General features: G+C 67.1%; 109 protein-coding genes (1 of these 109 only partly in view). 57 read left to right on the top strand and 52 right to left on the bottom strand.

The genetic code is table 11. The features are described from left to right. The first annotated feature begins 23 nt into the window (after positions 1-23). From E8M01_RS21280 to rpsU, 4 genes are all read left to right on the top strand, one after another. A complete protein-coding gene (locus E8M01_RS21280) occupies positions 24-329 on the top strand; it encodes a BrnA antitoxin family protein (RefSeq protein ID WP_136961981.1) in 306 nt (101 codons plus the stop codon). Between the two features lie 258 nt (positions 330-587). Further along, positions 588-800: a cold-shock protein gene (locus tag E8M01_RS21275; protein ID WP_136961980.1), complete on the top strand. Its 213-nt coding sequence runs from the start codon at positions 588-590 to the stop codon at positions 798-800. A gap of 218 nt (positions 801-1,018) precedes the next feature. Next, a complete protein-coding gene (locus E8M01_RS21270) occupies positions 1,019-1,249 on the top strand; it encodes a hypothetical protein (RefSeq protein WP_136964745.1) in 231 nt (76 codons plus the stop codon). A 35-nt stretch (positions 1,250-1,284) separates the two neighbouring features. Next, the gene (gene rpsU / locus E8M01_RS21265; protein WP_136961979.1) at positions 1,285-1,602 is read left to right on the top strand and encodes a 30S ribosomal protein S21; all 318 of its coding nucleotides are present in this window, start codon (positions 1,285-1,287) and stop codon (positions 1,600-1,602) included. A 64-nt stretch (positions 1,603-1,666) separates the two neighbouring features. Here rpsU and E8M01_RS21260 read toward each other — a convergent pair whose 3' ends face one another. Continuing rightward, positions 1,667-2,056 carry a winged helix-turn-helix transcriptional regulator gene (locus E8M01_RS21260; RefSeq protein ID WP_136961978.1) on the bottom strand — a complete coding sequence of 130 codons (390 nt, stop codon included), beginning with the start codon at positions 2,054-2,056 and terminating at the stop codon, positions 1,667-1,669. 142 nt (positions 2,057-2,198) lie between these two features. Between E8M01_RS21260 and E8M01_RS21255 the strand changes: the two genes are divergently transcribed. The 6 genes from E8M01_RS21255 to E8M01_RS21230 all read left to right on the top strand — a co-directional run bounded on the left by E8M01_RS21255 (position 2,199) and on the right by E8M01_RS21230 (position 6,852). After that, positions 2,199-2,768, top strand: a complete 570-nt coding sequence (locus E8M01_RS21255; protein ID WP_136961977.1) for a flavodoxin family protein — start codon at positions 2,199-2,201, stop codon at positions 2,766-2,768. Between the two features lie 20 nt (positions 2,769-2,788). Next, entirely contained in the window at positions 2,789-3,208 is a 420-nt protein-coding gene (locus E8M01_RS21250; RefSeq protein WP_136961976.1) for a nuclear transport factor 2 family protein, read from the top strand. Then, on the top strand, positions 3,196-3,450 hold the full coding sequence (locus tag E8M01_RS21245) for a tautomerase family protein (RefSeq protein WP_136961975.1): 255 nt from the start codon (positions 3,196-3,198) through the stop codon (positions 3,448-3,450). The genes E8M01_RS21250 and E8M01_RS21245 overlap by 13 nt, the downstream gene beginning before the upstream one ends. Then, positions 3,429-4,394: an NAD(P)H-dependent flavin oxidoreductase gene (locus E8M01_RS21240; protein WP_136961974.1), complete on the top strand. Its 966-nt coding sequence runs from the start codon at positions 3,429-3,431 to the stop codon at positions 4,392-4,394. Before E8M01_RS21245 ends, E8M01_RS21240 begins: the two co-directional genes overlap by 22 nt. 160 nt (positions 4,395-4,554) lie before the next feature. Beyond that, positions 4,555-5,244, top strand: a complete 690-nt coding sequence (locus E8M01_RS21235; protein ID WP_136961973.1) for a cysteine hydrolase family protein — start codon at positions 4,555-4,557, stop codon at positions 5,242-5,244. Positions 5,245-5,277: 33 nt separating this feature from the next. Continuing rightward, positions 5,278-6,852 carry a regulator gene (locus E8M01_RS21230; RefSeq protein WP_246088377.1) on the top strand — a complete coding sequence of 525 codons (1,575 nt, stop codon included), beginning with the start codon at positions 5,278-5,280 and terminating at the stop codon, positions 6,850-6,852. 49 nt (positions 6,853-6,901) lie between these two features. On the opposite strand, the gene E8M01_RS21225 is transcribed toward E8M01_RS21230, so the two are convergent. Continuing rightward, positions 6,902-7,831: an SDR family NAD(P)-dependent oxidoreductase gene (locus E8M01_RS21225; protein ID WP_136961971.1), complete on the bottom strand. Its 930-nt coding sequence runs from the start codon at positions 7,829-7,831 to the stop codon at positions 6,902-6,904. A gap of 114 nt (positions 7,832-7,945) precedes the next feature. Between E8M01_RS21225 and E8M01_RS21220 the strand changes: the two genes are divergently transcribed. Together E8M01_RS21220 and E8M01_RS21215 are read left to right on the top strand one after the other, a co-directional pair. Continuing rightward, positions 7,946-8,629, top strand: coding sequence for a TetR/AcrR family transcriptional regulator (locus E8M01_RS21220; protein ID WP_136961970.1), 684 nt, complete (start codon positions 7,946-7,948; stop codon positions 8,627-8,629). 219 nt (positions 8,630-8,848) lie between these two features. Beyond that, complete coding sequence (locus E8M01_RS21215; RefSeq protein WP_136961969.1) at positions 8,849-9,328, top strand: DUF992 domain-containing protein; 480 nt, start codon at positions 8,849-8,851, stop codon at positions 9,326-9,328. 34 nt (positions 9,329-9,362) lie between these two features. On the opposite strand, the gene E8M01_RS21210 is transcribed toward E8M01_RS21215, so the two are convergent. Continuing rightward, entirely contained in the window at positions 9,363-9,788 is a 426-nt protein-coding gene (locus E8M01_RS21210) for a DUF1330 domain-containing protein (RefSeq protein ID WP_136961968.1), read from the bottom strand. Between the two features lie 85 nt (positions 9,789-9,873). After that, positions 9,874-10,380 carry a YcgN family cysteine cluster protein gene (locus E8M01_RS21205; RefSeq protein ID WP_136961967.1) on the bottom strand — a complete coding sequence of 169 codons (507 nt, stop codon included), beginning with the start codon at positions 10,378-10,380 and terminating at the stop codon, positions 9,874-9,876. 158 nt (positions 10,381-10,538) lie between these two features. On the opposite strand from E8M01_RS21205, the gene E8M01_RS21200 reads away from it, so the two are divergent. Genes E8M01_RS21200 through E8M01_RS21190 form a run of 3 tightly spaced genes read left to right on the top strand, consistent with a single transcriptional unit; the run spans position 10,539 to position 13,880 of the window. Then, a complete protein-coding gene (locus E8M01_RS21200; RefSeq protein WP_246088376.1) occupies positions 10,539-12,725 on the top strand; it encodes a transglycosylase domain-containing protein in 2,187 nt (728 codons plus the stop codon). A 13-nt stretch (positions 12,726-12,738) separates the two neighbouring features. Beyond that, positions 12,739-13,311, top strand: a complete 573-nt coding sequence (locus E8M01_RS21195; protein ID WP_246088375.1) for a DUF1214 domain-containing protein — start codon at positions 12,739-12,741, stop codon at positions 13,309-13,311. Then, entirely contained in the window at positions 13,302-13,880 is a 579-nt protein-coding gene (locus E8M01_RS21190) for a DUF1254 domain-containing protein (RefSeq protein ID WP_136961965.1), read from the top strand. Before E8M01_RS21195 ends, E8M01_RS21190 begins: the two co-directional genes overlap by 10 nt. A 31-nt stretch (positions 13,881-13,911) precedes the next feature. On the opposite strand, the gene E8M01_RS21185 is transcribed toward E8M01_RS21190, so the two are convergent. The 4 genes from E8M01_RS21185 to E8M01_RS21170 all read right to left on the bottom strand — a co-directional run bounded on the left by E8M01_RS21185 (position 13,912) and on the right by E8M01_RS21170 (position 16,762). After that, complete coding sequence (locus tag E8M01_RS21185; protein WP_136961964.1) at positions 13,912-14,679, bottom strand: hypothetical protein; 768 nt, start codon at positions 14,677-14,679, stop codon at positions 13,912-13,914. A 161-nt stretch (positions 14,680-14,840) separates the two neighbouring features. Then, positions 14,841-15,056, bottom strand: coding sequence for a hypothetical protein (locus E8M01_RS21180; RefSeq protein ID WP_136961963.1), 216 nt, complete (start codon positions 15,054-15,056; stop codon positions 14,841-14,843). Between the two features lie 209 nt (positions 15,057-15,265). Continuing rightward, positions 15,266-15,802, bottom strand: a complete 537-nt coding sequence (locus E8M01_RS21175; protein WP_136961962.1) for a retropepsin-like aspartic protease family protein — start codon at positions 15,800-15,802, stop codon at positions 15,266-15,268. Between the two features lie 210 nt (positions 15,803-16,012). Beyond that, positions 16,013-16,762: a F0F1 ATP synthase subunit A gene (locus E8M01_RS21170; RefSeq protein ID WP_136961961.1), complete on the bottom strand. Its 750-nt coding sequence runs from the start codon at positions 16,760-16,762 to the stop codon at positions 16,013-16,015. A 554-nt stretch (positions 16,763-17,316) separates the two neighbouring features. Between E8M01_RS21170 and E8M01_RS21165 the strand changes: the two genes are divergently transcribed. Beyond that, entirely contained in the window at positions 17,317-18,411 is a 1,095-nt protein-coding gene (locus E8M01_RS21165) for a hypothetical protein (RefSeq protein ID WP_136961960.1), read from the top strand. A 26-nt stretch (positions 18,412-18,437) separates the two neighbouring features. On the opposite strand, the gene E8M01_RS21160 is transcribed toward E8M01_RS21165, so the two are convergent. From E8M01_RS21160 to E8M01_RS21150, 3 genes are read right to left on the bottom strand one after another with little or no spacing between them, the layout of a single operon-like run. After that, on the bottom strand, positions 18,438-18,791 hold the full coding sequence (locus E8M01_RS21160) for a DUF1491 family protein (protein WP_136961959.1): 354 nt from the start codon (positions 18,789-18,791) through the stop codon (positions 18,438-18,440). Positions 18,792-18,794: 3 nt separating this feature from the next. After that, a complete protein-coding gene (locus E8M01_RS21155; protein ID WP_246088839.1) occupies positions 18,795-19,721 on the bottom strand; it encodes a peptidoglycan-binding domain-containing protein in 927 nt (308 codons plus the stop codon). A 1-nt stretch (position 19,722) separates the two neighbouring features. Continuing rightward, positions 19,723-21,543, bottom strand: coding sequence for a sensor histidine kinase (locus E8M01_RS21150; RefSeq protein WP_136961957.1), 1,821 nt, complete (start codon positions 21,541-21,543; stop codon positions 19,723-19,725). A 413-nt stretch (positions 21,544-21,956) separates the two neighbouring features. Here E8M01_RS21150 and E8M01_RS21145 point away from each other — a divergent pair, with 413 nt between their 5' ends. Next, on the top strand, positions 21,957-22,328 hold the full coding sequence (locus tag E8M01_RS21145; protein WP_136961956.1) for a hypothetical protein: 372 nt from the start codon (positions 21,957-21,959) through the stop codon (positions 22,326-22,328). 66 nt (positions 22,329-22,394) lie between these two features. Next, entirely contained in the window at positions 22,395-22,832 is a 438-nt protein-coding gene (locus tag E8M01_RS21140) for a SufE family protein (RefSeq protein WP_136961955.1), read from the top strand. Here E8M01_RS21140 and E8M01_RS21135 read toward each other — a convergent pair. Next, positions 22,811-23,482, bottom strand: a complete 672-nt coding sequence (locus E8M01_RS21135) for a haloacid dehalogenase type II (protein WP_136961954.1) — start codon at positions 23,480-23,482, stop codon at positions 22,811-22,813. The two genes, E8M01_RS21140 and E8M01_RS21135, sit on opposite strands and share 22 nt — an antisense overlap. 190 nt (positions 23,483-23,672) lie before the next feature. Here E8M01_RS21135 and E8M01_RS21130 point away from each other — a divergent pair, with 190 nt between their 5' ends. Continuing rightward, positions 23,673-24,539 carry a branched-chain amino acid aminotransferase gene (locus E8M01_RS21130; protein ID WP_136961953.1) on the top strand — a complete coding sequence of 289 codons (867 nt, stop codon included), beginning with the start codon at positions 23,673-23,675 and terminating at the stop codon, positions 24,537-24,539. Positions 24,540-24,609: 70 nt separating this feature from the next. Here the strand turns inward: E8M01_RS21130 and E8M01_RS21125 are convergent, their stop codons facing one another. Beyond that, positions 24,610-26,265, bottom strand: a complete 1,656-nt coding sequence (locus E8M01_RS21125; RefSeq protein WP_136961952.1) for a hypothetical protein — start codon at positions 26,263-26,265, stop codon at positions 24,610-24,612. A gap of 223 nt (positions 26,266-26,488) precedes the next feature. Here E8M01_RS21125 and E8M01_RS21120 point away from each other — a divergent pair, with 223 nt between their 5' ends. Next, positions 26,489-27,088: a superoxide dismutase gene (locus tag E8M01_RS21120; protein ID WP_136961951.1), complete on the top strand. Its 600-nt coding sequence runs from the start codon at positions 26,489-26,491 to the stop codon at positions 27,086-27,088. Positions 27,089-27,168: 80 nt separating this feature from the next. Here E8M01_RS21120 and E8M01_RS21115 read toward each other — a convergent pair whose 3' ends face one another. Continuing rightward, positions 27,169-27,882, bottom strand: coding sequence for a DUF1194 domain-containing protein (locus tag E8M01_RS21115; RefSeq protein ID WP_136964743.1), 714 nt, complete (start codon positions 27,880-27,882; stop codon positions 27,169-27,171). Positions 27,883-28,105: 223 nt separating this feature from the next. Here E8M01_RS21115 and E8M01_RS21110 point away from each other — a divergent pair, with 223 nt between their 5' ends. Then, on the top strand, positions 28,106-29,263 hold the full coding sequence (locus E8M01_RS21110; protein WP_170182004.1) for an MFS transporter: 1,158 nt from the start codon (positions 28,106-28,108) through the stop codon (positions 29,261-29,263). A gap of 69 nt (positions 29,264-29,332) precedes the next feature. Here E8M01_RS21110 and E8M01_RS21105 read toward each other — a convergent pair whose 3' ends face one another. Then, the gene (locus E8M01_RS21105; RefSeq protein ID WP_136961949.1) at positions 29,333-31,462 is read right to left on the bottom strand and encodes a S9 family peptidase; all 2,130 of its coding nucleotides are present in this window, start codon (positions 31,460-31,462) and stop codon (positions 29,333-29,335) included. Between the two features lie 528 nt (positions 31,463-31,990). Between E8M01_RS21105 and E8M01_RS21100 the strand changes: the two genes are divergently transcribed. After that, entirely contained in the window at positions 31,991-32,410 is a 420-nt protein-coding gene (locus tag E8M01_RS21100; RefSeq protein ID WP_211596663.1) for a Ros/MucR family transcriptional regulator, read from the top strand. A gap of 117 nt (positions 32,411-32,527) precedes the next feature. On the opposite strand, the gene E8M01_RS21095 is transcribed toward E8M01_RS21100, so the two are convergent. The 3 genes from E8M01_RS21095 to E8M01_RS21085 form a co-directional block, all read right to left on the bottom strand. Beyond that, positions 32,528-33,919, bottom strand: a complete 1,392-nt coding sequence (locus E8M01_RS21095) for a M20/M25/M40 family metallo-hydrolase (protein WP_136961948.1) — start codon at positions 33,917-33,919, stop codon at positions 32,528-32,530. 118 nt (positions 33,920-34,037) lie between these two features. After that, positions 34,038-34,388: a hypothetical protein gene (locus tag E8M01_RS21090; RefSeq protein WP_136961947.1), complete on the bottom strand. Its 351-nt coding sequence runs from the start codon at positions 34,386-34,388 to the stop codon at positions 34,038-34,040. Between the two features lie 244 nt (positions 34,389-34,632). Next, on the bottom strand, positions 34,633-36,135 hold the full coding sequence (locus E8M01_RS21085) for a helicase HerA-like domain-containing protein (protein ID WP_136961946.1): 1,503 nt from the start codon (positions 36,133-36,135) through the stop codon (positions 34,633-34,635). A gap of 251 nt (positions 36,136-36,386) precedes the next feature. Here E8M01_RS21085 and E8M01_RS21080 point away from each other — a divergent pair, with 251 nt between their 5' ends. Continuing rightward, on the top strand, positions 36,387-36,854 hold the full coding sequence (locus E8M01_RS21080; RefSeq protein ID WP_136961945.1) for a GNAT family N-acetyltransferase: 468 nt from the start codon (positions 36,387-36,389) through the stop codon (positions 36,852-36,854). Positions 36,855-36,875: 21 nt separating this feature from the next. On the opposite strand, the gene E8M01_RS21075 is transcribed toward E8M01_RS21080, so the two are convergent. From E8M01_RS21075 to E8M01_RS21055, 5 genes are all read right to left on the bottom strand, one after another. Beyond that, a complete protein-coding gene (locus tag E8M01_RS21075) occupies positions 36,876-38,294 on the bottom strand; it encodes an amidase family protein (protein ID WP_246088374.1) in 1,419 nt (472 codons plus the stop codon). Positions 38,295-38,416: 122 nt separating this feature from the next. Then, positions 38,417-39,412 carry a Bug family tripartite tricarboxylate transporter substrate binding protein gene (locus tag E8M01_RS21070; protein WP_170182003.1) on the bottom strand — a complete coding sequence of 332 codons (996 nt, stop codon included), beginning with the start codon at positions 39,410-39,412 and terminating at the stop codon, positions 38,417-38,419. 136 nt (positions 39,413-39,548) lie between these two features. Further along, positions 39,549-40,532 (bottom strand): methylmalonyl Co-A mutase-associated GTPase MeaB, encoded by a 984-nt coding sequence (meaB, locus tag E8M01_RS21065; RefSeq protein ID WP_136961943.1) that lies wholly within the window; start codon positions 40,530-40,532, stop codon positions 39,549-39,551. Between the two features lie 68 nt (positions 40,533-40,600). Beyond that, positions 40,601-42,058 carry a methyl-accepting chemotaxis protein gene (locus tag E8M01_RS21060; RefSeq protein ID WP_136961942.1) on the bottom strand — a complete coding sequence of 486 codons (1,458 nt, stop codon included), beginning with the start codon at positions 42,056-42,058 and terminating at the stop codon, positions 40,601-40,603. Between the two features lie 5 nt (positions 42,059-42,063). After that, positions 42,064-42,345 carry a hypothetical protein gene (locus E8M01_RS21055; protein ID WP_136961941.1) on the bottom strand — a complete coding sequence of 94 codons (282 nt, stop codon included), beginning with the start codon at positions 42,343-42,345 and terminating at the stop codon, positions 42,064-42,066. A gap of 280 nt (positions 42,346-42,625) precedes the next feature. Here E8M01_RS21055 and E8M01_RS21050 point away from each other — a divergent pair, with 280 nt between their 5' ends. Then, positions 42,626-43,882 (top strand): alpha/beta hydrolase, encoded by a 1,257-nt coding sequence (locus tag E8M01_RS21050; RefSeq protein WP_170182002.1) that lies wholly within the window; start codon positions 42,626-42,628, stop codon positions 43,880-43,882. 25 nt (positions 43,883-43,907) lie between these two features. Here E8M01_RS21050 and E8M01_RS21045 read toward each other — a convergent pair whose 3' ends face one another. The 10 genes from E8M01_RS21045 to E8M01_RS21000 all read right to left on the bottom strand — a co-directional run bounded on the left by E8M01_RS21045 (position 43,908) and on the right by E8M01_RS21000 (position 54,174). After that, positions 43,908-45,380: a tripartite tricarboxylate transporter permease gene (locus E8M01_RS21045; RefSeq protein ID WP_425467747.1), complete on the bottom strand. Its 1,473-nt coding sequence runs from the start codon at positions 45,378-45,380 to the stop codon at positions 43,908-43,910. A gap of 37 nt (positions 45,381-45,417) precedes the next feature. Continuing rightward, positions 45,418-45,918 (bottom strand): tripartite tricarboxylate transporter TctB family protein, encoded by a 501-nt coding sequence (locus E8M01_RS21040; protein ID WP_136961938.1) that lies wholly within the window; start codon positions 45,916-45,918, stop codon positions 45,418-45,420. Between the two features lie 163 nt (positions 45,919-46,081). Continuing rightward, positions 46,082-47,071 (bottom strand): tripartite tricarboxylate transporter substrate binding protein, encoded by a 990-nt coding sequence (locus tag E8M01_RS21035; protein WP_136961937.1) that lies wholly within the window; start codon positions 47,069-47,071, stop codon positions 46,082-46,084. Positions 47,072-47,207: 136 nt separating this feature from the next. Further along, complete coding sequence (scpA, locus tag E8M01_RS21030) at positions 47,208-49,355, bottom strand: methylmalonyl-CoA mutase (RefSeq protein ID WP_136961936.1); 2,148 nt, start codon at positions 49,353-49,355, stop codon at positions 47,208-47,210. A gap of 10 nt (positions 49,356-49,365) precedes the next feature. Continuing rightward, positions 49,366-51,324, bottom strand: coding sequence for a methylmalonyl-CoA mutase family protein (locus E8M01_RS21025; protein WP_246088373.1), 1,959 nt, complete (start codon positions 51,322-51,324; stop codon positions 49,366-49,368). 94 nt (positions 51,325-51,418) lie between these two features. Next, positions 51,419-51,931 (bottom strand): 2-amino-4-hydroxy-6-hydroxymethyldihydropteridine diphosphokinase, encoded by a 513-nt coding sequence (gene folK, locus E8M01_RS21020; RefSeq protein ID WP_136961934.1) that lies wholly within the window; start codon positions 51,929-51,931, stop codon positions 51,419-51,421. Positions 51,932-51,953: 22 nt separating this feature from the next. Then, complete coding sequence (gene folB, locus E8M01_RS21015) at positions 51,954-52,322, bottom strand: dihydroneopterin aldolase (protein ID WP_136961933.1); 369 nt, start codon at positions 52,320-52,322, stop codon at positions 51,954-51,956. Continuing rightward, a complete protein-coding gene (gene folP / locus E8M01_RS21010) occupies positions 52,319-53,167 on the bottom strand; it encodes a dihydropteroate synthase (RefSeq protein WP_136961932.1) in 849 nt (282 codons plus the stop codon). Before folP ends, folB begins: the two co-directional genes overlap by 4 nt. 81 nt (positions 53,168-53,248) lie before the next feature. Continuing rightward, positions 53,249-53,794, bottom strand: a complete 546-nt coding sequence (locus E8M01_RS21005) for a hypothetical protein (RefSeq protein WP_136961931.1) — start codon at positions 53,792-53,794, stop codon at positions 53,249-53,251. Continuing rightward, positions 53,794-54,174, bottom strand: coding sequence for a DUF2267 domain-containing protein (locus E8M01_RS21000; RefSeq protein ID WP_136964740.1), 381 nt, complete (start codon positions 54,172-54,174; stop codon positions 53,794-53,796). The genes E8M01_RS21005 and E8M01_RS21000 overlap by 1 nt, the downstream gene beginning before the upstream one ends. Positions 54,175-54,455: 281 nt before the next feature. On the opposite strand from E8M01_RS21000, the gene E8M01_RS20995 reads away from it, so the two are divergent. Continuing rightward, a complete protein-coding gene (locus E8M01_RS20995) occupies positions 54,456-54,830 on the top strand; it encodes a nuclear transport factor 2 family protein (protein WP_136961930.1) in 375 nt (124 codons plus the stop codon). Positions 54,831-54,945: 115 nt separating this feature from the next. Here E8M01_RS20995 and E8M01_RS20990 read toward each other — a convergent pair whose 3' ends face one another. Together E8M01_RS20990 and E8M01_RS20985 are read right to left on the bottom strand one after the other, a co-directional pair. After that, positions 54,946-55,752 (bottom strand): DsbA family protein, encoded by an 807-nt coding sequence (locus E8M01_RS20990; protein ID WP_136961929.1) that lies wholly within the window; start codon positions 55,750-55,752, stop codon positions 54,946-54,948. 11 nt (positions 55,753-55,763) lie between these two features. Beyond that, positions 55,764-57,146, bottom strand: coding sequence for a M48 family metalloprotease (locus tag E8M01_RS20985; RefSeq protein ID WP_136961928.1), 1,383 nt, complete (start codon positions 57,144-57,146; stop codon positions 55,764-55,766). A 228-nt stretch (positions 57,147-57,374) separates the two neighbouring features. On the opposite strand from E8M01_RS20985, the gene E8M01_RS20980 reads away from it, so the two are divergent. Continuing rightward, complete coding sequence (locus E8M01_RS20980; protein ID WP_136961927.1) at positions 57,375-58,553, top strand: pyridoxal phosphate-dependent aminotransferase; 1,179 nt, start codon at positions 57,375-57,377, stop codon at positions 58,551-58,553. A 24-nt stretch (positions 58,554-58,577) separates the two neighbouring features. Here E8M01_RS20980 and E8M01_RS20975 read toward each other — a convergent pair whose 3' ends face one another. Both E8M01_RS20975 and E8M01_RS20970 read right to left on the bottom strand, forming a co-directional pair. After that, positions 58,578-59,336: a metallophosphoesterase family protein gene (locus E8M01_RS20975; RefSeq protein WP_136961926.1), complete on the bottom strand. Its 759-nt coding sequence runs from the start codon at positions 59,334-59,336 to the stop codon at positions 58,578-58,580. A gap of 94 nt (positions 59,337-59,430) precedes the next feature. Further along, positions 59,431-59,706, bottom strand: a complete 276-nt coding sequence (locus tag E8M01_RS20970; protein WP_211596662.1) for a GNAT family N-acetyltransferase — start codon at positions 59,704-59,706, stop codon at positions 59,431-59,433. Between the two features lie 201 nt (positions 59,707-59,907). On the opposite strand from E8M01_RS20970, the gene E8M01_RS20965 reads away from it, so the two are divergent. From E8M01_RS20965 to E8M01_RS20955, 4 genes are all read left to right on the top strand, one after another. Next, positions 59,908-61,239, top strand: a complete 1,332-nt coding sequence (locus tag E8M01_RS20965; protein WP_246088372.1) for a TIGR03808 family TAT-translocated repetitive protein — start codon at positions 59,908-59,910, stop codon at positions 61,237-61,239. A gap of 64 nt (positions 61,240-61,303) precedes the next feature. After that, positions 61,304-61,762 (top strand): hypothetical protein, encoded by a 459-nt coding sequence (locus tag E8M01_RS20960; protein WP_136961923.1) that lies wholly within the window; start codon positions 61,304-61,306, stop codon positions 61,760-61,762. After that, entirely contained in the window at positions 61,759-61,911 is a 153-nt protein-coding gene (locus E8M01_RS35120) for a hypothetical protein (RefSeq protein WP_170182001.1), read from the top strand. The genes E8M01_RS20960 and E8M01_RS35120 overlap by 4 nt, the downstream gene beginning before the upstream one ends. 143 nt (positions 61,912-62,054) lie before the next feature. Then, positions 62,055-62,636: a gamma carbonic anhydrase family protein gene (locus tag E8M01_RS20955; protein ID WP_136961922.1), complete on the top strand. Its 582-nt coding sequence runs from the start codon at positions 62,055-62,057 to the stop codon at positions 62,634-62,636. A gap of 23 nt (positions 62,637-62,659) precedes the next feature. On the opposite strand, the gene E8M01_RS20950 is transcribed toward E8M01_RS20955, so the two are convergent. Both E8M01_RS20950 and E8M01_RS20945 read right to left on the bottom strand, forming a co-directional pair. Beyond that, positions 62,660-63,418 (bottom strand): hypothetical protein, encoded by a 759-nt coding sequence (locus E8M01_RS20950; RefSeq protein WP_136961921.1) that lies wholly within the window; start codon positions 63,416-63,418, stop codon positions 62,660-62,662. Between the two features lie 267 nt (positions 63,419-63,685). Beyond that, positions 63,686-64,459, bottom strand: a complete 774-nt coding sequence (locus tag E8M01_RS20945) for a ferredoxin--NADP reductase (protein ID WP_136961920.1) — start codon at positions 64,457-64,459, stop codon at positions 63,686-63,688. Positions 64,460-64,668: 209 nt separating this feature from the next. Between E8M01_RS20945 and E8M01_RS20940 the strand changes: the two genes are divergently transcribed. Beyond that, positions 64,669-65,595 (top strand): sugar kinase, encoded by a 927-nt coding sequence (locus E8M01_RS20940; protein ID WP_136961919.1) that lies wholly within the window; start codon positions 64,669-64,671, stop codon positions 65,593-65,595. A 3-nt stretch (positions 65,596-65,598) separates the two neighbouring features. Then, entirely contained in the window at positions 65,599-67,299 is a 1,701-nt protein-coding gene (locus E8M01_RS20935; RefSeq protein ID WP_136961918.1) for a GMC family oxidoreductase, read from the top strand. A gap of 16 nt (positions 67,300-67,315) precedes the next feature. Here the strand turns inward: E8M01_RS20935 and E8M01_RS20930 are convergent, their stop codons facing one another. Next, positions 67,316-68,299, bottom strand: coding sequence for a Bug family tripartite tricarboxylate transporter substrate binding protein (locus E8M01_RS20930; protein ID WP_136961917.1), 984 nt, complete (start codon positions 68,297-68,299; stop codon positions 67,316-67,318). A 155-nt stretch (positions 68,300-68,454) separates the two neighbouring features. On the opposite strand from E8M01_RS20930, the gene E8M01_RS20925 reads away from it, so the two are divergent. Beyond that, on the top strand, positions 68,455-69,264 hold the full coding sequence (locus E8M01_RS20925; protein WP_136961916.1) for an aspartate dehydrogenase: 810 nt from the start codon (positions 68,455-68,457) through the stop codon (positions 69,262-69,264). 42 nt (positions 69,265-69,306) lie between these two features. Here the strand turns inward: E8M01_RS20925 and E8M01_RS20920 are convergent, their stop codons facing one another. The 6 genes from E8M01_RS20920 to E8M01_RS20895 form a co-directional block, all read right to left on the bottom strand. Beyond that, on the bottom strand, positions 69,307-69,870 hold the full coding sequence (locus E8M01_RS20920) for a GNAT family N-acetyltransferase (RefSeq protein WP_215908780.1): 564 nt from the start codon (positions 69,868-69,870) through the stop codon (positions 69,307-69,309). A 61-nt stretch (positions 69,871-69,931) separates the two neighbouring features. Then, positions 69,932-70,816, bottom strand: a complete 885-nt coding sequence (locus E8M01_RS20915; RefSeq protein WP_136961915.1) for an ABC transporter permease — start codon at positions 70,814-70,816, stop codon at positions 69,932-69,934. After that, positions 70,816-71,775, bottom strand: a complete 960-nt coding sequence (locus tag E8M01_RS20910; protein WP_136961914.1) for an ABC transporter permease — start codon at positions 71,773-71,775, stop codon at positions 70,816-70,818. The genes E8M01_RS20915 and E8M01_RS20910 overlap by 1 nt, the downstream gene beginning before the upstream one ends. A 123-nt stretch (positions 71,776-71,898) precedes the next feature. Then, positions 71,899-73,488, bottom strand: coding sequence for an ABC transporter substrate-binding protein (locus tag E8M01_RS20905; protein ID WP_136961913.1), 1,590 nt, complete (start codon positions 73,486-73,488; stop codon positions 71,899-71,901). A gap of 89 nt (positions 73,489-73,577) precedes the next feature. Continuing rightward, positions 73,578-75,725 (bottom strand): ABC transporter ATP-binding protein, encoded by a 2,148-nt coding sequence (locus tag E8M01_RS35765; RefSeq protein WP_281287796.1) that lies wholly within the window; start codon positions 75,723-75,725, stop codon positions 73,578-73,580. Between the two features lie 18 nt (positions 75,726-75,743). Continuing rightward, positions 75,744-78,698, bottom strand: a complete 2,955-nt coding sequence (locus tag E8M01_RS20895; protein WP_136961912.1) for an FAD-binding and (Fe-S)-binding domain-containing protein — start codon at positions 78,696-78,698, stop codon at positions 75,744-75,746. 165 nt (positions 78,699-78,863) lie between these two features. Between E8M01_RS20895 and E8M01_RS20890 the strand changes: the two genes are divergently transcribed. From E8M01_RS20890 to E8M01_RS20870, 5 genes are all read left to right on the top strand, one after another. After that, a complete protein-coding gene (locus tag E8M01_RS20890; protein ID WP_136961911.1) occupies positions 78,864-80,069 on the top strand; it encodes a pyridoxal-phosphate-dependent aminotransferase family protein in 1,206 nt (401 codons plus the stop codon). A 1-nt stretch (position 80,070) separates the two neighbouring features. Next, entirely contained in the window at positions 80,071-80,748 is a 678-nt protein-coding gene (locus E8M01_RS20885; RefSeq protein WP_136961910.1) for a GntR family transcriptional regulator, read from the top strand. A 127-nt stretch (positions 80,749-80,875) separates the two neighbouring features. Further along, positions 80,876-81,883 (top strand): LLM class flavin-dependent oxidoreductase, encoded by a 1,008-nt coding sequence (locus E8M01_RS20880; protein ID WP_136961909.1) that lies wholly within the window; start codon positions 80,876-80,878, stop codon positions 81,881-81,883. Positions 81,884-81,914: 31 nt separating this feature from the next. Further along, a complete protein-coding gene (locus E8M01_RS20875; RefSeq protein WP_136961908.1) occupies positions 81,915-83,333 on the top strand; it encodes a protein adenylyltransferase SelO family protein in 1,419 nt (472 codons plus the stop codon). Positions 83,334-83,422: 89 nt separating this feature from the next. Beyond that, positions 83,423-84,334 carry an FkbM family methyltransferase gene (locus E8M01_RS20870; RefSeq protein ID WP_170182000.1) on the top strand — a complete coding sequence of 304 codons (912 nt, stop codon included), beginning with the start codon at positions 83,423-83,425 and terminating at the stop codon, positions 84,332-84,334. Positions 84,335-84,350: 16 nt separating this feature from the next. Here the strand turns inward: E8M01_RS20870 and E8M01_RS20865 are convergent, their stop codons facing one another. Continuing rightward, a complete protein-coding gene (locus E8M01_RS20865) occupies positions 84,351-84,926 on the bottom strand; it encodes a biotin transporter BioY (RefSeq protein WP_136961906.1) in 576 nt (191 codons plus the stop codon). Between the two features lie 202 nt (positions 84,927-85,128). On the opposite strand from E8M01_RS20865, the gene E8M01_RS20860 reads away from it, so the two are divergent. Then, positions 85,129-86,040, top strand: a complete 912-nt coding sequence (locus E8M01_RS20860; RefSeq protein ID WP_136961905.1) for an MBL fold metallo-hydrolase — start codon at positions 85,129-85,131, stop codon at positions 86,038-86,040. Positions 86,041-86,042: 2 nt separating this feature from the next. On the opposite strand, the gene E8M01_RS20855 is transcribed toward E8M01_RS20860, so the two are convergent. Further along, positions 86,043-86,522 carry an Lrp/AsnC family transcriptional regulator gene (locus tag E8M01_RS20855; RefSeq protein ID WP_136961904.1) on the bottom strand — a complete coding sequence of 160 codons (480 nt, stop codon included), beginning with the start codon at positions 86,520-86,522 and terminating at the stop codon, positions 86,043-86,045. 128 nt (positions 86,523-86,650) lie between these two features. Here E8M01_RS20855 and E8M01_RS20850 point away from each other — a divergent pair, with 128 nt between their 5' ends. From E8M01_RS20850 to E8M01_RS20770, 17 genes are all read left to right on the top strand, one after another. Then, positions 86,651-86,908 (top strand): DUF6356 family protein, encoded by a 258-nt coding sequence (locus tag E8M01_RS20850; protein ID WP_170181999.1) that lies wholly within the window; start codon positions 86,651-86,653, stop codon positions 86,906-86,908. Between the two features lie 88 nt (positions 86,909-86,996). Further along, positions 86,997-88,007 (top strand): asparaginase, encoded by a 1,011-nt coding sequence (locus E8M01_RS20845; RefSeq protein ID WP_136961903.1) that lies wholly within the window; start codon positions 86,997-86,999, stop codon positions 88,005-88,007. Between the two features lie 207 nt (positions 88,008-88,214). Then, positions 88,215-89,441 (top strand): ABC transporter substrate-binding protein, encoded by a 1,227-nt coding sequence (locus tag E8M01_RS20840; protein ID WP_136961902.1) that lies wholly within the window; start codon positions 88,215-88,217, stop codon positions 89,439-89,441. Positions 89,442-89,550: 109 nt separating this feature from the next. Further along, positions 89,551-91,425, top strand: a complete 1,875-nt coding sequence (locus tag E8M01_RS20835; protein ID WP_136961901.1) for an ABC transporter permease — start codon at positions 89,551-89,553, stop codon at positions 91,423-91,425. Next, on the top strand, positions 91,422-92,240 hold the full coding sequence (locus E8M01_RS20830) for an ABC transporter ATP-binding protein (protein WP_136961900.1): 819 nt from the start codon (positions 91,422-91,424) through the stop codon (positions 92,238-92,240). Before E8M01_RS20835 ends, E8M01_RS20830 begins: the two co-directional genes overlap by 4 nt. A 20-nt stretch (positions 92,241-92,260) precedes the next feature. Further along, a complete protein-coding gene (locus E8M01_RS20825) occupies positions 92,261-92,977 on the top strand; it encodes an ABC transporter ATP-binding protein (protein ID WP_425467746.1) in 717 nt (238 codons plus the stop codon). Positions 92,978-93,024: 47 nt separating this feature from the next. Continuing rightward, the gene (locus tag E8M01_RS20820; RefSeq protein WP_136961898.1) at positions 93,025-95,115 is read left to right on the top strand and encodes a hydantoinase/oxoprolinase family protein; all 2,091 of its coding nucleotides are present in this window, start codon (positions 93,025-93,027) and stop codon (positions 95,113-95,115) included. Positions 95,116-95,167: 52 nt separating this feature from the next. Further along, positions 95,168-96,883 (top strand): hydantoinase B/oxoprolinase family protein, encoded by a 1,716-nt coding sequence (locus E8M01_RS20815; RefSeq protein ID WP_136961897.1) that lies wholly within the window; start codon positions 95,168-95,170, stop codon positions 96,881-96,883. Continuing rightward, positions 96,883-97,749, top strand: a complete 867-nt coding sequence (locus E8M01_RS20810) for an FAD binding domain-containing protein (protein ID WP_136961896.1) — start codon at positions 96,883-96,885, stop codon at positions 97,747-97,749. Before E8M01_RS20815 ends, E8M01_RS20810 begins: the two co-directional genes overlap by 1 nt. Beyond that, positions 97,749-100,502: a molybdopterin-dependent oxidoreductase gene (locus tag E8M01_RS20805; protein ID WP_211596661.1), complete on the top strand. Its 2,754-nt coding sequence runs from the start codon at positions 97,749-97,751 to the stop codon at positions 100,500-100,502. The genes E8M01_RS20810 and E8M01_RS20805 overlap by 1 nt, the downstream gene beginning before the upstream one ends. A gap of 361 nt (positions 100,503-100,863) precedes the next feature. Further along, on the top strand, positions 100,864-102,372 hold the full coding sequence (locus E8M01_RS20800; protein WP_136961895.1) for a 6-hydroxynicotinate reductase: 1,509 nt from the start codon (positions 100,864-100,866) through the stop codon (positions 102,370-102,372). After that, positions 102,369-102,836, top strand: a complete 468-nt coding sequence (locus E8M01_RS20795; protein WP_136961894.1) for a MarR family winged helix-turn-helix transcriptional regulator — start codon at positions 102,369-102,371, stop codon at positions 102,834-102,836. The genes E8M01_RS20800 and E8M01_RS20795 overlap by 4 nt, the downstream gene beginning before the upstream one ends. 22 nt (positions 102,837-102,858) lie before the next feature. Then, entirely contained in the window at positions 102,859-103,707 is an 849-nt protein-coding gene (locus E8M01_RS20790) for a UPF0280 family protein (protein ID WP_246088371.1), read from the top strand. Beyond that, a complete protein-coding gene (locus tag E8M01_RS20785) occupies positions 103,704-104,285 on the top strand; it encodes an amino acid synthesis family protein (protein WP_136961892.1) in 582 nt (193 codons plus the stop codon). Before E8M01_RS20790 ends, E8M01_RS20785 begins: the two co-directional genes overlap by 4 nt. A 65-nt stretch (positions 104,286-104,350) precedes the next feature. After that, a complete protein-coding gene (locus E8M01_RS20780) occupies positions 104,351-104,974 on the top strand; it encodes a BrnT family toxin (RefSeq protein WP_136961891.1) in 624 nt (207 codons plus the stop codon). Beyond that, complete coding sequence (locus tag E8M01_RS20775; RefSeq protein WP_136961890.1) at positions 104,971-105,432, top strand: GNAT family N-acetyltransferase; 462 nt, start codon at positions 104,971-104,973, stop codon at positions 105,430-105,432. The genes E8M01_RS20780 and E8M01_RS20775 overlap by 4 nt, the downstream gene beginning before the upstream one ends. Before the next feature lie 6 nt (positions 105,433-105,438). Continuing rightward, complete coding sequence (locus tag E8M01_RS20770) at positions 105,439-106,572, top strand: CaiB/BaiF CoA transferase family protein (RefSeq protein WP_136961889.1); 1,134 nt, start codon at positions 105,439-105,441, stop codon at positions 106,570-106,572. Between the two features lie 15 nt (positions 106,573-106,587). Here E8M01_RS20770 and E8M01_RS20765 read toward each other — a convergent pair whose 3' ends face one another. Then, complete coding sequence (locus E8M01_RS20765; RefSeq protein ID WP_170181998.1) at positions 106,588-107,214, bottom strand: histidine phosphatase family protein; 627 nt, start codon at positions 107,212-107,214, stop codon at positions 106,588-106,590. A gap of 143 nt (positions 107,215-107,357) precedes the next feature. On the opposite strand from E8M01_RS20765, the gene E8M01_RS20760 reads away from it, so the two are divergent. Next, positions 107,358-108,359, top strand: coding sequence for a WD40 repeat domain-containing protein (locus E8M01_RS20760; protein ID WP_136961887.1), 1,002 nt, complete (start codon positions 107,358-107,360; stop codon positions 108,357-108,359). A 35-nt stretch (positions 108,360-108,394) separates the two neighbouring features. Here E8M01_RS20760 and E8M01_RS20755 read toward each other — a convergent pair whose 3' ends face one another. From E8M01_RS20755 to E8M01_RS20745, 3 genes are all read right to left on the bottom strand, one after another. Next, positions 108,395-111,232 (bottom strand): DUF2339 domain-containing protein, encoded by a 2,838-nt coding sequence (locus E8M01_RS20755; protein ID WP_136961886.1) that lies wholly within the window; start codon positions 111,230-111,232, stop codon positions 108,395-108,397. 132 nt (positions 111,233-111,364) lie between these two features. After that, on the bottom strand, positions 111,365-111,889 hold the full coding sequence (locus E8M01_RS20750; protein ID WP_136961885.1) for a tyrosine phosphatase family protein: 525 nt from the start codon (positions 111,887-111,889) through the stop codon (positions 111,365-111,367). Positions 111,890-111,978: 89 nt separating this feature from the next. Further along, positions 111,979-112,520, bottom strand: the 3' portion of a protein-coding gene (locus E8M01_RS20745) for an HD domain-containing protein (RefSeq protein ID WP_136961884.1). 88 nt of this gene lie beyond the right edge of the window; 542 of the gene's 630 nt are visible here — the last part of the coding sequence; its start codon lies beyond the right edge, outside the window; its stop codon occupies positions 111,979-111,981.

Here is a 112,520-nt window from a genome sequence, read left to right as displayed (position 1 = left end):
CGCCGTGATTGAAGGAGAACATGATGGCCAATCCGCCGTTCAGGACGCGGGGTACCAACAGCACGCGCGATGCCGCCGAGGCGGCGTTCAAGTCGGCGACCACCAAGCCCGTGGCGCCGGTGGCGGCCGCACCGAAGCCAACCGCGCCGGTCATCCCCAACGCCAAGGAACTGGTCACGCTGCGTATCGACCGGGACGTCCTCGAGCACTTCCAGGCCGATGGTCCGGGCTGGCAGGACAGGATCAACGCGACGCTCAGGACAGCCGTCATGGATGGCGATGGCGCGGCGCTGGCGACCGACCAGTTGAGCGCCGAGAATGACGGCTGAACGGCTCAGTCGAACCGGCCCAAAGGCCGGAAATCCTGGCCGCTCCGGGCCCGAAAGGCCGGCCGCCATAGCCGCCTGAAAAGATTGTCCTTGAATTTCAAGCCCGCAGCCGTTACATAGGGCCATCGAGTTTCGGTTGAACGACTTCGCGCCGCGCTGCCATTTCGGCGTTTTGCTAACGATATCTCCCTCCAAAACATCGACAAAATCGCGCAGGACTATCTGCGCTCGCTAACGCCTTTGCTATGGAGACTATCGATGGCGACCGGAACGGTTAAGTGGTTCAATTCGCAAAAGGGCTTCGGTTTCATCCAGCCCGACGCCGGCGGCCCGGATGTGTTCGTTCACATCAGCGCAGTTGAGCGTGCCGGTCTTTACGGCCTCAATGAAGGTCAGAAGATCACCTATGAAGTCGTTGCGGATCGCCGCAGCGGCAAGTCCTCGGCGGACAATCTGAAGGCCGAAGGCTGATCACAGCATGCCTCGCTTGAGCCGACCGACCATGTATGTACCGGCGGTTGGCATAAGCAAGATCATGGCCTGAGTTCCTGGTCACTTCGGTGACCGGTTAGGACGCTCGGGCCGCAACAGCGGAGTCGCGCCTTCAGATTGATGGCTGTGGCTCCGCTGTTTCGCATTCGTCGAGGCCTATTGAGCCCATCGCATGCAAACTATGTGAGGTGAGCCCGATGGCACTTCGGCCCAGTCTTTTCATTTTCCAATCCGGCACGTCCGAAAAGCTCGGCGCGTTCACTCTCGACAAGACCGGCAGCCAGTTGCCGGAAAAGTTCGCGCCCTGGACACGCACCGGCGTGGTTCTGCCCGATCGAAGCCCGCCTCACGGGTTGAAGCGCGCGGCGATCGAAGCCGGTGTCGCGGAATTTGGATTTCAGCTTTGGCGCCGGAAGGCGACGACCTGATCTTTTGATCGGGGTCACAACAGGAGGAGATTTCATTGCAGGTTTTGGTCCGCGACAACAATGTCGACCAGGCTCTCAAGGTCCTCAAGAAGAAGATGCAGCGCGAAGGCATCTTCCGTGAAATGAAGCAGCGCTCGGCTTACGAGAAGCCTTCGGAGCGCAAGACGCGCGAGAAGGCCGAGGCCGTGCGCCGGGCCCGCAAGCTCGCACGCAAGCAGGCTATCCGCGAAGGTCTGATCGCCGCGCCGAAGCCGAAGCCGCGCCCGACCGGCCGCCCGCGTGCCGGCCAGCTGCCGAGCTCCAGCCCGACCGCGTCCGCTCAGGCCGCCGGTGGCGAGCCGAACAAGAGCTGAGCGCCAGCGCGCCGGACCTCAATTTCAGGACGACCAGCCAGGGTTCTCACCGAACCCTGGTTTTTTATTGCGCTGTCGCCAATGAGCCGGCGCGCTGACCGACGGTCTCCGTCGGCTCGCCCTTCAGGCGCTTGCCGATCTCGACAATGGCCTGGATCGCCGGCATCAGTTCCTCGCCGAGATCGGTCAGCGAATATTCCGCCGAGGGCGGCGAGCTTGCCACCAGCCGACGCCGCAGCACCCGCTTCTGCTCGAGGTCTTTCAGACGCGCGCTCAGCATCTTGGCGGAGATCTGCGGAATATCGACACGCAACTCGCCGAAGCGGCGCGGCCCGGCGCTCAGATGCCAGATCACGTTGGGCGTCCAGGCGCCGCCGAGCAGCGCCATGCATTCGCCCAGCGCACAGGTCGGCGGTGGCTTGGGCGCACGGTTCTTGCGCTGTTTCAGGGCCATCTGGTTCTGCTCCCAAGTTACCGCCAAGAAACCGGAAAATTCAGTAACCTAATGTTATCAGATATACAAATGTTATCGGCCCTGCTTACCTCCGCTCCATCGTGATCGAAGCCGCCTTGGCGGCTTTTCGGGAGATGGACGGATGGCAAGGGTCGCAGTCGTTTTTCACAGTGGCTATGGCCACACGAAGGTGCAGGCGGAAGCCGTCCACAGAGGTGCCGCGGCGGTCGCCGGCACCGATGCGGCGCTGATCGACGTCGTCGATTACGAGCGGAACTGGGACCTGCTGGACCGCGCCGACGCAGTGATTTTCGGAGCGCCGACCTACATGGCCGGCGCCTCGGCGCCGTTCAAGGCCTTCCTGGACGCCACCGCCTCGCGCTGGGCAGAGCAGCGCTGGAAGGACAAACTGGCGGCCGGTTTCACCAATTCGGCCGGCCATAGCGGCGACAAGCTCAGCACGCTCCAGCAGTTCAATCTGTTCGCCATGCAGCACGGCATGATCTGGGTCGGCCTCGGCCTGTTGCCCGGCCATCATACCAGCACCGGCACGGCGGAAGACCTCAACAGGCTGGCCGGCTTTCTCGGCGCCATGGCGCAGTCCAACGCCGACCAGGCCGCCGACGTGGCGCCGCCGCCAGCCGATCGCCGCACCGCCGAGCATCTCGGCCGGCGGGTCGCCGAAGCCGCCGCGCGCTGGCGGCAGGCGTGAGACCCAAGGAGACGTCCAAGATGGACCACCGCTACGATGAGATCGTCCATGCGATGCAACTCTATTTCGACGGGCTGTATCACAGCGATACGACAAGGCTCGCCAAGGTCTTTCACGACCAGGCGCGTTATGTCTGCGCGACTGGGGGAGAGTTCACCCATTTCGGCATGGCCGACTATTGGCCGATCGTCGATCGCCGCCCCTCACCGGCGAGCCGCAACGAAAGACGGTCCGACCGGATCGTCTCGATCGAATTCGCCGGACCGGTTACCGCCTTCGTGCGGGCGGAATGCGCCATCGGCCCGAAGCTCTTCACCGACCTCTTGACCTTCATCCATCGCGACGGGCGATGGCAGATCATCGCCAAGGTCTTCCACTTCGACCTGCGACCGCAGGTCGAGGCCGACGCGCCCCGGGGAGATCCACCATGCCCTATGTGAACATCAAGATCACCCGCGAGGGTGCGACGGCCGAACAGAAGGCCGCGCTCATCGCGGGCGTGACCACGCTTCTCGCCCGCGTGCTGGACAAGAGCCCCGCCACGACCTTTGTGGTCATCGACGAGGTTCTCATGGAAGATTGGGGCATCGGCGGCTTGCCGGTGGACGAATTCCGGCGCCGCAAGGCCGCCGGGCCGCCGCCGGCCGAAGAGGAGAGCCCATGGCAATCGTCACGCCTCTGACCGAAAAATTCGGTCTCGCCGTCCCCTTGCTGCTGGCGCCGATGGCCGGGGTCAGCGGCGGCGCGCTCGCCGCGGCGGTCACCAATGCCGGCGGGCTCGGCTTCATTGGCGGCGGCTATTGCGACCGGGATTGGCTCAAGCGCGAGATGGAGGCTGCCGGCAATACGCCTGTTGGTATCGGCTTCATCACCTGGGCGCTGGAGAAAGACCCGACCCTGTTGGCCGCGGTGCTGACCCGCCGCCCGCCGGCCATTTTCCTGTCCTTCGGCTCGATCGGCGGCTTCGCCGGCAGGATCAAGGCCGCCGGCATCGCGCTGGTGGTCCAGATCCAGAGCGTCGCCGAAGCCCGCCTGGCGGCCGCCGAGGGCGCCGATGTGATCGTAGCGCAGGGCACCGAGGCCGGCGGCCATGGCGGCAGCCGGGCGACCTTGCCGCTGGTGCCCGCGGTGGTCGATGCGGTCGGCGCCATTCCGGTGGTGGCGGCCGGTGGCATCGGCGACGGACGGGGGCTCGCAGCGGCGCTGATGCTCGGCGCCTCGGGCGCGCTCTGCGGCACGGCTTTTTTCGCCAGCCGCGAATCGCTTGCCCACGCCAATGCCAAGCAGGCGGCGGTGGCAGGCTCGGGCGACGAGACGATCCGTGGCTCGCTGTTCGACCTTGCGCGGGGCATCGACTGGCCCGAACCTTGGACCATGCGGACGCTCGCCAACGGCTTCAGCCGGCAATGGCAGGCCGATCTCGCCGGCCTTCGCACCAATCTCGGGCCCGAGCAGGCCCGTTACGGGCAGGCGCGCGACCAGGGCAATGTCGATGTCGCGGCCGTCATCGTCGGCGAGGGCGTCGACATGGTGCGCGCAGTCGAGCCGGCCGAGGCGATCGTCCGGCGGATAGGCGCCGATGCCGAACGCCTGCTGGACCGGGCGGCCAGCCATCTGAGTCGCTGAACCGCACCGCAGGTGCATACATCGCGCGTCCTCTGCCCAAGAGCTCGCCACGGCACCCCGCCCTTGCCCAAGAGCCGGGCATTGCGCGCGCCACAATCAAGGAAATTCCGTCGAAATCGCTGGCCCGGTCTTTGCTGCAGCGCATCCAGGAGGGGATGTCATGCGCAAGGTCGAAATCCCAGCCGATCCCGATGCGGTGACGATCGACTGGGATCGCACAGCGGTCATCGTGATCGACATGCAGCGCGACTTCCTGGAGCCGGGCGGCTTCGGCGAGGCGCTGGGCAATGACGTGTCGAAGCTTGCGCGCGCCGTCGCGCCGATTCAGCGCCTGTTGAGGATCGCGCGCGCCAATGCCATCCCGATCATCCACACCCGCGAGGGCCACCGGCCGGACCTTGCCGATGCGCCGGCCCTGAAGGTCGAGCGCGGCGATCCACGATTCCGGATCGGCGCAGCCGGGCCGATGGGACGCATTCTGGTGCGTGGCGAACCCGGCCACGACATCGTGCCGGAGCTTGCACCGGCGCGTGGCGAACCAATCATCGACAAGCCCGGCAAGGGCGCCTTCTACGAGACCGATCTCGAACTGATCCTGCGCAACCGCGCGATCGAGACCCTGGTTGTCTGCGGCGTCACCACCGAGGTCTGCGTCCACACGACAGTGCGCGAAGCCAATGACCGGGGCTTCCGCTGCCTGGTGCCGGGCGATGCCTGCGCCTCCTATTTCGACGAGTTTCACGTCGTCGGCCTCAGGATGATTGCCGCCCAGGGCGGCATTTTCGGCTTTGTCACGACGACGGCAGCCCTGGCGGCGAGCCTTGCCGCGAGCCTTGCCGACCCGGCCTGACCAAATCCCCTCCCCAGCGAACAGGAGATGCGCATGGCCATGACCGATATGACCGCCAAGCCAACCATCTGGACGCCGGGCGACTGGAACGCCTTTTTCGGCTTCGGCACCAACATCCTGGTCAATATGCTGGTGCTGACCGGGCTGCTGCGCTTCGTGTTGAAAATGCCCGACAGCCTGGTGTTCGGGCGCATTCTGCCGGCGCTCGGCCTGATGATGGCGCTGTCGACCTTCTATTACGCCTGGCTTGCCTATGAACTCGCCCGCAAAACCGGCCGGAACGATGTCTGCGCCCTGCCCTCGGGTGTCAGCGTGCCGCATATGTTCATCGTCACCTTCGTCATCATGCTGCCGATCTCGCTGACGACAGGCGATCCGGTGAAGGGCTGGGAGGCCGGCCTTGCCTGGGTGTTCATCCAGAGCATCATCCTGATGCTCGGCGGCTTCATCGCGCCCTATATCCGCGAGGTGACGCCGCGCGCGGCGCTGCTCGGCACGCTTGCCGGCGTCTCCATCGCCTTCATCGCGATGCGCCCGGCCATGGAAATGTTCATGACACCGATGATCGGGCTCACCTGTTTCGCCATCATCCTTGTGTCCTGGTTCGGCGGCTTGCGCTATCCGCGCGGCATTCCGGCCGGCCTGGTGGCGATCGCCGCCGGGACCATCATCGCCTGGGGCTCGACGCTCATCGGCCTGCCGCTCGGCGGCATGGGCCTCGACAAGCTGGCCCAGGCCTTGTCGAGCTTCGGGTTCTCGGTGCCGATCCCGGCGCTCGGCCATGTCTTCTCCGGCTTCCAGTTCCTCGGCATCATCCTGGTCACCGCCATTCCCTTCGGCATCTACGATCTCGTCGAAGCCATGGACAACGTGGAAAGCGCGGAAGCGGCGGGCGACCACTATCCGACCACCCGGGTGCTCAGCGCCGACGGCGTGGTCAGCATGATCGGCTGTCTGATGGGCAATCCTTTCATCAACGCCGTCTATATCGGCCACCCCGGCTGGAAGGCCATGGGCGGGCGCATCGGCTATTCCGCGCTGACCGGCGTGGTGGTGCTGGCGCTCGCCTGGTTCGGCGTCATCGCGCTCCTGACCGCGCTGATCCCGGTCGTCGCAATCGCCCCGATCCTGCTCTATATCGGCATGCTGATCGGCGCCCAGGCATTCCAGACGACGCCGGCAGCCCATGCTCCAGCCGTGGTGCTGGCGCTGACGCCACATCTCGCCGCCTGGGCCAAGACCTTGATCGACGGGGTGCTGGGCGCGGCCGGCACCAGCGCGGCGCAGGTCGGTCTCGACAAGCTCGCCCAGGTCGGCGTGCTCTATCACGGCCTCGAGGTCATGGCCGGTGGCGCCATCATCACCGGCCTGGTGCTGGGCGCCATCGGTGTGTTCATCGTCGACAAGAAGTTCGTCAAGGCTTCCGCCTTCGCCGGCGCCGGCGCGCTCCTGACCTTTTTCGGCTTCATGCATGGCGAGGCGGTCGGCTTCGCCAAATCGCCGTCGGTGGCGCTCGCCTATGTCATGGTCGCCGGCCTGCTCTACGCCTGTTCGCGGATGGAGGAGGCAGTGTCCGAGCCAAAGGCCCTGGCACAGCCGGCCGAGTGACCGGATGGCCCCCACGGTTTCGCCGGCATGACGGACGGGCCGCCCGCGCTCACGCGTGGGCGGTCTTGCCGCCGTCGATCACCAGGGCGGCACCGGTCATGAAGGCGTGCTCGTCGGACGCGAGCACCAGCGCGAAGGCGGCGATCTCTTCCGCCGTCGCCATCCGGCCGAGGCCCGGAACATTGCTCTTGGCCCATTGCGCGGCACCAACCCGCCAGACCGAATCGGGCACGTTCTCCATGCCGGCGGCGCGGCGCACCAGCGCCGTATCCGTGGTGCCCGGCACCAGCGCGTTGACCCTGATGCCGTGGGCCGCGTAGTCGAGCGCCGCCCTTTGCACCAGGCCGATCAGGGCCCGCTTGCTCGCCGAATAGGCCGCGCGCCGCGCCTGCGTCGCGATCGCGTTGGACGAGGCGGTGACCACGATGCTGCCGCCACCGGCGGCGATCATGTGCGGCACCTGATATTTGATCGCCAGGAAGACGCCCCTGAGATTGGTATGGGCGACGTCGTCGAACTCGGCCGCGGTCAATTCGTGCAGCGGCTTTTCCAGGGTGATGCCGGCATTGTTGAAGGCGACGTCGAGCCGGCCATATTTGGCCACCGCTCCGTCGACAAAGGCCTTCACATCGCTTTCGACGCGGACATCGGCACGGATATAGGTCGCCTCGCCGCCATTCCAGCGGATCTCGGCCTCGACGTCGCGGCCGAGCTGTTCGCGCCGGCCGCAGAACGCCACCTTCGCCCCTTCCGCGGCAAAAGCCTTGGCCGCGGCGTGGCCGATGCCGGAGGTGGCGCCGGTGATCAGCACCACCTTGCCGGCGAAGCGGCTGAGCCCGCTCGGCGACGGCCGGGCCGGCCGGGCCGCCTGTCCAAGCGACAGGCCGGCGGCCAATCCCGCAACCCCTGCCGCGGTGCCAGCGGCGGCGGAGGCCAGGATGAGCCGCCGGCTGCTGCCATCATTCGCTTTTTCGGTCATATCATGCTCCGCTGTCGGCTCGGGCGAGGCCTCGCAAGATTGCCGCCACGGGCCATCTTGACGATGTTAAGATAGACCTAGCATTCAAACTTAACAGTGTAAAGACTGCGTGACATGACCGACCGCCACCCTTCGCCCCCGACCCCGCCCGACGCCGACAAACGCGCGCCCTATCACCACGGTGCGCTGCAGACGGCATTGATCGAGGCAACCGACGCCATCCTGCTGGAGAGCGGCATCGAGGGTTTCACCCTGCGCGCGGCGGCACGCCGCGCCGGCGTATCGGCCGCGGCCCCGGCCCATCATTTCGGCAGCGCCGCCGGGCTTCTCACCGAGGTGGCGATCAGGGGCTATGACGATCTTGCCGCCGCGCTCAAGACCGTCGCCGGCGCGCATGCCGATCCGGGCGCGGCCTTGCGCGCCATGGGCGTCGCCTATGTCCGCTTCGCCATGACATATCCCGGCCGGTTCAAGCTGATGTACCGCAAGGACCTGCTGGTGAACGCCGAACCGCTGCACGAGGCCGCGCAGGCAAGCCTGCGCATGGTCAAGGATGCGGTTCAACGCTATCTCGGCCGGGCGGCGGATGCTCCAATGGACCGGCCCGCCGAGGCGTTGGTCCTCGGCTGCTGGTCCTCGGCCCACGGCTTCGCCCAGCTCGCCATCGAAGGCCGGCTCGCCAATCATGCCGGCGCCATGAGCGTCGCGGCCTATGTCGACACGATCCTGCCCGAGGTGATGGCCATGCTGCTGCCCGGGCCGGCGCGGCCCGTTCCGGCGCCCGCGGATCGTCCCTGAACCTGGGATTTCACCGAAGACCCGCTCCAGGTTTCCCCCGAGGCCGCCGGCCAAGCCGCCTGCTATGTCGGATGATGCGGCGAAAGCGACCGCGCTGGCTCCGGCGGCATGGCTCAGCCTGACATGGTTCGCTTTTGGAAAACCCACCGGCCGGTGCTCACGCAACTTATCCGCTGCTCGCGCATTGTTATTCCATCGCATGCTGATCTGGAGAGTTCCATGAAACGCCATCTCGCTAGCCTCGCCGGCGCCACTTTGCTGCTGTCCGGTCTCGCCTTGCCGGCTTCCGCCCAAGAGCGTATTCGCGTCGGCGTCCTCAGTTGCGATGTCTCGGCCGGCATTGGCCTGATCGTGACATCGCAGCGCGGCGTCGCGTGTCAGTTCCGTCCCGATCGCGGTGGCCGCCGCGAAGTCTATGTGGGCCGGATCGGCCGCTATGGCCTGGATCTCGGCGTGACCGGGCGAGGCGTGCTGGCCTGGACGGTGTTTGCGCCCACCCGTCGCCTCTCGCCCTACCAGCTCGCCGGGACCTATGCCGGCGCCGGCGCCCAGGCGACGCTCGGGGTCGGCGTCGGCGCGAATGCCCTGGTCGGCGGCTCGCGTGACACCGTCGCGCTGCAGCCGTTCTCCGTCCAGGCCCAGACCGGGCTCAATCTGGCTCTCGGCGGTGCCAGCCTGCAACTGGCCCGCGCCCGCTAAGCTCCTTGCCGGGCGGCCACCATCCGGCTGCCGCCTATTTCACTTCGCCGAACTCCTCGCCCGGCTCGCCGGGGTGCATGCGGATCAGGCGCGAATCCTCGACCGCCGCCTGGCGGTGCAGCACGGCCTGCCGGTAGACCGGGTCGCGCAGCATCTCGATGAAGGCCGCGCCGCTCGGATATTGCGCGATGAAGGCGATATCCCAACGCTCGTGGTCCGGACCGATCAAGGTCAGGTCCGGCCGGCCGATCCAGACCTGCCGGCCGCCGAGCCGGCGAAACACCGGCCCGCTGTCGCGGCCATAGGCACGATAAGCCTCGAGACCGGTCGCCCGGCGGCCGTCGGGATAGGCGGCCTCGGCACGCAGGCGCACGAGGTTCAGCATATGTACCGGCTGATCGCGCGGCAGGTCCTTGAACAGCTGAAAACGCTCACGCGTCGGATCGACGAAACCGGTCATGGCAAGCTCCTGGGGATTGCCAGCCAATCTAGGTCCGTATCGGTCGGGCTCTCAAGGCTTGCCAGCCTGACCAGAAGACAGAGCCTCAGGGGCGCTCGGGCACCGCTCCCGGCCACTCGGCCAGATGGTCTTCGAGCTCCTGCAATTCGGTCAGCTCGTGCTCCCAGGCGGTGATCCGGCCACGCACCGAAATCCCGGCCTGATGCACCGTCTCGGCGTCGCCGGAGACCAGCGGGTGCCACCAGTAGAGATCATGGCCCTCGGCGACCAGGCGATAGGCGCAGGTCGGCGGCAGCCAGGGCAAGGTGCGGGCCTCCTCGGGCGTCAGCCGCACGCAGTCCGGCACCTTGGCCTGGCGGTTGTCGTAGTCCTTGCAGCGGCAGCTGTCGCCGTCGAGCAGGGTGCAGGCGACCGAGGTGAAATGGATGTCGCCGGTGTCCTCGTCCTCCAGTTTGTTCAGGCAGCAGCGGGCACAGCCGTCGCACAGGCTCTCCCATTCCGACCCGGTCATGTCTTCCATGGCCTTGGTGCGCCAGAACGGCTCCGGATCTGACTGTTTCGGGGCGTTCTCGCCGCCCGCGCGCCGTACCATGATCGAACCTCCGGGCGGCCGGCCTCCGGCGCCCATGTCGGGACAGTAACCCTGTTGAAAGATGACGGCGAGCCCAGGCTGACGCTGTTGGCTCGGGTCAGTCGTTTCCGCTATGGTAAGCAGATCGTCAAGAGACCCGCGCAAAGGACCTTTCCGACGTGACCGATTTTCAACCCGGCGGCGGTCGGGGGGGTGCTGCGAAGCGCTTCTTCCTCGATCTCGACGCGAGGTTGACCGATGGGGCCTGGCGCCTCGCCGGTCTGATCGGGCGCAGTTGGGAAAAGCTCGCCGACCTGTCGGACCGCGTCCAGGTCTATGGCTGGAAGCGGGCCGGCGCCGAATTCGGTTCGGAGGCGATGACGCTCGGCGCGATCGGCATGGGGCTGATGCTGACGGCGGCGATCCCGGCCTTCCGCGAGACCACCGACGGCGACTGGCTGAAGAAAAGCGAACTCTCCGTGGTGTTCCAGGACCGCTATGGCAACGAGGTCGGCCGGCGCGGCATCCGGCATAATGATTCGGTGCCGCTGGACGACTTCCCGGACCACATGATCAAGGCCGTTCTGGCGACCGAAGATCGCCGCTTCTTCGACCATTACGGCATCGACCTGATCGGCACATTGCGGGCTGTCCTGACCAATGCCCGCGCCGGCGGTGTCGTGCAGGGCGGCTCGACCATCACCCAGCAGCTCGCCAAGAACCTGTTCCTGACCAACGAGCGCTCGATCGAGCGCAAGATCAAGGAAGCGTTCCTGGCGCTCTGGCTGGAGGCGCGCGCCGCCAAGGCGGAGATCCTCAAAGCCTATCTGGACCGGGCCTATATGGGCGGCGGCGCCTTCGGGGCCGAAGCGGCGGCCGAATATTATTTCGGCAAGTCGGTGCGCGACGTGACGCTGGCCGAAGCCGCCATGCTCGCCGGCCTGTTCAAGGCGCCGACACGCTTCGCCCCGCATGCCAACCTGCCGGCGGCGCGCGCGCGCGCCAATACCGTGCTGGACAACCTGGTCGAAGCCGGTTTCATGACCGAAGGCCAGGTGTTCGGCGCGCGGCGCAACCCGGCAACCCCGATCGACCGCAAGGACGAGGTGGTGCCGAACTACTATCTCGATTACGCCTTCGAGGACGTGAAACGGCTGGTGGCGCAGACGCCGGGCCTGACCGACCGGGTGCTGACCGTCAGGACCGGGCTCGACCTGACCGTGCAACGCCAGACCGAACTCGCGGTCGAAGCGATCCTGCGCCAATATGGCAGTGAATATGGCGCCTCGCAGGCGGCCGTCGTGCTGATGGACGTCGACGGCACGATGCGCGCCATCGTCGGCGGCCGCGATTATGGTGCCAGCCAGTTCAACCGGGCGACCGAGGCCATGCGCCAGCCGGGGTCATCGTTCAAGCCGATCGTCTATGGCACGGCGCTGCGCGAGGGCCTGATCACCTCGCGCTCGATCGTGGTGGACCGCCAGATCTGCCTCGGCAATTGGTGCCCGCAGAACTATGGCCGGAGCTTTTCGGGACAGACCACTGTCATGTCCGCGCTGGTGCGCTCGATCAATTCCATCCCGGTCATCCTGACCCAGCAGATGGGCCGGGGCGATTCCCGCATCGGCCGGCAGAAGATCATCGCGACCGCGCGCGAAATGGGCATTACCCGGCCGCTGACCGATTCCGCGCCGCTGCCGATCGGCGCGGCCGAGGTCACCCTGGTCGAGCTGACGACCGCCTATTCGACCTTTGCATCCGGCGGCAAGCGCGTGACGCCGCATGCGTCGGTAGAGATCAGGAATTCGCATGGCGAGGTGATCTGGCGCGCCGACCGCGACATGCCGCCGCCGCGCCAGGTTTTCTCGGCCGCCGTCGCCACCGACATGAATTCGATGCTGGTCGGCGTGGTCGAATCGGGCACCGGCCGGCGTGCCCAGGTGGAAGGCGTCCAGGTCGCCGGCAAGACCGGCACGACCAATTCCTATCGCGACGCGCTGTTCATCGGCTTTTCCGGCCAATATGCCGCCGGCGTCTGGTTCGGCAACGACGACTACTCCGAAACCAACCGGATGACCGGCGGATCGCTGCCGGCCATGACCTTCAGCCGGGTGATGGCCGCGGCGCACCAAGGGCTCGAGCGCCGACCGGTGTTCGGCCAGCCGGATGCGGCCCGCCCGCCGTCTGGCGCGCCGACCACGGCGCCGGTCCCGCTCGCCGGCATACCCGAGCGGCCGCAAGTGCTGTCCAGGCGTTCGCTGACGGTTCTCAGCCGGATCGAGAAGCTGATGCGGGACGCTTGGGATGCGCCGATGCGGCCCGGCAGCGTATCCTCAGCCGATCCGCAGGTGCGCGTCCTGCGCTGACGGAGATCGATCATTGCGTACCGTCACCGGCATCTTTCTCGCCCTCGGCATCGGGGCCGCGACCGGCCTGGGGCTGACGGCGGCCTCGGTTGGCCGCGGCACCGGCGCGGGCGTCCTGCATATCGGCCCGTGGCTGGCCACGCCCAAGGCCGGCACGACCGAAGCCGACCCCTATGCCCGCGCCGTCACCGCCCGGCTCGGCACGCTGCCGCTGGCGCTGGCCGACGGGCTGGCGCTGACGGCGGAGGCCGATGACGGCGGCCAGAGGCTCGACGGACGCTGCACCTACCGGGTTTCGGGACAGATGCCGCCGGCGCGGTTCTGGACGCTCGGCGTCGTCGGCGAGGACTATGAGCCGGCCGCACCGGCGGGCCAGCGGCGGGCCTTCACCAGCTACGAGGTCCTGCGCCAGGCCGACCTGCCGATCGACGTCGTGATTGCCGCCACCGCGCGACCCGGCAATTGGCTGCCCTCGGGGGGCGCCGCGCAGATCCGGCTCATCCTCAGGCTCTACGACACGCCGATCGCCACCACCATTTCGACCAGCACCGGGCTTCCCGCCATCACCAGGGTGGCATGCTCATGAAGCGCTTCCTGTTCGGACCCGGTCTGTGGATCCTTGCCGGCCTCATTCTCGGGCTCGCCGTGCATATCCTGTCGGTCTTCGCCTTGCCGCGGCTGGCGCCGGACGATGCCCGCGCCAGGCTCGACGGCGCGCCGGTCAACCAGGTGACCATGCTGGGCGCCAGCGCCGCGACCAGATTGCCGCTGGCCGACCCGGCGTTCGAGACGGCGATCTGCCGCTTCGACCTTGCCGCCGGCATTCTGCATGTCCGCGCACCGGTGACCCCGCATTACACCGCCATCGCGCTCTACACGGCGACCGGCCTCGCCTTCGGCGCGATCAACGACAAGGCAGCGACCCGGCGCACCATGGACCTGTTCGTCGTTACCAGCGCGCAGCGGCGCGAGCTCGCCACCGGCGAGGACGAAACCCAGGCCGACAATCTGATCATGGTGTCGCCGACGCCGGAGGGTTTCGTGCTGATCCGGGCGCTGGCGGTGCAGCCCGGTCACGCCGCCCTGGTGCGCGACCAGTTGGCTCAGCAGTCGCGCTGCGAGATCCTCACCGCCGAACAGGTGCCGAGCGGCTGACGCGTCGCCGCCTGGGCGATGCTCCCAACCATCACTTGATGACCAGCGCCTCCGGCGTGGTCGGGTAATAGCGTGGCGCAGCCTGTTCGACGTCGATCCTGCCGCGAATGGCGCCGCCCGCGCAGATGACGTCCATGCGGGCGATGTCGGCCTCGAGCGCCGCCAGTTCGCGTTCGGCCAGGACGGCCTCCTGCTCGGGCGTCGCGACCAGTTGGGTGTTCAGCGAACCGCGATAGGCTTGGACATGCTGGGCAAGCCCGTGGCGCACCCAATGGACAACCATGCGGTTCTCGGCGATCCGGTCGCGGGCGCTGCGGATCTCGACCGCCGAGAGATTGGCGATATAGCCGATGGCGCCTTCGCGGATCCGGTCGGCATTGGCAACCTCCACCGCCTTGGCGCAGAACGGCGCGATACGCGACCGGTCGGCCCGCATGTCGTCGACCATGCGGATGAAGCGAGCCTTCGAGGATCGATAGTCCTCGCGTGCCAGGGTGTGGCCATAACCGCGCGGGTCGGGATCGAAACGCACGGGATCGCCGATCCGGGTGCGACGCAGCTCGGCCCAGTATTGGTTCCAGCGATCGAGCGGATGGGTCGGCATGATCAGGGCATAACCGAGCTGGCGCATCTCACGCTCGGCATCGGTGAAGGAATAACCCGACACCGGCTCGCCGCGCTCCCGCGCGGCGACATTGCCGATGGCCGGCATGATCTCGTCATTCATGACATTGGGCCTCGGCCGGCCGAGATCGCCGGGCTGCGGCCCGCAGCCGGCAAGGCCGCCGAGCACGGCCATGACGGTCCCCAGACGCGTCAGGCGGCGGGCCAATCGCGGCGGCCAGCGGCGCGGCATGATGGGGAACCCCTCAGGCACGTTGTCTTGACGCATTTTCTTCACCGGAGCCGGCGTCACTTCGTCCAGACAATGCTTGAGGCTCAGACACGATTTGGGATCCGTCAGGCGCTCTTGCGGCCGCCACGCGGCTTGTCGCCGCCACGCCGGGGCGTGCCGGCGATCACCGGTGCCAGATCTCGGGCATCCGGCGCCTCGGCATCGTGTCGCTCGACTTGAACCACGGGCAGGACCAGGACTTGGCAATCATCGGCAGAGAGATCGGCATTCAGGCGCTGCACCTTGCGGCGCTCGAGGGGAAATCGAAGCACTAGACCCATCAGTCTCTCCTCTGTGCCGGCCCTCCATGGCGACGATGCCCGACGGATGGATTTGCGTCGGACGGATTCATTAAGGCTTCAGTTTGGTTAACGACGCGTTACCATCCAACCCATTGAGAACATTCACACCCATTCCCGAGGATGGGGCGAGCGCGAGGCGCGACATCGCAGCCGGATCCGGCCGTTGCGCATCGGCCGGCATTGCGGCGCTACTGCTCCAGGACGAGCGCGTTCTGCGAGAATTCGAAACGGCGCAGCCGCGACAGGTAGCTCATGCCGAGCAGGTTGATCGCGAGCGCACCTTGCGGCAGCACCACGGCCGGCACGGACGAGACCGACAGGCCCTCCACCTCGAGACGCGGGATGGTGACACGCTTGCCGAGGACCCGGCCATTGGCAGTCTGCATGGCAGCGTCCATGGTCTCGCCGGGTCGCACGAGGTTGAGATCCAGACCCGTCTGCCAGGTGAGCACGACGATCGTCGCGCCGGTATCGACCATTGCGTCGAAGCTGCGGCCGCCGGCGCGCGCGCGCGCCCGGAAATGGCCGTCGCGATCGGCGATCAGGCGCCGCGGGCCGAAGGGCGTGGCCACGGCCGGAGGCGGCGCCGCCGCAGGCACGGGCGTCGTCGCGACGGTCGCCTGCTGGGGCAGGGCCAGGGCGAGCAGGACCGTATAGACCTCCGGCTTGACGATCGCCACGAGGCCGGCGGGCAGCATCAGCAGGTAAAAGGCCTTGGGCAACATGGCGAAAGGCTCCGGTGCGCCCGGATCTTACGGCCGGACGGCCTGCCGCCCGGTAAATCGCCGGCTGCATCGGCGGCCAGGATGAATGAAACCTCAACCGCCTCGCGCAAATCCGGTCAGCTTTCCTGACCATCGGGCTGATCGTGATGCCCGGCGCATCACGGCTCGATCGCCGGCGCCGGCGTCACCGGTCCTGGTCCAGACTTCGGCTCAATGGCCTGGATGAATCGCATCATTCAGGTACATGCAGGTCAGCATCGTGAAGATGTAGGCCTGGATCACCGACATGAGCAGTTCGAGCCCGGTGAGCGCAACCGTCATGGCCAGCGGCAAGACCGCGGCGAGAATTCCGAGCACGCCAAGCCCGCCGAGGGCAGCGACGAAACCGGCGAAGACCTTGAGGGTGATGTGCCCGGCGAGCATGACGGCGAACAGGCGTACCGAGTGGCTCACCGGGCGGGAGAGATAAGAAATCAGCTCGATCGGCACGATGATCGGGGCGAGCGCAAGCGGAATGCCGGCGGGCATGAAAAGCCTGAAGAAGCCGAAGCCGTGGCGGACGACGCCATAGATCGTCACCGTCAGGAAGACGATCATGGCCAGCGAGAAGGTAATGATCAGGTGGCTGGTCACCGTGAAGGCATAGGGAAACATGCCGATCAGATTGGCCGCCAGGACAAACATGAAGAGCGAAAAGACCAGGGGGAAGAAGCGCATGCCCTGTTCGCCGGCGTTCTCGCGCAAGGTCTTGGCGACGAACTCATGAAGCATTTCCGCCGCCGACTGCCAGCGGCCGGGAACCACACGCCGCCGGCGCGTGGCCAGCAGGAGGAACAGGCAACTGCCGGCCACCGCCAGAAACATGTAGGCGGCCGAGTTGGTGAAGTGGATTTCCCGGCCGGCAATCTCGGCAACGCGAAACAGCGGCTTGATTTCGAATTGTTGGATGGGACCGGCCATCACCTGCCTCGCGCGGGTTGAAACGCAGGCACGGCAACGCCGGAGCGCCCAGCCGACGTCCACAACGCCTGCATCATCCGCACCGCAAGCGACAGATGAGCAAAGACGTGCGAACGCTCGCCAGGTGAGCGCGCGTGAACTGCGTTTGATTGAAGGATGTCAAGACGCCGCGATCCGCAGCATCCGCTGAGACTATTCATGGAACGGCACAACTCCATCATCTCATGGACTTGAGATAACGGGGCCGTCCCCATCGCAGCGTCGGCGCAGGTCGTCCTGCGCCCGATCCTTCCTAGTCACGCTCGATATCCGATGCAAGTGATGATGATGCGTCATTTGGTCCGCCGCGGCGGCACCACAGCAGCCGCCGGCAGCAATCGCGCGAGCCGGTCATGGGACCCGCGGCGGTTCTGCCCGATGCCGCAACCTCGCGAATGATTTCAAAGGCTTGTCCGCGATCATTTGGTTAAGGAGACGTTAGCGAAATCACTCGTAATGTCGGAGAACGCCTCGCCCCAGAGCCAAACGTCCCCCCCCCCGGCCCACGGTTCCGCATGTCCACGCCGCGTCTGCCTCATGTTCAAAGTCTGATCGGGCTTGCCCGATCGAACGGCATCGACGTGCGCCAGACCCTGCTGCGGATCCTGGTGGATCAATTCGTCGCCGAACCGCACCACAGCGCGGCCGAAATCACCCGTTTCGGCGAGCTGGCGCTGCACCTGATCGTCAAGGCCGACGAAGACGACCGGGCGATCATCGCGGCGAAACTCGCCGACCACCCGCAGACGCCGACCGCGGTGGCACGCAAGCTCGCGACCGATACGATCCGCGTCGCCTTTCCGATCCTGTCGCGCTCCATGGCCTTGTCCGACGACGACATGTTTCTGGCGGTCCGCTCGGGCGATGCCGAACGGGCGCTTGCGGTTGCCTCGCGCGCCGATCTGGGCCTGGCCGCGCTGGTGGCGCTCGAGGACATGGACGATCCGCGCGTCGCGGCGGCGCTGACCGCCCGCCTCTCCGGCCCCCCGCTCGTAGCGACGGCCACGCCCGCCGCCGCCAAGGTCAGCGATGTCGGCCGGCGGTTTCTCGACGCCACGCCCGATGCCAGGGAATCGATCATTGCCGGCCTCGCGCTCGAGACCAGCGGCGGCGCCGGATTTCCGATCAGCGGAGCCGAAACCGGACAGTCGATCGAACTCGCGGCGCTGTCGCGCCGCCCCGGTGCCCTGGCCGACGCGCTGGCTCAGGATCTGCGGATCGACGCTGCAACGGCCCGGCGTATTGCCGACGATGAAGCCGGCGAGCCATTGGTGGTGGCGGCCCGCGCGCTCGATCTCGGGCGCGAGGCCGCGACCCGCATCCTGCTGTTCGCCCATGCCGCGGTCGGCACATCAGTCGGGCGTGTCTACGGCTTGACCGCGCTTTATGACGCCATGCCGCGCGTCGTGGCGCTGGCGCTGGTGCAATCCTGGCGCGACGCGGCCGCGTTGCCCACGACAGCGCAACGACATGGCCGCCACGTGCCGGTGCATGCGCTTGATGGCTCGGAACGAACGGGTGCGCGTCAGGCGGCCAGTCCGGTCGGCCGGCCGGCGCAGCGCATGGCCTCGCCGCTGCGGCCGGCGAGCCTGCGGCTCAAGGACAGCTGACGCTTGCCGATCGGGATCTCCTGGGATCAGGGCGTGGCGAGATCGAGGAACGAACGGCCCTCGCGATCCTCGACATCGACGATCCACAGGTCCGGGTCGAAGCCGATCTCGCGCTTCAGCTTGTCCTCGACCCGCTGCTCCTCGACGAAGACCTCGGGATAGGCCGGCACGAACAGCCGGTCGCCGGGCTTTGCCTCGTCGAACAGCGATTGCGGCGCCTGCAGGAACAGGCCGGCGAGGCGGTCGGCGCGCGACACCACGACGGCGATGGCGCCGGCCTCGGGCGAGCCGCGCCGGCGCAGCACGGCGAAGGCCCCCTCGATCCGCACCCGTCGCAGATAGGCAGAGACCCAGAAGTCGGAAGTGACGCGGTCCGACACGGCCTATTCGATCCGGGTGCCGGTCAGGCTGGCCAGTTCGCGGACGACCCGGTCATTGGCCTGGCCGGTGACCGGCAGCCCGCGATCGCGCTCGAAGCGCTGGATCGCATCACGCGTATCGCTGCCGAGCGGGCCGTAGCCGGCCTGGACCAGTGCGCGCTTGACCGCCTGGATCCGCCGATCGGCCGGATTGGTGGCGGCATTGGCTGCGCCCTGGGCCGGTGCACGCGTCGCGGTGGCCGCGCCGGGATTGGCGCTGATCAGCTGGGCGATCGATTGCGGCGCTTCGGGCCGGGCCTGAGGCGGCGGACGCGACGGCTGCGGCACGGCGTCGGCCGCCAGCAACTGGTTGATCGTCTGGGCCGGCGCCGGCGCGGCGCTGCGGGTCGCCGGACGACGCATGTGGCTGAGCAGTTGTTCGGTCGCCTCGCCCGAGACGCGCAGGCCGGCTTGCGTCTCATAGCGCTTGATGGCGGCATCGGTGCGCGGGCCGGTGCGGCCGTCGACCGGGCCGTCATAGAGCGAGCGGCGGGCGAGTTCTTTCTGAATATCGGTCACGACATCGGCCCGCGGCCGCGGCTGGCCGGTAGTTGCGGACTGGTCGGCCGGCCGCGGGTCCTGGCCACGCGGCGTGATCGAAGCGGTCGACTGGATCTCGGCCGGCCGGTTGGCCGGCATGGGGGCGACAGCCGGAGCTTCGACACGCGCGGTTGCGAACAGCGGGGCCGGATGCGGACCACTCTGGCGGGCAAGCGCGTTGACGCCAATGCCGATCGCGACAAAGGCAGCGCAGCCGATCGCCAGCATGTCGCCCTTGTTGCGGCCCAGCACCTGGCGCCACAGCGGCACGCGCCGCGGCTCGTCGTCGTCGAACTCGGTTTCGGCCACGCGCCCGCGGCGGGGACGCAGATCATCCTCGTCATAGGTCACGTCACGCAATTTTCCGGCCCTCCTGTTTGACCGAGACGGGTGCTGCCGGCGCGGGCTTGGCGGCAAGCGGCAGGCGCTCGACGACATTGCGCGCGGCGGCTTCGCAATCCATGGGCATGCGCAGCGTCACGCGGGTACCCTGGCCGACGACGGAGGCGACCTCGAGGCAGCCGCCATGCAGTTCGGCGAGCCCCTTGACCACCGACAAGCCGAGCCCGGTGCCCTCATACTGGCGATCATAGGTCGCGCGCGCCTGGAAGAACGGACTGCCGAGACGTGGCAGGTCGGCGGCCGCGATGCCGATGCCGGTATCGGCGACCGACAAGGAGATCCAGGCGCCTTCGCGGCGCAGGCTCGCCTGCACCGAGCCGCCGCTCTTGGTGAACTTGATCGCATTGGACAAGAGGTTCAACACGATCTGACGATAGGAGCGCTTGTCGCCGATCACCTCTGGCACGTTGTCGGCCAGATCGGTGAGCAGCTTGATGCCGCCCTCGTCAGCCTTGAGCTGCATCATCTGGATACATTGCGACATCAGCTGGGCCAGATCGAACGGCTCGGCGGTGATCTCGAAATTGCCGCTCTCGATCTTCGACATGTCGAGGATCGAATTGACCAGATTGAGCAGGTGCTCGCCGGAGTCGCGGATCAGCGTCGCATATTCCTTGCGGCGCGCCTGGTCGAGCCGCATGGCCTCCTCGTGCATCAGCATTTCGGAAAAACCATTGATGGCATTCAGCGGCGTGCGCAGTTCGTGACTGACATTGGCGAGGAAGCGGCCGCGGGCTTCGTTGGCCCGGTCGGCTTCGGTCCGGGCCGCGTCGACGGCGGCCTCGTGCGATTTGCGCTCGGAAACATCGCGCAGCACCGAGACCACCTGATGGTCCTCGCTGACCGGTCCACTCAGCGGATGGCAGCGCATCTCGACCCAGACGAATGTCGGCTCGCTGGTCTCGGCGCGCTCGCGGCGCAGGCGGAACTCGGCCGAGGTGGCCGTGCCGCGGGCCGAGGCGAGCGACAGCGCGTTCAGGTAGGCTGGACGATCGGCAATGTGGACACGATCGAACAGGCCCTGCCCGTGCAGGGCAAAGGGTGGCACGCCGGCGACCCGCTCGGCGGCGGGCGAGGCGAAGGTCACGGCGCCGGACCGGCCATGACGGGTGATCAGGTCGGTCATGTGCTCGGCCAGAAGCCGATAGCGGCGCTCGCCGACCGACTGGACCTCTTCGCCGGTGCGGCTGACGATGGCCGCCGACAGGGCGAGACCAAGGGCATAGATGACGGCCGAGGCAACCGAGACGAAGGCCGCGACGCCGGCGCCGAGCGGGCTGATCCGCGGATCCGGCAGCAGGTTCCAAAGGCCGGCAAAGCCGATGACGGCCACCGCGCCCAGCACCATGGCGCCGGAGGCCGCCACCACCCGGCGCGAGCCGGACAGTACGGCCTCGGCCGGCACCAGGGCGAACCAGATGATCACGAAGGAACTGGTACCGCCGCTCAACGCGGCGACCAGGGCGACAATGCCGGTCAGGGCGGCTGCCGAGAACAGGTGGGCGGTTTCGTAGCGGCCGGTGCGCGACAGATAGAAGGCAATGGCGATCGGCAACAGCAGCCAGCCGAAGGTGATCGCTTCGAGCGGGCCGGGCACGCCTTGCAACGCGAGATAGAGCGGCAGAGCCGAAAATGCCATCAGGCCGGGCATCAGGCGCGTGGCGATAAAGGCGCGGTGACGGATGAATACGATGGGATCGACCGTCGCGGCTGGATGAACCAGACCGTCGAGATAAGATCTCACCGAACCGACCAACGCGTTCTGACGCAACGCACTCACCTCAATACGCGGCTGCCGCCGTTTTCAAGGTGGTGAGCATCGCATCGCGGCGTGAAGGAAACCCTAAGTCAACGGAGGAAGCCGTGAGCCCCCAACCGGCGCTTCGGCTTTCGAAGCGGATGGTGAAGGAACCCTTGCGCGCCTCGCCCACCACCTGGCCGGCCCTCGCCGGAGGTGAGGAAAATGCCGGCGCGGGCGCCTGAGCCGCCAGCTTCGGCCGACCTGGCGGGGTTCGAGCGAATGCTGTCAACCTTAACGGAAATTGGCTGCAATTGCCTGGAGATTCACCTTATCCGCCAACGGCATGTTCACCCAACCGGGCCACCATCGCAGTGTCAGAGCGGTGCCTCGTCGCGCAAAAGGCCGCCTGAAGTCTCGGGGGTCGAAGGACCGGAAACGGCGTCATGTTCTTCCTTATCAAGGCAGTCTTCTGGCTTGGACTGGTGTTCCTGCTGATGCCGGACCGTGGCCTGTTTTCGTCGACGGCCAAGGCCCCGGACGCGCCCGCGACGTCGGTGACGGCCGAGGCCGTGGCGCGCGCCATTGCCGTCCGGGCCTTGGAACTGTGCCGCGACAATGCCGAGACCTGCGCACAGGGCGCCGCGCTTGCAGGCCAGGCCGCGAGCGCCGGCCGGCGCGAGCTGGTTCCGGCTGCCCCGGCGCGGACTCAGGACACGCTGACGCCGACCGACCTGCAAGTGCCCTTCGGCGGCGTCATGCCGCCCGCCGGTTCAGCGCCGCGCATGGCGCCCTTGCCGCCCCGCCGGCCGGTCTGATCGACCTGAGCCCTTTGTTTTGGCGTTTTCGGCCGCTATATCCGGTCTATGACCGAAGCCGCGACGATGACCATCGACGACATCACCGAAGCCTTCGCCCTGCTCGATGACTGGGAGGAGCGCTATCGCTATGTGATCGAGATCGGCAGGTCGCTGCCGGAGCTCAGGCCCGATCAGCGCAACGAAGACAACCGGGTCAAGGGCTGCGCCAGCAATGTCTGGCTGGTCACCCATGTCGGCGACGGCGCGAACCCGATCCTGACCTTCGAGGGCGAAAGCGATGCCCATATCGTCAAGGGCCTGGTGGCCGTGACGCTCGCCTTCTACTCCGGCAAGCACGCCGTCGATATCGTCGGCCAGGACGCCTTCGAGCTGTTCCGGCAGCTCGGCTTCGAACAACATCTGACGCCGCAGCGGTCGAACGGCGTGCGCTCGATGATCGATCGGATCCGCCGGGACGCGCGGCGGGCGGTGAGCGCGGATCAAGCGGTGCTGAAGGACTGAAGTGCCGTGAGGTCGGCGACGACCGCGACCGGATCGTGGCCGGGATATTCATTCGGCAAGCCGGCCCGATTGACCCAGACGGCGGTGAAACCGAAAGCCGCGGCGCCTGCGACATCCCACCGGTTCGACGAAACGAGAACGATGTCGCGCGGCTGCCCCGCCCCGACGGCGGCCTGCGCCGCGGCGTAGACGGCCGGTGCCGGCTTATAAGCCCGCACCGCTTCGACGGTCACGACATGGTCGATCAGGTCGGCAAGGCCGGCGGCCGCGATCGCCGCATCGACCATCCGGCGCGTACCATTGGTGAAGATGGCGGTGGTCAGGCGCCGCGCCTTCAACCGCGCCAGAAGCGGTGCGACATCAGGATAGGCGTCGAGGTTCAGATAGGCGTCGAGCAAGGCTTGCTTGAGAGCCGGGTCGGCGACGCCATGGCGCGCCAGCGCGAAATCGAGGCCGCGCTCGGTCAGCGTCCAGAAATCATCGAAGCCGCCGATCAGCGTCGTCGTCCAGGAATATTCCAGCTGCTTCGTGCGCCAGAGCTGCGAGATCGCGGCGGCGTTTTCGCCAAGCGAAACGCCGGCACGCGCCACCGCCGCATGGACGTCGAACAGCGTGCCGTAGGCGTCGAACATGAACGTGTTTGCAGGCATGGCCGTGCTCCCTCGGATCACCAGGATGGTGGCGAGCGTGGTCAAAAGCGCAATGGCAAAACAGTTTGTCCCCGGCCGAAACGATCGGATCAAACCATTGCATCGGCGCAGGTCACCAATCACCACATTTCATGATGTCGGCGCCATGCGACAGGATAAGTTCGGGCAGGGAAACGTTCTGGAGAATCCGATGCCCAACTGGTCGAAAACCTGGACCTATGTCGATGGCGACTGGCTGGAGGGCAATCCGCCGCTGACCGGTCCGCGCAGCCATGCCTTCTGGCAAGCCTCGTCGGTGTTCGACGGCGCACGGGTGTTCGACGGCATGATGCCGGACATGGACCAGCACGCCGCCAGGCTCAACCGTTCGGCCGGGGCGCTCGGAATGAAGGCGACCATGTCGGTCGAGGCCATTGTCGAGCTCGCCCGCGACGGCGCCCGGAAATTCGACGGCAAGACGGCGCTCTATGTGCGGCCGATGTATTGGGCCGAGGGCGATGGGCCGAGCGCCATCCTGAACGATCCGGAGACCACCCGGTTCTTGCTGTGCCTCTATGAAGCGCCGATGGGCACGCCGAACGGCATGTCGGTCACGCTGTCGCCGTTCCGGCGCCCGACCATCGAAAACGCGCCGACCGATTCCAAGGCCGGCTGCCTCTATCCGAACAATGCCCGCGCGCTGCGCGAGGCGCTCGCCCGCGGCTTCGACAATTGCCTGGTGCGCGACATGCTCGGCAATGTCGCCGAGACCGCATCGTCCAACATCTTCATGGCCAAGGGCGGCATCGTCTATACGCCGGTGCCGAATGGCACTTTCCTCAATGGCGTCACCCGCCAGCGAACCATCGCACTGCTGCGCCAGGCCGGCGTCACGGTGGTCGAGAAGAGCCTGACCTATGGCGAATTCTCCGAGGCCGACGAAATCTTCTCCTCGGGCAATTATTCCAAGGTGGTTCCCGTCACCCGCATCGACGAGCGTGCGCTCCAGCCGGGTCCGATGGCGCGGAAAGCCCGCGAGCTCTACTGGGACTATGCGGCGAGCGGCACGCGCATCTGAGCCGCGGCGTCACGCCAGGGCGCCGGGACCCAGGTCCCGACGCCGGTGACCGGCCGGCTGGTCGCTCGGGTCAACCGCCGACATGCGCGCGGAAATCCTTGAGCGAGGCGAAGCGGGCCGTGCCGGAGGCGAGATCTGCCTCGATCGAACCGTCGCCGAACAGCCGGAACGGAATGCCGGCGATGACGCCTTCACGCAGCAGCGGCGCGGTGGGCGCGGACGGTGGCGGCGGTTCAGCTGCGACGACCGGAGCGGCTTCGACCACTGCCGCCGGCTCAGGCTCCGCGGCAACCACCGGGACCGCCTCGGCTGCCGGTTCGGGCGCGGCGGCCGGCTGGTCTTCACCCGGCATGGGCCGATGCGTGTCGATGGCATGCGCATGGCCGTCGCTGATATCGCCGTCATCCTCGCCCGCCACCCTCCGGTCCCGATCCGGTTCGGCAGGCCGCGCCAGGATATCGCCGAGCTCGGGGAAATCGCGGGCAAGTGCGGCCATGGCGCGATCGCCGGATGGCTGCTCCTGCCGGCCGGCCGCCGGTTCCGGTGGCGGCACGACAGGCGCCGGCGGCGGAACCACCTGGTCACGCAGATCGGCCACCGGCGCGACGTCGCGGCCAAGCGCCGTCTTCAGCGCCAATTCGAGCTCGTCTTCGATCGAAAGTGCCGGCGCCTTGGCGGGCTCTGCCGCGACCGCCTTCTCGACGACGGGTTCGCCACGCGCCGGGGCCTCGGCTGTGCCAGCGCCCGGCGCGGATACTGGTTCCGGTCCGAGGATGGAGGCCCTGAGCCGGGCCATCAGATCGTCATCGTCGAGATGCCTGGGAGCCGTGACCGCCGGCGCTTCGGCGCGGCCCGCGCCCGCCCGTGGCGTGTCGCCGGCCTCGGCCCGCGGCTCGGCCGCCGGTGTGTTGACATCGGCGATCGCAGCGCTGATCGCCGCCTCCAGGCTCTCGCCGCCGGTCGCGCCGCGCGTGTCGGTCGATCCCTTGGTATCCGGCTCGGATGGCGTCGGAACCGCATCGTCACCGGGCTTGCCGGGCTTTGCCGTCGCGGCAACACCCGCGGCAGCGGCAATGCCGGCTGCGGTGACGGCCGGTTTCCAGCCAAAGCGATCGCGAAATGAGGTTGGCCGCTTCGGAAACTCCACGGGCGCCGGCGAACTGCTCGCGGCCGGCTCGACACGCACCGGCTCGATGCGAGGCGGTTCGATGCGCTCGGGCTCGACATGGACCGGTTCGACGCGCACGGGCTCGACATGAGGCGGCTCGATTCGGGCCGGTTCGCGCGGCGCCCCATTGCCTGGCTCGGCCCGCAACGGCTCCGGTCTGACCGGCTCGATGGACGGTTCGGCCCGGTAAGGCTCGGCCCGGTAAGGCTCGGCCGAAGGGGGCACCGGCACGACCGGTTCCGGCGCGGTCTCGCCCTTGGTTTCCGGATCGGCCGGAGCCGGCCGCGGCGCGACGTCCAGAACCGGTGCGACCGGCGGCACGAAAGCCGGCGCCGGGGCCAGGCCGAGCTTGAGCCCGTCGATGCCGCGCGCCAGGGTATCCAGCCGGCCGGCGATGACCGCGAGGCCGACCAGCAGCAGGCCGCCGACCGCGCTGATCGCGCCGACGATCATCAATGTGTTGCCCAGGCTCAGCATGCTCGGGTCGTTGCCGAGGTAAAGCGTGACAACGCCCAGGACCGTCAGAACAACGGCAAGGACCTGGAGGAGAAGGATCATGGGGGCTTCCTTTTCAACCCGTGCGGCTCCGGCCGCATCCGGCTGCTTCTGAGCCGTTTATTACAACCTATCAAAGGCCTGTCATAAGATTCTCGCAACTTTGCCCTTCGTTGCGGGTTCTCCAATTGCCCCGCTGGAAGGTCAGGCCTATCTAGGCGGGGTTGCTTCACATCGCCGCCATGGGAGGCCGACAGCCTTCAATGGTCTTTCCAGGAGACAGCTCATGTCCTTCACGCTCGACGATCTTCCCTACGCCCACGATGCGCTCCAGCCCTATATGTCGAAGGAGACGCTCGAGTATCACCATGACAAGCATCACCTCGCCTATGTGAACAACGGCAACAACCTGATCAAGGGCACCGAGTTCGAAGGCAAGAGCCTCGAAGATGTCGTCAAAGGTTCGTTCGGCAAGAATGCCGGCCTGTTCAACAATGCCGGCCAGCACTACAACCACATCCACTTCTGGAAATGGATGAAGCCGAATGGCGGCGGCAAGATCCCCGGCGGATTGGAAAAAGCCATTGTCGACGGCTTCGGCTCGGTCGACGAGATGAAGGCGAAGTTCATCGAATCCTGCGTCACCCAGTTCGGCGCGGGCTGGGGCTGGCTTGCCGTCCAGAACGGCAAGGTGGTCACCATGAAGACGCCGAACGGCGAGAGCCCGCTGGTCCACGGCGCCAAGCCGATCCTCGGCTGCGACGTCTGGGAACATTCCTATTACATCGACTATCGCAACCGCCGGCCGGACTATGCCAAGGCGTTCATCGAGCATCTGGTCAACTGGGACTATGTCGACGAGATGTTCCAAGCCGCGACCAAGTAAGGCAGGCGCGACGCCAGCCATGCGGCCGGATCGGCCTTCACACCCCGGCGGCAGACCGCCGGGGTTTCGCTTTTTTGAAGTCACGCGATCTCGTTGACGATCTTGCGCCGGACCGCCTCGGCGAAACTGCGGCTTTCATCGGCGATCTCGACAAAGGCGCCCGGGCCGCCGATCACCGCCTCGCGATAATGGTCGGCGAGCGGTTGCCCGGCCCGGGCGGCAATACTGCCGCCTGGCCGAAGGATCGCCAGGGCATTGATGACCATGCCTTTGGCCACCGCATCGTCGCGCGCCGCCTCGACCGGCCGGCCGCCGATATGCGGGCCGTCGCCCGAGACGTCGATGACCCGCCTGAGGCCGCGATAGGCATTGGCCTCGATCAGGCCGACCGAGAAGTCGATCGCCGCCGAGATCGAGTTGTAGCCCCTCGCCGCCCGCGGGGTTGCGGTCAGCTGGTCGCCGAAGGCGCGCGCGGTCGCCGCGTCACGGATCACCTGCCAGTCGGCAATGACATGCTGGGAATGCGGCCCGCCCCATTCGACATAGACGACGGCAATGGCGCCGATCGTGCCCGACCTGATGGCGGTCAGCACATCCGCCGATACCAGCGCCTCGGCGTATCCCTGTCGCTGCAGGCGCAGTTCGTCGTCATCGATCGAGCCCGATCCGTCGGCGGCCAGCACCAGCTCGACATCGACCGGCTCCAATGGTTGCCCTCGCGCGCCGCGCGGCCTGACGACCACTGCGGCTATCGCGGCCAAGCCGAGCGCCAGCCGGCGCGAGACGAGATGCATTCGGCGCACGGGACCGGCTCCTCCTTTGCCCATCGGACGATGGGCGCGCCGCGGTCGTCAAGCCCGGACCAGCCGCCTCAGGCAGCCATGGAGCCCGGAGGCGCCATGTCCGCTGGTCGTGGCCGCCATGACCGCAGGCCGCATCGTGGTCGACGGCGGCTCGTATAGAGTGACGGCGACACTCCGCTTGCGTCGTCATCCTTGCGCCCTGCCCCGAGGCTTCATGCCACTTCTGCTTCTGCTGTCTGCCGCGACCTTCGTCGTCGGCATCGGCGCCTTTGCCGTCATTGGTGTCATCAGCCCGCTGTCGCGCGACCTTGGCCTGACCCCGGTCGGCGCCAGCTGGGTCATGAGTTCTTATGCGCTTGCCTATGCCGTCGGCTCGCCGCTGCTGACCTCGGCGACCGGGCGGTTCGACCGGCGCACCGTGCTGATCCTCGGCATGGCATTGTTCGGCCTGGGCGTGCTTGCGTCGGCGCTCGCCACCAATCCGACGCTGCTCTATGCCGGCCGGGTGGTCACCGCGCTCGGCGCCGGGCTCTATTCGCCGACCGCCGCGGGGGTCGCCATCGCCTCGGTCCCGATCGAACGGCGCGGCCAGGCGCTGTCGATCGTCTATGCCGGGCTGACGCTCGCCCAGGTCGCCGGCGTGCCGGCCGGCGGCTATCTCGGCTATCTGCTCGGCTGGTCGCAGGTGTTCTGGATCGTCGCCGCCCTGGCGGCGGCCATGACGCTGGCGCTGGCGCTGCGGGTTCCGCGTGCCATCGATGTCGCGCCGGCGCGGTTGAGCGACCTGGTGAGCACGCTGGTCAATCCGCGGCTTGCCGGAGCGGTGCTGCTGACCGCCTCGGTCATGTGCGCCGGCTGGATCCCCTATACCTTCCTGGCGCCGATCATCGAGGAGAAGACCGGCGGCGGCCCGGAGGTCGTCGCTCTCCTGCTCGTCGTTTATGGCTTCGGATCGGTCGCCGGCAACCTGCTCGGCGGCGTCCTGACCGACCGTGTCGGGCCGAACCGGGCGCTGCTCGTGGCAACCGTCCTGCCGGTGCCGATGATGGCGGCGGTCACCCTCATTCCCTGGCATCAGGTCTGGCTCGGCGGCCTGCTTTTGTTCGCCTGGGCCAGCGTCGGCTGGGCCATCTCGGTGCCGCAGCAGGCCCGCCTGGTCGCGCTGGATCCCGCCCGGACCCAGGTGCTGCTGTCGCTCAGCGCCGCCTGCATCTATATCGGCGCGTCCGTCGGGTCGCTGGTTGCGGGTTTTGCCAAGAGCATGGGCGGAATTCCCGCCATCGGCATCGCCGCCATCCTTGCCGGCCTGATCGGCATCGCCCATCTGGCGCTGACGCTCAGCCGCGAGCAGCGACAGGCGGCAACCACCTGAGCGGCCTTTGGGCCATCGCCGGCCTCGACGAGGCCGACCGGCGGCCGGCCTCGTTCGACCTCAAGCGCCCTATTCCGGCGCGCCGACGACCTTGATGGCGAAGGCATAGGCCTTGGCCACTTCCTTCAGCCGGTCGAAGCGCCCGGCCGCCCCGCCATGGCCGGACTCCATATTGGTCACCAGCAGAACCGGGTTGCCGTCGGTCTTGGCGGCGCGCAGCTTCGCCACCCATTTCGCCGGCTCCCAATAGGTCACCCTTGGATCCGATACGCCGGCCAGCGCCAGGATCGGCGGATAGGCCTGGACCGCGACATTGTCGTAAGGCGAATAGCCGAGCATGCGGCGGAAGGCCTCCGGATCATGGATCGGGTCGCCCCATTCGCGCCATTCCGGCGGGGTTAGCGGCAGCGTGTCGTCGAGCATGGTGTTGACCACGTCGACAAAGGGCACTTCGGCAACCACCCCGCCCCACAGATCCGGGCGCATATTGGCGATGGCGCCCATCAGCAGGCCGCCGGCCGAACCGCCATGGGCGACGATCCGGCCCTTGGCGGTGAAGCGCTCGGCGATGAGGTGCTCGGCCGCCGCGATGAAATCGGTGAAGGTGTTGCGCTTGTGCTCACGCTTGCCGTTGCGGTACCAGCGATAGCCCTTCTCCATGCCGCCCCTGATATGGGCAATGGCATAGACGAAGCCGCGATCGGCCAGTGACAGGCGCGTCGTCGAAAACGATGCCGGCATGGACGCGCCATAAGAACCGTAGCCATAGAGCAGCAGCGGTGCCGAACCATCGAGCGCCAACCCCTTGCGATAGACCAGCGACACCGGAACCATTTCACCGTCCGCGGCCGGCGCCAGCAGGCGGCGCGTGACATAGTCGGCCGGATCATGGCCGGACGGCACTTCCTGGCGCTTGCGCAGCACACGCTCGCGCGTGCGCATGTCGTAGTCCCAGGTCTCGGCCGGCGTCGTCATCGACGAATAGACGAAGCGCAAGGTGTCGGTGTCGAACTCATAGCCATGGACGATGCCGAGCGCATAAGCCTCCTCGTCGAAGGCGATGGTATATTCGGCGTTGGTTGCGAGATCGCGCACGACGATGCGGGGAAGCGCGCTTTCCCGTTCGAGCCGGACCAGCCAATTGGCCAGTACGCTGATCGACAGCACCAGCACGCCCGGACGATGCGGGATCAATTCCTGCCATGTGTCGCGCCCGGGGTCGGCGGCCGGCGCGACGACCACCTTGTAGTCTTCCGCGCCGTCGGCATTGGTCAGGATGAACAGCGAAGGCTGGCCCAGATAGGACGGATGGTAGTCCGGATAAGACTTGACCTCGTCCTCGCGCGGCAAAGCCAGGCGCGGCACGGCGGCCGGATCGGCGAGATCGAGGATGCGCACCTCGGTCGAATCGCTCTGCGCCCCGGTGATGAAGGCAAGACCGCCGGCGGTCGCCTGATCGAGCCCGAGGAAGACCGTCGTGTCGGTTTCCTCATAGACCAGCCGGTCCGCGGACGCCGCGGTGCCGATCGCGTGACGGAACACCTTGAGCGGCCGGTGATTGTCGTCGAGCCTGACGTAATAAAGCGCCGAGCCATCCGCCGCCCAGACAGCGTCGCCACCGGTCTCGGGAACGACGTCGGCCAGGTCTTCGCCCGTGGTCAGGTCGCGGATCTTCAGCGAGAAGAATTCGGACCCCTTGTCGTCATGGCTCCAGGCGAGCCTTGCATGATCCGGGCTGTGCACGGCGCCGCCGAAGTCGAAAAACGCCTTGCCCTCGGCGAGCGCGTCGCCGTCCAGCATGACCTGTTCCGGCGTGGCCGCGCCGCGCGGCCGGCGACAAACGATCGGATGCTGGCCGCCGCTGCGATAGCTTTCGTAATATTCCCAAGGGCCGTCGGGCGCCGGTACCGAGGAATCGTCTTGCTTGATCCGCCCCTTCATCTCCTCGAACAGCACGCCGATCAGGGCCTTGGCTGGCTCGAGCACCGCTTCGGCATAGGCGTTCTCGGCCTCCAGATGCGCGCGGATCGGTGCCGGCAAGACACTGGGATCGCGGATTGCCGCTTGCCAGTTGGCAGCGCGCAACCAGTCATAATCGTCGCGGAGCACAACATCGTGGATGGTCTTCTCGACCGGCCGGCGCTCGGCCACGGGTGCGACGGCGGCGGCACCGTCGAGACGGGCAAGCTTGGTAGTCATTGATCGATCCTCACCGGCTGGATATTCGGATAGATGGACGAGAACCGGGCCGTTGCGCGGCGCTCAAGAATAAGCGGGACGTATCGTACTGCCGCTCGTGAGATCATAGGCGTGACTGCTGTTGTTGACGTAACCTTGCATTGCCGCTGCATCACGCAGATGACCTGCCACAGGTAAGTTGCCGGGGCCGGCTGCGCAATCTACGGCGTCGTTGCGTTAGATGGGCGGGGCTTGCGGAAAATTCGGTTGTAGAGCGGGTTGCGGCGCCCGCATTCATTGAAGTGAGCTGACAGTAAGATTACCAAATGTGAATGCGACGGTTAATCGCAATTCGATTTTACTTGAATTCTTTCATCTTGGCCTTGAAACCTCATCTAAACAGCAGTATCTGCCTGCCAGTGACGATTTTCCGAATCGGCCTATCGCTAGGTGATGAGCCTCGGAACAACAACGCCACCAGCAAAGCGTTTCAAGCGCTCGAATGTCACGGCGGCATCAATTGCCGCCCTTTAGAGGATTAACAAAGCCATGGCCGACTCGTTGACTGCAAACAACTACATCGAGCTCGCTGCCGATATCGTCTCGGCTTATGTCAGCAATAACTCCGTGTCCACGACCGACCTTCCCAGCCTGATCAACAGCGTTCACAACGCTCTGGCCAACATTTCCACTGGCAAGATCGAAGTGCCGGCCGAGCCTCTGAAGCCGGTCGTTCCGGTCAAGAAGTCGATCACGCCGGACTACATTATTTGCCTCGAAGACGGCAAGAAGTTCAAGTCGCTGAAGCGGCACCTGCGCACGCAGTACAATCTGTCGCCGGAAGATTATCGTGAGAAGTGGGGCCTGCCGGCCGACTATCCGATGGTCGCGCCGAACTACGCCGCCGCGCGCTCGCAGCTTGCCAAGCAGATGGGCCTCGGCCAGCAGCGCCGCCGCAAGGGACGCTGAGCGCTCGACGCCTGGTTTTGATCGAAAGACGCCGCGCGGACCATCCGCGCGGCGTCTTTTTTGTCGACGGCCCAAATCCTTTGACGACGGCCAAGTCCCTTGACGACGGCCCAAACGTCAGGCGGCCAGCGCATCCAGGATCCGCACCCAGCTGCGGATGCCCTTGTGGAAGCTCTTGAGGTCATATTTCTCGTTCGGTGAATGAACCCGGTCATCGTCCAGGCCGAAACCGACCAGAAGCGAGTCGACGCCAAGCACCGTCTTGAAATCGCCGACGATCGGGATCGATCCGCCGGAGCCAATGGTGACGGCTTTCTTGCCCCATTCGGCGGTGAGCGCGGCGCGCGCGCCGACGAGTGCCGGCATGGTCCAGGGCAACTGGATCGCCGGGCTGGCCTTGTAGCTGATGAACTCGACCTTGCAGTCGGCCGGCAATTGCGCGCGAACAAAAGCGTGGAAAGCGTCGCGAACCTTGAGCGGATCCTGCCCGCCAACCAGACGGAACGAGATCTTCGCCGAGGCATCGGACGGGATCACCGTCTTGGTGCCCTCGCCGGTATAGCCGCCAATAATGCCATTGGCATCGCAGGTTGGCCGCGACTGGACCATTTCGATCAGCAGTCGCCCCTTTTCGCCGATCGGCTGGCTGAGCCCGATGGGACCGAGGAACCCTTCGGCGTTCAGGTCGAGAGCCTCCCAGTCGGCGCGGACGTCTTCGGGCAATTCCTGCACGCCATCATAGAAACCGGGGATGGTAATGCGGCCCTGGTCATCGTGGAGTGAACCAATGATCTTGGACAGGACGTGGATCGGGTTCCGCGCCGCCCCGCCGAACAGGCCGGAATGCAGGTCCCGGTCGGCCGCGATCACCTTGACCTCCTCATAGACCAGTCCGCGCAACGACGTGGTGATCGCCGGTGTCTGCGGATCCCACATGCCGGTATCGCAGACGAAGGCGATATCGGCTTTGAGCTCGGCGGCATTGGCTTTGACGAAATCGAACAGATGTTTCGAGCCGCTCTCCTCCTCGCCTTCGATCAGCAATGTCAGGCCCATCGGCAGCGAGCCGGTCACCGCCTTCCAGGCCCGGCAGGCCTCGACGAAGGTCATCACCTGGCCCTTGTCGTCGCAGGCGCCGCGCGCCACGATACGTTTGGCGCCATCCGGGCCGGCGGCAATGCGCGGCTCGAAGGGTGGCGTCTCCCAAAGGTTGAGCGGATCGACAGGCTGCACGTCATAGTGGCCATAGAATAAGGCGTGAGGGCCGGTGGCGGCCGGACTCTTGGCGACGACGGCAGGATGACCGCCGGTCGGCCGCACCTCGGCCGAAAAGCCGATCGTGCGGAGGTCGGCCGCCAGCCACTCGGCCGCGGCGACACAGTCCTTGGCATAGGCGCTGTCGGTGGAGATGGATTTGATCCGCAACAGCGCGAACAGGCGATCGAGGCTCTGATCAAGCGAATTGTCGACGGTCTCGAGCACCTGCTCGACGGGACGGGGTGAGGTCATGGCGGGATTCCAGCATTGGCGGAGGCGCCGACGCTAACAAGACCCGGCCAGTTTGGGAACGGGCCGGGATCAACCGCCTGAGGTCGACAAATGACAGGTCTGGATCCGGGATGTCCGATCAGGCAGCGGCGCGCTGGGCTGCATCACGCTCACGGCCGAGCCGCCGCACCCGTTGCAGCAGGGCCCCGACCCGCCGGTAGAGCACGCGCGCCGGCACGGTCGCGCCCAGCACCGCGGCAAAGCCGGCGGCCTGGGCCGCATGGTTCGAGGCAAAGGCCTGGGTCGATGTCAGCAACAGACAGGGGATCGCGGAGCCGAGCGCATCGGCCGGCGGACGTGCCGTGCCCAGTTCACTACGCGCGAAACTGGCAGGCAGATCCTGATCGTAGACGACCAGGACATCAACCTTGCCGCCGGCAATGCGACCGGCGAGATCGACCGCCGATGCCACCACCGTGACATGTGTCATTCCAAGGTCTCTGAGGTCTTGCGCGGCCTTGTCCGCCGCTGCACCGGTCGTACGCAGCAAAACGACCTGCGCCGCCTGGATCTGCTTCATCCCCGCCATGGCCCCAATCCCGACATTCGCGCGGTCGCCAATACAACTTATTGGATACAATACATGTTAATCGTCTTCCATACTAGCCTATGTGAGTCAGAAGTCGGTGGATGAGTCGCACCTGCGACAATCCAGCCGCGCCCCAGTCCGGCCCCTAGCGCCGGAAGCCGCCAAGGACGCCGCGAATGAGCGCCCGGCCGATCTGGGTTCCGACCGATCTGGCGATCGAGCCGGCGGCATTGCGGATCATGACTTCGCTGGTGGTCATGCGACTGCGACCGCCCTTGCCCGCCGGCGCCGAACCGCCGCCCAGAAGGCCGCCGAGCAGACCGCCAAGCCCGCCGGTATCGGCTTCCTGCGGGGCCTGCTCCGCCTGGTGGCGCTTCTGCAATTGCTCGAAGGCCGATTCACGATCGACGACCTCGTCATACCGATCCTTCACCGGGCTTGCGGCGATGATCTGCTGGCGCTCCGCGACGGTCACCGGGCCGATCCGCGCGGTCGGCGGCGCGATCAGGGTCCGTTGAACGATCGAGGGCACGCCATTGCCCTCGAGCATCGAGACCAGCGCCTCGCCCTTGCCGAGCTGGGTGATGACCTCTTCGGTGTTGAGCTTGGGATTCTGGCGGAAGGTTGTCGCCGCCGCCTTGACCGCCTTCTGGTCGCGCGGAGTGAAGGCGCGCAAGGCATGCTGGACACGGTTGCCGAGCTGGGCGAGGACCGTCTCCGGCACGTCGAGCGGGTTCTGGGTGACGAAATAGATGCCGACACCCTTCGAGCGGATGAGGCGCACCACCTGCTCGATCTTTTCGACGAGCGCCTTGGGTGCGTCGTTGAACAGGAGATGGGCCTCGTCGAAGAAGAAGACCAGCTTCGGCTTGTCGAGGTCGCCAACCTCGGGAAGCTCCTGGAACAGCTCGGACATCAGCCACAGCAGGAAGGTCGCATAGAGCTGCGGGCTGCCCATCAGCTTGTCGGCGGCGAGCAGATTGATGATGCCGCGGCCGTCGCGGTCGGTCCGCATCAGATCCTTGAGGATCAAGGCGGGCTCACCGAAGAACTGCGATCCGCCCTGGTTCTCCAAGGTCAGCAGCTGACGCTGAATGGCACCGACCGACTGGGCCGAGACATTGCCATAGGCCGCGCGCAATTCGTTCTGCAGTTCCTTGTTGGAGCCGAGCTCGGCGAGCATGGCGCGCAGATCTTTCAGATCGAGCAGCAACAGGCCCTTCTCGTCGGCATAACGGAACAGGATGTTGATCACCCCTTCCTGGGTCTCGTTCAGGTCCATCAGGCGCGACAGCAGCAGCGGTCCCATCTCGGAGATCGTCGCGCGGATCGGATGGCCCTGTTCGCCGAACAGGTCCCAGAACACCACCGGGAACTCGGCCGGCGCCCAATTCAGCCCGACCTGCTTGGCGCGGTCGAGAATGAACGGCTTGGCCTCGCCCATGGCGGCGACGCCGGAGAGATCACCTTTGATATCGGCGGCAAAGACCGGCACGCCGGCATTGGAGAAACCTTCGGCCAGCACTTGCAGCGTCACGGTCTTGCCGGTGCCGGTGGCGCCGGTGATCAGGCCATGGCGATTGCCGAACTTAAGGGCGAGCTCTTCGGGCTTGGTGCTCTTGCCGATGAAGAGGCTGTCGTCGGCCATGAGATCATTCCTGGGCTGTGGCGCTGCACTGCGATGGTTGTAGCAATGCCCGGCGGTCGCCGCCAAGCACGATCGCGAACGGATGGCGCCGACCTTCGAACCGGCGCGCCACCGACCAGGCTGCGCCGCCGGTGCAGCCGAGGACAAACCAAGACTGCGTCGGAAACGGGGCGATCGGCCAAATCGCCGGCCCCCGCCTTCCTTGGCCCACAGCCGCCGCCTAAGCTCACCCGACCTGCAGAGGACTGGCCATGAGGATCCGTCGGGCAACAGAGGCGGATGCGGCCGCGGCGGCCGAGGTGCTGCGCCGATCGATCGCCGAGCTCTGCCGCGCCGACCACCAGGACGATCCGGTGGTTCTCACCGGCTGGCTCGCCAACAAGACACCCGAGACGGTCGCCGCCTGGATCGCTGATCCGGACAGTGTCGTGATGGTCGCAGTCGACGACGACGGCGCCATTGCCGGCGTCGGATCGGCAGCGGCCTCGGGCGAGATCACGCTCAACTATGTCTCGCCCACATTCCGCTTTCGCGGCGTCAGCAAGGCCATGGTGGCGGAGCTGGAACGGCATCTGGCCAGCCTTGGCTGCCATCGGGCCAAGCTGACCAGCACCATCACGGCGCACCGCTTCTACCTGTGCGCCGGCTACCGGGATGACGGACCGCCGAAGCCATGGCGCGGCGGCAACATTCATCCGATGGTCAAGCGGCTCGCCTGAGCCGCGCCGGCCGGCCGCGGGTCAGCCGCGCTCCCACAGCTGCTTGACCAGGATACCCGCCTTCTTCTCGACCGCCGCGGCCGCGTCCAGGCACAGATCCTCGCGGTAACGCGAGCCGATGATCTGCACGCCGACCGGCAGCCCCTTGTTGAGGCCGACCGGCACGACGGCCGCCGGCAGTCCCAGCACGTTGATCGACGAGATGAATCGCAGATCGTTGTGGAACAGTTCCTTGACCCGCTTGTCGCCGCCGAGATCGGCATTGGTTTCCGGTGTCCGCTTGACCGTGGTCGGGGTCAGCACCAGCGGATAGTCCTCCAGGAAGGTCATCCAGTTGCGGATGTGGCGCGAACGATCACTGATCGCCTTCATGTAGCCGGTCTGGTCGAGCTTGGTGGACAGAGCCAGGAAGCCGTCCAGGGTCTTCTGGAAATCCGCGCCGGTGGTGGCGCGCATCTGTGCCTCCTGCAGCACGGCGAGCTCGGTCATGATCAGATTGCACCAGAGCTGCCAGACACCGCCGAGATCGGGGACTTCGACCTCGGTGACGTTGTAGCCGGCATCGCTGAGATGATCGGCGGCCTTGCGGACCAGCGCGATCACGCCGCGATCGGTGTCCATATCCGCGGGGATCTTGGCGAGCGCCACCTTGATCGGGCCCTTCAGCTTCGGCCCCTTCAGGGGCGCCGGCACCCACCAGGGATCACGCGGATCGCGCTGGGCCATCACTTCGAGGCCGAGACGAACGTCGCGGATCTCGCGTGCCATGGGGCCCTGCGACGACATGAACTGCGCCATCAGCGGCCGTTCGGCCGTGGCGCTCGGGTTGAACGCCGGGATGCGTCCTTGCGTCGGCTTGATGGTGGCGATGCCATTGCACTGGGCCGGCCAGCGCAGCGAACCGCCAATGTCGTTGCCATGACCAATGGTGCCGATGCCCATGGCGATCGACGCGCCGGCGCCGCCCGAGGAGCCGCCGCAGGTGACCGCCGGGTCCCAGGGATTGAGGGTGAGGCCATGCAGCGGATTGTCGGTAAAGCCGCGCATCGAGAATTCGGGCGTGTTGGTCAGTCCGAGAATGATCGCGCCGGCCTTTTTCAGATTGCTGGTGACCGGCGAATCGCCTGGCGCGATATTGTCCTTGAAGGCCACCACGCCGTTGGAATTGGCCTGGCCCTCGACATCGATATTGATCTTGATGGTGACCGGCACGCCGTGCAGCGGGCCGACATCCCGGCCCTTGGCCAGCGCCTTGTCGGCGGCCTTGGCGGCCTTGATCGCTTCCTTGCTGAGGTCGACGACCACGGCGTTGATCTGCGGATTGGCCTGGTGCATGCGGTCGACATGAGCGCGCACGACCTCTTCGGAGCTGACCTTGCCCTTTTTGATCGCTGCCGCCGTGTCCACGGCAGACCATTGCCAGATCGGTGTTTTCGCCACGTTTCGTCCCCTGTATCCAAAGCGGACGTGACCGTAACGGAGGCCATGCGCCAAAGTCGAGCCGTGCTGACGACAGAGGTCGTCTGCGCACGGCGGCGGTCTGGCGCAACGGCGCCCGAAGTTCAGTCGAGCCTGGTGCCGGAAACCCTGACCAGTTCCTCCCAGAACGGATTCTCGCGCTTGATCAGATCCTTCAGCGCGGCGGGAGACGGGTCGGTGACCGCCATCAGGCCTGCCGGCGTCATTCGTTCGCCATAACGCGGGGTGGCGACCGCGGCGACGACGGCCTTGTGATATTCCGCGACGATCGGCGCCGGGGTCGCCGCCGGCACGGCGACCGCGAACCAGGTCTGGATGTCGATGTCGGCAAGCTTCAGATCGGCGAATTCCTTCATGCCGGGAACATCGGGCAGGAAGGGTTGCCGCTCGGCGCTCGCCACCGCCAGCGCCCTGAAGGTTCCGGCCGCGACGTTGGGCAACAGCGCCGCCATGGTGTCGAACATCACGTCGATATTGCCGGACATCAGGTCGGCGATCGCCGGCGCGCCGCCACGATAGGGCACATGCACCATGGCGGTGCCGCAGCGGGCGTTGAGCAACCCCTGCATCAGATGCGAGGTCTGGCCGAGACCCGACGAGCCGAAATTGATCTTGCCGGGATTGGCCTTGCCCCAGGCGACCAAGTCGCGGAACGTCTTCCAGCCACGCTCCTCGGCCCTGCGGGCGTTGACCACGCACAGGATCGTGCCGGTGGCGATGCGGGTGATCGCGGTCAGATCCTTGTCCGGATCGTAGAGCATCCGCGCGAACAGATATTTGTTGGTGATCAGCGTCGAGGCGGTGGCCACGCCGGCGGTCGTGCCGTCGGCCGGCGAGTTGGCGACATTGGCGATGCCGAGCATCGCCCCGGCGCCGCCGATATTCTCGACCACGACCCGCCCGCCGGTGGCCGGCCCGAGCGCATCGGCGAGCAGCCGGCCGACGAGATCAAGCGCTCCGCCGGCCAGGAACGGCACGACCAGGCGCTTGAGCGGGATGGTCTGCGCCTGCGCGCTTCCGGTGAAGATGAACGGCGCGCCAAGCGCGGCCAGCCCGATGGTGCGGCGGGTGAATGCCATCATGTGCCCTTGCGATATCCGGTCCCTGATCCAGCTTGTGGTTCGCTGGTGGCGGGACCCTATCGTGACGCGACGGCAGTCAACAAGATTGCGGCGAGGATGGCTGGTGGTCGCGGCGCGCCGATCGCCGCGGATGTTAAAGCCCCAGCGCCGTGGCGATCTCTTCGACCGCCACCATGGGCGCAATACGGCCGCTGGCGACATCGGCCTCCAGCGCCGGCAGGCGGGCCTTCAGGACAGGATCGCGCTTCAGCCGGTCGGTGACCCGCTCCTGCAGCATCGTCCACATCCACTTGACCCCCTGGGCACGCCGCCTGGCGGCAAAATCGCCGGACGCTTCGGTCTTGGCGCGATAGGCGCCGATCTGCTCCCAGAGTTTGTCGAGGCCCTGATTGGCGAGGCCCGATATCAGCAGGACCGGCGGTGACCAGACACGGGATTTCGGCGCCATGATGTGCAGGGCCGCGCGATATTCCGCGGCCGCCGCCTTGGCGCGCTGGACGCCGTCGCCGTCGGCCTTGTTGACCGCGATGATGTCGGCCAGTTCGAGAATGCCCTTCTTGATGCCCTGCAGCTCGTCCCCCGCGCCCGGCAGCATCAGCACCAGGAAGAGATCGGTCATGTCGGCGACGGCGGTCTCCGACTGGCCGACGCCAACGGTCTCGACCAGGATGACGTCGAAGCCGGCGGCCTCGCAGAGCAGCATGGTCTCACGGGTCTTGGCGGCGACGCCACCAAGCGTGCCCGACGACGGCGAGGGCCTGACATAGGCGTTGGGGTCGACCGCCAGCCGCGCCATGCGTGTCTTGTCGCCGAGGATCGAGCCGCCGGTGCGTGACGAGGACGGATCGACGGCGAGCACCGCGACCCGATGGCCCGATGCCGTCAGATTGGAGCCGAACGTATCGATGGTGGTCGACTTGCCCGCGCCGGGCACGCCGGTAATGCCGATGCGAATGGCACGGCCGGTCTCCGGCAGGAGCCGTTGCACCAGATCGCGGGCGAGCGCCTGATGCTCGGGCCGGGTCGATTCGACCAGGGTGATGGCACGGGCGAGGACAGCGCGATCCCCCGCGCGAATGGCCTGGCTGAGCTTGTCGAGGTCGAGAGGCGCACGCATGATCGGGTGGTAACAAAGCGACAGATTCGATGCGAGCGGAATAGCCGCTGCCGGGCGCCTTCACACGTTCAGCCGGTCTTGAGCTCCTCGATGAAGCCCGCCACCTCGCGCTGCAGGTCGGCCGACTGGTCGGCCAAGGACCGCGACAGTCCCATGAGCTGTCCCGAGGCGGAACCGGTGACCTCGGCCGCTTGGCCAATGCTGACGATGTTGCCGGTGACGTCAGCGGTGCCGCTCGCGGCGCGCTGCGTGTTGACGGCGATCTCCGCGGTCGCGGCGCCTTGCTGCTCGACCGCCGCGGCGATCGACGAGGTCACCTCGCGGATCGTGCTGATGGTTGCGACAATGCGCGAGATCGAGGCGACCGTAACGGTCGTCGCCGACTGAATCTCGGTGATCTTGTCGCCGATCTCATTGGTCGCCTTGGCGGTTTGCGCGGCGAGCTGCTTGACCTCCGAGGCAACGACCGCGAAGCCCCGACCGGATTCGCCGGCGCGGGCGGCCTCGATCGTCGCGTTGAGCGCCAGGAGATTGGTCTGTTCGGCAATCGCACGGATCAGGGCCACGACATCGCCGATCTGCCCGGCCGCGGCGGTCAGCGCCAGGATGTTGTCATTGGTCCTGGCCGCTTCCTCGGCCGCCGTCCGCGCAACATCGGCGGAACGGGTCACCTGGCTGTTGATCGCACCGATCGACGCCGAGAGTTCCTCCGCTCCGACCGCGACGGTCTGGACGTTGCCCGATGCATTTTCCGCGGCGAAGGCCACGGCCTGCACCCGCTCGGCCGTCTCCTTGGCCGTCGCGGAGAGATTGCGGGCCGCATCCGCGACATCCGTCGACGAGCTGATGAGCGTGCCGGCGAGCACTTGCAGGCGCATGGTGAATTGCTCGGCCGAGGTGGCGCGCTGCGCCAGCCGCCCGCCTTGGGCTGCCAGTTCCGCCGAGATTTCCCGGGTATGGGCCGAATCGCTCTGGGCAGCCACCGCTTCGGCGATGGCGTGGTCGGACTCGACGAACAGCGCCTGCAACCGATAGGTCAGCCAGCTCAGCACGGCCGTCTCGACGACGACGATGACCGCATGGACGATGACACGGACGAGGTCGGGACTGCTGGTCGGGAACACCGCCATCGGCAGCGCGAAATTGAGCACCAGATGATGAACGGCGGTGACCGCCGCATTGGCCACGATCGCCCGCCAGTCGCACCAGCCGGCAACCACCGCCAGCACGGCAAAGAAATACATATGCATATCGATCTGATAGCTGTGCCCGGCAAAGACATAGACCAGCATCGCGACCAGGGCCGAGGCAGCCATCGATGTCACCATGCGGGTGGCCGGGCCGGTGCGGTCGCCCCACCAGGCCAGCGTCGCGCCACCGGCGAGCGCCACCGAGCCGACGATGGCGACCGGGACCGAGGCGGTGCCGAGCATCCATGCCAGGGCGGAGATCAGCACCACGTTGGCCCACAGGAACAGGATCAGGACGAGGCCGAATCTCCGGCGCAGCTGTTCGAGCCCATCCATCGACGTCACCCTCCCGAGAGACAGCCAGCCGCGACGCGCGGGTCAAAAACGACGAGCGCGCCGGCGCCGTAGAGCGCAGCCACGAAGTCGGGTCTTTCTGCCTGAGCAATGATGATCCAGCCAAGCCTCGACGGCATGACGATCGAGCCTTCCGCCGCGGCGATCACCTCGGCCGCCCGACTGGCCGGTCCGAACGGCCAGACCACGACGGCGACATCGGCGCCTGGCCTCGGACTGGCGAAGGCCGCGGCGAATACTGCCGATATTACGATGGAGAAAAGCACCACGGGTCGCATCCGATAACCCCGAGCCGCAGGTCGACAACGCAGATGCAACGATCCGGTCAGGTTACCAATATCCGATTTATTTCCGGTTAATTGTATGAAGACCGACCTGCAACCGCCTTGCCGCGGCAAGGCATATGGCCGCCATTCAGCCCCATTCCCGCCACGGCCGGCCGTTAACCGCTCACCGACGACGACGTTCGATGCCTTGACCTCGCGTGATTCACGATCCGGCAAGGCGGCGCGTCGTTTGTCGACAACCAAGCAACCGAAACCGGAGCCAATGCCGAAGCCGTCGACCCGTATCGTCGCCGTCGCGCCCGCCGCCATCCGGATGGCACTGGTGGCTGTCGCGGCATGTGCGCTGTCGGGCTGCCTCGGCGCCGACATGTCGGGCATTTCCGGCTCGCTCGGTTCGCTCACCGCTCCCGCCAGGCAGCCGCGCGCCGTGCCGGTCCTCGTCGCTTCGACCCGACCGGCCTTCCAGGGCGACACACTGGGCGCACCGACCCGCGAGCGCGCTCGCTTCTATCGCCAGACCGTGACGGTGCCGCCTGGCCATCAGGCCGGCACCATTGCCCGTCCCTCGCTGACCCCGGAAAGCGCCTCGCGCCATTTCACGCTCGCCGACCGATCGGCGCTGACGCCGGACAATTTCCGCGCTGAGCTCGCCCGCGCGATCGCCGCCAAGCCGGCCGATCAGCGCGACGTGCTGGTCTATGTCCACGGCTTCAATACCGACTATGACGAGGCGGCTTTCCGCCTGGTCCAGGTCGCCACCGACGCCGGCTTCCGCGGCACCCATGTGCTGTTCACCTGGCCGAGCTATCGCCGGATGCTGGCCTATGGCGGCGACCGCGAGGTGGCGACCGCCTCACGCGATGCCTTCGAGAAGCTGCTGGCCGATCTCGGTGATGTGCCGGGGATCGGACGGGTCAATCTCATCGCCCATTCGATGGGCGCCTTCCTGACCATGGAGGGGCTGCGCCAGGCGTCCATCGCCGGCCGCGGCGAGGTCAACGGCCATCTCGGCGAAGTCATCCTGGCGGCGCCCGATCTCGACGTCGAGGTGTTCCGGGGCCAGATGGCGCGCATCTCGCGGCCGAGCCGCATCTCGCTGTTCGTCCAGTCCGACGACCGCGCGCTTGCCGCTTCGATGACGGTCGCCTGGGATCGCCAGCGCCTGGGCTCGCTCGATGTCCGCGATCCGCGCCATCGCGAGATCATCTCGACGCTCGGCGTGCGTGTCTTCACCATGAGCTCGCAAGGCTGGACCGACCTGATGCGTCACGGCACCTTTGCCGAAGCGCCCGAGATCGTCCGGCTGATCGGCGGCAAGATCGCCGCGCCGCCGGTGATCGAGGATGCGCTGCCGCCGGCGCCGGCCGAGGCGCCCGCGCTGCCGGCCGAATTGCAGCCGCCGCAGGCCCAGACGCCGATGGCCGACCAGCCGGAAAGCGCCCGCCAGGTGACGTCGGAACCCCTGCCCCGGATCGGCGCCGAACCGTCGCCCCAGATCCGCGCCGACGGCACGAACTGAGGTCCGCGCGCAGCGTCCCGCCGGTTCAGGCGGTCGCTACCGTCTGGCCCGGCCGCTTGCGCCACAGCCAGACCGCCAGCGGCCAGATGAACAGGCCAATGGTGATGGCGGCGAGGGTTGCCGAAACCGGCCGCTCGAAGAACGGCAGGATCGATCCGTCGGACTTGATCAGCGATGTGATGAAGTGCTGCTCGACCATCGAGCCCATGACCACGCCGAGCACCAGGGCGGCGACCGGATAGCCGTTCTTCTCCATGAGATAGCCGATGCAGCCGAAGGCGGCGACGGTGATGACCAGGAACAGGTTGTTGCCGGTGGCAAACGACCCGACGGCGCAGAGCAGCACGATCACCGGCATGATGGCGTAGCGCTTCAGCCGCAGCACATAGCTCGCCAGCCGGATCATGATGATGCCGAGCGGGATCATGATGATATTGCCCAGCATGAAGATGATGTAGAGCGCATACATGCTCGACGCTTTTTCGGTGAACAGCGTCGGCCCGGGATTGAGGCCCTTCATGTAGAGCACGCCAATGGCGATTGCCGTGATGGTGTCGCCGGGAATGCCGAACAGCAGCGAGGGCACCCAGCCGGAGGCGAGCGAGGCATTGTTGGAAGCGCCGGCCTCGATCAGCCCTTCCGGATGGCCGGTGCCGAATTTTTCCGGCGTCTTGGAGAAGCGCTTGGCCATGGCATAGGAAACCCAGGCGGCCATGTCGGCGCCCGCCCCCGGCAGCACGCCGATGATGATGCCGATGACGTTGCCGCGGGCCTGCTGGACCGGATATTCCTTGGTCAGCTTCCACTGGCCGGCCAGGATCGAGCCGAATTTCCGGCGCGGCAGCGGCGGCGGCTCGGGCACCGACATGGCCCGCATGACCTCGGCGACCGCAAAGCAGCCGACCAGGGCCGGGACCACCTCGATGCCGCCGAGGAGATCGGTCAGGCCGAAGGTGAAGCGCGGCGTGCCGGCCGGGTTCTCGATGCCGACGCAGGCGATCAGCAGGCCGAGCAGCATGGCGGCGATCGCCTTGACCGGCGACGACCGGGCGACCAGCGTCGCGCACATCAGGCCGAGAAAGGCGAGCCAGAAATATTCGAAGGTCGAGAACGACAAGGCGAATTCGGCCAGCAGCGGCGCCATCAGGATCAGCGACAGCGTGCCGAACACGCCGCCCAGCGCCGAAAACCACAGGCAGATGCCGAGCGCCATTTCCGCCTGGCCCTTGCGCGTCATGGCATAGGCTTCGTCGGTATAGGCGGCGGACGCCGGCGTGCCGGGAATGCGCAACAGGCAGCCTGGAATGTCACCCGAGAAGATCGCCATGGCGGACGCCGTGATGATGGTGGCGACGGCGGCGATCGGCGACAGGTAGAAGGTCACCGGCACCAGGAGCGCGGTGGCCATGGTGGCCGACAGGCCCGGCAGCGAACCGACCACCAGGCCGTAGATCGCCGACAAGAGGATGGCGAGCATCACGTCGGGCGCCAGCACCATCCAGATGGCTTCGATAAAGGTGCTCATCGGTCGGCCTTTACCACGGCATCGGCAGGAGGCCGGCGGGCAAGGGCACCCGCAGCAGCTTGGCGAAGATCAGATGCACCGCCGGCGGCGCCAGCAGCGCCAGCGGAATGGCGGTGCGCCAATTGCCGCCGAGCGCGAAACAGGTCGCCATCACCATGACGGCGGCGGTGGGAATGAAGCCGAGCCTGTCGACCGAGAAGGCGTAGAACAGCAGCAGCAGCGGCGGCACCACGGTCTTGAACGCGGCGTGGCGGATCGGCGGCGGCGTATCGGCCGCCGGTGCATGGGTTCCGTCCTCGGAGGCGACGATTTCTTCCGGCTGCTCGAACGACTGGCCGATACGAAGCGCGATCGCCACCCCGCAAGCGACCAGGCCGAGCCCGATCACCATGGGGAACACATTGGGGCCGACCTGCTGGCCGGGCACCGGTGGCAGGAGCGAGCCGCCATAGGCGGCGGCGGCTCCAAGGACGGCCAGGAAGCCGCCGGTGATACGATCGGAAAGATGCATGGTTCCCCTGCATGCGAGCGGGCCGCCGCGGCCCGGCTTTTCTGAGCCCTTGCGGGCAGAAGGCGTGCAGCCCTTCCGGGCGATTGGATCGATCCAGCCGCCGGGCCCGGAGCCCCGCGGCGAATAACGCCGCAGGGTCGGTTGATCCCGCCGGCGCCGCCGATCAGGTCTGCTTGGCGAGGCCCGCAGCCTTCATCGCCACACCCATGGCGGCATCGCCTTCGGCCATGAACTTGGCGAAGCCGGCGCCGTCGGCCCATTTGATGCCGAAGCCGCGATTGCCCATGAAGTCCTGGAATTCCTTGGACTCGTTCGCCTTCTTCAGCGCTGCCGTGAGCCGCTCGGCGATCGGCGCCGGCAGGTTCTTCGGCCCGCCTATGCCGCGCCAGGCCCCGACCGAATAATTGATGCCGAGGCTTTCGTTGAGTGTCGGCACATTGGGGAATTGCGGGTTGCGCGCCGGCGCCATGATGGCGAGCGAGCGGGCGCGGCCGGCATCCAGCATGGCCTTGGCTTCCGGCACCGAGCAGGTGACGATGTCGAGACCGGAGGCGGCCAGGTCCTGCATGGCCGGGGCCGCGCCGTTCGACGGCACCCATGGCACGGCGCTCGCCGGCAGGCCCATGGCGCCGAGCCAGCCGACCAGCGCGAGGTGCCAGATGCCGCCTTGGCCGGTGCCCGAAGCCTTGAGCTTGCCCGGATTGGCCTTGATGGCGTCGGCGAGTTCCTTGATCGTGCGGTAGGGCGAACTCGCCGAGACCTGCACGCCGGGCGGATCCTCGTTCATCAGCGCCAGCGGCGTATAGCTGGTCGGCGCCAGCTCGGTCAGGCCCTGCCAGTGCATCATCGAGATTTCGACGGTCAGCATGCCGATCGTGTAGCCATCCGCCGGAGCGGTGGCGATGGCCGAATGGCCGACGACACCCGAACCCCCGGTGCGGTTGACCACGTTGACGGGCTGGCCGAGATCGCGTTCCAGGATCGAGGCAACGATGCGGGCGGTCGCATCGGTGCCGCCGCCGGCACCCCAGGGCACGATCAGCGTGATCGGCCGCGACGGATAGGCCTGGGCAATGGCGGGAGCGGCCAGCGCGGTCGCAGCACCCACGCCGGCTGCGGAAACGAGCAGCGTTCTACGTGTCAGTATGGTCATCGACGTCCTCCCGTGATCGATCAGCCGGTTCATCCGGCATCTGTTCTGTGATCACAGAAGGCTGCACCGGATTCCATCCGATGACAATGCTTGTATGGAGGCGTGCGGAGCAGAAATGCGGTGCGCCGCCTGCCGCCTATTCGGCGGCCTGGGAATAACCGAGCTTGGCGTTCAGCTTGTCCATCAGGTCGATGGCGGCGTCCGCGATCGGCGTGCCGGGCGGGAAGATCGCGGCGGCGCCGGCTTCGTAGAGCGCGGCGAAATCCTGGGGCGGAATGACGCCGCCGACCACGATCACGATGTCGTCGCGGCCCTGCGCCTCGAGTTCCGCCCTGAGTTCCGGCACCAGGGTCAGGTGGCCGGCGGCCAGCGACGAGACGCCGACGCAGTGGACGTCGTTTTCGATCGCCTGTTTGGCGGCTTCCGCGGGGGTAGCGAAGAGCGGCCCGATATCGACGTCGAAACCGAGATCGGCAAAGGCCGAAGCGATCACCTTCTGGCCGCGGTCATGGCCGTCCTGGCCGACCTTGGCGACCAGGATGCGCGGCCGCCGGCCTTCGTTCTCGGCAAAGGCCTCGACCATGTGCTGGACCCTGGAGACATTCTCGTTCATCGCGCCGACCTCGCGCTTGTAGACGCCGGAAATCGACTTGATCTCGGCCTTGTGGCGGCCGAAGACCTTTTCCATCGCATCCGACATTTCGCCGACGGTGGCCTTGGCGCGCGCCGCATTGACCGCCAGTTCCAGGAGGTTGCCGGTGCCGCCGGCGGCCGCCGTCAAGGCATCGAGGGCTGCCTGCACCTCGGCCGGATTGCGCTCGGCGCGCAGCCGCTTCAGCTTGTCGATCTGGCTGGCGCGCACGGCGGAATTGTCGACCTTCAGCACGTCGATCGGCTTCTCGCCCTCGGGCTTGAACTTGTTGACCCCGATCACCGACTGCAGGCCGGAATCGATGCGCGCCTGGGTCTTGGCGGCGGCCTCCTCGATGCGCAGCTTGGGAATGCCGGCATCGATCGCCTTGGCCATGCCGCCGAGCGCCTCGACCTCCTGGATATGGTCCCAGGCCTTGGCCGCGAGATCGGCGGTGAGCTTTTCGACATAAAACGAGCCGCCCCAGGGATCGATGATCCGCGTGGTGCCCGATTCCTGCTGCAGGAACAGCTGGGTGTTGCGGGCGATGCGCGCCGAGAAATCGGTCGGCAGCGCCAGCGCCTCGTCCAGCGCATTGGTGTGCAGCGACTGGGTGTGGCCTTGCGTTGCCGCCATCGCCTCGATCTGGGTCCGGATGACGTTGTTGAACACGTCCTGGGCGGTCAGCGACCAGCCGGAGGTCTGGCAGTGGGTGCGCAAGGGCAGGCTCTTGTCGGTCTTCGGATGGAACTCCTTGACCAGTTTCGCCCAGAGCAGCCGGGCGGCCCGGAGCTTCGCCACCTCCATGAAGAAATTCATGCCGATGGCCCAGAAGAACGACAGGCGCGGCGCGAACTGGTCGACCGTCATGCCGGCGGCGATGCCGGCGCGGATATATTCGACGCCGTCGGCGAGCGTATAGGCCAGCTCGAGGTCCTGCGTCGCCCCGGCCTCCTGCATGTGATAGCCGGAAATCGAGATCGAATTGTATTTCGGCATGTGCTTCGCGGTATGGGCGAAGATATCCGAGATGATCCGCATCGAGGGGATCGGCGGGTAGATATAGGTGTTGCGGACCATGAACTCCTTGAGGATGTCGTTCTGGATGGTCCCGGAGAGCTTGGCCTGCGGCACGCCCTGCTCTTCGGCCGCCGCGATATAGAGCGCCAGCACCGGCAGCACGGCACCGTTCATGGTCATCGACACGCTCATCTCGCCGAGCGGAATGCCCGAGAACAGCGTGCGCATGTCGTAGATCGAATCGATCGCCACACCGGCCATGCCGACATCGCCCGACACCCTGGGATGATCGGAATCATAACCCCGGTGAGTGGCGAGATCGAAGGCAACCGACAGGCCTTTCTGGCCGGCGGCCAGATTGCGCCGGTAGAAGGCGTTGGAATCCTCGGCCGTGGAGAAGCCGGCATATTGCCGGATCGTCCAGGGCTGGTTGACATACATGGTCGGATAGGGACCGCGCAGGAACGGCTTGATACCGGGATAGGTCTCGAGGAAATCGATGCCGGCAAGATCGCTCTCGCCATGGACCGGCTGCACCAGGATGTCCTCGGGCGTCAGCCAGGCCTCGCCGCCGGAAGCGGCCGGGGCGGCCTTGGAGAACGGCAGGCCGGAAAAATCGGGAATAGAGGTCATGGGCCTCTCCTCACTCGCCCAGCGCCGCTTTCGCGGCGTTCAGACAGTCTATCACGTCACAGCCGGCAAAGACGAAACCGCCGACGCCGGCCGATTTCAGTGCGTCTTCCTGTTCGCCCGGCCGGCCAGCGAGCCAGGTCTGGGCGGCGCCGGCCGTCGTCAACGCTTCGGCGGTCGGGATGGCATTCGTCGCATAGAGTTCGTCGGACGAACAGATGCAGGCGATCCTGGCCCCCGAGGCCTTGAAGGCTGCCAGCAGACCGGCTCCGTCGGCGAAGGCTTCCGGGATCGGCGCCTCGAAGCCGCCGGCCTCGAACAGGTTCCGGGCAAAGGTTGCCCGCGGCGTGAAGGCGGCGACCGGCCCGAGCACGGCCAGGAAGACTTGCGGCCGCTTGCCGGTCTTGGCCGTGACGGCGTCGAGCGCGGCGCGCAGGGCCTCAAAGGGTTCGGCAAGGCGGATCGGGGCAAGCGGATCGACAAAGATCGTGTCGGTCTTCGGCCGCGACAGCGCGGCCCTGAAGGCACCGGCGTCGAAAGCCGCAACCGTTGCCTCGAAACGCTCACCCTTGGCCGCCTCGGGCAGCTCGACCGGCGCCACCTGCCTGTTGGCGAGGCGCGGCACGGGATGCAGCACCTCGGGCGTCAGTTCGTGAATGTTGGGAAACTCGGAGGTGCCGGTCAGCGGTTCGCGCCGCTTGGCGATGGCGGCCTGGCGCGCCAGGCGCGCCTTGGCCACCGCCACCTGAATGGTTCCACCGGAAAGCGCCGCCACCACGCCACCGGCCCGCTCGCTGTCCTGGAACAGCGCCCAGGCCGCCTCGCAAAGCTCCGATGTCAGCGCTTCGACACCACCGGAACCGGCTGCCGGATCGGCGACCCGGTGCAGGTTCGATTCCTCGATCAGGATCAGCTGGGTGTTGCGCGCGATACGCCGGGCGAAGGCATCGGGCAGGCCGATCGCCGCGGTCCAGGGCTGGACCGTGACATGATCGGCGCCGCCGATGCCGGCGGCAAAACAGGCCATGGTGGTGCGCAGCCAGTTGACCGCCGGGTCGACCTTGGTGGTCATCCGCCAGGCGGTTTCGGCATGCAGTTCGAGCCGCGAGGGCGACAATCCGCAAGCCGTCTCGACCCGCGCCCAGAGCTGGCGGATGGCGCGCAGCTTGGCTGATGTGAGGAACTGATCGGCATCGGCGGCGACCAGCACGGCGATGGCGCGGCGCGCCTCGTCGAGGCTGAGACCCGCCTGTTCGAGCACCCTGAGATATTGCACGGCCGCGCCAAGCGCGAAGGCAAGCTCCTGGGCCTCCGAACCGCCGGCATCATGGATCACCCGGCCGTCGGCGATCACCTGGGTACCGGCAAAGCCACGCTTGCGCAGGCCGAGAACCATGTCCGCCGCCTTGGCCGCCGCCCCGTTCCAGTTCTCCAGCGTGCCACGCCGGGCAAAGGCACCGATCGGATCGATGCCGAAGGCCATGGTGAGGCTCGCCGGGTCTAGCTTGTCGCGCGCCACCTTGGCGGCCAGCAGCGCCGCGACATGGCCGGCCGACGTGCCGGCATCGACGCGCAGCGGGATCAGGTCGAGCATGACACCGTCGAGCAACTGGTCGAGGTCGGCGAGGCTGTCGAGGACGAGGCCGTCGCCGCGGTGATCGCCGATCGCGCCGCGGGTGACGATGGCAAGACCCGAGGCGCCGTTGGTCAGATCGTCGAGCGCCTGGACATTGGCATCGCGCGGATCCGGCTGGTCGGCGCGCTGAACGATCGTCCAGGGCGCACCGCCGGCCCGGCCGGCGAGCGGCGCCGCGTCCGCGACGCGCGGATAGAGCGGCTGGATGGCAATGCCGTCTGCGGTCCGGCCGACCAGCGTCTTGTCGAAGGGCTTGCCCTTCAGCACGGCATCGACCGCGGCGCGCCATTGCGCTTCGGTGGCTCTTGGGAATTCGGCGGCAAGCGACAGGGACATGGGCGACGTCATGCAGCTTCGATGCCACGAAGACGTGACTTTCGAAAGGCGGCCTTTGGACGGATCAGGACAGTCGATGGAGCAAATCGCAAAATCAGGGGGCGATCCGTGGCGGCAGGCGCTCGATGCCGCCGGCGTCGATGCCGCCGGCGTCGATGCCGCCGAGCATGGCACCTACGCTGACCCCGTCAATGATCCGGTCGGGCGCGATCTCGGCCAGCGGCACCAGCACGAAGGCGCGTTCTCTCAGACGCGGATGCGGCAAATGCAGGTCCGGTTCGTCGAGGCTGACATCGCCATAGGCGATCAGGTCGATGTCGACCGGCCGCGGCCCCCAGCGGAGCGCCCGGGCGCGGTCGCGGCCGAGCGTCGCCTCGACCGCTAGGGCTCGCTCGAGCAGCCGGCGCGGCGACAGCGCGGTCTTGACCACCAGGCAGAGATTGACGAAGGCGGGCTGGTCGGTGACGCCCCAGGGCGGCGTCATGTAATCGGATGAACGCGCGACGAGCCGAACCTCGACGCCGTCGCAGAACAGCTGGACCGCGCGGTCGAGCGTCGCGCGCACGTCACCGACATTGCCGCCGAGACTGACCAGCGCTTCGGTCATGGCGCTCCCGGCCTCCGGCCGCTCAATCATGCCGGCCGCGGGTCAGCACCACCCCGACATCGTCGAAAATGGCGGCGATCGGCGCGTGCGGCTTGTGAACGGTGACACGGACGGTGCGGATCTTTGGGAAATGGTCGAGCACGGCGTCGGCAACCGCGCCGGCCGCCGCCTCCAGAAGCTTGAAATTGCGCGTCGTGAAGGCCCGTTCGGTCTCAGCCGCGATCGCCGCATAGGATACGGTGTCGGCCAGATGGTCGCTCCGCGCCGCCTCGCTGAGGTCACAGGTCAGGTCGAGATCGATGACGAAGCGCTGGCCGACCTTGCCTTCGTGTTCCATCACGCCGTGATGGGCATGGATCACCAGCCCCTTGATGAAAATCTGATCGGTCATCGTGCCTCGCCAATGGCTTGGGCGACTTTCAGCGCCTGGAGGGTTTCGGCCACGTCATGGGCCCGGATGATCGCCGCGCCCGCCTGCATGGCGATCAGGTGCGCCGCCAGCGAGCCGCCGATGCGCTGGTCCGGCGGCGCCGGCGACACGCTGTCGATGAACCGCTTGCGCGAGGCGCCGACCAGCATGGGCAGGCCGAAGGGCTTCAGCCGGTCGAGCTTGCCAAGGGTCTCGATGCTCTGCGCCGGGGTCTTGCCGAAGCCGATGCCAGGATCCAGCACGATGCGGTCGCGCCGAATGCCGGCCTTGTCGGCAATGGCGAGCGAGCGGTGAAAAAAGGCCTCGATATCGGCCATGATGTCGATCGCCGGATCGGCCCCGTCGCGATTATGCATGACGATGACAGGCACGCCGTGATCGGCGACGACATGGGCCATGTCCGGATCGCGCTGCAGGCCCCAGACATCGTTGACAAGGGCCGCGCCCTGGCCGAGCGCCCAGCGGGCGACGCCGGCCTTGATCGTGTCGATCGAGACCGGCCGGCCGAGGCGAATGACATCAGGCAGCACCGGCGCGAGCCGGGCGATTTCCTCATCGAACGAAACCGGCCTGGCGCCGCCATAAGGCCTGGTCGATTCGGCGCCGATATCGAGGAGGTCGGCGCCGTCCGCCGCCATGCGCGCGGCCTGAGCCACCGCGCGCTCCGGCGCAAAGAACTGTCCGGCGTCGGAAAAGGAATCGGGCGTGACGTTGAGAATGCCCATGACCGCCGGCCGCCCGAGCGCCAGCAGGGCTGCAAGCAGCCCCACGGGCGCGTCGGCTGTTGAAGGCGATGTCTCGGCCATGGCGGTGCTTTGAGCGCCCGCCCGCAACCTGTCAACCCGCCCGCAACAGCATGGAGCTGCCGGCGAACGCCGTGCGTTGCACTATTGCCTGGCCAGCGCCGTACAGGCGCCGAGATAGCGGCTGAGCGCCGCCTTGGCGCCCTCAAGGGACAGCTTGAAGGCCAGTGGCGGAGCGGCGCTGCGCAGACTGAACTCACTGCCGGTCGCCTCGCGCAGGAAGGTGGCGAGGTCGCGCAGCGTGTCGACATCGGCAGCCTCGATCACGCCGCGCTCGGCGACGAGTTCAGCGCGCTCGGGCCCGGCCGCGCCAAAGCTCGCATCCAGACTGGTGACGAACAGGTCGTCGCCCGCCTCGAAGGCAATCGACACCGGCTCGGCCTTGCCGCCCGGGCGAACACCGGCAACCGGGCCGCGCAGCCGGACCGCCGGCCGCGCCCCGCAAAAGAAGCCGAGATAGACAGTGGCGGCCGACGCGCCCTCACCCATCTGCGCGGAGACGAAGGCCTGGACCTGGCCGTCGGTCTCGCTGTTGCGCCAACCGGCGGGTTCGGTCTGGCCGAGGGCCGTGGTGGCCGTGGCGAGCAGCGCCACGGCCGTGAAGGCGATCGCCTTGGATAAGCCAGCCATCAAACGAATTGCGACAATCCCGGCGTGCCGCCGACGATCTGGCCCATGACATCCTCGCCGGCATGTTCGCGGCCGAAGGCAACCAGTTCCTTGCCGACCGTGGAGATCTGGCCCATGTCGAGGCCGGCACCCATCAGATTGGCGCCGAGACCCATGATGCCGCCGCCCATCATGCCGCCGACCATGCCCATCAGGCCGCCACCGCCACCCGAGGCCTGGTCGATCAGTTCGGTCGAGCCCGGCAGGGCCGCCAGCATCTGCTGGACGGGTTCGGCCGGACCTTCCTTCTGCAGGAAGCCGAGAATGAGCCCGACCGCCTTGGAGGCAAGCCCGTTGTCAATTCCCGCCGCGCCGGCCACGCGGGTGATGAGGTCTTCGATCATGTCTTGTCTCCCAGACGCAAGAACGGCTCCGGGCGCGATCGGTCGATCCCCCGCAAGTTGCGGCAATATGGCTGCCAGGGGTGCGCGCGGCAAGCAGGCAACATGCCGCGTCGGCTGTTTCTAAGCGCCGGTCTTTGTGATTTGCTCCGGCCCGGAACGGTTGCGCCGAGCTTTGACGACGCAACCGTCCACATCTCGTTTCGCTTGCGTCTTCGCGCCGGGCGAATGTCCACGCGCCCTGGGCAAGACCGTCGAAACCATCCTCCGGAGCCGATTCCATGTCTTATGACCGTTCGACCGCCGAAGCCGTCATCCAGCTCTATCTCGATGGTCTCTACGAATGTGATGCCGACAAGCTCGGCCAGGCTTTCCATCCGTCCGCCGACCTGCGCTGGCACGAGAAGGGCGAGCTCAACGTGCTGAGCTATGCCGACTGGCTCGAGCGGGTGCGGCAGCGCACCTCGCCCAAGTCGCAGGGCCATCCGCGCCACGACTTCGTCGTGACCGTCGACCGCTCGGACGAAACGACCGCCTTCGTGAAGGTCAAATGTGCGCTGCCGCCGCGCTTCTTCACCGACTATCTCGTGCTGATGAAGCTCAACAGCGGCTGGCAGGTCGTGTCGAAATCCTACCGCTACGAGACGCACGACTGAGGTTCGCCACCCGTCGCGATCGGTCCAATGCACTTGCAAAACACTTGGCCGGCCCCAGGGCCGGCCAAGACACCATCATGACGGCCCTCAGCCGACGTCGCGCGGCAGGTCCGCTTCAGCAGACATTGGCCTCGCGGGCGCAGCCGGCGCGGGCCCGCACCAGATTTTCGCGCAGCTTCTCGACGCCGACGGCACCGATCACCACCTCGTCGCCGATGATGTAGGTCGGCGTGCCGTTGATCCGCAGGAGGTCGGCCAGGCGTGCCGTCTCGGCCAGCTCGGCCCGGATCTGCGGGGCATTCATGTCACGCTCGAGGCGGGCCATATCGGCGCCGACCTCACGGGCGACCTCGAGCGCGCGGGCGCGATTGGCCTGGCCGCGGCCGCCGAGCAGCTTGGTGTGAAATTCCTCATATTTGGGCCCCTGCAGCTGCATCTTGAGGGCGAGCGCCACCTGAGATGCCTCGACCGAACCGGGTCCGAGCACCGGGAAATCCCTCAGCACCAGACGGATGCGCCGGTCCTGGCGGACCAGCTCCATGGTCTCGACCATGGCGCGTTTGCAGAAACCGCAATTGTAGTCGAAAAACTCGACGATGGTGACGTCGCCCTGGGGATTGCCGAGCACGACCTGGTTGGCGGAACGGTAGAGCTGCTGGCGGTTGGCCTGGAAGGCCTCGCCACGCGCGCGCTCCTCGTTGGCCGCCTGGCGGCGCTCCAGTTCGACCAGCGCCTCCTGCAGTACTTCGGGATTCTTCAGGAGATAATCGCGGATGATCACCTCGATCCGCGCGCGTTCCTCGGGCGTCACCTGGACGGCCGGCGCCGTCGACATTGGCGGTGCGGCCGATGTCTGGGCCAAGGCGGAGGTCGCAAGGCTCAGCGCTGCGGCAAAGGCAAGAGCGATTGGACGGAAATCCATGGAGGAAGCCTTCAGTTCTGCTGGTTGCGCCGCTGGGCGACGATATCTTCGGCGCGAAGCCAGCCGGGCGAGCCGGCGGGAAGCGATGCCTGGGCCCGGCGGGCAAGCCCGCGCGCGGCCCCGAGGTCGCCCTCGTAGAGCGAGGTCTGCGCCGCGGCAAGGTCGGCCTGGCCGCGGTCGCCCTTGCGGCCATAGGCAATGGCCAGCTGGCGGTAGCCGTCGGCGGCTTCCGGCTCGCGCTGCAGCGCCAGGCGCAATTCGCGGATCGCCTCGTCGAGCACGGCATTGTTGCCGGTGGCGACCAGGGCGTGGCCGAGCATGATGCGGATCAGGCCGGAATTGGGCGCAAGCGACACGGCCCGGCGCAGCGGCGGGAGCGCCTGGCCGGGCAGGCCGGTCTCCAGCAGGATCTGCCCCTTGATCTCGTGGAAATAAGGATTGTTCGGCTGCGACCTGATCAGGTCGTCGGCCAGCGCCGCCGCCCGGTTGCGATCGCCGAAGCGGAACATCTGGATGGTGCGGGCATAACGCGCCGGCAGCGAAGTGTCGCTTGGCGGGTAGCGCCGGGTGATGGCGTCGGTGCGCTCGACGAAACCGGCAAGCTTGGCGCGGGCAAGATCATGGCGGGCGACCCGGTCGGCCGGATCGGTCGCGTTGTAATGCGGGCTCGCCTTGGCCAGCGGCTCGATATTGGCGACACGATCGGCCGGCATCGGATGGCTGATCATGTAGGGATCGGCCTGGCGCGCGGCGAACATGGTCTGGTCCTGCAGCCGGCGGAAGGTCTCGACCATGCCCTTGGCCGACTGGCCGGTGGAATTGAGGTAATTGATCGCGGCGCGGTCGGCGGCGGCCTCCTCGCCGCGCTGATAGGACAAGAGCGAGCGCATGGCGATATGCGGGCCGCCCATGAGCACGCCGGGCGCCGCCTCGCCGATGCCGCTGCGCCCGCCGGTGGCCGCGCCCGCGGCCACCGCTCCGGCGCCGGCCAGCATGCCGATGACGGCGATGATCTGGGCGCGCTCGACCGCCTCGCGCAGGCGTGCCAGATGGCCGCCGGCGATGTGGCCGGTCTCGTGCGCCATCACGCCGATCAGCTCGTTCGGCGTCCTGGAATCCATGATCGCGCCGGCATTGACGAAGATGCGCCGGCCATTGGCGACGAAGGCGTTGAAGCCGCGATCGTTGATGATCACCACATTGGTCTGGCTGCCGCCGACGCCGGCGGCCCGAAACAAGGGCCGCGCATAGTCACGCAGCAGGTTCTCGATCTCGGTATCGCGAACGATCGGCAAGCCGCGCGGCTGGGCAAGCGCCGGCGCTGCCGTCGAGACGGCAACCAGAGCTGCGAGCGCCGATGCTGCGAAACGGCTGCGAAACGGGCGAAACGTCATCGTGACGGGAACCTACGTAGCGTATGCGCGAGGGTCAACGCGCTACCGATCACGTTCGGGGGAGAACCGTGACCTCGACAAGACGGTATGTTAGAGCGCTTCCCGCTCCAAGCGCTGTTGCGAAAAGCTCTGTTGCAAAACCGTTTCCGGCGGAGGCCAGCCCCCGCCGATCCCAGTCTCGGAATGGCTATGCTGGGCCATCCGGGCAAAACCATGACGAGGTCACCCATGTCCCGCGAGGGCATTGCCCGATCGCTGCTTACCCCGACCCGGCGCGGATCGGTGGCGCCGTTCCTGGTCATGGACGTGATGACGGCGGCCGCCAAGGCCGAAGCCGAGGGGCGCAGCGTCATCCATATGGAGGTTGGCCAACCGGCCGCGCCCACCCCGCTGGTGGTGCGCGAAGCCGCGGCGCGCGCGCTGATGGAGGGCCAGATCGGCTATACGCTGGCGCTCGGCATCCCGGAACTGCGCCAGCAGATCGCCCGCTATTACGCCGATGCGCATGGCGTCGCCGTGCCGATCGAGCGCATCGCCGTCACCATGGGCTCGTCCTCGGCCTTCATCCTGTCCTTCCTGGCCCTGTTCGAGGCCGGCGACCGGGTGGCGATCGCAAGCCCTGGCTATCCGGCTTACAAGAACATCCTGGAAGCGCTCGGCTGCGAGGTGGTGTTCATCGAGACCACGGCCGCGACACGCTACGCCATCACGCCCGACATGCTGGCGGCGGAACATGCCAAGAAGCCGCTGAACGGCCTCCTGGTGGCAAGCCCCGGCAATCCGACCGGCACGATGATGACACCGCAGGCGCTCTCGGCCCTGATCGGCGCGGCCCGGGATCTCGGCATCCGTTTCATCTCGGACGAGATCTATCACGGGCTGTCCTATGACATGCCCTGCGCCACCGCGCTGGAAACCTCCAACGACGTGGTGGTGATCAATTCCTTCTCGAAATATTACTGCATGACCGGCTGGCGGATCGGCTGGATGGTGGTGCCGGAGACCCTGGTGCGCTCGATCGAATGCCTGGCGCAGAACCTGTTCATCTCGGCGCCCAAGCTCAGCCAGGTCGCAGCCCTCGCCGCCTTCGAGGCGACCGCGGACCTGGAGCTGATCAAGGCCGGCTACGCGGCCAACCGCAAAGTGCTTCTGGAGGGCCTGCCCAAGGCCGGGCTCGACCGGCTGCTGCCGGTCGACGGCGCCTTCTACATCTATGCCGATGTCGGGCACCTGACCAATGACAGCCTGGATTTCGCCCGCCGCATGCTGGCCGAAACCGGGGTCGCGGCGACGCCGGGACCGGATTTCGATCCGTTCAACGGCATGCATGCGATGCGCTTCTCTTTCGCCGGCTCGACCCCGGACATGGAAGAGGCGGTGAAGCGGCTGACGAAATGGCTCGGGTGACCGGCCCGTGCCCGCTCGGGCCGGTCAGCGGATGAAGCCGGTGGCGAGCGCGCGTGCCCATTCGGCGCGGCCATTGGCGGCGGCACGGTCGGCGGCCGCCGTCCAGTCATAGGTCACCGCGATCAGGTCGGCCGCCGTCACCGTCCCGCCCTCGACCGTGATCAACCCGTAGCGGGCGTGCGGCGAGCCCGCTTCGGAGACATGCGGGTGCGGTTCGGTCGGATCGTCATAGGCAGGGCCGCCGACACTGCCGGGATTGACGATGAGCGCCGGGCTCTCCGGCGCCTGCAGCAGGCGCGGCACGTGGCTGTGGCCGCAGAGCACCAGGCCGGCGCCCTGAATATCGCCGAGCCGCGCGGCGATGTCGGCCGGCGAAGCCAAGGCCAGCCGTCCGCCGACGACTTCCTCGGTCAGATAGACGTTGTCATCGGCGGGTGTTGCGTGAAAGGCGCGGACCAGGACGCCGCCGACATCGAAATCGACCATATGCGGCAGGCCGCCGAGCCAGTGGCGATGGCTGTCGTCCAACGCGTCATGGGCATAGCGGTCGGATGGGTACATCTCGGCCGGCTCGCCTGCGGCGACCCAGCGGTCGTGATTGCCGCGCACCGTGGTGACGCCAAGGCCACGCAGCCGCTCGCAGGTCTCGCGCGGCCAGAGCGGGCCCGAGACACAATCGCCGAGATTGACGATGCGCTCGACACCCCGGGTGGCGATATCGGCCAGCACGGCATCAAGCGCCAGCACATTGCCGTGGACGTCGGCGATCACGGCAAAACGCATGGAAGCTCCAAAACATTGCGAGGATGGCGCAGCATGGTGGACCGCTCCATCAGCGACACGCAAGGCGCACCGAGGCGGTCAGGCCGTCGGCCGGTCAGAGCAGCAGGTCGCCATATTCGCCGTGCTTGGCAATATAGGCGCCGATGAACGGACATTGGGCGACCACCTTGAGGCCCTGCGCCCGCGCGTCGTCGAGCGCGCCGCGCGCCAGCGCCGAGCCGACGCCCTTGCCGGCAAGCTCGTTCGGCACCTCGGTGTGGACGAAGGTGATGATGCCCGGCTTCAATTGGTAATAGGCGGCGGCGACATGGCCCTCGACAGCGAGTTCATAACGGTTGAGCTCCGGATTGTTGCGCACTGCATTCGACACCACGGGCCTCGCTTTCGATCCTGATCCGTCCCAACCGGCGGACCGCGCGATCCGCCGTCCGGGCTCGGAGGATGTCGGATGCGACGGGCCTTTGTCCAGGACGCGAATGGATCGCAGAGCCGGCCAAGCTTCCCATTCCGGCACAGTTCGGGGCGGCACGGCCCTTGCGATCCGGATTGCACCCTGTTCGGAGTATTCCGCGTGCCGCTCGATCGCCGTTCGTTCTTTCTCGCCGCCGCATCGCTTGCCCTGCCGGTCGCGGCCAGCGCCGCGACCCTCGACAGCGCGTCCTTTGGACTGAAGCCGGATGCCGGCGACGACCAGACCCGCAACTTCCAGCGCGCCGTCGAAACCGCGGCCGGCTCGCGTTTGCCGCTCAGGCTGGCGCCCGGCAGCTATCGGATCGGCGAGATCCGGCTGCCGGCCAATTGCCAGATCCAGGGCGTGCGCGGCCAGACCCGGCTGGTGTTCCAGGGCGGAACCGCCTGCCTCGTCAGCCCGCGCGCCGATCTGGTGACACTGTCGGGCCTGGTCATCGACGGCGGCGCCAAGCCGCTGCCCGACCGGCGTGGCCTGGTGACGCTGAGCCATGGCCGCGGCGTCAGGGTGGAGGATTGCGAGATCCTCGGCTCGAGCCATCACGGCCTGGTGCTGGAGGGGGTCGAGGGCATGGTGCGTGGCAATCTGGTGACCGGTGCGGCCAAGGCGGCCATCGTGGCACTCGACAGCAAGGGCCTGACGATCAGCCAGAACACGGTCCGCTCGGCCGCCAATAACGGCATCCTGGTCTGGCGTACGCTTGCCGGCGACGACGGCACCATGGTCGAAGGCAACCGGATCGAAGACATTGCCGCCCGCGACGGCGGCTCCGGCCAGAACGGCAATGCCATCAACGTCTATCGCGCCGGCAATGTGACGGTCAGCGGCAATCGCATCCGCGGCTGCGCCTTCTCGGCGGTGCGCGCCAATGCCGCCGCCAACATTGCCGTGACCGGCAATAATTGCTCCGGCCTCGGCGAAACCGCGCTCTATATCGAATTCGGCTTCGAAGGCGCTGTCGTCGCCAACAACATTATCGACGGCGCGGCGCTCGGCGTGGTCGCGACCAATTTCAACCATGGCGGCCGGCTCGCGGCCATTCACGGCAACCTGATCCGCAACCTCACCAACCGCCGGCCGGCCGGCACCGATCCGAACGATCCGGCCGGCGTCGGCATCGCGGTGGAGGCCGACGCGGCCATTTCGGGCAATATTATCGAGGGCGCGCCGAGCGCCGGCATCCAGCTCGGCTGGGGCCAATATCTGCGTGATGTCTCGGTCACCGGCAATGTCATCAAGGGCGCGCCGGTCGGCATCGCGGTGTCGGTCGCGCCGGGCGCCGGCCATGCGCTGATCACCGACAATCTGGTGCAGGGCGCAAGCCAGGGCGCGGTTGTCGGCATGGAATGGAAACGGCCGGTGACCGGCGATCTCGCCCGCGACGGTGTCGGCCGCTTCGCGCAACTGACGGTTTCCGGCAACCGGGTGCGTTAACCAAGTCTTAAGCGGATCAGTCCACGGTCCCCGATCAAGGTTTTCCGCCTTGACGGAGGCGCCAATGCGCGCGCTGTTCCCGGCCCCTGCCGGCTTTGCCCTGGCCGCCCTTCTCATCGCCGCGACGCCTCTCGCCGCGCAGGACGCCTGCGTGCCCGGCATCCTGGAAACCCATACCACCGAAGCCATGGTTGCCGACGCCGAGATGCGCGCGCAGGCCGCCGCCGCGCTCGAGCGTTGCGCCGGCTTTGCCCGCGACCAGCAGCGCGTCACCGGCGAGATCGAGGATCGCGTGCTGGCGCAGATCGCCACGATCGCCGGCCGCAGCACGCTGGCAAGCTATGCCGCCGACGAGATCCCGCAGAGCCCGGCCGTCCTGATCAGCCTGCTCGAAGGCGCTTTCGACAAGCTCTACCCACATCTGCGCGCCCTGCCCGAACAGGAGAACGCCGCGGTCATGCGGGCGCTGTTCTTCCAGCTCGCCGACCAGGCCGGCAGCCGCACCACAGGCTCGACCCGATGACACCGGAGACTTCGCCGCTGCCTGTGATGATCGCGCCGCCGCTGGCCGGCGATGCGAGCTTCGACATCGACGTCGCTGTCGCCTATGACGCGGAATGGCTGGCCCAGCCGATGGCGGAAACGCCTGCCGGAACCGCCCACCCGAACTGACCCGTTCGTAACCCGATCCGCCGACCGGCCGGCTTGCCGCGCTCCGGCACGGCGGGCATGGTCGTCCTCGATCGACATGGCCTCGATCGACATGGCCTCGATCGACATGGCCGCGGCAACAGCGGCCCGCATGAGGAACCGCCATGCTCAAAGGCCCGGAAGTGCCGCGCACCAGCGCGCATGTGACGATCGACGACCAGGCCTTCATCCATCCGAGCGCACAGATCTACGGCAAGGTCACGATCGCCGCGGGAGCTTCGGTCTGGCCCAATGCGGTGATCCGCGCCGAACTCCACGAGGTGGTGATCGGGCCGCGCTCCAATGTCCAGGATTTCGTGATGATCCATGTCGGCAACGCCAGCGGCACGATCGTCGGCGCCGATTGTTCGGTCACCCATCACGTCACGCTGCATGGCTGCACGCTTGGCGACAACGTGCTTGTCGGCATTGGCGCGACCATCATGGACGGCTGCGTGATCGGCGAGAATTCGATCGTTGCCGGCGGTTCGTTCCTGAAGGAAAACACCATCGTGCCGCCAAATTCGATCGTCGCAGGCGTTCCGGCCGCGGTGAAGGCGAGCCGCGACAGCGGCGCGGCCAACCGGTTCAACGCCTGGCTCTACGCTGAGAACGCGGCGGCCTATTGCCGTGGCGAGCATCGCTTCTGGGACGAGGCCGATCTGGCCGCGGCGGCCAAACAATTCGGGCTGCACCGCAAGGGCTGAGAACCGGACGCGCCGCGCGGGGTTCAGCCGTCGACACGATCGATGCGCAGGCGCAGTTCGGCCGCCTGAAGGTCCGGCGCCGGCGCATGGCCGCGGCCGAGCTGCCGGTCCGCGGGGCGCCAAGCCTCGAAACCCGATGTCGCCGGCGGATCCGGTGGCAATGCCAGCGTGAACTGGAGCGCAGCCTGCCTTTGCCGGTAGACCACGATGATGTCGGCCTGATCCCGCCGCGACAGCCAGAACTTGCCGGTTACCACCGTCCTGCCGGCGGCATCGCGCGACCAGGTCGGCCCGGCCGTGCCCGACCGGCCGACGATGCCGCTGACCACCAGGATGTCCAATAGCTCGCGCTGGCCGTCCTCCGCGGCACCGGCCGGCACCGGCAAGCGGATCTCATAGCTCAGATAGATCGTTTGAGGCGGCGGGCTGGTGGTCTGGATATAGGAGACGATGACCGCGGCGATGACCGACACGCAAATGCCGCCGGCGCCAGCCAGGACCCGGGCGACCGCACTCAGATCCGGCGCCATGGCGCGCAGGACCAGCCACAACAGGGTAAATGCGCCGGCCGGAGCGCCCCACAGGGCCGCGAGGAGCGCGACACCCAGGCGATCCTTGGCAGTGCCGAGCCTGAGAAGATCCGCGGCAATGCCGACCGAGGTCAAAACAACCGTGGCGCCCAGCACCATGCCGCCAATGGCGGTCACGGTGATGAGCGGCAGCAGGCGCGGCCTGCTGGGTACGACATCGCCGGCTTCGGGCCGTTGTGCGTCCGCCGTCATGGTGTGGAACGCGATCCGTTCGCCTTGCCAAGGGATCGGCCGGGAGGCCGAGGTGACCAATCCCGGACGAACCTGCCGATCGATGCGATCGGCACGGCCCAACGGGACGACTTGGCAATGGGTCGCGACGAGAGCCGGAAAGGTTCAAGGCGAACGCGCAGAGGCCGAGGCAGCACTGGCTGCCGTCGGCGCATGCCCTTGCTTCACGCCGAGGCGGAGCGAATTCCGGCGCTGCGGGGTCCGGCGATCATGCAGCCGGACCGGGATCTATTTCTCGACGAAGGCCTTCTCGACGACAAAATGGCCGGGCCGATTGTTGGCGCCTTCGTCGAAGCCGCGCTGTTCCAGCATGGTCACCATGTCCTTCAGGAAGGCCGGTGAACCACAGATCATGACGCGGTCATTGTCCTTGTCGAGCGGCGGCAGACCAAGATCGGCCGGCAGCTTGCCCGAGTCCAGGAGCTCGGTGATCCGGCCATTGTGGATATAGGGCTCGCGGGTCACCGTCGGGTAATATTTCAGCTTGGCCTTGACCGCCTCGCCGATGAACTCGTCTTCCGGCAGGGCATGTTCGATGAAGTCGCCATAGGCCTGTTCATTGATGAAGCGTGTGCCGTGGATGAGCACCACCGTGTCGAAGCGCTCATAGGCTTCCGGGTCTTTCACCACGCTCATGAACGGTGCAAGGCCGGTGCCGGTGCCGCAGAGGTAAAGCGTCTTGCCCGGCAACAGGCTGTCCTGGACGAGCGTACCGACCGGCTTGCGCCCGACCAGCACCTCGTCGCCGACCTGAATGTTCTGCAGGCGCGAGGTCAGCGGACCGTTCTGCACCTTGATCGAGAAGAACTCGAGGTTCTCCTCGTAATTCGACGAGGCCATGGAATAGGCGCGCAACAGCGGCTTGCCCTCGACCTGAAGGCCGATCATCGTGAACTGGCCGTTGAGAAAACGGAAGGCCGGGTCGCGCGTGGTCTTGAACGAAAACAGCCGGTCCGTATAGTGACGAACCTCGAGGACGCGCTCGGTATTCAGGTTGGACATGGCGTTCCCTGGAAGAAAGATTGCGCTGCGCCGAATGTCATTCGTACACGAATGATACCGCATCGCGCTTTTATGACAAGAGGTAATACGCCTTCCTGTCACGGTTCTTTTCGTAAGCTGCCAGACCATGTCTTTTGCATGGCGCTTGCCCCTGGGCACGGGCATCCTATGCTCAAGCTCTCCTGATCCCGGTTCCGTTCCGTAAATCCATGCCCACCGACATCCTCTGCTTCGGCGAACCGCTCGGCGAATTCAACCAGACCAGGCCCGACGAGCCCGGCTATCTCTTCGGTTTCGGCGGCGACGTTTCCAATTGCGCGATCGCGGCCGCGCGCTCCGGTGCCCGGGTCGGGGTGATCGGCGCGGTCGGCGACGACAGTTTCGGCCGCGCCTTCTTCGAGCTGTGGCAGGGCGAGGGCATCGACACGAGCTATATGCGGCTCGCCGACGGCCTGCAGACCGGGCTCTATTTCGTCACCCACGGCCCGGAGGGCCATGAATTCAGCTATCGGCGCGCCGGCTCGGCCTCGGCCAGGGTTACGCCCCAGGACCTGTCCCTGACCGCCATCCGTACCGCCAAGGTGCTGCATGTCTCCGGCATTTCGCAGGCGATCTCGGACAGCGCCTGCGATGCCGTGTTCGTCGCGCTGCAAGCGGCCAAGTCGGCCGGCGTGACGGTTTCCTACGACACCAATCTGCGACTGCGCCTCTGGTCGCTCGATCGCGCCAGGGCGATCACCAATGCCGCCATGCGGCTCGCCGACATCGCCCTGCCCGGTCTCGACGATGCGCGCCAACTGACCGGCCGGGAGACGCCCGACGCGATCGCCGACTTCTATCTGGAGGGCGGCTCGAAGATCGTGGCGCTGACGCTCGGCAAGGACGGCGCGCTGATCGCGACGCCGGAGGGACGCCAGGTGGTTGGCTCGATCCCGGTCACCGCCCGGGATGCGACCGGCGCCGGCGACTGCTTCGACGGCGCCTTCCTGGCCGAATGGCTGGAGACACGCGATCCCTACCGCGCCGGCCGTTATGCCTGCGTCGCAGCCGCCCTCTCGACGACAGGCTATGGCGCGGTGGCGCCCCTGCCGCGGCGCGCGGCGGTGCTCGAGGCCCTCGCCAGCGCTGGGAATTGAGCCGTGGCGGATGCCGTCGACGTCCTGATCATCGGCGGTGGATCGGCTGGCAGCGTGCTCGCCGCCCGGCTGTCCGAGCGGTCATCGCGCCAGGTGCTGCTGGTCGAGGCTGGCGGCGATCTCGTCGCGGAAAGCCTGCCCAAGGCGGTGGCGAGCGCCTATCCCGGCCGTGCCTATTTCGATCCCGGCCTGATCTGGCAAGGCCTTGATGTGACCACCGGCGGCACCGGCCGCAACGACCCCGATACACGTCCGACCATGCCCTATACCCAGGCCCGCGTGCTCGGCGGCGGCTCGGCGATCAACGGCATCGGCGCCAACCGGGGGGCACCGTCCGACTATGACGAGTGGGAGGCCGCGGGTGCCGCCGGCTGGCGCTGGGACAGCGTGCTGCCGTTCTTCCGGAAACTCGAGCGCGACCTCGAGCTCGACGGATCGCTGCACGGCAAGACCGGACCGATCCCGGTGCGGCGCATCCCGAAAAGCCAGCGCTCTGCTTTCGCCGCCGACGTCGTTGCCGAACTGGCGCGCCGCGGCATCGCCGAGCGCCCCGACCAGAACGGCGTCTGGGAGGACGGGGTGTTTCCGCTCGCCGCCAATCTCGACGAGGATTTCCGGCGCGTTCCGACCGCGACCGGCTATCTGACGCCGGCCGTGCGCGCCCGGCCGAACCTGACGATCATGACGCGGGCCGAAGGGCTCAAGCTCGTCCTGGCCGGCACACGCGTCACCGGCGCGGTCATTCGCGACGTCGCAGGCGAGCGAACCATCACGGCCGATGAGACCATTCTGGCCTGCGGCGCGCTGCATTCGCCGGTCATGCTGATGCGTTCCGGCATCGGGCCGGGCGAGCACCTTGCCGAGCGCGGCATCAAGGTGGTGGTCGCGCGTCGCGGCGTCGGCCACAACCTGATGGAACACCCCTCCGCCGGCGTCGCGGCCTTTCTGCGGCCGGGCGCGCGCCAGCCATGGCTCACCCCCCGCCACCACATTCCGGCGATCTGGCGCTATTCGTCCGGCCTTGCCGGCACGCCGGCCGGCGACATGCATGTCGCCATCGTCACACGCGGTTCGTGGCACGGCATGGGCCGGCGCATGGGGCTGCTCTATTTCTGGGTCAACAAGGCCTATGGCCGCGGCGAGGTGACGCTCGGCGACGATGCCGCCGGCCGGCCAAAGGTCGATTTCCGCATGCTGTCCGATGAGCGCGACCGGCTCCGGCTCATGGATGCGATGCGTCAGGCGGCCTCGGTGCTGCAGGCGGTCGCGGCCGGCGGCCGGATCGGCGCGCCGCTGCCGGCCCGCATGTCCGACCGGGCCAGGCGCTTCGGCGCGCCGACGTTCAAGAACGCCCTGCTGACCGGCCTCGGCGGCCTGGCGGTCGACGGCTCGGGCCCGTTCGCGACGCGGCTGTTCGAGCGGCTGGTCGGCGACGGCACGAGGCTAACCGATCTGGTCGCCGACGACGGCGCGCTGTCCGCCTATCTCGACGAGGTGGTCACCGGCGTCTGGCATGCCTCCGGCACCTGCCGCATGGGCCGGGCCGACGATATCGGGGCGGTGACCGACAGCCAGGGCCGGGTCCATGGCGTCGCCGGACTGCGCGTCTGCGACGCCTCGCTGTTCCCGACCATCCCCTCGGCCAATATCAACCTGCCGACCATCATGGTGGCCGAGCGCATCGCCAGCCTGATCGACGGTTGAGAGCCGGAGCGCCGGCCTATTCGCTGACGCCGCTGGCGCGAATGGGGGCTGCCCATTTGTCGATCTCGCTGCGCACGAAACGCTCGAGATAGGGGCCGCCGCGACGCTCGGGCACGGTCATGATCGCACCGAGCCCGGTCAGGCGATCGCGCACCGACGGGGTGTCCATGGCCTGAATGGTCGCCGCACGCAGGCGTTCCACGATCGCCGGGGGCGTGTCCTTGTGCATGAAGAAGGCGTTCCAGGTATAGGCCTCGAAGCCGGCGAGGCCCTGCTCTTGAGCGGTCGGCAGTTGCGGCAGCACCGCGGCGCGCGCCGAGGTCAGCGTGGCCAGCGCCTTGACGGTGCCGCCCTGAACATGCGGCAGCGCGGTCGACGAGATCTCGCACATGAAGTCGACCCGGCCGCCGATCAGATCCTGGATGGCCGGCGCGGAACCGCGATAGGGCACATGCGTCACATTGGTGGTTCCGAGCACCGAATTCAGCAGCAGGCAGCCGAGATGAACCGCCGAACCGGCGCCGGCCGAGGCAAACTGCAGCTTGGCCTCGTTGGCCTTGGTATAGGCGATGAATTCCTGCAGGTTCGCCGCCGGGAAATCCTTGCGGGTGATCAGGATCAACGGCACTTCGGCGATCAGCGTCACCGGCGCGAAATCGGTCGCGGCATTGTAGAGCGGGTTCTTGTAGAGCGTCTGGTTGACCGCGTGGGTGCCAACTGTGCCGAGCACGAACTGGTAGCCGTCATTGGCCCCGCGCGACACACGCGCCGTGCCGGTCATGCCACCCGCGCCGCCGACATTCTCGACGACGACCTGCTGCCCGAGGATCTGCGACATCTGTTCGGCCATGATCCGGCCGAGGACATCGGTCGGCCCGCCAGCCGCGAAGGGAATGATCATGGTCACCGGCCGGGTCGGCCAGGTCTGGGCCGAGGCGACGACCGGAACGACGAGCAGCGCTAAGGCAAGAGCAGCAAGGCGGGACAGGCGGACGAGCATCAGAGAGCCTCCTTGGTGGCTTTTTGATCATGGCGCCGGATCGCCCGGCTTCAAGTCCTTATAGCCGACGATATGGCATGACCGCCATGAGCCCGGGGACTGGTCCCGCCGCCAGGAGTGCTTATGGTGCCTGCCCACTTCACCGGGAGCCGACCATGACCACCACACGTATCGCCATCGCGGGCCTTGGCGCCATTGGCAAGACTTTGGCGAAACGCATTGCCGGCGGCACCATTCCCGGCACCACGCTTGCCTGCGTCGCGTCCGGCGATGCCGCCAAGGCGCGCGCCTGGCTCGACAGCGAGGGCATCACCGCGCCGGTGGTCGAGCTCGCGGCGTTTCCCGATCATGCCGACCTGGCGGTCGAATGCGCGCCGTCGGCGATCATCGAAGAGATCTGCGGGCCCATGCTGAAGGCCGGCAAGACGGTGATGGTGCTGTCCTGCGGAGCGCTGCTGCCGCGTCCGCAGATCATAGAGCTCGCCAAGGCCCATGGCGGCCAGATCATCGTGCCGACCGGCGCCCTGCTTGGCCTCGATGCGGTGACGGCGGCGGCCGAGGGCACCATCCATTCGGTCAAGATGACCACGCGCAAGCCGCCGCGCGGCCTCATCGGCGCGCCCTATCTGATCGAGAAGGGCCTCGACATGGACAAGATCACCGCGCCGACGCTGATCTTTTCCGGGTCGGCGCGCGAAGCCGCCAAAGGCTTCCCGGCCAATGTCAATGTCGCGGTGGCGCTGTCGCTCGCCGGCATCGGCCCGGACCGGACGACCATCGACATCTGGGCCGACCCGTCGGTGACGCGGAACTGCCATGAAATCGAAGTCGACGCCGATTCGGCCAAACTGTCGCTGAGGATCGAGAACATTCCCTCCGAGAACCCGAAGACCGGCCGGATCACCGCGCTTTCGGTGATCGCGGCGCTGCGCAAATTGCGCGCACCGCTTCGCGTCGGCACCTGATCGGGCTGCGGTTCACGCGCCGGTGGCCGTTTCCGGGCCTGGTCATGGCACGATCGACGTGAGGTCGTGCCGCATGATGGGGCGCGGTGGCCCCCGGCGCGCCACCGTCCTGAACCCGGCGCGCGCGAAGGTGGAGGCAAGGCCCGTGCCCGTCGCGCTTGGCGTCTCGGCCCGGTCGACCGGATAGGCTTCGAGCGCCGGTGCCTTCGCCTGACGGGCGGCTTTCAGGGCCGCCGCGATCAGCGCCGAGGTGATACCCTGCCGGCGGTGACCCTTGCGCACATAGAGGCAGGACAGCGACCAGACCGGCACATCGTCGACGCGCTTGAGCCGCCAGCTGCGATCGAGCCAGGGCAATGCATCGCGCGGCGTCAGCTGGCACCAGCCGACCGCGACCTCGCCGTCGAAGGCGACCAGCCCCGGCGGCGGACCTTGCTTGACCACCTCGTAAAATGCCGCCTTGTTCGTGGCGCGCGGCGCGTCGCGATAGGCCCGGCCGATCCGCCAATACATGCACCAGCAGCCGTTGCAGGCGCCGGCCTCGCCGAACAGGTCCGCGAGCGCCGGCCACAGGTCCGGCGTGAGCGGGCGGATCGTGAGCGTCATGCTCGCCTCCTTCGCCGGAGATCCCCTTATCGAGAGCGCCCGAGGTGCGGCCAGCGCGGCCTCACAGCTTGAAGCGCGGATCCAGGTGATCGCGCAGGGCATCGCCGAACAGGTTGAAGGCGAAGACCGAAAGCGAGATCGCCAGGCCGGGGAAGATGATCATCCACGGCGCCTCGCGGTAGAAATCGGCGGCATTGCCGGCAAGCATCAGGCCCCAGGCCGGCGTCGGCTCGGTGACGCCGAGGCCAAGGAAGGACAGGGACGCCTCGAGCAGGATCGCCTGGGCGACGAAGGCGGTGAACATGATGATGAAGGGTGCGAAGACGTTCGGCACCATGTGTTTCAGCACGATGCGCTGATGGGTGAAGCCGGCCGCGCGAGCCGCGTCGATATAGGGCATTTCGCGGATCGAGAGCGCCGCCGAGCGGACAACCCGCGCAACCTTCGGAACAATCGGAATGGCGATCGCCACGACCAGGTTCAGGTCGACGCCGCCGACCACGCGCTTGCCGAGCATGGCCACCACCACCACGGCCAGCACGATGATCGGGAAGGACAGCAGCACGTCGATGAAGCGGCTGACATAGAAGTCGAACCGACCTCCGAAATAACCCTGGACGACGCCGACAAGGCCGCCGACGACGGAACCGACCAGCGACGACAGAATGCCGATCACCAGCGCCGTGCGGGCGCCGTAGACGACACGCGAGAACACGCAGCGGCCCATATTGTCGGTGCCGAACGGGTATTGCCAGCTCGGCGGCATGAGCAGCGCGCCGAAGTCGAGGGTAAACGGGTCATTGGGCACGATCCAGTCGGCAAAGACGCTCGCCAGGATCAAGGCCGAGATGAAGCCGAGGCAAGCCGCGCCCACCGGCTGCGCCTTGGCGAAGGCCAGCAGGCCATTGAGACGGCGGACCGGCACCTGCGGGATGGCGAGGGTCATCACTTGCCTCCGTAGCGAATGCGCGGATCGAGCCAGGCATAAGCGAGGTCGACGATCAGATTGGTGACGATGAACACCACGGCGATCACCATGACGATGCCCTGCACCATGGTGAAATCGGAGCGCGTCACGGCCTGCACGAACAGCCGGCCGAGGCCGTTCAGATTGAACACCTGTTCGGTGACGACGAGGCCGCCGATCAGGAAGGCGAATTCGAGTCCGATGACGGTGACCGCCGGCAGCATGGCGTTGCGCAGCGCGTGGCGGCCGACGACCAGACGCTCATAGACACCCTTGGCGCGAGCGGTGCGAATATAGTCTTCGCGCATGACCTCGACGATCGACGAGCGCACCATGCGGGCGAGCACGGCCGAGAAGCGGTAGCCGACCGCCAGCGCCGGCCAGATCAATTGCGAGAGGTTGGCCAGCGGATCCTGCCAGATCGGCACATATTGCATGGGCGGGATCCAGTTGAAGGCGAACAGCAGGCCGACAATGATCATCATGCCGAGCCAGAACGAGGGAATGGCGAGGCCGCCAATGGTGACGATGCGGATCGCCTGATCGATCCAACTGTCCTTGTAGAGCGCCGAAAGCGTGCCGAGCGGCAGGGCGATGAGAATGGCGATGATGGTCGCCATGATGGCGACCTGCAGCGTCAGGCCGAGGCGGCCGGCGATCTCCTGGGTGACCGGTTGCTCCGTCCACATGGACTTGCCGAGGTCGAGCGTGACCAGCCCGACCATCCAGCCGGCGAATTGCTGATAGAGCGGCTTGTCGAGCCCGAGGCGTACCCGTTCGGCCTGCACCTGCTCGACCGTCGGCGCGCCGCCGTCGCCCCTCATCTTCAGCTCGACGATATCGCCTGGCACGACCCGCAGCATGAGAAAGATCAGCACCGCCACCCCGAGCAAGGTCGGGATCATGGTCAGGATACGTTTGGCGAGATAGGCGCCCATGGCGAACTCTCACGGTTCAATGACCCCTCGCGCTGCGCGAGGTCAGGATGCCCTTGACGTTCCCCGGCCCATCGTCGGGCCGGGGATAAAGAGGCGGCACGAGCGGCGGCGGCCAGACCGCCGTCAATTGGTCGCCGGCGCCAGCCAGACGTCGACCAGATCCTGGCCGTGAACATGGCTCGGCGACATGTTCCAGCCCATCACCCGGGTGTCCATGGCGACCAGGCGGTTCCACCACAGGAACGGCACCTGATAGGCCTGTTCCATCACCCGCTTTTCGAAGGCACGGATCAACTGGGTGCGCGCCTGGACATTGGTCTCGCGGGTGATCCGCTCAAAGGTCTGATCAAGCTGGCGATCGATGCCCTTGGACGGATTTTCCGGTGACTTGTCCGCCGAGATATAACGCAGCAGCGTATAGGTCGGGTCTTCCAGGACCTGGTTCTGGAAGTCGAGCGCGACGTCGAAATTGCCCGCGCGCACCGCCTGGACATAGGGACTGGTCTCAAGCTGGCGATGCTCGACGGTGACGCCGATCTGGCGCCACTGGTCGACCAGGAAGATGCCGGCCGGCGTATAGGGCTGCGGCACGGCCCGGTTGACCAGGGCGAAGGTCAGATTGGAAACGCCGGCCTCGGCGAGCAGTTTGCGCGCCTCGGCACGGGAGGCTGCGATATCACGACCGAAGCCGGGCAGGCTGGCGAGCTCCTCGGCGGAGGCCGAGAACGGCGCGCCGGGCCGCACCAGGCCGCCGACGGCGCGCAGGATCGAGGTCCGCCGCAGGCCGACGCTGCCGGCATTGCGATCGATCGCCATGGACAAGGCGCGGCGGACCCTGACGTCGTTGAACGGCGGCTTCTCGGTGTTGAATGCAACGATCAGGCCGGTCGACCAGGTCGCCTCGGAGAACTTGATCTTGTTGCCGAGCGCCTGTTCGAGCCGGGCCCGATCGGCCGGACCGACGGTGCGAAATTCGGCCTGGATCTGGCCGCCCTGCATGGCGTTCAGCATGGCGGTGGCTTGCGGGATGAAGGCAATGCGGAAGCCGTCGAGATAAGGCCGGCCGTCGACGAAATATTTGTCGTAGCGCTGGCCGACCAGGTGCGAGCCGCGGACATGTTCGACGAAGCGGAAAGCCCCCGACCCGAGGATGTTCTGCACGGGAAAGCGCGGATCCTGGGCGAGCTTGGCGGCCGAATAGACGCAGTTATAGGGGCTTGCGAAATTCTGCAGCATGGCCGGATTGGCCGCCGACAGCTTGAAGACGATCTGCGTCGGCGACGGCGTTTCGATCGAGGCGATATCGGCGAAGGTCGCCTGGCGCAAGGAGACGACACCGGCCGGCGGGGCGCGCAGCCGTTCATAGGTTGCCTTGATGTCGGCCGAGGTGAGCGGCGAACCGTCGTGGAAGGTGACGCCGGGATTGAGCTCGAACGTATAGGTCAGGCCATCGGCCGAAACGCTCCAGGACTTGGCCAGATCGCCCTTGACCTCGGGATATCTGGACATGTCGAACTTCAGGAGCGTCGAATAGAACGGCCCGACCGACTGCACCACGACATAGGTCTCGTGGCCGTGGCAATCATAGTTCGGCGGGTCGGAAACCACGGCGAAGTTCAGCGTGCCGCCGCGCGTCGGTTGTGGTGCCTGCGCGAAGGCCTGGGTGGCGGTGGTCAGGGCAAGGGCGAGCCCCAGGGCGAGATGTCGGATCATCAGATGTCTTCCTCCAGCATTCGGCGGCTTGAGCCGTCTTTTTGGTCTCGGGTTTGACGGTTGGGCGGGATCGGGTGACGGCGTGAGCCTCATGCTTTGTGGCACGCAACGACGTGGCCGGCGAGTTCACGGGCGGCCGGCACCACCGTTCTGCAATGGTCGTCGGCGAGCGGACAGCGGGTGTGGAACACGCAGCCCTTGGGCGGGTTGAGCGGCGACGGGATTTCGCCGGCGAGCGCGCGTGGCTTGCGCCCCCGCTCCTTTACCGGGTCCGGAACCGGGGCGGCGTCGAGCAGCGCGCGGGTATAGGGATGCAGCGGCTCGGCATAGAGCGCATCGCGATCGGCCACCTCCATGATCCGGCCGAGATACATGACGATGATGCGGTCGGAGATGTGACGCACCACGGCCAGATCATGGGCGATGAACAGGAAGGTCAGGTCGAATTGACGCTTGAGGTCTTCCAGGAGATTGATGACCTGACCCTGGATCGAGACGTCGAGCGCCGAGACCGGCTCGTCGCAGACGATCAATTGTGGTTCGAAGGCCAGCGCCCGGGCAATGCCGATGCGCTGGCGCTGGCCGCCCGACATCTCGTGAGGATAGCGTTCGGCCATGTAGGGAAACAGGCCGACCCGGGTGAGATAGTCGTCGACCCGCGCCCTGGCTTCGGCCTTGGTCGCGGCGATGCCATGGACCAGCATGGGCTCGGCGATGATGTCGCCGACCGTCATGCGCGGATTGAGCGACGAGAATGGATCCTGGAACACCACCTGCATCCGGCGGCGCACCGGACGCAGCTCCTTTTGCGAGAGATGGGCAAGGTCCTGGCCTTCGAACCGGATCGCGCCTTCGGTCGGATTCTCCAGCCTGAGCACGGTGCGGCCGACGGTGGTCTTGCCGCAGCCGCTCTCGCCGACGAGCCCCAGCGTCTCGCCCTTGCGGATGGCAAAGGACACGTCGTCGACCGCCTTGACGGTCGCCAGTTCAGACGAGAACCAGGAGGTCTTCCGTGACACCCAGAAATGCGTCTTCAACCCCTCGACCGCGAGAATCGGCGCGCCCGTGTAGTCGATCGCCGCGCTCGGCGCCGTGCCTTCCTCGGCAAAGACGGCGAGGCCGGCGGCAAGATCGGCCGAGCGGTGGCAACGGGCGAAATGGGCAGGACCAACGCCGAGCAGGTCCGGCGCCTGCGCTTCGCAGACCGCGATCTTCAACGGGCAGCGCGGCGCGAACCGGCAGCCGACCGGCGGATTGCGCAGGTCCGGCGGCATGCCCTCGATGGTCTGGAGACGGGCGCCGCGCGGCCGGTCGAGCCTCGGCACCGAGCGCATCAGGCCGACCGCATAGGGATGCCGGGGCTTGAGAAAAATATCGTCGGCCGAACCGGTCTCGACGATCCGCGCCGCATACATCACCGCGACCCGGTCGGCATAACGCGCGACGATGCCGAGATTGTGGGTGATGATGACCATGGCGATGCCGAGCCGGCGCGACAGGTCCTTCATCAATTCCAGGATCTGCGCCTGGATGGTGACGTCGAGCGCGGTGGTCGGCTCGTCGGCGATGATCAGCTTGGGGTTACAGGCGAGCCCAATGGCGATCATGATGCGCTGGCGCATGCCGCCCGACATCTGGTGCGGATATTGGTCGAGCCGGCGATCCGGGTCGGTGATGCCGACCAAGGTCAGAAGCTCGACCGCGCGGGCGCGCGCTTGCGCCTCGGTCATGGCGAGGTGGATCAGCAGCGGCTCCATCACCTGCAGCCCGATGGTCAGCACCGGGTTGAGCGAGGTCATCGGCTCCTGAAAGATCATGGCGATGTCGCGGCCGCGAATGGCGCGCATGTCCTCGCCCGAGAGCTTCAGAAGATCGCGCCCGTCGAAGATGATCTCGCCTTTTTCGACCCGGCCCGCGGGCTTCGCCAGCAGTCCCATGACGGCCAGCGACGACACCGACTTGCCACAGCCGCTCTCGCCGACGATCGCCAGGACCTCGCCGGGCCGGACCTCATAGGAGACGCCTTCGACCGCCCGCACGATGCCGCGCGAGGTGTGGAAATGGACATGCAGGTCGCGCACGGACAGCAGGACCTCGTCGCCCTTGCCATGGGCGACGGCTGTGACGCCGCCCGTCTCAGGGGCCGCGGTCTCGGCCAGAGCCATCGGGTTTTCCTCGTCTGGAAGTTCTTTTTTGTTGTGTTGGTCGGATTCTACTGCCGCCGACCCGGAATTCAAACCGCTTGCGTGTCGACATCATGGCCTCGCCTCGCTGGCCGCGATGCTGGCCGCCAGCACACGCGCGACATGGACGGCCTCCCTGCCCGCGCCGTCGGCGATCTGATGCCGGCAGGACGTGCCGTCGGCGACGATGATCGCGTCCGCATCGGCCTTGCGCACCGCCGGCAAAAGCGACAATTCCGCCATGGCCAGGGACACATCGATCGTGTCGCGATGATAGCCGAAGGCGCCGGCCATGCCGCAGCAGGAACTCTCGACGGTTTCGACCGCCAGGCCCGGCACCAGCCGCAGCGTGCCCTCGACCGCGCCCATGGCGTCGAACGCCTTCTGATGGCAATGGCCGTGCAGCAGGGCTTTCGCCTGCGGCAAGGCCTTCAGCGGCAGCGCCAACCGTCCGGCCTTGGCTTCGGCCGCGATGAATTCTTCGAACAGCACGGCATTCCGCGACACGGTTTCGCTGGCGGCAGACTTCAGGAGCGCCGGGATCTCGTCGCGCAGGGTGAGCAGGCAGGATGGCTCGAGCCCGATGACCGGCACGCCGCGTATGGCGAAGGGCTCGAGCGCGGCAACCAGCCGCTCGGCCTCGATGCGCGCGTTGTCGATCATGCCGGTCGACAGATAGGTGCGGCCGCAGCAGAGGTTGCGTTTCGTGCCGTCGGCTGGAACCGCATGGTGGATGCGATAGCCGCCGGCCGTCAGCACCGCCACTGCGGCATCGAGGTTCTCGCGTTCGAAGGCCCGGTTGAACGTGTCGGCGAACAGCACGACGTCGCGACCACCCGCCGCACCTTCGCTTGGCTGTTTCGGCGCGAAGACGTCGGAGCGCCATTTCGGCAGCGACCGGCGGGCGGAAAAGGCGGCGATCTTCTCGGAGAGCTTGGCGAGGCCAGGCAGCTTGTCACGCAGGTTCAGGAGCCAGGGTGCCTTGGCGGCGAGGCTCGCATAACGCGGCAAATGGGCCACCAGCCGGTCATGCAGCTTCGCGCCGTGGAACGCGTAGCGCGCGGCGGTCGCCTCGATCTTCATGCGGGCCATGTCGACGCCGGTCGGGCATTCACGCTTGCAGGCCTTGCAGGAGACACAGAGCTTGAGGCTCGCCTCCATCTCCGGTGACGTGAAGGCACCGGGACCGAGCTGGCCGGTCAGCGCCAGCCTGAGCGTATTGGCCCGGCCACGCGTGACATGCTGCTCGTCACGGGTGGCCCGATAGCTCGGGCACATGGCACCGCCGTCGAGCTTCCGGCAGGTGCCGTTGTTGTTGCACATCTCGATGGCGCCGAGAAAACCCTTCGACGCTCCGGGATAGGCCGACCAGTCGAGTACCGGCTCGATCTCCTCGCCTTGATAGCCAGGCGGGTAACGGAACAGGCTGCGATCATCCATGCGCGGCGCGCGGACGATCTTGCCCGGATTGAACAGGCCGGCCGGATCGAAACGGTCCTTGACCTCCTCGAAAGCACGCACCAGCCGGGTGCCGAACATCTGCTCGTGAAATTCCGAGCGGACGATGCCGTCGCCATGCTCGCCGGAATGCGAGCCCTTGTATTGGCGCACCAGCGCGAAGGCCTGCTCGGCCATGGAACGCATGCGCCTGGCGTCGACATCGAGCTTCATGTTGAGCACGGGACGCACATGCAGGCAGCCGACGGAAGCATGGGCATACCAGGTGCCGGTGGTGCCATGCGCCTTGAAGATCTCGGTGAGGCCAGCGGTATAGGCCGCGAGATCCGGCAGCGGCACCGCGCAATCCTCGACGAAGGACACCGGCTTGCCGGCCTCCTTCATGCTCATCATGATGTTGAGGCCGGACGATCGCATCTCGGTGACAGCCGCCTGCCAGGCCGGTTCGATCACCGGCACGACGCCGCCAAAATGCGCGCCCGGTTTGTCCCAGCCGAAACCGAGATCGCCCATCAGGGCCTCCAGATCCCTAAGCTTGGCGAGGTTCTCGGCTTCGCTCGCCTCAGCGAATTCGACCACCAGCAGCGCATCGGGATCACCGCGCACCACCCGTTCGACGGTCGGGCGGAACATGGCGATGTCGCGGGCAAGGCCGATCATGGTGCGGTCGACCAGTTCGACCGCGATGGGGTTCAGCGTCACCAGATGCTGGGCTGCATCCATGGCCTGGTGGAAGGCGCCGAAATGACAGACACCGAAGACTTTCGGCCCGATCAGCGGCCAGAGCTTGAGGTCAACGGCGGTGGTGAAGGCAAGCGTCCCCTCCGAGCCGACCAGGATATGGGCCATGTTGTTGGTCGGGCCGTTTGGCACCAGCGCATCGAGATTGTAACCGCCGACCCGGCGCTGGACTTTCGGAAAGCGCGCGGCCACCTCGGCAGCCTCACGCTCGCCGAGCGCCAGCAGGTCGCGGGTCAGGAGATCGGCATCGTTGCGCGCGGCCTCGGCGCGCGAGACCGCGCCGAACCAGCGGCGCGTGCCGTCGGCAAGGGCTGCCTCTACCTGCACGACATTGTTGCGCATGGTGCCGTAACGCAGCGAGCGGCCGCCGCAGGAATTGTTGGCGGTCATGCCGCCAATGGTGGCGCGCGAGGCGGTGGAGACGTCGACCGGGAACCACAGGCCGTGCTTCTTGAGCTGGCGGTTGAGGTCGTCGAGCACGATACCAGGCTCGACCCGCGCCGAGCGTCCCGTGACGTCCAGATCGAGGATGCGGTTCAGCTTTTTCGAGCAGTCGACCACCAGCGAGGCATTGACCGTCTGGCCACATTGCGACGTGCCACCGCCGCGCGGCAGCACGGTGACGCCTTCCTCGCGGGCGAGCGTTATGGCGCGGATCGCATCGTCCATGGTCTCGGGAATGACCGTACCGATGGGTATGATCTGGTAGATTGAGGCATCGGTGGCGTAGCGGCCGCGCGAGAAGGTATCGAACAGCACGCTGCCGGCCACCTCCGCGGCAAGGCGCTTTTCCAGGGTTCCAGCCGATCGAGCCGCCGAGCCTGCCATGCATTCCGTCCCATGAACGACCTGCCGACCGGCAGCCGCCGCAGTGAAGCCGTTTCGCCGAGACCGCCGGTCGGCGATCGCAACTTGGCCTTGACTTGAATTTTGCATTCATTATTCATTCTGGCAAGAGGGCTTGGTGAGCCGCCCTCGCCCGAGGAGACTTCCATGGCCCAGAACGCGCCCCGTATCGCCGGCCGGCATTTCCTGCAGATCCCCGGCCCGACGCCGGTGCCGGACCGCATCCTGCGCGCCATCGCCATGCCGACCATCGACCACCGCGGGCCGGATTTCGGCAAGCTCGGCCAGCGCGTGCTCGACGGCATGAAGTCGATCTTCAAGACCAAGAGCCACGTGGTCATCTATCCCGCCTCGGGCACCGGCGCCTGGGAGGCCGCGCTCGCCAATACGCTGTCGCCGGGCGACAAGGTGCTGATGGTCGAGACCGGCCATTTCGCCACGCTGTGGAAGACCATGGCGGCAAAGCTCGGCATCGAGCCGACCTTCATCGCCTCGGACTGGCGCACCGGCGCGGATGCCGCGGCGATCGAAGCGGCGCTGCGCGACGACAAGGCGCATGCCTTCAAGGCGGTCTGCGTCGTCCATAACGAGACGGCGACCGGCTGCACCTCGCGGATCGACGAGGTCAGGCAGGCGATCGACGCGGCCAGGCACCCTGCCCTCTTGATGGTCGATACCATCTCCTCGCTCGCCTCCATCGACTATCGCCATGACGAATGGGGCGTCGACGTCACCGTCGCCGGCTCGCAGAAGGGCCTGATGCTGCCGCCGGGCCTGTCCTTCAACGCCGTCTCGGACAAGGCGCTCGCTGTCTCCAAAGCCTCGAAACTGCCGAAGAGCTTCTGGAGCTGGGACGACATGATCGCCTCCAACACAACCGGCTATTTCCCGTTCACGCCGGCGACCAACCTGCTCTACGGCCTCGATGAAGCGATCCAGATGCTGCACGAGGAGGGCCTCGACAATGTCTTCGCCCGCCACGACCGCCATGCCGAGGCGACCCGCCGGGCAGTGCGGGCCTGGGGCCTCGACATCCTCTGCCGCGACCCGAAATATTACTCCTCCGTGCTGACCGCCGTGGTCATGCCGGAAGGCCATGACGCCGATGCGCTACGCGCCGTCATCCTGGATGCCTTCGACATGTCGCTCGGCACCGGCCTGTCGAAGGTTGCCAAGAAGGTGTTCCGCATCGGCCATCTCGGCGATACCAACGACCTGACCATTGTCGGCGCGCTGGCGGGTGTCGAAATGGGCCTGGGCCTTGCCGGCGTGCCGCATCAGGCCGGTGGTGTCACAGCCGCCATGGCCTATCTCGCCGAGACCAAGAAGGGGACGGCGGCCAAAGCCGCGTGACATGAACGAACACCCGCTGATCGCTCGCCGCTCGCTGTCGACCGAACTGGTCGGGCGGCTGCGCGACATGATCGTCGAAGGCACGCTGAAGCCCGGGGACAAGATCTCCGAGCCGGACCTCTGCGACCTGTTCGGCGTGTCGCGCACGCCGCTCCGGGAAGCCCTGAAGGTGCTGGCGGCGGAAGGCCTGGTGCAGCTCAATCCCAACCGCGGCTCGACGGTCGCGCGCATCGAACCCGCCGAGATCGAGGAACTGTTCCCGATCATGGGCATGCTGGAGGCGCTGGCCGGCGAACTCGCCTGCGCGCGGCTGACGCCAGAGGCGTTGGAGCGGCTCGAGACCATGCATGCGACCATGGTGCGGCACTGGAAGAGCGATGAATGGATCCCCTATTCCCGGCTCAACCGGGACATTCATGAGGCGATCTTCGCGGTCGCCGGCAATGCCACACTGTCGGCGCTCTATCAGAGCCTGCTGGTGCGCATCCATGCCGTGCGCTTCGTCGCGCGCAAGTCGGCGGAGCGTTGGGCCGAGGCGGTCGATGACCATGAGCGCATGATGACGGCGCTGCGGGCGCGCGATGGCGCGGCACTGTCGGCGGTGATGCGCGAACACCTGCGTCACAAGGCCGATATGGTGCACGAGGCGCTGCGCCAGCTGGATAGCGCCCGCGCCTGACGCAGCCGCGTCGGCGCCGCCTCCACCCCATCCCTGGCTGCCGGGCTCGTCTGCGCCCGGCGCGCATTGTGATGGCCGTGACGCGCGCCTATCTGAACCGGGCGCAGCCAGCCCGGAGACACCAAGAATGGCCGAATTGTCGGTTCTCGACCTCGCCCCCGTCGTGCAGGGAGCGACCCCGGGCGACGCCTTGCGCAACTCGCGGGATCTCGCCCGCCATGTCGAGCGGCTCGGCTACAAGCGCTTCTGGCTGGCTGAACATCACAACATGGTCGGCATTGCCAGTGCCGCGACCGCAGTGGCGATCGGTTATGTCGCCGGCGGCACCAGCACGATCCGGGTCGGCTCGGGCGGCATCATGCTGCCGAACCACGCGCCCATGGTGATCGCCGAGCAGTTCGGCACGCTGGAAGAGCTTTATCCCGGCCGCATCGACCTCGGCATGGGCCGGGCGCCCGGCACCGACCAGCGGACGCTGCGCGCCCTGCGTGTCGACCCGATGGAGGCGGACAATTTTCCCCAGGACGTGCTGGAGGTGCAGGCTTTCCTGGCCCCCGCCCAGCCCGGCCAGGCGATCCAGGCGGTGCCCGGCGCCGGCACCAATGTGCCGATCTGGATCCTCGGCTCCAGCCTGTTCGGCGCCCAGCTCGCCGCCATGCTCGGCCTGCCCTATGCTTTCGCCTCGCATTTCGCGCCCGACGCGCTGATGCAGGCGCTCGAGGTCTACCGCGCCAAATTTGCGCCCTCCGAACAGCTCGACAAGCCCTATACGATGGCCGGCATCAACGTCATCGCCGCCGAGACCGATGCCGAGGCCCGGCGCTTGTTCACCTCGTCGCAGCAGCAGCGCGCCAACATGTTCCGCGGCACGCGCGGCCAGTTGGCGCCGCCGATCGACGATATCGAGACCTATTGGACGCCTTCGGAAAAGATCCAGGCGGAGCGGACGCTGACCTATTCCTTCGTCGGCTCGGCCGAGACGGTGCGGCGCGGGCTGGAGCATTTCATCGCCAACACCCGGGTCGACGAACTGATGGTGGTGGCGGCGATCTACGACCACCGGGCGCGGCTGCGCTCCTACGAGATCCTGGCCGAGGTGGCGAAAAGCCTGAAATCCCAAAAGGCGGTGGCGTGACGCGCCGCGGCCGGTCCATGATGGCCAGGTCATGAGCTATCGCCCGTCATCAGCCCATACCGAACTCGGTCCCGGCTTCTTCGACGCCGTGGCCGCCGCGGCCTTTCCCGAGACGATCCTGCGCCACCGCAACCAGCGCTGGGCGGAAAGGGTTGGTCTCGGCAATCTCACGCCGCAGCAATGGATCGCCCATTTCGGCCGGTTCGAGCCGCTTGCCGGCAATATCCCCGAACCGCTGGCCCTGCGTTATCACGGCCACCAGTTCCGCTCCTACAATCCCGATATCGGCGACGGGCGCGGTTTCCTGTTCGCCCAGGTCCTCGATGACCAGGATCGGCTGCTCGACCTTGCGACCAAAGGCTCCGGCAAGACGCCCTATTCGCGCTTCGGTGACGGCCGGCTGACGCTGAAGGGCGGCGTGCGCGAGGTGCTGGCCACCGAAATGCTGGAGGCGCTGGGCGTCTATACCTCGAAGAGCTTTTCGCTGATCGAGACCGGCGAGGCGCTGACCCGCGGCGACGAACCCTCGCCCACCCGCTCCTCGGTGCTGGTGCGTCTGTCGCACAGCCATATCCGGTTCGGCACGTTCCAGCGGCTGCTGGCTGAGAACGATGCGACCCGCATCGCGCGCCTGGTGACGCATGCGATCCACTATTATCACCCTCAGGCCGCCCGCGACGGCGATGTCGCGAAAGAGGCCCCTGCCCTGCTCGAAGCGGTCGCCAAGGCTTCCGGCGCCATGGTGGCCGAATGGATGCTCGCCGGCTTCGTCCATGGCGTGCTCAACACCGACAACACCGTCATCACCGGCGAGAGCTTCGATTACGGCCCCTGGCGCTTCCTGCCGCGCTATGAACCCGGCTTCACCGCCGCCTATTTCGACGAATACGGGCTCTATGCCTATGGCCGCCAGCCAGGCGCCATCGCCTGGAACCTGGAACGCTTTGCCGAATGCCTCACCCTGGTCGCGCCGATCGCCGATCTCGAGGACGCGCTGAAAGCCTATGGCCCGGCCTTCAACGTGAACCTGCGCCGCATGGTCTGCCTGCGGCTCGGAGTGAAGCCCGTGGATGAGGCCGCCGACGATGAGTTGCTGGCGGCCTTCTTCCAGTTCCAGCACAAGTCGCAGGCCGGCTTCGAGCGGACGATCTTCGACTGGCACGGTGGCGCGGCGCGACGCGCTTTCGCACTCGCCGGCCCGCAGAAGGACCTTTATGCCGGCGAGCCGTTCGACCGGCTGCTGGCGGCGCTCGAGGCGCATGGGCCGCGCGACTGGACGCCTGAAGCATCACGCTATTTCGAGAGCGACGGACCGGCGACGCTGCTGATCGAAGAGGTCGAGGGCCTGTGGGGGCCGATCGCCGAGCGCGACGACTGGGGCCTGTTCCACGCCAAGCTCGCCCATATCGAGCAGGCGCGCCTCGCCTTCGGCATCACGGCCTCGCGATGACGGCCGGCGCCAAGGCGGGGGCCGCCTTGACGCCCGGGCAGAGGCACGCGACGCTGAAGGCCCGCCGCCGATATCCTCCGGGGATCGCCATGACCGTTCGCGCCGCCCCGGCCTTCCTGTCCTATGCACAGAACCTGGAGGACTATCACCTGGCGCTGCTCTTCGCCGGCCAGCGCGACGGTTTCTATATCGATGTCGGTGGCGGCCATGTGGTCGCCGACAATGTCAGCTTCGGCTTTTACGAGAAAGGCTGGCACGGCATCGTGGTCGAGCCGCAGCCGATGCTTGCGGCGGCCTATCGCCAGGTCCGGCCACGCGACATCGTTGTGGAAGCCTTGTGCGGGCGGACCGCCGGCGAGGCTGACTTTTTCGAGGCCGACCGCTTCCACGGCCTCTCCACGACATCGAGCGCCCATGCCGATGCCGCGGCGGCAGCCGGGATCACCACCAGGCTCAGGCGGCTGCCGACGGTGACCTTGGCCGAGCTCTGCGCGGCCCATGCGCCCGGCCAGATCGATTTCCTGAAGGTGGATGTCGAGGGCGCCGAAACCGAGGTGCTTGCCGGCAATGACTGGGCCCGGTTCCGGCCGCGCGTCATCCTGCTGGAAGCCGTGACGCCCTGGACCATGGCCGACGCCTCGGCAAGTTTCGCGCCGATCCTCGCCGAGGCCGGCTATCGCGAGGTCTATTTCGACAATCTCAACCGGTTCTACATGCCCGAGGATGGCCTGGATCTCGCCGAGCGCCTGCCAAGAGTGCCAACGGCCTGGGATGCGGTGCTGCATCTCGGCGAATATGGCCCGGCGCACCGGGATGTTTCCCATCCCGACCACGCGCTGGCGCAGCGGATCGATCCGGGCTGCTTTGCCCGCCTCAACGCCATGGAGGCGGCGGACCTCGCGGCCATCCTGCCGGCCGATGCGGAGCCCGGCCACGAGGCGACGCGGGCGGCACTCGCCCGCATCGCCTGCTATTTCGACGGCGGCTTCGTCATCGACTGAAGCCGCCAGGCCTCAGTCAGCCACGAAAGCGCTGCACCAGGCCCCAGGCAAACGGCATGATCGCCGCGGCGAGCGCGGTCTTGACCAGCGTGCCGAAGGCGAAGGGTGCAACGCCCGCCTGCAGCAGCTTGGCGCCGTAGCCGGTGAACGTGCCGAGCCAGATCAGGCCGGGCACGAAGACGATGACATTGGCGAGCGCCATGGCGCCGAGGATCTTCGGCCAGGCCTTGTCCCAGCCGCGGTCGGCGGCGGCGCCGATGATTGCGGCCATCACCAGGAAGCCGGCAAGGAAGCCGCCGGTCGGCCCGAGGAAGGGAGCGACGCCGACGCTCATGCCGGCGAACACCGGCGCGCCGAGCAGGCCGGTCAGCAGATAGAGCGCGACGGTTGCGACACCGAGGCGCAGGCCATAGGCCGCAGCGACGACCGAGACGGCCAGCGTCTGCAAGGTCAGCGGCACCGGCCAGAACGGCACGCTCGCCTTGGCGCCGAGCGTGATCAGGCAGACGCCGGCAAAGGCCAGGACCACGTTGCGGGTCAGGCTGCGCGTAGCCGAGGGCCAAAGCGTCGCTGCGAGAGTTTCGGTTGCCATGATCGGCTCCTGTTCATGTCTGCGCCTGTTCGCCCGCCCCGGCGGGGCTTGGCGAAAACTCAAAGCCGGCACCTCACGTCATGGGCGCCCGCCGGACGGACGGCTTGTCATCGCCGCCGCCCTGTGATGATCGTTCACGGTCCTATCCGAGGCACCGGGTGGCCGCAAGGCGCGCACCCGTCCCCGTTTCGACAGAGGCAAAATGGCCGACGATATCCCCTTCGAACGCGATGACGACGCGGTCCCCGGCCGTCCGCAGACGCTGTCGCCATTGATTCGCCGGGTGCTTTGCCCGAATCCCGGCCCGTTCACCTTCAAGGGTACGGTGACCTACATCATCGGCCATGGCCGGGTGGCGATCGTCGATCCGGGCCCCGACAATGCCGGGCATGTCGCAGCCGTCCTCGAAGCGGTGAAAGGCGAGACGGTCGAGGCGATCCTGGTCACCCACACCCATCGCGACCATTCGCCGGCAACCCCGGCGATCAAGGCCGCAACCGGGGCGATCGTCTATGCCGAAGGTCCGCACCGGGCCGCCCGCCCGCTCAATCTCCGCGAGACCAATGTGCTCGATTCGTCCGGCGACCGGGATTTTGTCCCTGACATCGCGGTCACCGACGGCCAGGTGATCAATGGCACGGGCTGGACGGTGGAGAGCGTGTTCACGCCCGGCCACACCGCCAATCACATGGCCTTCTCGCTGAGGGAAGAAAACGCGCTCTTGTCCGGCGATCACGTCATGGCCTGGTCGACCTCGATCGTGGCGCCGCCCGACGGCTCGATGGGCGACTATATGGCCTCGCTCGACAAGCTGCGTGGCCGCTCGGAACAGATCTTCTGGCCGGGCCATGGCGGCGCGGTGCACGAGCCGCAGCGCTTCATGCGGGCGCTGGCCCACCACCGCCTGCAGCGCGAAGCCTCGATCATGAAACGCGTTGCCGCCGGCGACACGACGATTCCGGCCATTGTCGCGGCGATCTATGACGGCCTTGACCCACGCCTGACCGGGGCGGCGGGATTGAGCGTTTTCGCCCATCTGGAGGATCTGGTGGCGCGTGGCCTTGTCACGACCGACGGCGCGCCGGCGCTGGATGGGGTGTTCCGGGCAGCCTGAGATCAGATGAAGTCCAGCGGCAGCGCCGTGACCTCCTTGATCTCCTCCATGACGAAGCTCGCCGAGACATCCTGCATTTCGATACGGGCGGTGAGCTTCTTGTAGAGCCGGTCATAGGCCGCGACATTGGGCACGCGGGCGTGCAGGATGTAGTCGATCTCGCCGGCCGTGCGGTAGGCGCCGACCAGCTCGGGAATGTCCTGGACGGCCGCGTGGAAGCGTTCGGCCCAGTCCGCCTCGTGACGGCTGGTGCGCACCGCGATGAACACGGTGAGTTCGAGGTTGAGCTTGACCGGATCGGCCAGCGCCACCCGCGCCTTGATGAAGCCCTCCTCCTCCAGCCTCTTCAGCCGGCGCCAACAGGCATTGCGTGACAGATGCACGCGCTCGGCCAGCGTCTCGATCGACGGACTGGAATCGCGCTGAATCTCGCGCATGATGGACTTGTCATAGGCGTCGAGTGGCGATGATTGAGACGACATCCCAACATTCTAGGCAAATGAGAGATTTTGTCCACCAGAGAAGGTTTTTCTCTTTTCAGATTGGGAACCCGTCTCTCGTGCTCCAGGCTATCTTTGGCACCTGTTTCGCTCCCGCCTCGGAGGCCGCCATGCTCGACCGCGCCAAGACCGCCTTCACCACCCATCCGCATGCCGTCGGCGAAAGCTATTTCGAGCATTTCGGCGCAGCCATGCGCTATTCCGGCACATTCTTCTTCTGCGCGTTCTGCGCCTTCGTCCACGCCTTCCTGCCGTTCCTGTTCGAGAAGACCGCCTCGACCACGGTGCGCAAGATGGTCGCCGACATGGACGCGCGCATGCATGCGCCGCAAGGCAAGGTCGAGCCGGCGGCCCAGCCCGCCGAATAGGCCTCATGCGCGAGCATCGCGCAGCCGCGCGTAGCTTGGCGTATCGGCTGATGTTAATAAGCGCCCCTCATCTCAGGGGCGCCTGTCCATGACCGACCCGATCCTCGTCGAAGTGTTGCGCGGCGCGAGCGTCGAGAGCGCCCATCGTGGCGCGGCGGTGGTCGTCGATGCCGACGGCAAGATCGCCTTCGCCTGCGGCGACGTCGACAGGCCGGTCTATCCGCGCTCGGCGATCAAGGCGCTGCAGGCCCTGCCCCTGGTCGAGAGTGGCGCCGCCGACCGCTACGGCTTCGATGCCGCCGAACTGGCGCTCGCCTGTTCCTCCCATAGCGGCGAGCCGCGCCATGCCGCGACTTCGGCGGCCATGCTGGCCAAGGCCGGGCGCAGCGTCGAGACGCTGGAATGTGGCACCCACTGGCCATCGAATGCCGCTGCCACCCAGGCGCTGGCGCGCTCCGGCGGCGCGCCCAGCGCACTCCACAACAACTGTTCCGGCAAACATGCCGGCTTCGTCTGTTTTGCCTGCGCTGGTGATATCGACCCGAAGGGTTATGTCGGGCGCGGGCACCCGGTGCAGCGCTTCGTCGCCGAAGCCGTCGGCGAGGTGACCGGGGCGAGGCTCGATGCATCGACCGCCATCGGCACCGACGGCTGCTCGATCCCGACCTATGCCATCCCGCTGACCCATCTCGCCCGCGGCTTCGCCCGGCTCGGCACCGGCCAGGGCGTCGGCCCGGAACGCGCCAGGGCCTTCGCCAGGCTGCGGGCGGCCTGCGCCGCCGAACCCTTCATGGTCGCCGGAACCGGGCGCTTCTGCACCGAGGCGATGACCCTGTTCGGCGCACGGGTTTTCGTGAAGACCGGCGCCGAGGGCGTGTTCTGCGCGGCCTTCCCCGACCAGGGCTTCGGCATCGCGCTCAAATGCGCGGATGGAACCTCGCGCGCCTCGGAGGTGATGATGGCGGCGCTGATCGAGCGCTTCGTGCCGATAAGCGAGGCCGAGCAGGCAGCCTTCGCCCGCTTCTCGGCACCGGTTATGACCAACTGGAACGGTATGGAAGTCGGCCGGATCCGCGCCGCGGGGCCGCTCGCGGCCTGATCATGCGCCGGCCCTTGCCAGCATTTTCAAGATCTTGCGCGATGGACCCCGGCTACATTCAATAAATTCCAAATGCCCCCTTGTCAGCCGCAATGGACGCGGTATCGTTCGCTTACGAATGATCTCCCGGGGAACAACCTAACGGGGGGCGTCACCAGAGGCAGAACGGCGGTTCTCCGCCATCCATTCTCGAGGGGAGAATCTTCCATGACCAAGCTGAACCTGTCCCGTCGCACGGTCGTCGGCGGACTGGCCGCGACCGGTGTTGCGATGACCACCGGGCCTGGCGCCGCGCAGGGCGCGCCGGTGCGTGTCGGCGAGCTGAATTCCTACAGCCGCATGGCCGCCTTCGCCGTGCCCTATCGCAATGCCATGCAGCTCGCCCAGGACGAGATCAACCGCGCCGGCGGCCTTGCCGGCCTCGGCGGCCGGCCGCTGGAAATCGTGTTCCGCGACGATGGCTCGACGCCGGGTGATGCCGTGCGGGTCGCCGAGGAACTGGTCACCCGCGAGAACGTCTCGTTCATCGCCGGCGCCTTCCTGTCGAATGTCGGCCTGGCGCTCGCCGATTTCGCCAATCAGCGCAAGGTGCTCTATCTCGCGACCGAACCCTTGACCGACACCCTGACCATGGGCAGCGGCAACCGCTTCACCTTCCGGGTTCGCGCCAACACCTATATGCAGACCAAGATGCTGGTCGACGCCGCCAAGGGCAAAGGCATCAAGCGCTGGGCCATCGTCGCGCCGAACTATGAATACGGCCAGTCGGCGGCGGCCAATTTCAAGAAGCTGATGGGCGCCGCCGTGCCCGGCTTCGAAGTGGTCGGCGAACAGTTCCCGGCACTCGGCCGCGTCGACGCCGGCGCCACCGTCGGCGCGCTCCTGCAGACCAAGCCCGACGGCATCTTCAACGTGCTGTTCGGTGCCGACCTGCCGGCCTTCGTGCGCGAGGGCAATACGCGCGGCCTGTTCGAGGGCCGCACCGTGGTCAGCCTGCTCACCGGCGAACCGGAATATATCCTGCCGCTCGGCGAGGAGACCCCGGAAGGCTGGATCACCACCGGCTACCCCTGGGAGCAGATCGAGACCAACGGCCACAAGGCCTTTGTCGAGGCCTATCGCGCCCGCTTCAACGACACGCCCCGGCTCGGCTCGCTGCTCGGTTATGTCGTCGGCTACATGATCCGCGACCTGTTCAACAAGGCCAAGTCGACCGAGACCGAGGCGCTGATCGCCGCACTCAAGGGCCTGAAGAGCGACACGGTGGCCGGACCGGTTGTCATGCGCGAGATCGACCAGCAGTCGACGCTCGGCGCCTGGGTTGGCGAGACCACGCTCAAGGGCAAGCTCGGCACGATGAAGAACTGGCGCTACGAGGACGGCGCCAATCATATGTTCCCCGAGGCCGAGGTGCGCGCCGCGCGCCGGGTCTGATCGATCCATTCAGCGGCCCGGGTTTGTCTCGCCCGGGCATCAAGCCATGCGCACGGATCGCCGTTTTCGGCGGTCCCCGCTCGAACTTTGTCTTGAGAACGCTTCAACCATGGACCTCTCCTTCATCGTCATCCAGGCCTTGTCCGGTCTTGCCAGCGCCTCCGCGCTGTTCGTGATCGCGTCGGGGCTGACGATCGTCTTCGGCGTGACGCGCATCGTGAACTTCGCCCACGGCTCGCTCTACATGCTGGGTGCCTACCTGGCGGTGACGATCGTGCCCTGGCTGCTCGACTTCGACCGCTCGCCGACGCTGTTCTTTGTCGGCGTGCTGATCTCGGCGACCGTCGTCGGCCTCCTCGGCGTGGTGATGGAGATGCTGCTGCTCCGGCGCATCTACAAGGTGCCGGAACTGTTCCAGCTGCTCGCCACGTTCGGTGTCGTGCTGATCGTCCAGGACATCGTGCTCAAGATCTGGGGGCCGGTCGATCTGCCGGGGCCGCGCGCGCCGGGCCTGCGCCATGGCGTCGAGATCATGGGCCAGCGCTTCCCGGCCTATGAGCTGTTCCTGATCTTCGTCGGGCCGGTGGTGCTCGGCCTGCTCACCCTGATCATGCAGAAAACCCGCTTCGGCATCCTGATCCGGGCCGCCACCCAGGACCGCGAAATGCTCGGTGCGCTCGGCGTCAACCAGGCCATGCTGTTCACCGGCACGCTGTTCCTCGGCGCCTTCCTGGCAGGGCTTGGCGGCGCACTGCAGATCCCGCGCATTCCCGCCAGCTCGCATATGGACCTTTCGATCATCACCGAAGCCTTCGTCGTGACCGTCATCGGTGGCATGGGCTCGGTGCCGGGCGCCTTCATCGCCGCCCTGATCATTGGCCTGTTGCAAGCCTTCGGCATCCTGATCTTCCCGAAGATCACGCTGGTCCTGGTGTTCCTGCTGATGGCCGCCGTGCTGGTGGTGAAACCCTGGGGCCTGCTCGGCAAGCCGGATGCGGTGGCCAATCGCGCCGTGCTGCCCGAGGGCATCCTGAACCTGAAGCGTTTCGCCAAGGTCGAGTTGGTGATTGTCGCGCTCGCGGTCATCGCGCTGCTGGCCATCCCGTTCATCGGCGACAACTACAAGATCAAGGTCGGCATCGAGATCATGGTCTTCGCGCTCGCCGCCTTCTCGCTCAACTTCCTGATCGGCAATGGCGGCATCGTCTCCTTCGGCCACGCCGCCTATTTCGGCGTCGGTGCCTATGCAGCCGGGCTCCTGGTCACCGGCCCGTTGAAGCTGCCGATGGAGGCGGCCCTGATCGCCGCTCCTGTCGCCGGCGGCCTGGCGGCGGCGCTGTTCGGCTATTTCGTGGTCCGTCTCTCGGGCATCTATCTCGCCATGCTGACGCTCGCCTTCGCCCAGATCACCTATGCGGTCTGCTTCCAATGGGTCGAGGTGACCGGCGGCGACAATGGCGTGGTCGGCGTCTGGCCCTCGGCCTGGGCAAGCTCCCGGCAGGTCTATTTCTACGTGGTGGCGGTGCTCTCGCTTGTCGCCATCGCGGCGCTCCGTCACGTCATCTACGCACCCTTCGGTTATACGCTGCGCGCGGCGCGCGACTCGGCGATCCGGGCCGATGCCATCGGCATCGACGTGCGCACCCATCGCTGGCTCGGCTTCACCCTGGCTGGCGCCGCGGCCGGGCTCGCCGGCGGCCTCTACGCCTTTTCCAAGGGCACCATCGACCCGACCATGATCTCGATCGCCATGTCGATCGACTTCCTGGTGATGATCCTCACCGGCGGCATCCAGACCGTCATGGGCCCGCTGGTCGGGGCGGCCTTCTTCCACTCGATCAAAGACTTCTTCATGCCGCTCACCGACTTCTGGCGGTTCTTCCTCGGCCTCTCGATCATCACCATGGTGCTCTTGTTCCCGCGTGGCCTGGTTGGCGCAGCGGAAGGCCTGAAGGCGCGCTTCGCGCCGAAGGAGGCGACATGAGCTTGCTGGTCGTCGAGAACCTGCAGAAACATTTCGGTGGCGTGCGCGCGGCGAAGGACGTGTCCTTCTCGCTTCAGGCCGGCGAACTGCTCGCCATTATCGGGCCGAACGGCGCCGGCAAGTCGACCACCTTCAACATGGTCGGCGGCCAGCTGAAACCGGACAAGGGCAGCGTCCGGCTCGCCGGCGAGGACATCACCGGCCTGCCGCCGCGCCTGGTCTGGCGCAAGGGCGTCGGCCGCACCTTCCAGATCGCCCAGACCTTCGTGTCGATGAGCGTGGTCGAAAACGTCCAGATGGCGCTGATCTCGTCCCATGGCCAGACCCGCGCGGTGGTGCCGCGCACCGCCGGCCTGCACCGCGAGGCGGCCCGCTCCTTCCTCGACCGCGTCGGCATGGCCGATGTCGCCGACAAGCCGGTCAACGAGCTCGCTTATGGCGACGTCAAGCGGGTCGAACTCGCCATCGCGCTCGCCTCCGACCCGAAACTGCTCCTGATGGACGAACCGACCGCCGGCATGGCGCCGAGGGAACGCACCGCGCTGATGGAACTGACCGCCGAGATCGCCCGCACGCACAAGATCGGCGTGCTGTTCACCGAGCATGACATGGATTCGGTGTTCGCCCATTCCGACCGCATCCTGGTGCTGGTGCGCGGTGAGATCATTGCCTCCGGCACGCCCGACGAGGTGCGCGGCAATGCCCGCGTCAAGCAGGTCTATCTCGGCGAGCACGGCGTGCAGGCGGCGCTGCGCGCCCGCAAGGCCAAGGCCGGCGAGAACCCATCGCGCGAAAACCAGGCTGGAGCGATCTGATGCGCGCGCCAGCCCCCGTCATCATTCTCGACACCAAGGGCCTGTCGGCCGCCTATGGCCATGCCCAGGTGCTGTTCGGCGTCGATCTGGCGCTGCATGCCGGCGAAGTGGTCGCGCTGATGGGCCGCAACGGCGCCGGCAAGTCGACCACGCTCAAGGCGATCATGGGACTGGTGCCGCCGCGCGGCGGCACGGTCACTTTCGAGGGCCAGGAGATCAGCCGGATGAACCCGTTCCGGATCGCCCGGCTCGGCCTCGGTTACGTGCCGGAGGAACGGCGCATCTTCACCGACCTGACGGTCTACGAGAACCTCGAGGTCGGGCGGAAAGCGGCGGCCAGCGAGCGCCAGGGCGACACCAAGCCCTGGACCACCGACAGGCTGTTCTCGATCTTCCCGAACCTCGCCGAGATGAAGGGCCGCCGGGCCTCGGCCATGTCGGGCGGCGAACAGCAGATGCTGACCATTGCCCGCACCTTGATGGGCAATCCCCACGCGGTGCTGCTGGATGAGCCGTCCGAAGGCCTGGCTCCCGTCATCGTCGAGCAAATGGCCGATGCGGTGCTCGCCATGAAGGCCGAGGGCATCGCCGTGCTGCTCTCCGAACAGAACCTCTATTTCGCCTCCGCCGTCTCGGACCGCGCCTATGTCATCGAAAAAGGCGCGATCCGCTACGAGGGGACGACAGCGGATCTCGAAGCCAATGACCAGATCCGGGAAGCCTATTTGAGCATGTGACGGCCGGGTGGGCGCGGCACTGGCATGCCGCAACCGTTCGTAGGCGAATGATTTGCGGGGTCGTCCATGACGATCGGACGAGCGATGTGGAGAAGACCTTGAGGCGCGTAGCCGGCATCGACGTGGGTGGCACCTTTACCGACCTCCTCCTGACCGAGGCGGATGGCGCTGGCGTGCGCGTCAAACTCGCCAAGGTTCCGACCAGCGCCGCCAACCAGGCGGTCGGCGTGGTCAAGGCGATCGAGGCGGCCGGCGTGAGCCCGGCCGATCTCGACCTGATCATTCACGGCACCACCGCCACCACCAATGCGGTGCTCGAGCGCAAGGTCGCCAAGGTCGGACTGATCACGACGCAAGGCTTCCGTGACGTGCTGGAGCTTGGCCGGCGCACCCGGCCGAGCGCCTATGGCATGACCGGCAGCTTCGAGCCGCTGATCCCGCGCCAATGGCGCCGGGAGGTGCCGGAGCGGCTGAATGCCCAAGGTGAGGTTGTCACGCCGCTCGACGAGGCGGCCGTCGCGCGCGAAATACGCACGCTTCTCGCCGAAGGCTGCGAGGCGCTGGTCATCCATTTCCTGCATGCCTATGCCAATCCGGCCCATGAGCTGCGCGCCGGTGAGATCGCCGCCGGGATCTGGCCAAACGGTTATGTCACGCTTGGCCATCAGCTGCTGTCCGAGTTCCGCGAATATGAGCGCGGCACCACGGCCAGCGTGAATGCCGCGGTGCAGCCGATCCTCGACCGCTACGTCCAGCGGCTGCAGAACGACCTGAGCGCCAAGGGCTTCAAGCACGACCTGCTTGTGATGAACGGCAATGGCGGCACAGTCCCGGCCAGCATCGTTGCGCGCGAGGCCGCCAAGACGGTCATGTCGGGTCCAGCCTCGGGCGTGATGGCCGCGGCGGCGACGCTCGCCCAGTCGGGTCTCGCCAATGCCATCACCTATGACATGGGCGGCACCTCCACCGATGTCGCGCTGATCCATGGCGGCGTGCCCGAGGTCTCGGCCGAGCTGACCATCGATTACGGCCTGCCGATCCACTTGCCGATGGTCGATGTCCGCACCGTCGGCGCCGGTGGCGGCTCGATCGCCAGCGTCAACAAGGCCGGCATGCTGCAGGTTGGTCCGCATTCGGCCGGCTCCGAACCCGGCCCGATCGGTTATGGCCGCGGCGGCACCCGACCGACCATCACCGATGCCAATCTGGTGCTCGGCCGGCTCGATCCGGAACGGCTGACCGCCGTGCAGTCGAAAGTGTCGCTTGCCGAGATCCGCGCCGCGTTCGAGCGCGACCTGGCCAAGCCGCTCGGCATGGGCATCGAGGAGGCCGCCGCCGCGGTCATCCGGCTCGGCAATGTCCACATGACCGGTGCCATCCGCATGGTGTCGCTGTCGCGCGGTTACGACCCGCGCGATTTCGTGCTGTTCGCCTTCGGCGGCGCCGGCCCCTTGCACGCCGTCGCGCTCGCCCGCGAACTGGGTATCCCCGAGGTGCTGGTGCCGGCCAGGCCCGGCCTGACCAATGCGCTCGGCTGCCTGGTCGCCGATCTCCGCCAGGACCGGGTCAATACGGTCAACACCCCGCTCGACCAGGCCGACATGGCCGAGGTGCAGCGGCTGATCGCCACCCAGCGCGGCAGCGCACTCGCCGTGGTCGAGGAGGAGAAGGCCGAGATCGAGGAGACCGTCATCCTGCACGGCGCCGACATGCAGTTCCGCGGCCAGACCCATCTCATCCGGGTCGCGCTGCCGGGTGCCGACGTGACGCGCGAGGAGATCCAGGCGGCTTTCGAGAAGGCCTATTTCCACCGCTTCCAGGTGCGTCTGCCGGAGATCAGGGCGGTGCTGGTCAACCTTGTCACCAGCGTCATCGGCCGGCGCAAATCCTTCCCGCTCTCGGCTCTGCTCGACCCGGCGGCACGGGTGGCAAACGTCGACGCAGCGGTGATCGGCACGCGCGACCTTCATGCCGACGGCGGCTGGCACAAGGCCAAGGTTTATGCCCGCGACAAGCTGCCGGTCGGCGCCCGGATCGAAGGCCCGGCGGTCGTCCAGCAGATCGACGCCACCACCGTGATCGAGCCGGGCGCGGTCGCGACCGTCGATCCCATCGGCAATCTGAGGGTGAAGGTATGAGAATGATCTCTGCCCAAAAGGCCTCGCATCGTCACGGCCGGAGGCCCCTGCCATGACCCTCCAGAGCCTGCCGACAGAGGCAAAAGCCATTGACGCGCTGACGCTGGCGGTGATCCAGGCCGGCCTGCAGCAGGTCTGCAACGAGATGGACATCGCCTTCTCGCGCTCCGCCTTCTCGCCGGTCATCGCCGAGGCCGACGACCGCGCCGACGGCATCTATGACCGCGACACCGGCGCCCTGATCAGTCAGGGCGAATTCGGCCTGCCGGTATTCGTCGGCACGATGCAATATTCGACCGGGGAGATCATCCGGCTGATCCGCGAGGGCAAGGCCGGCAAGCCGGAACCGGGCGATATCTATATCGTCAACGACCCCTATCTCGGCGGCACCCATCTGATGGACGTGCGCTTCGCCAAGCCGGTTTTCGTCGATGGCGCCCTGTTCTGCTGGCTGCAGAATACCGGCCATTGGCCCGATATCGGCGGCATGGTGCCGGGCGGCTTTTCGGCCAAGGCCACCGAGGTCGAGCAGGAGGGCCTGCGCCTGCCGCCGGTCAAGCTGTTCAAGAAAGGTGAGATGGACCAGGAGATCTTCGCGATCATCTCGTCCAACATCCGCATCGCCGAGCAGCGCATCGGCGACATCAAGGCCCAGGCCGCCGCCCTGCTGGTTGGCGAAACCCGGCTGATGGACCTGGTGACCAAATATGGCGCGGCAACGCTCGACGTCGCGATCAAGGCGATCCGGGCGCGTTCGGCCGAACGCATGTGCGCCGAAATCCGCCAGATCCCCGACGGCGTCTATCGTTCCGAGGCCTTCGTCGATTCCGACGGAGTGGTGAACGAGCCGCTGAAGATCGCGCTCACCGTGACCAAGCAGGGCGAGAGCCTGGATTTCGATTTCACCGGCTCGTCACCGCCCTGCAAGGGGCCAATGAACTCGGTGGTGGCGACCACCTATTCGGCGGTCTATCTCGGCGTGAAACACATCTTCCCCGACGTACCGATCAATGCCGGCGCGTTCGAACCGCTGACCATCAAGCGCCCCGTCGGCACCTTCCTCGATGCGCTCTATCCGCGCCCGGTCTCGGGCTGCGCCGCGGAAGTGTCGCAACGGATCGCGGAAGCGGTGTTCCTGGCCCTGGTCCAGGCCATCCCCGACAAGGTGACCGCGGCGCCGGCCGGCACCTCCGGCAATTTCGCGCTCGGCGGCTTCGATCCCGTCAAGCAGGCGAGCTACGTCATGTACAAGATCACCGGCGGTGGCTATGGCGGCAACGCGACGCAAGACGGCCTGACCAATGGCTGCTCGACCATCGGCATTTCCAAGACCGCGCCGATCGAGGTGATGGAGCAATATTACCCGGTGCTGTTCCGCCGTTTCGCCCTGCGCGAAGGGTCGGGCGGCGCCGGCGAGAAACGCGGCGGTTTCGGCGTGCACTATGAGATGGAATTGCTGCGCGGCGAGGCGCGCGCCTCCTTCGTCATGGATCACGGCCGCTTCGGCCCGCCAGGCGTGCTGGGTGGCGGCGACGGCGCGCCCAATGTCGTCAGGATCCACCGTGACGGCACGACCACGATCCCCGAGCACCTGTCCAAGGACCAGGATATCGCGATCCGCGCCGGCGACCGCGTCGAGGTGATGACGCCAGGCGGCGGCGGTTATGGCGATCCGGCGAAACGCGACCCGGCGCTCGTCGCCCGCGACGTGGGGCGCGGCTATTACACCGCAGACCAGGCCGCCAAACTCTGGGGATGGAGGGCCTGATGGTCTGCTATCACCGCCCCCCGACACTGGCCGAGGCGCTCAATATCCGCGCCGCCCACGACGTCGTCGTCCTGGCCGGCGGCACCGACATCTACCCGGTGCGCACCGCAAGGCGCGCCTGGGGCGACCCGACCCACAAGGACGTGCTCGACCTCACCGCCATTCCCGGCCTGCGCGGCATCACCGATGAGGGCAGCCACTGGCGGTTCGGCTGCCTGACCACCTGGACCGATCTCATCCGCGCCGATCTGCCGTCATTGTTCGATGCCTATCGGCAGGCCGCGCGCGAGGTCGGCGGCGTGCAGGTGCAGAATCTGGGCACGCTCACCGGCAATATCGTCACGGCTTCGCCGGCCGGCGACGGCATCCCGAACCTGTTGGCGCTCGATGCGCAGGTCGAGCTGTCGAGCGTCGCGGGCAGCCGCAGCCTGGCGCTCGGCCAGTTCATCGACGGCTATCGGCACACTGCGATGCGGGCCGACGAGATCGTCACCGCGCTGACCATCCCGAAGCTCGCCAATGCGCGCTCCTGTTTCAAGAAGCTCGGCGCGCGCAAATACCTGGTCATTTCGATCGCCATGGTCTCCGGCGTCGTCGCGGTCGACATGGCCGGCGGGATCAGTGAGGCGCGGATCGCGGTCGGCGCCTGCTCGGCGGTGGCGGCGCGGCTGACGGCCCTCGAAGCCACGCTTGCGGGTGTGCCGCTCGCGGCGGCGGCATCGCTGGTCACGCCCCACCATCTCGATGGGCTGACCCCGATCGACGATGTCCGCGCCACCGGCGCGTATCGCCGCGCGGCCGCGCTCGCCCTGGTGCGCGACTGCCTGTCCGACCTTGCCGCAGACAGCCTTCGGAGGGCCGCCTGATGCTCGACAAGCCGAGCGAGATCGCTCTGACCTTGCATGTGAATGGGGCGGTCCATCAGGTGGCGGCGGCGCCGTTCGCCTCGCTTGCCGACACGCTGCGCGAGCGCATGGGCCTGACCGGCACCAAGATCGGTTGCGACGCCGGCGATTGTGGCGCCTGCACCGTGCTGATGGAGGGTGAGCAGGTCTGCTCCTGCCTCATCTCGACCGCCCAGGCCGAGGGCAAGGCAATCACCACCATCGAGGCGCAGCATCCGGTTGTCGACCGGCTGCGTGCAGCCTTTCTCGCCCATGGCGCGGCCCAATGCGGCATCTGCACCCCGGGCATGATCATGGCCGCCGCCGACCTGCTCGGCCGCAACCAGAACCCCAGCCGTCGCGACATCGAGGACGGCATCGGTGGCGTGCTCTGCCGCTGCACCGGCTATGTCAAGATCATCGAAGCGATCGCCGACGTGGCGCGCGGTACCAACAGTCTCGCGCCACTGGCCGAAGCCGGCGCGGCGGTCGGCGCGCGCATCGCCCGCGCCGACGGCGTCGCCAAGGTTGCCGGCACCGACAAGTTCGGCGCCGACAGCGCGCCGGCCGATGCCCTGTGGCTGCGCGCGGTGCGCTCGCCCCATGCCCATGCCCGCTTCACGTTCGGCGATCTCGAGGCGGTGAAATCGGCCCATCCCGGCCTTGCCGCCATCCTGACCGCGGCCGACATTCCCGGTGCCAACTCCTTCGGCATCTTCCCGACCATCAAGGACCAGCCGGTGCTGGCGCCAGGCTTCGTGCGCTATCGCGGCGAGGCCGTGCTGGCCCTGGTCGGCACGCGCGAGGCGGTGGAAGGCCTTGCCGATGCCGCCCTGCCGATCGCCTGGACCGTCGATGCCGCGCTGATCGGCGTCGAGGCCGGACTGACCGAAGGCGCGCCGGCCCTGCACGCCAATATTCCCGACAATGTGCTGACCCGCGGCTATCTCGAAACCGGCGATGTCGAAGCAGGCCATCGGCTGGGTGCCGCAACGGCTGAAGGCCACTTCCGCACCGGCTTCGTCGAACATGCCTATATCGAGCCGGAAGCCGGTTACGCCCTGCGTGTCGGCGACCGGATCGAGGTGACCGCCTGCACCCAGGCCGCGGTCATGGACCAGGAAGAGGTCGCCCGCGTCATCGGCGTGCCGATGGCCAGCGTCCGGATCGTGCCGACCGCCTGCGGTGGCGGCTTCGGCGGCAAGCTCGACGTATCGATCCAGCCGCTGATCGCCGTCGCGGCCTGGCTTACCGGCAAGCCGGTGCGCGTGATCTATTCGCGCACCGAGAGCATGGCGTCGACCACCAAGCGCCACCCATCGAAAATCTGGGCCAAGGCCTCGGCCGACACGCAAGGCCGCTTCACCGCCTATGAGATGACCGGGGACTTCAACACCGGTGCCTATGCCTCCTGGGGACCGACAGTGGCGAACCGCGTGCCGGTCCATGCCACCGGCCCCTACAAGGTGCCGCATGTGAAGAATGCCACGCGCGCCGTGCACACCCACGAGGTGCCGGCCGGCGCCTTCCGCGGCTTCGGCGTGCCCCAGGCGGCGATCGCCGGCGAAACATTGATCGACGATCTCGCCGAGCAGCTCGGGCTCGACCGCTGGGCGATCCGCCGCATCAACGCCATCGACCATGGCGACCGGACACCGACCGGCCAGGTGCTGCATGCCTCCGCCGGCCTGCCGCAATGCCTCGACGCGGTCAAAGCCGATTATGACGCCATGGTCGCGGCGGCTGAAGCCGAGAACGCCAAGGGCGGCCGCATCGCCAGGGGTATCGGCGTCGCCTGCATGTGGTACGGCTGCGGCAATACCTCGATGTCGAACCCGTCGCGCATGCGCATCACGCTGACCGCCGGGGGCAAGCTGACCTTCCTCAACGGTGCCGTCGACATTGGCCAGGGCTCGACCACGGTGCTCTTGCAGATCGCCGCCGACGCGCTGGGTTTGCCGACCACCGATTTCGACTTCGTCATCGGCGACACCGACCGGACCTATGATGCCGGCAAGACCTCGGCCTCGCGCCAGACCTTCGTGTCGGGCAATGCCTCCAAGCTCGCCGGCCTCGACCTGCGCGCCAAGATCCTGGCGCTCGCCAATGCCGGGCCGCAGGCGAAACTGAAGCTCGACGGCACCAGGCTGACCGTCGCCGACGGCGAGGCTGGCCGGGTGATCGACCTCGCCACCCTCGAGGCCGACGAGACCGGCATTGTGCTGGCGGGCGAAGGCCAGTACGACCCGCCGACCACCGTGCTCGACGCCAAGGGCCAGGGCATTCCCTATGCAACTTACGGCTTCGCCGCCCAGGTCGCCGAAGTCGTGGTCGACCGGGTGCTCGGCACCGTCAAGGTGACCCGCATCGTCGCCGCCCATGATGTCGGCCGGGCCATCAATCCGACGCTGACCGAAGGCCAGGTCCATGGCGGCATCGCCCAGGGTCTCGGCCTGGCACTGATGGAAGAATATCTGCCCGGCCGCACCGAGAACCTGCACGACTACCTGATCCCGACCGCCGGCGACATGCCCGACATCGTGGTCAAGCTGATCGAGGACCCCGAGCCGGAAGGTCCGTTCGGCGCCAAGGGCGTCGGCGAGCCGGCGCTGGTCGCCACCGCCCCGGCCATCCTCTCGGCGATCCGTCACGCCACCGGCGTGCGCATGCGCGAGGTGCCGGTGCTGCCGCACAAGCTCTGGGAAGCCCTGCAGGTGCGGGAGGCCGCGGAATGATGAGTTCGACGGTGACCCATGTTGAGAACAACCCGTCCTTGGACGTTGGCGCTCGGCCGCAGCGCAGTGCTCCTCCAACAGGGGGCGAGCGAAGGGCGCTAACGAACCGACCCTCTCCCATAGGGAGAGGGTGGCGCCGGCAGGCGCCGGGTGAGGGGCGTAAGCCCGTAGAACAGGCACGGCGCCTCTCACTTCAGGCGCGTCGAGTGCGGCCAGGGCCAGATTTATCCGGATATGGACGTCCCCTCACCCGCGCGCTGACGCGGGCACCCTCTCCCTATGGGAGAGGGTTGATTTCGCACTCATCTCGGCCGCGCAACCCGATATTGAGAGTTGTCGCCCAACCCATCGGGAGGTCCTGATGACCGCCACCGACCAGCTCTCGCGGGAAGCCCGTTCGAAAAAATTCGGTGCCGCCGAAGGCGACGGCATCCTGCGCTGCGATGCCTGCCCGGTGCTCTGCCGGATCCGTCCGGGCCGCGCCGGCGCCTGCTCGCGCTACGCCAACGAGAACGGCCAGCTCGTCCGCACCGATCCGGTCGTGCTGCTCGCCAAGACGATCGAGGACGGCGGCAAGCTGGTCGAGTTCGGCCGCAACGACTGGGACGGCCAGGCGCTCGACCCGAACCGAACCTTCGTCACCGGCATCGGCTCCGGCACCACCTATCCCGACTACAAGCCGGCGCCGTTCATCGTCTCGGCCGAGCACGCGGGCGTCGACACGGTCACCGTCGTGACCGAAGGCATTTTCAGCTATTGCGGCGTCAAGGTGAAGATCGACACCGACCGGCACCTCGGCCCGGAGGCGGCGCCGATACGGGTCAATGGCGAGCAGGTCGGCCATGTCTCGACCGCCGAATATGGCTCGCAGATGCTCTCCATCGGCGGCGTCCGGCACTTGACCGGCGGCTCCAAGAAAGAGGGCAATGTCACCTGCGACACCATGCTCAAGCTTTGCGCCGGCGAACCGGTGACCATGGTGATCGACGGCGGCCATGAGGTGGTGGTGGAAGCCAATGCCGCGCCGATCGTCGACGGCAAGCCGGAACAGCGCATGCGGGTCGGCTGCGGGTCGGCGACCGTCGGCATCTTCGCCAAGCAATGGCTCGGCCATGTCGACGAGGTGATCGTGGTCGACGACCACATCACCGGCGTGCTGACCGAACACCAGGCCGGCCGCGTGCTCGACATGAGACAGGCCGGCATCCGCGTTCGCGGGCGAAAATCGACGCCCGGCCGCTATTTCCAGGTGGCCAATCCGGGCATCGGCTGGGGCGGCACGGATATCGAGGATCCCCTGTCGATCATCCAGAAGATCGATCCGGAAACCGCCTGGCCCGGGCTTCGCCTGTTGATGACCTCGACCACCGGCGAGCATTTCCTCTATTGCGTGCTGGACGACAATCTGGTGCCGGTGCCGGCTGCCATCCCGGAGCCGGTGATGAGGGTGGTCGACCGCATCGGCGAGAATTGCGAGCCGTCGCTCTGCACCGTGCTGTTCATGGCCGGCGCCGGCGGTTCGCTGCGCGCCGGCGTCACCGAAAACCCGGTTCTGCTGACCCGCTCGGTCGCCAAGGGCGAAACCCGCGTCACCATGGGCGGCGCACCGGTCTATCTCTGGCCGGGCGGCGGCATCACCGTCATGGCCGATGTCACCAAGCTGCCGAAGAACGCCTTCGGTTACGTGCCGACGCCGGCCATCGTCGCACCGATCGAATTCACCTTGCCGCGCGCGCTCTACGAGAAGCTCGGCGGCCATATGGAGGATGTCGTGTCGATCGGCGACATCCTGCGCGATGTGGCGCCGCAGGCCCGCATCGACGGCTGGGACACCGACAATCCCTGGCCTTTCCCGGGAGCCCGTGCATGACCGCAAACAGGCAGGCCGCAACTTCGCCCGGCACCGATCCGGCCTCGGTGAAGGGTTATGTGCTGGAAGACCAGATCGGCTTCCTGATCCGGCGCTCGCATCAGCGCGCCACCGCGATCTTCGATCAGGTCATGTCGGGTTTCGAGGTGACGCCGGTCCAATATGCGGCGCTCGCCAAACTGCATGATCTCGGCGCCACCTCGCAGAACGCGCTCGGGCGGCTCGTCGGCATCGATCCGGCGACCATGTTCGGGGTTGCCGGGCGGCTCGCCAAGCGTGGCCTGGTGACACCCTCGGTCGACCCCAACGACGCCCGCCTGGTGCTGCTCGAGCTGACCGATGTCGGCCGCGAGACAGTCGAGGCCATGAAGGCACGGGGCATCGAGGTCACCGACAAGACATTGGCGCCGCTCACCCCCGACGAGGCCGAGACCCTGGTCCGGCTCTTGACCAAGCTCGGCTGAGACGATGTGGGACAGCCCTTCCGTGCAATGGCTCACCGGCGACCGGCTGCATCTGCAGCACGGGCCGATCGATGTCGTGACCCGGGCCTGGGGCGCATCGAGCGCGGTGAAGGACGCCTATGAGGCGGCGATCGCGCGGTTCCAGACCATCCTGCCGGAGCTTGCCGGCGAATTGACCGAATTGCGCAAGGCGATGAGCGACCGGCCGCAGGTCGAGACCGCGGTGGCCAAACGCATGCTGGCGGCCTGCCGGCCCCATGCCGGAACCTTCGTCACGCCGATGGCGGCAGTGGCCGGCGCGGTCGCCGACGAGCTCCTGGATATCATGACCGAGGCCGCGCCGCTCGACCGCGCTTTCGTCAATGACGGCGGCGACATCGCGATCTTTCTGACCGAGAGCGAGACCATGGAGGTGGCGCTCGCCGCCGATTTCTCGCGTGGCGCGATTCCCACGCTGAACGGCAGCATCACGCTCAAGCACGGCGACGGCATTGGCGGCATCGCGACGTCGGGCGCGCAAGGGCGTTCGTTCTCGCTCGGCATCGCCGATTCCGTGACGGTGCTCGCCCGCGACGCGGCGTCCGCCGATGCCGCAGCCACACTGATCGCCAATGCCGTCGACCTCGATCACCCGGCGATCCAGCGCCGGCCGGCACGCGATCTCGACCCCGACAGCGATCTCGGCGACAGGCTGGTGACCGTCGGCGTCGGCGACCTCAGCCTGCAAGAGATCGGGCTGGCGCTCGAAGCCGGCCGTGTCCGCGCCGACCAGTTCCGCAAGCGAGGGCTCATTCGTGATGCCGCCCTCAGCCTGAAGGGTGAGACCATCACCCTCGGGCCGTTCACACGCCTCAGGGAGTTGAGACCATGACCGTCAATGTCCGGAAGATAGTCGTCGGGGTCGAGGAAGTGCGCCATGACGGCGGGCCGAAGCTCGACAGGCCGATCCTGAAAGGCTTCGTCGCCTGCGTGCTGAAGAACCCCTTTGCCGGCCGCTACGAGGCCGATGTCACCGGCATGATGGAGGCGTTGAAGCCGCTCGGGCTCGAATGCTCGACCAAGCTGCTGGCGGCGCTCGGCGGCGATCCCAAGGCGATCGAGGCCTATGGCAAGGGCTCGCTGGTCGGTGCCGGCGGCGAACTGGAGCACGGTGCGCTCTGGCACGTGCCCGGCGGCTATGCCATGCGCGAACTGCTCGGCCAGGCGCTCTCCATCGTGCCATCCATGACCAAGATGGGGGCCATGGGCGCAATTCTCGACGTGCCGATCCACCACAAGGACGCGGCCTATGTGCGCAGCCATTTCGACGGCATCACCATTTCGGTGGCCGATGCGCCGCGCGCCGACGAGATCCTGTTCGCGCTGGCCATGACCACCGGCGGGCGTCCGCATGCGCGCATGGGCGGCTTGACCCAGGATGCGATCGCCAAATGGGACGGGTTGCGGTGACGTCGGCTTCGGTCGCTCCGACACGGGCTCATTGCAGCAAGTACGGAACTTCCGTATAATCGGTCATGCGATCAGTTCGTCAGTTCGACTGGCATGATGCCAAGGCTGCGTCGAACCTGACGAAGCATAAGTTGAGCTTTGAAAACGCGCGGGGCGTCTTTCTGGACCTCGAGCGGATCGATATCGACGCCTCGCGAGAGCAGGACGGAGAGGTGCGCCGGAAGACGATCGGCATGCTGGACGGCAAGCTCATTGCGGTCGTCTACACGGTGCGCGACGACGTGCACTGGCTATATCGGCGCGCCGAGCCAACAGGGCAGAGGAGAGCAGCTATGGCGAAAGGTAGGTTCCCCCTGGACGCCGTTCATCCGCCCAAGCTCACGCCTGACGAACGGTCGGTCCTGGATGCCCTGACGCCCGACGAAATCGAGCAAAACGCCCTCGATGACCCGGACAATCCGCCTTCGAGCGACGAAGAACTCGCCCGCGGAGTCGTTGGCCGACGCATCCGTCTGCTACGGCAATCGCTTGGCCTCAGTCAGTCGGCCTTCGCCGAGCGATACCGCATCAATATCGGGCGACTTCGAGACATCGAGCAAGGCCGGACGATGCCGGACAGCGCGTTCCTGGCCTATATCACGGTGATCAGCCTGGAGAGAGACGCAGTCGACCGCGCCTTGGCTTCGTGACGGCAAGCATCGCACGCGAATCGCCGCTGGAGCCCGATGCCCTGGCCCTGATCGAGGCGTCCGACGCCTTCTCCGCCGCGCTCTATGCGGCCGAACACCGCCACGGCGTCAACGTCGAGCGACTGACCGCCGATGACGCCCGTTTCCTGGTGGCCCGCCACGACGGCCACGCGCTCGGCTGTGTCGGTCTCGTGCTGGCCGGCGCGCAAGCCGAGATCAAGCGGATGTTCGTCCATGACGATGCGCGTGGGCTCGGCATCGGCCGCCTGCTGCTGACCGCGATCGAAGACCTGGCCCGGCTCGAAGGCGTGACGACGCTTCGGCTCGAGACCGGGCCACGCAACGACGCGGCCCTGAAGCTCTATGCGAAACAAGGGTACAGGCCATGCGGACCGTTCGGCAGCTATGGACCAAGCCCCGAAAGCGTCTTTATGGAGAAGACCCTGCCGCCGGAGTGACTGCTTATGCCCACCGCCTCGCAAACCGATCTCTCCGGTCTGCTCGTCATCTCCGTCGAACAGGCAGTCGCTGCCCCCTATGCCGCGAGCCGGCTTGCCGATGCCGGCGCGCGGGTCATCAAGATCGAGCGCGAAGAGGGCGATTTCGCGCGCCGTTACGACCGGGCGGTCGATGGTGAGAGCGCCTATTTCGTCTGGCTCAACCGGGGCAAGCAATCGGTGGTGATGGACCTGAAGGACGCCGCCGATCAGGCCGTCCTCGCCCGGATGATCGCCAAGGCCGACGTGTTCATCCAGAACCTGGCGCCCGGCGCACTGACCCGGCTGGGCTTCGATCCAGAAACCCTGCGCAGGCGCTATCCGCGACTGATCACCTGCTCGATATCGGGTTATGGCGAAGAGGGTCCGTGGAAGGACCTGAAGGCCTATGACCTTTTGGTCCAGGCCGAAGCCGGGCTCGCCGAAGTCACCGGCGATGGCGAATCACGTGCCCGCGTCGGCGTCTCGGTCTGCGATATCGCCGCCGGCATGACCGCCTTCCAGGCCATCCTGCAGGCGCTGATCGGTCGTTCGATCACCGGCGAGGGCCGGCATATCGCGGTATCGCTGTTCCACGCGCTCGCCGACTGGATGAATGTGCCCTATCTGCAATATGCCTATGGCGGCATTTATCCGTCGCGTTCGGGCCTCAACCATCCAACCATCGCGCCCTATGGCGCCTATCCCTGCAGCGACGGCAAGCCGATCCTGTTCTCGATCCAGAACGAGCGCGAATGGGTCTCGCTTTGCGCCGAGGTGCTGGGCGATGCGTCGATCGCGAGCGACAGCCGCTTCATCGACAATGTCGCGCGGGTGAAGCACCGGGCGGAGCTCGACCGGATCATCGGCAAGGCTTTCGCCGGCGCGCCACGCGAAACGATCGCCGCAAGGCTGGAGGCCGCCAAGGTCGCTTATGGCCGCGTTTCCTCGCTGGACGACCTCAGGAACCACCCGCAGAACCGCTATATCGAGGTCGACACGCCCGCCGGCCGCAAACGCATGCTGGCGCCCGGCGCGCTGCATGACGGCGAAGTGCCGCAATTCGGACCCGTGCCGGCGCTCGGCGCCCAGACCGATCAGGTGAAGAAGGAATTCGGCTGATCGGTTTTTCGGCCTTCAACTGACCGCGACGGCCTCCCAGCCGGCGGTCGAACGGGTGAACAGGATCGGCGTGGCGTTGCGGCGCAGCTCGACATTCAGGTCGACGCCGGTGAGCGCCGCCAGCACCAGCAACTGGCCGCCATGGGCGACCAGCATCAGGTCGCCGTCCGGGTTGTCGTCCTGGGACAGCCAGCGCGACAGGCAATTGCCGGCCCGGTGCACGAAGGCGCCGAGCGTCTCGCAGGCCGGCGGATCGTCGCGCCAGTCCATCCGGCCGACCGTGGTGCCAACCAGTCCGATGAAATAGCGCTCGGCGAGCCCGCCATCCGGCTCGGGCGTCAGGCCCCGGCCGTCGGTGACGATGGCGGCGGTGCGCCAGGCCCGCATCATCGGGCTTGCCGCCACATGGGCGATGGAGGCCAGCGCCAACCGGTCGGCGGCTTCCGCCGCCTGGGCTTCGCCGGCGGCATTCAACGGCACATCGGCGGCCTGATAGATGCCCTTGCGATTGCCCTCGGTCTCGCCGTGACGCAGGAAGATGAAGCGGGTCAGCCGCGGCCGAAACGGGATGGTCCGCGTCAGATCCTGGATCGCTTCGTAACCGAGCGTCGGGGCGACTTGGGTCGGGGTGCCTGCGGCCAAGGCTGTGCTCCAGGTTTCGGGTGGTGCTGCCAATTTTGCGCTGCAATGACCGAGTGTGGCGGAAGAGTCAAAGGGCCGGCCATTCAATCAGCCCGGCGAAGCTGCCTCTCGCCATCATCGTCCGCATCGGTTAGCAAGACGCCATGAGCACTGCCCCTGCCCGCCCCTCGGTTCGTGAGCGCGTCCGGCCCATCGAGGCCGGAGAACCGGTCCTTGCCGCGCACTTCCTTGGCGATACCGCCGTTCTGGCGCTGGTTTCCGGCGAGATCGTGCTGGCCGGCGAGACCGACCGGCGCGTGACGCTGCATGACGGCGGCATCCTGGACAGCGCCGCCGACGGCACGACGCTGATATCGGGCGGCGATGACGGCAAGGTGGTCCGCTTCGCGCTGAAGACGGGTGCCGCGACGGTTCACGACAGCGGCGGCACCTGGATCGACCGGGTGGCGCTCGGTCCCAATGGCGGCATGGCCTGGAGCGCCGGGCGCAAGGCCTATGCGAGCCAGGGCAAGGGCGAACCGAAGGTGTTGAGCCTGGTCTCGGCAGCCGGCGGCCTCACCTTCTTCCCCAAGGGGTTCCGGCTCGCCGTCGCCCATTACGGCGGGGTCAGCTTCTGGTATCCGAACAGCGAGGCCAAACCCGTCTCGCTCGACTGGAAGGGCTCGCATCTCGGCATCACCATCAGCCCGGATCAACGCTTCGTCGTCACCACCATGCAGGAACCGCAGTTGCATGGCTGGCGGATCGAGGATGGCCAGCACATGCGCATGTCGGGTTATCCCGGCAAGGTGAAGTCGTTCTCCTGGACGAGCGGCGCCAAATTCCTGGCAACCGCCGGCGCCACCGAAGCCATTCTCTGGCCGTTCAGCGGCAAGAACGGCCCGATGGGCGTCAATCCGACCATGATCGCCCCCTCGGCCAAGGCCGGCGTGCGGGTGACGACCGTCGCCGGCCATCCCTCCGCGGCGGTGGTGGCGGTCGGTTTCGCCGACGGGCTGATCCTGCTCGCCCGCATCGATGACGGCGCCGAGATCCTGATGCGCGAGCCGGACGGCGATGCCGTCACGGCGATTGCCTGGCGCGCCGACGGCCAGGCCGTCGCGTTCGGCACCGAAGCCGGCAAAGCCGGCCTCGCCAGGCTCTGACGCTCAGTCGCCGCGCGGGCGACCAGCTCCGATTGTCACGCCCCGCGCGGGCTCTGGTCTTCGGCCGGCGGCAACGGCGCCGCCGGCGGCGCCGGCATTTGCGGTCGTGCCTGGGTGATGCCGAGCACGCGCTGGTAGATGCGCCCGACGAGCAGCAGCACCAGGCCGAGACCAATGAAGGACAAGGCGCGCCACAGCCCGGTCAAACCCGCCATGTCGAACAGGAAGACCTTCAGGACGGTGAGCCCGACCAGGGCCGCGGACGCAAGCCTCAGCATGCGGCTGCCGAAGGCGGCACCGGCGCCGAGCAGCGCAATGCCGAGCACGAGCCAGGCCGCCGAATAGGCATAGAGTTCGCCGTTCGAGAATTCGCCCTCGGTCAGGATGGTGCCGCGGAACAGCGCGCCGATCGTGGTGTTGAGCCAGATGAAGATCAGCCCGAGCGCCATCAGCGCCATGACCCGGGCCTCGGTGTCTCGGCCGGCGCGGCGTTCGAACAGGGCGGCCAGGATCGCCAGGACCGAACCGCCGCCATAACCGAGCAGCGCCCAGTTGAACACCGGATGGCTGCCGATCGGATCGCCGGTCAGCCACGGGTTCATCAGAACGCCCATGGTGACCACGATCCAGGCCCAGGAGCCGTAGCGCGCGATCAGCAGGGCGTTCTGCCAGAGCGCGCCCTGACGCACCCCGGCCAGACGCGACAGGCCAAGCCCGAAGGCCAGGATGGTGACGGTGTGGGTGCAGGCTTCGGCAAACCCCATGCCCCGGCTGAACAGCCGCGAGCCATAGGCGCCGAAGGCGTGGCGGACCTCGACAATGACCAGAAGCGCCGAAAACACCATGGCGAGCGCCTCGAGGATCTGCACCGGGGTGTCCTCACCGCGACGATGGCGAAGCAGCAGCGAGGCCAGGGCTGCGCTCAGGGCCGGCACGCCGTAGCCGGGCAGCAGCCAGTTCAGGATGACGGCCTGGCCGACATCGCTGCTGTTGATGGCCGGATCCCAGAGGAGGCGCGCCAGCACGCCGAACGCGGTCAGTGCCGCGACCCAGCGCAAGGCCGGCAGCGGGCGCAGCGTATAGACCCAGGCAATGCCGGCGATCAGCGCGCCGAGCGCGAGCGTCAGCCAGGCTTTTTCCAGAAGCAGGGTCAATGCGAAGGCGAGAGCCGCCAGCGCGCCAATGGCGTAGATCGCCGAGGCGCTGGCAAGGCCCGGCCGATGGCCCGAGCGCAGCCGGTGGGCCGCCTCGGTCGCCGCGCCGAAGCTTGCCGCCAGCACCATGGCGAGCGCGGCAAAACGCGGCGAGATGATGAAACCTTCGACCTTGCCATAAACGATGGCGAGCAGGGCCAGCGGCATGGCCACCGAGGTGGTGGCCACGATCAGCACGGTGCGTGCTTCGGCCTGGCGGCGATAGACCGCCAGGATCGCCGGCCCGACGCCATAGAGCAGCGCGAAACCGAGCCCGGCCCAGACGATGCGCGACAGCACCGCCGGCAAGGGGTCGGGGATGGCCAGGACATCCAGATTGAGCGAAGGCCTCAGGCCCGCGACCCAGGCGAGCATGACCAGAAGCGTGAACAGGCCAGCCCCCGGAAGGGCCAGCGCCACGGACGGCGCCCGCCAGACCAGCGCCATGATCGCGACGACGAGGGCCGCGAAGACCACCAGCGCAAAAGTCTCCTGGCGGGCGTCGAGCACAGCCACGGCCCCCAGGAAGATGAAGGCGACGAGGACGGCGCTGGCGAGCGGATCGAGACCGCGCTCGCGCGGCGCGGCAAAACGGATGCCCGGCACCAGGAACAGCGCGGCGGCAAGAAGGCCGGCCGCCGCCTGGACCAGGGTCGCGGTCGAGCCGCCGCTGCCGCCGATCACGATGAGTGCGCCGAGCCCGACGGAAGCGGCGGTCGCCGCGATGGTCAGCCAGGCCCAGCCGCGGATCCAGGCGAGCGTGAAACAGGCGGCCGTAATGACAGCGGCATAGAGCGGGAAGACATGGGGGCTCGGATTGTCGGTCGCGACCAGGAAGGGCGCGGCGAAGGCCGCGACCAGGCCAATGCCGCCAAGCAGCGGGCCATGCAGGCCGGCCAGCACCAGCGTGCCGACGCCGACCGCGCCGAGCATGAAAAAGGCGGTCGCCGGCCCGATGAAATCGTAGAGCGCGTGAGCGGCATAGATGGTGCCGAAAGCCGCGACCGCACCGGCTCCGGTGATGGCCGAGGGGATGTCGGCGACGGGCAAGGTCGGCAAGCCCCTGTCGCTGCGGCGCAGCCATTCGCCGCCGGCGAGCAGCGCCGCCGAGAACAGCGCACCGAGGGTGATGCGCATGCCGGGGCCAACCAGCCCCTGTTCGATCGAATAGCGCACCAGGAAAATGCCGCCGAGACCGAGCGCCAGCGCGCCGACCCAGACCGCCCAGCGCGATCCGATGCTTTCTTCGAAATTGCCCAGATTGCCGGGCGGGGACGGTGGTGCCGGCGGCGCCGGCGGAGCGGTGACCGGGTCGATCGCTTCGAGCGGCTCGGCACTGGTGAGCACCGGCACGGTGCCGCGCGCGGCGCGCGCCGGGCCGGCAGGCTCGGCAGCGGCGACCGGCTCGGGCGCCGGTTCGGCCGCAGCCGCATCGACCTCCGCCACGTCGACAGCCGGCCGGATCGGAGCCGGCGACATCGCGGTTTTCTCCGGCAGCACGATCGGCGCAGCCATGGCCTGACGGATCAGGCGCAACTCGGTTTCAGCCTGGGCCAGCCGCGTCTCGGCATTCTGGAAACGCCGCTGCAGGTCGCCCGAACGGACGAACCCGATGATCGCCAGGATCGGAATGACCAGGACGAGGCCAAGGCCCGCCAGCACAGCAAAGACGATTTCCATCGCGACAGGGTCTCCGGCAGCCGATTCGCAATCCTAGCACCGCCCGATGCGGCAGGTTCGGCCCGGTAGAAGCGCCGCCAAGGTTTCAGCCCGATGGCGCGCGGCAATCGGATGTTTCGGAGCGACCTGGAGTTAGCGGCCGAGTGGCAGCCAGAACGGCTCGCCCTCGAAGGCGTCGCGGCCGCGGCCAATGCGCGCGATGGCGTCGATCATCCGGCCGTCGCGCCGCAGCAGGCCGTCGGCAATGGCCACCAGCCGGGCGTTGGGGGTCGCACTCGGGCTTTTCAGGCGCAGGTCGGCGGCGATCTCGACCTCGTCCCGGTCAGGATTGATAGCGCAGCTGGTGATGAAGGCGGCGGCCGTCGACCGGCTGATGCCGGCCCAGCAATGGATGACCAGCGGGCTCGCCGCGCCGGTCTTGCCCCACCAGTTGTCGACAAAGCCCAGCAGGCGGACCACATGCGCTTCGCCGGGCACGACATAACCGTCCATTGGCGAAACGATGTCGTTCATGCCGAGGAACAGGTGATCTTCCGGCCGGATCGTCACGGGCCGGGCGACCGCCGTGCCCTCGTTGATCAGGGTGATCAGATGCCGCGCACCGGTGGCGGCGACCGTGTCGGCGATGCGCGCAAGCGAACAGACATGAACGTTCACGGGATCCGGCCCTCGGCAATGACTGCCTTAGATCACGCATTCGCAGCGATTCTGCGACAGCGCGGATAAGGTTTTCCCGCAAGCAGGTTTCAGCTTCGTGCCTCCAGCATGGCGAAACGCGCAAGAAAAGCTTCCTTGGCCTTGTCGGCATCCTCGGGCACCAGCACCGGCGGGATGCCGCGCTCGCCACCGAAGACACCCACCGGCGCGCCGAAGATCGCCGACGCCTCTTCCAGCCCGAAGCCGGCCAGCTGGGTCGCCTCCAGAAAGGCCGACACCTTGTCGGCCCGCTTGGTCAAGGCGACAATCTCCGCCGGTGCTTCGGGCGGCAGCCCGAAACGAATATGGATCGCCGCCATCAGCCGCGCCTCGACGGCCTTGTAATCACCGCCGATGACGCCCTTGAACGGCGAGATCATGTCGCCGATGACATATTCCGGGGCATCGTGCAGCAGCACCGCCAGATGCCAGCGTGGCGCGAGATCGGGCTCGAGGCGGCCGGCAATATCGGCCACCAGCACGGAATGTTGCGCCACCGAGAAGATGTGGTGACCGGTGGTCTGGCCGTTCCAGCGGGCGATGCGCGCCAGGCCATGGGCGATGTCCTCGATCTCGACATCGAAAGGCGAGG

The organism is Phreatobacter stygius (genome assembly GCF_005144885.1).
In the GTDB taxonomy this organism is placed as follows: domain Bacteria; phylum Pseudomonadota; class Alphaproteobacteria; order Rhizobiales; family Phreatobacteraceae; genus Phreatobacter; species Phreatobacter stygius.
The sequence above is the reverse complement of the archived record's forward strand: the minus strand, read 5'-3'. Positions and strand labels throughout refer to the sequence as shown.

Excerpts from the sequence above, each read along its gene's own strand:
- E8M01_RS21280 (WP_136961981.1), top strand. The coding sequence starts at position 24 with ATGGCCAATCCGCCGTTCAGGACGCGGGGTACCAACAGCACGCGCGAT.
- E8M01_RS21275 (WP_136961980.1), top strand. The coding sequence starts at position 588 with ATGGCGACCGGAACGGTTAAGTGGTTCAATTCGCAAAAGGGCTTCGGT.
- E8M01_RS21270 (WP_136964745.1), top strand. The coding sequence starts at position 1,019 with ATGGCACTTCGGCCCAGTCTTTTCATTTTCCAATCCGGCACGTCCGAA.
- E8M01_RS21260 (WP_136961978.1), bottom strand. The coding sequence starts at position 2,056 with ATGGCCCTGAAACAGCGCAAGAACCGTGCGCCCAAGCCACCGCCGACC.
- E8M01_RS21255 (WP_136961977.1), top strand. The coding sequence starts at position 2,199 with ATGGCAAGGGTCGCAGTCGTTTTTCACAGTGGCTATGGCCACACGAAG.
- E8M01_RS21250 (WP_136961976.1), top strand. The coding sequence starts at position 2,789 with ATGGACCACCGCTACGATGAGATCGTCCATGCGATGCAACTCTATTTC.
- E8M01_RS21245 (WP_136961975.1), top strand. The coding sequence starts at position 3,196 with ATGCCCTATGTGAACATCAAGATCACCCGCGAGGGTGCGACGGCCGAA.
- E8M01_RS21240 (WP_136961974.1), top strand. The coding sequence starts at position 3,429 with ATGGCAATCGTCACGCCTCTGACCGAAAAATTCGGTCTCGCCGTCCCC.
- E8M01_RS21235 (WP_136961973.1), top strand. The coding sequence starts at position 4,555 with ATGCGCAAGGTCGAAATCCCAGCCGATCCCGATGCGGTGACGATCGAC.
- E8M01_RS21230 (WP_246088377.1), top strand. The coding sequence starts at position 5,278 with ATGGCCATGACCGATATGACCGCCAAGCCAACCATCTGGACGCCGGGC.
- E8M01_RS21225 (WP_136961971.1), bottom strand. The coding sequence starts at position 7,831 with ATGACCGAAAAAGCGAATGATGGCAGCAGCCGGCGGCTCATCCTGGCC.
- E8M01_RS21220 (WP_136961970.1), top strand. The coding sequence starts at position 7,946 with ATGACCGACCGCCACCCTTCGCCCCCGACCCCGCCCGACGCCGACAAA.
- E8M01_RS21215 (WP_136961969.1), top strand. The coding sequence starts at position 8,849 with ATGAAACGCCATCTCGCTAGCCTCGCCGGCGCCACTTTGCTGCTGTCC.
- E8M01_RS21210 (WP_136961968.1), bottom strand. The coding sequence starts at position 9,788 with ATGACCGGTTTCGTCGATCCGACGCGTGAGCGTTTTCAGCTGTTCAAG.
- E8M01_RS21205 (WP_136961967.1), bottom strand. The coding sequence starts at position 10,380 with ATGGTACGGCGCGCGGGCGGCGAGAACGCCCCGAAACAGTCAGATCCG.
- E8M01_RS21190 (WP_136961965.1), top strand. The coding sequence starts at position 13,302 with ATGCTCATGAAGCGCTTCCTGTTCGGACCCGGTCTGTGGATCCTTGCC.
- E8M01_RS21185 (WP_136961964.1), bottom strand. The coding sequence starts at position 14,679 with ATGGCCGTGCTCGGCGGCCTTGCCGGCTGCGGGCCGCAGCCCGGCGAT.
- E8M01_RS21180 (WP_136961963.1), bottom strand. The coding sequence starts at position 15,056 with ATGGGTCTAGTGCTTCGATTTCCCCTCGAGCGCCGCAAGGTGCAGCGC.
- E8M01_RS21175 (WP_136961962.1), bottom strand. The coding sequence starts at position 15,802 with ATGTTGCCCAAGGCCTTTTACCTGCTGATGCTGCCCGCCGGCCTCGTG.
- E8M01_RS21170 (WP_136961961.1), bottom strand. The coding sequence starts at position 16,762 with ATGGCCGGTCCCATCCAACAATTCGAAATCAAGCCGCTGTTTCGCGTT.
- E8M01_RS21165 (WP_136961960.1), top strand. The coding sequence starts at position 17,317 with ATGTCCACGCCGCGTCTGCCTCATGTTCAAAGTCTGATCGGGCTTGCC.
- E8M01_RS21145 (WP_136961956.1), top strand. The coding sequence starts at position 21,957 with ATGTTCTTCCTTATCAAGGCAGTCTTCTGGCTTGGACTGGTGTTCCTG.
- E8M01_RS21140 (WP_136961955.1), top strand. The coding sequence starts at position 22,395 with ATGACCATCGACGACATCACCGAAGCCTTCGCCCTGCTCGATGACTGG.
- E8M01_RS21135 (WP_136961954.1), bottom strand. The coding sequence starts at position 23,482 with ATGCCTGCAAACACGTTCATGTTCGACGCCTACGGCACGCTGTTCGAC.
- E8M01_RS21130 (WP_136961953.1), top strand. The coding sequence starts at position 23,673 with ATGCCCAACTGGTCGAAAACCTGGACCTATGTCGATGGCGACTGGCTG.
- E8M01_RS21125 (WP_136961952.1), bottom strand. The coding sequence starts at position 26,265 with ATGATCCTTCTCCTCCAGGTCCTTGCCGTTGTTCTGACGGTCCTGGGC.
- E8M01_RS21120 (WP_136961951.1), top strand. The coding sequence starts at position 26,489 with ATGTCCTTCACGCTCGACGATCTTCCCTACGCCCACGATGCGCTCCAG.
- E8M01_RS21115 (WP_136964743.1), bottom strand. The coding sequence starts at position 27,882 with ATGCATCTCGTCTCGCGCCGGCTGGCGCTCGGCTTGGCCGCGATAGCC.
- E8M01_RS21110 (WP_170182004.1), top strand. The coding sequence starts at position 28,106 with ATGCCACTTCTGCTTCTGCTGTCTGCCGCGACCTTCGTCGTCGGCATC.
- E8M01_RS21105 (WP_136961949.1), bottom strand. The coding sequence starts at position 31,462 with ATGACTACCAAGCTTGCCCGTCTCGACGGTGCCGCCGCCGTCGCACCC.
- E8M01_RS21100 (WP_211596663.1), top strand. The coding sequence starts at position 31,991 with ATGGCCGACTCGTTGACTGCAAACAACTACATCGAGCTCGCTGCCGAT.
- E8M01_RS21095 (WP_136961948.1), bottom strand. The coding sequence starts at position 33,919 with ATGACCTCACCCCGTCCCGTCGAGCAGGTGCTCGAGACCGTCGACAAT.
- E8M01_RS21090 (WP_136961947.1), bottom strand. The coding sequence starts at position 34,388 with ATGACACATGTCACGGTGGTGGCATCGGCGGTCGATCTCGCCGGTCGC.
- E8M01_RS21085 (WP_136961946.1), bottom strand. The coding sequence starts at position 36,135 with ATGGCCGACGACAGCCTCTTCATCGGCAAGAGCACCAAGCCCGAAGAG.
- E8M01_RS21080 (WP_136961945.1), top strand. The coding sequence starts at position 36,387 with ATGAGGATCCGTCGGGCAACAGAGGCGGATGCGGCCGCGGCGGCCGAG.
- E8M01_RS21070 (WP_170182003.1), bottom strand. The coding sequence starts at position 39,412 with ATGGCATTCACCCGCCGCACCATCGGGCTGGCCGCGCTTGGCGCGCCG.
- meaB (WP_136961943.1), bottom strand. The coding sequence starts at position 40,532 with ATGCGTGCGCCTCTCGACCTCGACAAGCTCAGCCAGGCCATTCGCGCG.
- E8M01_RS21060 (WP_136961942.1), bottom strand. The coding sequence starts at position 42,058 with ATGGATGGGCTCGAACAGCTGCGCCGGAGATTCGGCCTCGTCCTGATC.
- E8M01_RS21050 (WP_170182002.1), top strand. The coding sequence starts at position 42,626 with ATGCCGAAGCCGTCGACCCGTATCGTCGCCGTCGCGCCCGCCGCCATC.
- E8M01_RS21045 (WP_425467747.1), bottom strand. The coding sequence starts at position 45,380 with ATGGTGCTGGCGCCCGACGTGATGCTCGCCATCCTCTTGTCGGCGATC.
- E8M01_RS21040 (WP_136961938.1), bottom strand. The coding sequence starts at position 45,918 with ATGCATCTTTCCGATCGTATCACCGGCGGCTTCCTGGCCGTCCTTGGA.
- E8M01_RS21035 (WP_136961937.1), bottom strand. The coding sequence starts at position 47,071 with ATGACCATACTGACACGTAGAACGCTGCTCGTTTCCGCAGCCGGCGTG.
- scpA (WP_136961936.1), bottom strand. The coding sequence starts at position 49,355 with ATGACCTCTATTCCCGATTTTTCCGGCCTGCCGTTCTCCAAGGCCGCC.
- E8M01_RS21025 (WP_246088373.1), bottom strand. The coding sequence starts at position 51,324 with ATGTCCCTGTCGCTTGCCGCCGAATTCCCAAGAGCCACCGAAGCGCAA.
- folK (WP_136961934.1), bottom strand. The coding sequence starts at position 51,931 with ATGACCGAAGCGCTGGTCAGTCTCGGCGGCAATGTCGGTGACGTGCGC.
- folB (WP_136961933.1), bottom strand. The coding sequence starts at position 52,322 with ATGACCGATCAGATTTTCATCAAGGGGCTGGTGATCCATGCCCATCAC.
- folP (WP_136961932.1), bottom strand. The coding sequence starts at position 53,167 with ATGGCCGAGACATCGCCTTCAACAGCCGACGCGCCCGTGGGGCTGCTT.
- E8M01_RS21005 (WP_136961931.1), bottom strand. The coding sequence starts at position 53,794 with ATGGCTGGCTTATCCAAGGCGATCGCCTTCACGGCCGTGGCGCTGCTC.
- E8M01_RS20995 (WP_136961930.1), top strand. The coding sequence starts at position 54,456 with ATGTCTTATGACCGTTCGACCGCCGAAGCCGTCATCCAGCTCTATCTC.
- E8M01_RS20990 (WP_136961929.1), bottom strand. The coding sequence starts at position 55,752 with ATGGATTTCCGTCCAATCGCTCTTGCCTTTGCCGCAGCGCTGAGCCTT.
- E8M01_RS20985 (WP_136961928.1), bottom strand. The coding sequence starts at position 57,146 with ATGACGTTTCGCCCGTTTCGCAGCCGTTTCGCAGCATCGGCGCTCGCA.
- E8M01_RS20980 (WP_136961927.1), top strand. The coding sequence starts at position 57,375 with ATGTCCCGCGAGGGCATTGCCCGATCGCTGCTTACCCCGACCCGGCGC.
- E8M01_RS20975 (WP_136961926.1), bottom strand. The coding sequence starts at position 59,336 with ATGCGTTTTGCCGTGATCGCCGACGTCCACGGCAATGTGCTGGCGCTT.
- E8M01_RS20960 (WP_136961923.1), top strand. The coding sequence starts at position 61,304 with ATGCGCGCGCTGTTCCCGGCCCCTGCCGGCTTTGCCCTGGCCGCCCTT.
- E8M01_RS35120 (WP_170182001.1), top strand. The coding sequence starts at position 61,759 with ATGACACCGGAGACTTCGCCGCTGCCTGTGATGATCGCGCCGCCGCTG.
- E8M01_RS20955 (WP_136961922.1), top strand. The coding sequence starts at position 62,055 with ATGCTCAAAGGCCCGGAAGTGCCGCGCACCAGCGCGCATGTGACGATC.
- E8M01_RS20950 (WP_136961921.1), bottom strand. The coding sequence starts at position 63,418 with ATGACGGCGGACGCACAACGGCCCGAAGCCGGCGATGTCGTACCCAGC.
- E8M01_RS20945 (WP_136961920.1), bottom strand. The coding sequence starts at position 64,459 with ATGTCCAACCTGAATACCGAGCGCGTCCTCGAGGTTCGTCACTATACG.
- E8M01_RS20940 (WP_136961919.1), top strand. The coding sequence starts at position 64,669 with ATGCCCACCGACATCCTCTGCTTCGGCGAACCGCTCGGCGAATTCAAC.
- E8M01_RS20930 (WP_136961917.1), bottom strand. The coding sequence starts at position 68,299 with ATGCTCGTCCGCCTGTCCCGCCTTGCTGCTCTTGCCTTAGCGCTGCTC.
- E8M01_RS20925 (WP_136961916.1), top strand. The coding sequence starts at position 68,455 with ATGACCACCACACGTATCGCCATCGCGGGCCTTGGCGCCATTGGCAAG.
- E8M01_RS20920 (WP_215908780.1), bottom strand. The coding sequence starts at position 69,870 with ATGACGCTCACGATCCGCCCGCTCACGCCGGACCTGTGGCCGGCGCTC.
- E8M01_RS20915 (WP_136961915.1), bottom strand. The coding sequence starts at position 70,816 with ATGACCCTCGCCATCCCGCAGGTGCCGGTCCGCCGTCTCAATGGCCTG.
- E8M01_RS20910 (WP_136961914.1), bottom strand. The coding sequence starts at position 71,775 with ATGGGCGCCTATCTCGCCAAACGTATCCTGACCATGATCCCGACCTTG.
- E8M01_RS20905 (WP_136961913.1), bottom strand. The coding sequence starts at position 73,488 with ATGATCCGACATCTCGCCCTGGGGCTCGCCCTTGCCCTGACCACCGCC.
- E8M01_RS20895 (WP_136961912.1), bottom strand. The coding sequence starts at position 78,698 with ATGGCAGGCTCGGCGGCTCGATCGGCTGGAACCCTGGAAAAGCGCCTT.
- E8M01_RS20890 (WP_136961911.1), top strand. The coding sequence starts at position 78,864 with ATGGCCCAGAACGCGCCCCGTATCGCCGGCCGGCATTTCCTGCAGATC.
- E8M01_RS20885 (WP_136961910.1), top strand. The coding sequence starts at position 80,071 with ATGAACGAACACCCGCTGATCGCTCGCCGCTCGCTGTCGACCGAACTG.
- E8M01_RS20880 (WP_136961909.1), top strand. The coding sequence starts at position 80,876 with ATGGCCGAATTGTCGGTTCTCGACCTCGCCCCCGTCGTGCAGGGAGCG.
- E8M01_RS20875 (WP_136961908.1), top strand. The coding sequence starts at position 81,915 with ATGAGCTATCGCCCGTCATCAGCCCATACCGAACTCGGTCCCGGCTTC.
- E8M01_RS20870 (WP_170182000.1), top strand. The coding sequence starts at position 83,423 with ATGACCGTTCGCGCCGCCCCGGCCTTCCTGTCCTATGCACAGAACCTG.
- E8M01_RS20865 (WP_136961906.1), bottom strand. The coding sequence starts at position 84,926 with ATGGCAACCGAAACTCTCGCAGCGACGCTTTGGCCCTCGGCTACGCGC.
- E8M01_RS20860 (WP_136961905.1), top strand. The coding sequence starts at position 85,129 with ATGGCCGACGATATCCCCTTCGAACGCGATGACGACGCGGTCCCCGGC.
- E8M01_RS20855 (WP_136961904.1), bottom strand. The coding sequence starts at position 86,522 with ATGTCGTCTCAATCATCGCCACTCGACGCCTATGACAAGTCCATCATG.
- E8M01_RS20850 (WP_170181999.1), top strand. The coding sequence starts at position 86,651 with ATGCTCGACCGCGCCAAGACCGCCTTCACCACCCATCCGCATGCCGTC.
- E8M01_RS20845 (WP_136961903.1), top strand. The coding sequence starts at position 86,997 with ATGACCGACCCGATCCTCGTCGAAGTGTTGCGCGGCGCGAGCGTCGAG.
- E8M01_RS20840 (WP_136961902.1), top strand. The coding sequence starts at position 88,215 with ATGACCAAGCTGAACCTGTCCCGTCGCACGGTCGTCGGCGGACTGGCC.
- E8M01_RS20835 (WP_136961901.1), top strand. The coding sequence starts at position 89,551 with ATGGACCTCTCCTTCATCGTCATCCAGGCCTTGTCCGGTCTTGCCAGC.
- E8M01_RS20830 (WP_136961900.1), top strand. The coding sequence starts at position 91,422 with ATGAGCTTGCTGGTCGTCGAGAACCTGCAGAAACATTTCGGTGGCGTG.
- E8M01_RS20820 (WP_136961898.1), top strand. The coding sequence starts at position 93,025 with ATGATTTGCGGGGTCGTCCATGACGATCGGACGAGCGATGTGGAGAAG.
- E8M01_RS20815 (WP_136961897.1), top strand. The coding sequence starts at position 95,168 with ATGACCCTCCAGAGCCTGCCGACAGAGGCAAAAGCCATTGACGCGCTG.
- E8M01_RS20810 (WP_136961896.1), top strand. The coding sequence starts at position 96,883 with ATGGTCTGCTATCACCGCCCCCCGACACTGGCCGAGGCGCTCAATATC.
- E8M01_RS20805 (WP_211596661.1), top strand. The coding sequence starts at position 97,749 with ATGCTCGACAAGCCGAGCGAGATCGCTCTGACCTTGCATGTGAATGGG.
- E8M01_RS20800 (WP_136961895.1), top strand. The coding sequence starts at position 100,864 with ATGACCGCCACCGACCAGCTCTCGCGGGAAGCCCGTTCGAAAAAATTC.
- E8M01_RS20795 (WP_136961894.1), top strand. The coding sequence starts at position 102,369 with ATGACCGCAAACAGGCAGGCCGCAACTTCGCCCGGCACCGATCCGGCC.
- E8M01_RS20785 (WP_136961892.1), top strand. The coding sequence starts at position 103,704 with ATGACCGTCAATGTCCGGAAGATAGTCGTCGGGGTCGAGGAAGTGCGC.
- E8M01_RS20780 (WP_136961891.1), top strand. The coding sequence starts at position 104,351 with ATGCGATCAGTTCGTCAGTTCGACTGGCATGATGCCAAGGCTGCGTCG.
- E8M01_RS20770 (WP_136961889.1), top strand. The coding sequence starts at position 105,439 with ATGCCCACCGCCTCGCAAACCGATCTCTCCGGTCTGCTCGTCATCTCC.
- E8M01_RS20760 (WP_136961887.1), top strand. The coding sequence starts at position 107,358 with ATGAGCACTGCCCCTGCCCGCCCCTCGGTTCGTGAGCGCGTCCGGCCC.
- E8M01_RS20755 (WP_136961886.1), bottom strand. The coding sequence starts at position 111,232 with ATGGAAATCGTCTTTGCTGTGCTGGCGGGCCTTGGCCTCGTCCTGGTC.